The 114,006-nt window shown below is 64.3% G+C and carries 100 protein-coding genes (1 of these 100 only partly in view); 56 read left to right on the top strand and 44 right to left on the bottom strand.

Annotated elements, in window-relative coordinates:
- The first annotated feature begins 788 nt into the window (after positions 1–788).
- Positions 789–1,211 (top strand): hypothetical protein, encoded by a 423-nt coding sequence (locus AC6LJY_RS05220; RefSeq protein WP_498135426.1) that lies wholly within the window; start codon positions 789–791, stop codon positions 1,209–1,211.
- Between the two features lie 96 nt (positions 1,212–1,307).
- Here the strand turns inward: AC6LJY_RS05220 and AC6LJY_RS05225 are convergent, their stop codons facing one another.
- From AC6LJY_RS05225 to AC6LJY_RS05255, 7 genes are all read right to left on the bottom strand, one after another.
- The gene (locus AC6LJY_RS05225) at positions 1,308–1,955 is read right to left on the bottom strand and encodes a hypothetical protein (RefSeq protein ID WP_498135427.1); all 648 of its coding nucleotides are present in this window, start codon (positions 1,953–1,955) and stop codon (positions 1,308–1,310) included.
- A complete protein-coding gene (locus AC6LJY_RS05230) occupies positions 1,946–2,101 on the bottom strand; it encodes a hypothetical protein (protein ID WP_498135428.1) in 156 nt (51 codons plus the stop codon). Before AC6LJY_RS05230 ends, AC6LJY_RS05225 begins: the two co-directional genes overlap by 10 nt.
- 857 nt (positions 2,102–2,958) lie before the next feature.
- A complete protein-coding gene (locus AC6LJY_RS05235; protein ID WP_498135429.1) occupies positions 2,959–3,690 on the bottom strand; it encodes a hypothetical protein in 732 nt (243 codons plus the stop codon).
- A 45-nt stretch (positions 3,691–3,735) separates the two neighbouring features.
- Positions 3,736–3,894, bottom strand: a complete 159-nt coding sequence (locus AC6LJY_RS05240; protein ID WP_185975333.1) for a hypothetical protein — start codon at positions 3,892–3,894, stop codon at positions 3,736–3,738.
- Positions 3,895–4,564: 670 nt separating this feature from the next.
- Positions 4,565–4,894 carry an Imm45 family immunity protein gene (gene imm45, locus AC6LJY_RS05245; RefSeq protein ID WP_185975332.1) on the bottom strand — a complete coding sequence of 110 codons (330 nt, stop codon included), beginning with the start codon at positions 4,892–4,894 and terminating at the stop codon, positions 4,565–4,567.
- 1 nt (position 4,895) lies between these two features.
- Positions 4,896–18,860, bottom strand: a complete 13,965-nt coding sequence (locus AC6LJY_RS05250; RefSeq protein ID WP_498135430.1) for a two-partner secretion domain-containing protein — start codon at positions 18,858–18,860, stop codon at positions 4,896–4,898.
- 114 nt (positions 18,861–18,974) lie between these two features.
- The gene (locus tag AC6LJY_RS05255) at positions 18,975–20,687 is read right to left on the bottom strand and encodes a ShlB/FhaC/HecB family hemolysin secretion/activation protein (protein ID WP_498135431.1); all 1,713 of its coding nucleotides are present in this window, start codon (positions 20,685–20,687) and stop codon (positions 18,975–18,977) included.
- A gap of 376 nt (positions 20,688–21,063) precedes the next feature.
- On the opposite strand from AC6LJY_RS05255, the gene rimO reads away from it, so the two are divergent.
- The gene (gene rimO / locus AC6LJY_RS05260) at positions 21,064–22,380 is read left to right on the top strand and encodes a 30S ribosomal protein S12 methylthiotransferase RimO (protein WP_046803110.1); all 1,317 of its coding nucleotides are present in this window, start codon (positions 21,064–21,066) and stop codon (positions 22,378–22,380) included.
- Positions 22,381–22,459: 79 nt separating this feature from the next.
- Here the strand turns inward: rimO and AC6LJY_RS05265 are convergent, their stop codons facing one another.
- The gene (locus AC6LJY_RS05265; RefSeq protein WP_046803109.1) at positions 22,460–23,011 is read right to left on the bottom strand and encodes a ferritin-like domain-containing protein; all 552 of its coding nucleotides are present in this window, start codon (positions 23,009–23,011) and stop codon (positions 22,460–22,462) included.
- 230 nt (positions 23,012–23,241) lie between these two features.
- Between AC6LJY_RS05265 and AC6LJY_RS05270 the strand changes: the two genes are divergently transcribed.
- The 5 genes from AC6LJY_RS05270 (at position 23,242) to AC6LJY_RS05290 (ending at position 26,351) form a co-directional block, all read left to right on the top strand.
- Positions 23,242–23,829 (top strand): LOG family protein, encoded by a 588-nt coding sequence (locus AC6LJY_RS05270; RefSeq protein WP_046803108.1) that lies wholly within the window; start codon positions 23,242–23,244, stop codon positions 23,827–23,829.
- 42 nt (positions 23,830–23,871) lie between these two features.
- Positions 23,872–24,438 (top strand): hypothetical protein, encoded by a 567-nt coding sequence (locus AC6LJY_RS05275; protein WP_104142827.1) that lies wholly within the window; start codon positions 23,872–23,874, stop codon positions 24,436–24,438.
- Between the two features lie 32 nt (positions 24,439–24,470).
- Positions 24,471–25,097: an HAD hydrolase-like protein gene (locus AC6LJY_RS05280; RefSeq protein WP_046803107.1), complete on the top strand. Its 627-nt coding sequence runs from the start codon at positions 24,471–24,473 to the stop codon at positions 25,095–25,097.
- 21 nt (positions 25,098–25,118) lie between these two features.
- Positions 25,119–25,745 carry a pyridoxamine 5'-phosphate oxidase family protein gene (locus AC6LJY_RS05285; protein ID WP_219991351.1) on the top strand — a complete coding sequence of 209 codons (627 nt, stop codon included), beginning with the start codon at positions 25,119–25,121 and terminating at the stop codon, positions 25,743–25,745.
- Between the two features lie 84 nt (positions 25,746–25,829).
- A complete protein-coding gene (locus AC6LJY_RS05290) occupies positions 25,830–26,351 on the top strand; it encodes a class IV adenylate cyclase (protein WP_046803146.1) in 522 nt (173 codons plus the stop codon).
- Positions 26,352–26,421: 70 nt separating this feature from the next.
- Here the strand turns inward: AC6LJY_RS05290 and fmt are convergent, their stop codons facing one another.
- Both fmt and def read right to left on the bottom strand, forming a co-directional pair.
- A complete protein-coding gene (fmt, locus tag AC6LJY_RS05295) occupies positions 26,422–27,372 on the bottom strand; it encodes a methionyl-tRNA formyltransferase (protein ID WP_104142652.1) in 951 nt (316 codons plus the stop codon).
- A 32-nt stretch (positions 27,373–27,404) separates the two neighbouring features.
- On the bottom strand, positions 27,405–27,917 hold the full coding sequence (gene def / locus AC6LJY_RS05300) for a peptide deformylase (protein ID WP_314355317.1): 513 nt from the start codon (positions 27,915–27,917) through the stop codon (positions 27,405–27,407).
- A 224-nt stretch (positions 27,918–28,141) separates the two neighbouring features.
- Here def and dprA point away from each other — a divergent pair, with 224 nt between their 5' ends.
- The 3 genes from dprA (at position 28,142) to AC6LJY_RS05315 (ending at position 30,755) form a co-directional block, all read left to right on the top strand.
- On the top strand, positions 28,142–29,254 hold the full coding sequence (gene dprA, locus AC6LJY_RS05305) for a DNA-processing protein DprA (RefSeq protein WP_104142651.1): 1,113 nt from the start codon (positions 28,142–28,144) through the stop codon (positions 29,252–29,254).
- A gap of 122 nt (positions 29,255–29,376) precedes the next feature.
- A complete protein-coding gene (locus AC6LJY_RS05310; protein ID WP_046803102.1) occupies positions 29,377–30,285 on the top strand; it encodes a hydroxymethylglutaryl-CoA lyase in 909 nt (302 codons plus the stop codon).
- Positions 30,282–30,755 carry a hypothetical protein gene (locus AC6LJY_RS05315; RefSeq protein ID WP_120157202.1) on the top strand — a complete coding sequence of 158 codons (474 nt, stop codon included), beginning with the start codon at positions 30,282–30,284 and terminating at the stop codon, positions 30,753–30,755. The genes AC6LJY_RS05310 and AC6LJY_RS05315 overlap by 4 nt, the downstream gene beginning before the upstream one ends.
- Positions 30,756–30,806: 51 nt before the next feature.
- On the opposite strand, the gene AC6LJY_RS05320 is transcribed toward AC6LJY_RS05315, so the two are convergent.
- The gene (locus AC6LJY_RS05320) at positions 30,807–31,823 is read right to left on the bottom strand and encodes an amino acid ABC transporter substrate-binding protein (RefSeq protein WP_104142648.1); all 1,017 of its coding nucleotides are present in this window, start codon (positions 31,821–31,823) and stop codon (positions 30,807–30,809) included.
- A gap of 153 nt (positions 31,824–31,976) precedes the next feature.
- Entirely contained in the window at positions 31,977–33,218 is a 1,242-nt protein-coding gene (locus AC6LJY_RS05325; protein WP_498135432.1) for an aminotransferase-like domain-containing protein, read from the bottom strand.
- Positions 33,219–33,418: 200 nt separating this feature from the next.
- Here AC6LJY_RS05325 and AC6LJY_RS05330 point away from each other — a divergent pair, with 200 nt between their 5' ends.
- Positions 33,419–34,138 (top strand): YggS family pyridoxal phosphate-dependent enzyme, encoded by a 720-nt coding sequence (locus AC6LJY_RS05330; protein ID WP_498135433.1) that lies wholly within the window; start codon positions 33,419–33,421, stop codon positions 34,136–34,138.
- A gap of 160 nt (positions 34,139–34,298) precedes the next feature.
- Positions 34,299–35,267, top strand: coding sequence for a Bug family tripartite tricarboxylate transporter substrate binding protein (locus AC6LJY_RS05335; RefSeq protein ID WP_046803097.1), 969 nt, complete (start codon positions 34,299–34,301; stop codon positions 35,265–35,267).
- Positions 35,268–35,419: 152 nt separating this feature from the next.
- Here AC6LJY_RS05335 and AC6LJY_RS05340 read toward each other — a convergent pair whose 3' ends face one another.
- On the bottom strand, positions 35,420–39,379 hold the full coding sequence (locus AC6LJY_RS05340) for a DUF3683 domain-containing protein (RefSeq protein WP_498135434.1): 3,960 nt from the start codon (positions 39,377–39,379) through the stop codon (positions 35,420–35,422).
- A 132-nt stretch (positions 39,380–39,511) separates the two neighbouring features.
- Complete coding sequence (locus AC6LJY_RS05345) at positions 39,512–40,048, bottom strand: YqaA family protein (RefSeq protein WP_104142643.1); 537 nt, start codon at positions 40,046–40,048, stop codon at positions 39,512–39,514.
- 157 nt (positions 40,049–40,205) lie between these two features.
- Here AC6LJY_RS05345 and ilvA point away from each other — a divergent pair, with 157 nt between their 5' ends.
- Complete coding sequence (ilvA, locus tag AC6LJY_RS05350) at positions 40,206–41,714, top strand: threonine ammonia-lyase, biosynthetic (protein WP_498135435.1); 1,509 nt, start codon at positions 40,206–40,208, stop codon at positions 41,712–41,714.
- A 175-nt stretch (positions 41,715–41,889) separates the two neighbouring features.
- On the opposite strand, the gene AC6LJY_RS05355 is transcribed toward ilvA, so the two are convergent.
- Entirely contained in the window at positions 41,890–43,002 is a 1,113-nt protein-coding gene (locus AC6LJY_RS05355; protein ID WP_104142642.1) for a porin, read from the bottom strand.
- Between the two features lie 469 nt (positions 43,003–43,471).
- Positions 43,472–43,855 (bottom strand): DUF4148 domain-containing protein, encoded by a 384-nt coding sequence (locus AC6LJY_RS05360; protein WP_046803092.1) that lies wholly within the window; start codon positions 43,853–43,855, stop codon positions 43,472–43,474.
- A gap of 404 nt (positions 43,856–44,259) precedes the next feature.
- Here AC6LJY_RS05360 and AC6LJY_RS05365 point away from each other — a divergent pair, with 404 nt between their 5' ends.
- Positions 44,260–45,150, top strand: coding sequence for a LysR family transcriptional regulator (locus AC6LJY_RS05365; protein WP_046803091.1), 891 nt, complete (start codon positions 44,260–44,262; stop codon positions 45,148–45,150).
- A gap of 13 nt (positions 45,151–45,163) precedes the next feature.
- Here AC6LJY_RS05365 and AC6LJY_RS05370 read toward each other — a convergent pair whose 3' ends face one another.
- The 8 genes from AC6LJY_RS05370 to purT all read right to left on the bottom strand — a co-directional run bounded on the left by AC6LJY_RS05370 (position 45,164) and on the right by purT (position 54,597).
- Complete coding sequence (locus tag AC6LJY_RS05370) at positions 45,164–45,715, bottom strand: adenine phosphoribosyltransferase (protein ID WP_046803090.1); 552 nt, start codon at positions 45,713–45,715, stop codon at positions 45,164–45,166.
- 54 nt (positions 45,716–45,769) lie between these two features.
- Positions 45,770–47,467: a thiol reductant ABC exporter subunit CydC gene (gene cydC, locus AC6LJY_RS05375; protein WP_498135436.1), complete on the bottom strand. Its 1,698-nt coding sequence runs from the start codon at positions 47,465–47,467 to the stop codon at positions 45,770–45,772.
- On the bottom strand, positions 47,464–49,398 hold the full coding sequence (locus tag AC6LJY_RS05380) for an ABC transporter ATP-binding protein/permease (RefSeq protein WP_498135437.1): 1,935 nt from the start codon (positions 49,396–49,398) through the stop codon (positions 47,464–47,466). Before AC6LJY_RS05380 ends, cydC begins: the two co-directional genes overlap by 4 nt.
- Positions 49,395–49,520 (bottom strand): cytochrome bd-I oxidase subunit CydX, encoded by a 126-nt coding sequence (cydX, locus tag AC6LJY_RS05385; protein WP_046803087.1) that lies wholly within the window; start codon positions 49,518–49,520, stop codon positions 49,395–49,397. Before cydX ends, AC6LJY_RS05380 begins: the two co-directional genes overlap by 4 nt.
- A 13-nt stretch (positions 49,521–49,533) precedes the next feature.
- Complete coding sequence (gene cydB, locus AC6LJY_RS05390; RefSeq protein ID WP_104142637.1) at positions 49,534–50,688, bottom strand: cytochrome d ubiquinol oxidase subunit II; 1,155 nt, start codon at positions 50,686–50,688, stop codon at positions 49,534–49,536.
- Positions 50,689–50,702: 14 nt separating this feature from the next.
- Positions 50,703–52,277: a cytochrome ubiquinol oxidase subunit I gene (locus tag AC6LJY_RS05395; protein WP_046803085.1), complete on the bottom strand. Its 1,575-nt coding sequence runs from the start codon at positions 52,275–52,277 to the stop codon at positions 50,703–50,705.
- 128 nt (positions 52,278–52,405) lie between these two features.
- Positions 52,406–52,951, bottom strand: a complete 546-nt coding sequence (locus tag AC6LJY_RS05400) for a GbsR/MarR family transcriptional regulator (protein WP_104142636.1) — start codon at positions 52,949–52,951, stop codon at positions 52,406–52,408.
- 428 nt (positions 52,952–53,379) lie between these two features.
- The gene (purT, locus tag AC6LJY_RS05405; protein WP_498135438.1) at positions 53,380–54,597 is read right to left on the bottom strand and encodes a formate-dependent phosphoribosylglycinamide formyltransferase; all 1,218 of its coding nucleotides are present in this window, start codon (positions 54,595–54,597) and stop codon (positions 53,380–53,382) included.
- A 105-nt stretch (positions 54,598–54,702) separates the two neighbouring features.
- On the opposite strand from purT, the gene AC6LJY_RS05410 reads away from it, so the two are divergent.
- From AC6LJY_RS05410 to AC6LJY_RS05450, 9 genes are all read left to right on the top strand, one after another.
- A complete protein-coding gene (locus AC6LJY_RS05410) occupies positions 54,703–55,692 on the top strand; it encodes a KpsF/GutQ family sugar-phosphate isomerase (RefSeq protein WP_120157210.1) in 990 nt (329 codons plus the stop codon).
- Entirely contained in the window at positions 55,689–56,297 is a 609-nt protein-coding gene (locus AC6LJY_RS05415) for a KdsC family phosphatase (RefSeq protein WP_082134343.1), read from the top strand. Before AC6LJY_RS05410 ends, AC6LJY_RS05415 begins: the two co-directional genes overlap by 4 nt.
- A gap of 37 nt (positions 56,298–56,334) precedes the next feature.
- Positions 56,335–56,967 carry an LPS export ABC transporter periplasmic protein LptC gene (gene lptC, locus AC6LJY_RS05420; protein WP_046803080.1) on the top strand — a complete coding sequence of 211 codons (633 nt, stop codon included), beginning with the start codon at positions 56,335–56,337 and terminating at the stop codon, positions 56,965–56,967.
- A complete protein-coding gene (lptA, locus tag AC6LJY_RS05425; RefSeq protein WP_046803079.1) occupies positions 56,964–57,581 on the top strand; it encodes a lipopolysaccharide transport periplasmic protein LptA in 618 nt (205 codons plus the stop codon). The genes lptC and lptA overlap by 4 nt, the downstream gene beginning before the upstream one ends.
- A 33-nt stretch (positions 57,582–57,614) precedes the next feature.
- The gene (gene lptB / locus AC6LJY_RS05430) at positions 57,615–58,409 is read left to right on the top strand and encodes an LPS export ABC transporter ATP-binding protein (protein ID WP_046803078.1); all 795 of its coding nucleotides are present in this window, start codon (positions 57,615–57,617) and stop codon (positions 58,407–58,409) included.
- 222 nt (positions 58,410–58,631) lie between these two features.
- Positions 58,632–58,970: a ribosome hibernation-promoting factor, HPF/YfiA family gene (gene hpf, locus AC6LJY_RS05435; RefSeq protein ID WP_006216296.1), complete on the top strand. Its 339-nt coding sequence runs from the start codon at positions 58,632–58,634 to the stop codon at positions 58,968–58,970.
- Positions 58,971–59,291: 321 nt separating this feature from the next.
- Positions 59,292–59,747 carry a PTS sugar transporter subunit IIA gene (locus AC6LJY_RS05440; protein ID WP_046803077.1) on the top strand — a complete coding sequence of 152 codons (456 nt, stop codon included), beginning with the start codon at positions 59,292–59,294 and terminating at the stop codon, positions 59,745–59,747.
- Between the two features lie 19 nt (positions 59,748–59,766).
- On the top strand, positions 59,767–60,693 hold the full coding sequence (gene hprK / locus AC6LJY_RS05445; RefSeq protein WP_006216298.1) for an HPr(Ser) kinase/phosphatase: 927 nt from the start codon (positions 59,767–59,769) through the stop codon (positions 60,691–60,693).
- A gap of 22 nt (positions 60,694–60,715) precedes the next feature.
- Positions 60,716–62,149, top strand: coding sequence for an aminotransferase-like domain-containing protein (locus tag AC6LJY_RS05450; protein WP_120157211.1), 1,434 nt, complete (start codon positions 60,716–60,718; stop codon positions 62,147–62,149).
- A 17-nt stretch (positions 62,150–62,166) separates the two neighbouring features.
- Here the strand turns inward: AC6LJY_RS05450 and AC6LJY_RS05455 are convergent, their stop codons facing one another.
- Both AC6LJY_RS05455 and AC6LJY_RS05460 read right to left on the bottom strand, forming a co-directional pair.
- The gene (locus tag AC6LJY_RS05455; RefSeq protein ID WP_120157212.1) at positions 62,167–63,450 is read right to left on the bottom strand and encodes a cytochrome c; all 1,284 of its coding nucleotides are present in this window, start codon (positions 63,448–63,450) and stop codon (positions 62,167–62,169) included.
- 13 nt (positions 63,451–63,463) lie between these two features.
- Positions 63,464–64,237 carry a c-type cytochrome gene (locus AC6LJY_RS05460; protein WP_498135439.1) on the bottom strand — a complete coding sequence of 258 codons (774 nt, stop codon included), beginning with the start codon at positions 64,235–64,237 and terminating at the stop codon, positions 63,464–63,466.
- 187 nt (positions 64,238–64,424) lie between these two features.
- Here AC6LJY_RS05460 and rapZ point away from each other — a divergent pair, with 187 nt between their 5' ends.
- Both rapZ and AC6LJY_RS05470 read left to right on the top strand, forming a co-directional pair.
- Positions 64,425–65,297 (top strand): RNase adapter RapZ, encoded by an 873-nt coding sequence (gene rapZ / locus AC6LJY_RS05465; protein ID WP_046803145.1) that lies wholly within the window; start codon positions 64,425–64,427, stop codon positions 65,295–65,297.
- Entirely contained in the window at positions 65,294–66,256 is a 963-nt protein-coding gene (locus tag AC6LJY_RS05470; protein WP_046803073.1) for a septal ring lytic transglycosylase RlpA family protein, read from the top strand. Before rapZ ends, AC6LJY_RS05470 begins: the two co-directional genes overlap by 4 nt.
- Before the next feature lie 20 nt (positions 66,257–66,276).
- Here the strand turns inward: AC6LJY_RS05470 and AC6LJY_RS05475 are convergent, their stop codons facing one another.
- Positions 66,277–66,861, bottom strand: a complete 585-nt coding sequence (locus AC6LJY_RS05475; protein ID WP_498135440.1) for a methylated-DNA--[protein]-cysteine S-methyltransferase — start codon at positions 66,859–66,861, stop codon at positions 66,277–66,279.
- Positions 66,862–66,865: 4 nt separating this feature from the next.
- Positions 66,866–67,801 (bottom strand): 16S rRNA (cytidine(1402)-2'-O)-methyltransferase, encoded by a 936-nt coding sequence (gene rsmI, locus AC6LJY_RS05480; protein ID WP_498135441.1) that lies wholly within the window; start codon positions 67,799–67,801, stop codon positions 66,866–66,868.
- A 65-nt stretch (positions 67,802–67,866) separates the two neighbouring features.
- Between rsmI and AC6LJY_RS05485 the strand changes: the two genes are divergently transcribed.
- The 4 genes from AC6LJY_RS05485 (at position 67,867) to AC6LJY_RS05500 (ending at position 70,383) form a co-directional block, all read left to right on the top strand.
- Positions 67,867–68,457, top strand: coding sequence for a YraN family protein (locus AC6LJY_RS05485; protein WP_498135442.1), 591 nt, complete (start codon positions 67,867–67,869; stop codon positions 68,455–68,457).
- A gap of 101 nt (positions 68,458–68,558) precedes the next feature.
- The gene (locus AC6LJY_RS05490) at positions 68,559–69,152 is read left to right on the top strand and encodes a phosphoheptose isomerase (RefSeq protein ID WP_006216307.1); all 594 of its coding nucleotides are present in this window, start codon (positions 68,559–68,561) and stop codon (positions 69,150–69,152) included.
- Positions 69,149–69,892 carry a BON domain-containing protein gene (locus AC6LJY_RS05495; protein ID WP_498135443.1) on the top strand — a complete coding sequence of 248 codons (744 nt, stop codon included), beginning with the start codon at positions 69,149–69,151 and terminating at the stop codon, positions 69,890–69,892. The genes AC6LJY_RS05490 and AC6LJY_RS05495 overlap by 4 nt, the downstream gene beginning before the upstream one ends.
- Positions 69,889–70,383, top strand: coding sequence for a peroxiredoxin family protein (locus AC6LJY_RS05500; RefSeq protein ID WP_046803068.1), 495 nt, complete (start codon positions 69,889–69,891; stop codon positions 70,381–70,383). Before AC6LJY_RS05495 ends, AC6LJY_RS05500 begins: the two co-directional genes overlap by 4 nt.
- A gap of 166 nt (positions 70,384–70,549) precedes the next feature.
- Here the strand turns inward: AC6LJY_RS05500 and AC6LJY_RS05505 are convergent, their stop codons facing one another.
- Entirely contained in the window at positions 70,550–71,338 is a 789-nt protein-coding gene (locus tag AC6LJY_RS05505; protein WP_046803067.1) for a MetQ/NlpA family ABC transporter substrate-binding protein, read from the bottom strand.
- Positions 71,339–71,601: 263 nt separating this feature from the next.
- Between AC6LJY_RS05505 and argB the strand changes: the two genes are divergently transcribed.
- The 5 genes from argB to AC6LJY_RS05530 all read left to right on the top strand — a co-directional run bounded on the left by argB (position 71,602) and on the right by AC6LJY_RS05530 (position 76,664).
- The gene (argB, locus tag AC6LJY_RS05510) at positions 71,602–72,504 is read left to right on the top strand and encodes an acetylglutamate kinase (RefSeq protein ID WP_006216311.1); all 903 of its coding nucleotides are present in this window, start codon (positions 71,602–71,604) and stop codon (positions 72,502–72,504) included.
- Positions 72,504–73,250 carry a pyrimidine 5'-nucleotidase gene (locus AC6LJY_RS05515; RefSeq protein WP_046803066.1) on the top strand — a complete coding sequence of 249 codons (747 nt, stop codon included), beginning with the start codon at positions 72,504–72,506 and terminating at the stop codon, positions 73,248–73,250. The genes argB and AC6LJY_RS05515 overlap by 1 nt, the downstream gene beginning before the upstream one ends.
- A gap of 56 nt (positions 73,251–73,306) precedes the next feature.
- Positions 73,307–73,882: a nucleoid occlusion factor SlmA gene (slmA, locus tag AC6LJY_RS05520; RefSeq protein WP_046803065.1), complete on the top strand. Its 576-nt coding sequence runs from the start codon at positions 73,307–73,309 to the stop codon at positions 73,880–73,882.
- 223 nt (positions 73,883–74,105) lie between these two features.
- Entirely contained in the window at positions 74,106–75,599 is a 1,494-nt protein-coding gene (locus tag AC6LJY_RS05525) for a DASS family sodium-coupled anion symporter (protein WP_046803064.1), read from the top strand.
- Between the two features lie 12 nt (positions 75,600–75,611).
- Positions 75,612–76,664, top strand: coding sequence for an Ldh family oxidoreductase (locus AC6LJY_RS05530; RefSeq protein ID WP_498135444.1), 1,053 nt, complete (start codon positions 75,612–75,614; stop codon positions 76,662–76,664).
- A 59-nt stretch (positions 76,665–76,723) separates the two neighbouring features.
- On the opposite strand, the gene rodA is transcribed toward AC6LJY_RS05530, so the two are convergent.
- The 5 genes from rodA to AC6LJY_RS05555 all read right to left on the bottom strand — a co-directional run bounded on the left by rodA (position 76,724) and on the right by AC6LJY_RS05555 (position 82,360).
- Complete coding sequence (gene rodA, locus AC6LJY_RS05535; protein WP_046803062.1) at positions 76,724–77,860, bottom strand: rod shape-determining protein RodA; 1,137 nt, start codon at positions 77,858–77,860, stop codon at positions 76,724–76,726.
- Positions 77,857–79,785 carry a penicillin-binding protein 2 gene (gene mrdA / locus AC6LJY_RS05540; protein ID WP_046803061.1) on the bottom strand — a complete coding sequence of 643 codons (1,929 nt, stop codon included), beginning with the start codon at positions 79,783–79,785 and terminating at the stop codon, positions 77,857–77,859. Before mrdA ends, rodA begins: the two co-directional genes overlap by 4 nt.
- A gap of 15 nt (positions 79,786–79,800) precedes the next feature.
- Positions 79,801–80,361 carry a rod shape-determining protein MreD gene (gene mreD / locus AC6LJY_RS05545; RefSeq protein WP_006216318.1) on the bottom strand — a complete coding sequence of 187 codons (561 nt, stop codon included), beginning with the start codon at positions 80,359–80,361 and terminating at the stop codon, positions 79,801–79,803.
- Complete coding sequence (gene mreC, locus AC6LJY_RS05550) at positions 80,348–81,232, bottom strand: rod shape-determining protein MreC (RefSeq protein WP_039882480.1); 885 nt, start codon at positions 81,230–81,232, stop codon at positions 80,348–80,350. Before mreC ends, mreD begins: the two co-directional genes overlap by 14 nt.
- Positions 81,233–81,316: 84 nt before the next feature.
- Positions 81,317–82,360: a rod shape-determining protein gene (locus AC6LJY_RS05555; protein ID WP_006216320.1), complete on the bottom strand. Its 1,044-nt coding sequence runs from the start codon at positions 82,358–82,360 to the stop codon at positions 81,317–81,319.
- Positions 82,361–82,587: 227 nt separating this feature from the next.
- On the opposite strand from AC6LJY_RS05555, the gene gatC reads away from it, so the two are divergent.
- From gatC to gatB, 3 genes are all read left to right on the top strand, one after another.
- Entirely contained in the window at positions 82,588–82,896 is a 309-nt protein-coding gene (gene gatC, locus AC6LJY_RS05560; RefSeq protein ID WP_046803060.1) for an Asp-tRNA(Asn)/Glu-tRNA(Gln) amidotransferase subunit GatC, read from the top strand.
- A 3-nt stretch (positions 82,897–82,899) separates the two neighbouring features.
- A complete protein-coding gene (gene gatA / locus AC6LJY_RS05565; RefSeq protein WP_498135445.1) occupies positions 82,900–84,426 on the top strand; it encodes an Asp-tRNA(Asn)/Glu-tRNA(Gln) amidotransferase subunit GatA in 1,527 nt (508 codons plus the stop codon).
- Between the two features lie 113 nt (positions 84,427–84,539).
- Entirely contained in the window at positions 84,540–85,997 is a 1,458-nt protein-coding gene (gene gatB, locus AC6LJY_RS05570; RefSeq protein WP_046803058.1) for an Asp-tRNA(Asn)/Glu-tRNA(Gln) amidotransferase subunit GatB, read from the top strand.
- 77 nt (positions 85,998–86,074) lie between these two features.
- Here gatB and pyrE read toward each other — a convergent pair whose 3' ends face one another.
- Positions 86,075–86,773, bottom strand: coding sequence for an orotate phosphoribosyltransferase (gene pyrE, locus AC6LJY_RS05575; protein ID WP_498135446.1), 699 nt, complete (start codon positions 86,771–86,773; stop codon positions 86,075–86,077).
- 137 nt (positions 86,774–86,910) lie between these two features.
- Between pyrE and AC6LJY_RS05580 the strand changes: the two genes are divergently transcribed.
- Both AC6LJY_RS05580 and gdhA read left to right on the top strand, forming a co-directional pair.
- Positions 86,911–87,699, top strand: coding sequence for an exodeoxyribonuclease III (locus tag AC6LJY_RS05580; protein WP_104142617.1), 789 nt, complete (start codon positions 86,911–86,913; stop codon positions 87,697–87,699).
- A 482-nt stretch (positions 87,700–88,181) separates the two neighbouring features.
- Positions 88,182–89,525 (top strand): NADP-specific glutamate dehydrogenase, encoded by a 1,344-nt coding sequence (gene gdhA / locus AC6LJY_RS05585; RefSeq protein WP_498135447.1) that lies wholly within the window; start codon positions 88,182–88,184, stop codon positions 89,523–89,525.
- A gap of 25 nt (positions 89,526–89,550) precedes the next feature.
- Here gdhA and AC6LJY_RS05590 read toward each other — a convergent pair whose 3' ends face one another.
- Both AC6LJY_RS05590 and AC6LJY_RS05595 read right to left on the bottom strand, forming a co-directional pair.
- On the bottom strand, positions 89,551–90,042 hold the full coding sequence (locus AC6LJY_RS05590; protein ID WP_104142615.1) for a copper chaperone PCu(A)C: 492 nt from the start codon (positions 90,040–90,042) through the stop codon (positions 89,551–89,553).
- Between the two features lie 20 nt (positions 90,043–90,062).
- Positions 90,063–90,962: a LysR family transcriptional regulator ArgP gene (locus AC6LJY_RS05595; RefSeq protein WP_104142614.1), complete on the bottom strand. Its 900-nt coding sequence runs from the start codon at positions 90,960–90,962 to the stop codon at positions 90,063–90,065.
- Between the two features lie 162 nt (positions 90,963–91,124).
- Between AC6LJY_RS05595 and AC6LJY_RS05600 the strand changes: the two genes are divergently transcribed.
- From AC6LJY_RS05600 to AC6LJY_RS05625, 6 genes are all read left to right on the top strand, one after another.
- Positions 91,125–91,757 carry a LysE/ArgO family amino acid transporter gene (locus AC6LJY_RS05600; protein WP_498135448.1) on the top strand — a complete coding sequence of 211 codons (633 nt, stop codon included), beginning with the start codon at positions 91,125–91,127 and terminating at the stop codon, positions 91,755–91,757.
- Between the two features lie 146 nt (positions 91,758–91,903).
- Positions 91,904–92,845, top strand: coding sequence for a LysR substrate-binding domain-containing protein (locus AC6LJY_RS05605; protein WP_498135449.1), 942 nt, complete (start codon positions 91,904–91,906; stop codon positions 92,843–92,845).
- 313 nt (positions 92,846–93,158) lie between these two features.
- Positions 93,159–94,322 (top strand): ABC transporter substrate-binding protein, encoded by a 1,164-nt coding sequence (locus AC6LJY_RS05610; protein WP_046803050.1) that lies wholly within the window; start codon positions 93,159–93,161, stop codon positions 94,320–94,322.
- Between the two features lie 142 nt (positions 94,323–94,464).
- Positions 94,465–95,337 carry a branched-chain amino acid ABC transporter permease gene (locus AC6LJY_RS05615; RefSeq protein ID WP_006216335.1) on the top strand — a complete coding sequence of 291 codons (873 nt, stop codon included), beginning with the start codon at positions 94,465–94,467 and terminating at the stop codon, positions 95,335–95,337.
- Positions 95,338–95,340: 3 nt separating this feature from the next.
- Complete coding sequence (locus AC6LJY_RS05620) at positions 95,341–97,266, top strand: ABC transporter permease subunit (protein WP_314355305.1); 1,926 nt, start codon at positions 95,341–95,343, stop codon at positions 97,264–97,266.
- An 18-nt stretch (positions 97,267–97,284) separates the two neighbouring features.
- The gene (locus tag AC6LJY_RS05625; protein ID WP_498135450.1) at positions 97,285–98,007 is read left to right on the top strand and encodes an ABC transporter ATP-binding protein; all 723 of its coding nucleotides are present in this window, start codon (positions 97,285–97,287) and stop codon (positions 98,005–98,007) included.
- A 118-nt stretch (positions 98,008–98,125) separates the two neighbouring features.
- Here the strand turns inward: AC6LJY_RS05625 and AC6LJY_RS05630 are convergent, their stop codons facing one another.
- The 3 genes from AC6LJY_RS05630 to AC6LJY_RS05640 form a co-directional block, all read right to left on the bottom strand.
- Positions 98,126–98,551, bottom strand: coding sequence for an organic hydroperoxide resistance protein (locus AC6LJY_RS05630; protein WP_006216338.1), 426 nt, complete (start codon positions 98,549–98,551; stop codon positions 98,126–98,128).
- A gap of 220 nt (positions 98,552–98,771) precedes the next feature.
- Positions 98,772–99,245: a MarR family winged helix-turn-helix transcriptional regulator gene (locus AC6LJY_RS05635; protein ID WP_046803046.1), complete on the bottom strand. Its 474-nt coding sequence runs from the start codon at positions 99,243–99,245 to the stop codon at positions 98,772–98,774.
- Between the two features lie 114 nt (positions 99,246–99,359).
- Positions 99,360–100,067, bottom strand: a complete 708-nt coding sequence (locus AC6LJY_RS05640) for a Crp/Fnr family transcriptional regulator (RefSeq protein ID WP_046803045.1) — start codon at positions 100,065–100,067, stop codon at positions 99,360–99,362.
- A 169-nt stretch (positions 100,068–100,236) separates the two neighbouring features.
- Here AC6LJY_RS05640 and AC6LJY_RS05645 point away from each other — a divergent pair, with 169 nt between their 5' ends.
- The 7 genes from AC6LJY_RS05645 to AC6LJY_RS05675 all read left to right on the top strand — a co-directional run bounded on the left by AC6LJY_RS05645 (position 100,237) and on the right by AC6LJY_RS05675 (position 108,750).
- Positions 100,237–102,213, top strand: coding sequence for an AMP-dependent synthetase/ligase (locus AC6LJY_RS05645; RefSeq protein ID WP_485803639.1), 1,977 nt, complete (start codon positions 100,237–100,239; stop codon positions 102,211–102,213).
- A 5-nt stretch (positions 102,214–102,218) separates the two neighbouring features.
- Positions 102,219–103,016: an ABC transporter ATP-binding protein gene (locus tag AC6LJY_RS05650; protein WP_046803043.1), complete on the top strand. Its 798-nt coding sequence runs from the start codon at positions 102,219–102,221 to the stop codon at positions 103,014–103,016.
- A gap of 11 nt (positions 103,017–103,027) precedes the next feature.
- Entirely contained in the window at positions 103,028–103,957 is a 930-nt protein-coding gene (locus AC6LJY_RS05655) for a branched-chain amino acid ABC transporter permease (protein ID WP_046803042.1), read from the top strand.
- Between the two features lie 24 nt (positions 103,958–103,981).
- On the top strand, positions 103,982–105,046 hold the full coding sequence (locus AC6LJY_RS05660) for a branched-chain amino acid ABC transporter permease (protein ID WP_046803041.1): 1,065 nt from the start codon (positions 103,982–103,984) through the stop codon (positions 105,044–105,046).
- 138 nt (positions 105,047–105,184) lie between these two features.
- Positions 105,185–106,525, top strand: a complete 1,341-nt coding sequence (locus tag AC6LJY_RS05665; RefSeq protein WP_498135451.1) for an ABC transporter substrate-binding protein — start codon at positions 105,185–105,187, stop codon at positions 106,523–106,525.
- 60 nt (positions 106,526–106,585) lie between these two features.
- Positions 106,586–107,464: an ABC transporter ATP-binding protein gene (locus tag AC6LJY_RS05670; protein WP_046803040.1), complete on the top strand. Its 879-nt coding sequence runs from the start codon at positions 106,586–106,588 to the stop codon at positions 107,462–107,464.
- 17 nt (positions 107,465–107,481) lie between these two features.
- A complete protein-coding gene (locus AC6LJY_RS05675) occupies positions 107,482–108,750 on the top strand; it encodes a phenylacetate--CoA ligase family protein (protein ID WP_046803039.1) in 1,269 nt (422 codons plus the stop codon).
- A gap of 17 nt (positions 108,751–108,767) precedes the next feature.
- Here AC6LJY_RS05675 and AC6LJY_RS05680 read toward each other — a convergent pair whose 3' ends face one another.
- The 3 genes from AC6LJY_RS05680 to AC6LJY_RS05690 are packed head-to-tail and all read right to left on the bottom strand — an operon-like array spanning position 108,768 to position 109,952.
- Complete coding sequence (locus AC6LJY_RS05680; protein WP_046803038.1) at positions 108,768–109,187, bottom strand: YeeE/YedE family protein; 420 nt, start codon at positions 109,185–109,187, stop codon at positions 108,768–108,770.
- Between the two features lies 1 nt (position 109,188).
- Positions 109,189–109,620 (bottom strand): YeeE/YedE family protein, encoded by a 432-nt coding sequence (locus AC6LJY_RS05685; protein ID WP_120157224.1) that lies wholly within the window; start codon positions 109,618–109,620, stop codon positions 109,189–109,191.
- The gene (locus tag AC6LJY_RS05690) at positions 109,617–109,952 is read right to left on the bottom strand and encodes an ArsR/SmtB family transcription factor (RefSeq protein ID WP_498135452.1); all 336 of its coding nucleotides are present in this window, start codon (positions 109,950–109,952) and stop codon (positions 109,617–109,619) included. Before AC6LJY_RS05690 ends, AC6LJY_RS05685 begins: the two co-directional genes overlap by 4 nt.
- A gap of 120 nt (positions 109,953–110,072) precedes the next feature.
- Here AC6LJY_RS05690 and AC6LJY_RS05695 point away from each other — a divergent pair, with 120 nt between their 5' ends.
- The 4 genes from AC6LJY_RS05695 (at position 110,073) to AC6LJY_RS05710 (ending at position 113,426) form a co-directional block, all read left to right on the top strand.
- Positions 110,073–110,927, top strand: a complete 855-nt coding sequence (locus AC6LJY_RS05695) for an MBL fold metallo-hydrolase (RefSeq protein ID WP_046803142.1) — start codon at positions 110,073–110,075, stop codon at positions 110,925–110,927.
- 93 nt (positions 110,928–111,020) lie between these two features.
- Positions 111,021–112,487, top strand: a complete 1,467-nt coding sequence (gene pap / locus AC6LJY_RS05700) for a polyphosphate:AMP phosphotransferase (protein ID WP_498135453.1) — start codon at positions 111,021–111,023, stop codon at positions 112,485–112,487.
- A gap of 28 nt (positions 112,488–112,515) precedes the next feature.
- Positions 112,516–112,965 (top strand): GNAT family N-acetyltransferase, encoded by a 450-nt coding sequence (locus tag AC6LJY_RS05705; RefSeq protein ID WP_046803034.1) that lies wholly within the window; start codon positions 112,516–112,518, stop codon positions 112,963–112,965.
- On the top strand, positions 112,962–113,426 hold the full coding sequence (locus tag AC6LJY_RS05710) for an HIT family protein (RefSeq protein WP_046803033.1): 465 nt from the start codon (positions 112,962–112,964) through the stop codon (positions 113,424–113,426). The genes AC6LJY_RS05705 and AC6LJY_RS05710 overlap by 4 nt, the downstream gene beginning before the upstream one ends.
- Positions 113,427–113,453: 27 nt before the next feature.
- Here AC6LJY_RS05710 and AC6LJY_RS05715 read toward each other — a convergent pair whose 3' ends face one another.
- Positions 113,454–114,006, bottom strand: the 3' portion of a protein-coding gene (locus AC6LJY_RS05715) for a glycosyltransferase family 4 protein (protein ID WP_498135454.1). The gene runs 602 nt beyond the window's last position; 553 of the gene's 1,155 nt are visible here — the last part of the coding sequence; the start codon falls outside the window, past its right edge; its stop codon occupies positions 113,454–113,456.

The following is a 114,006-nucleotide window of genomic DNA, read 5'->3' on the forward strand; positions in this document are numbered from 1 at the left end:
TGGGGAGGGGGTGTCGGGTGGTGGAGTGAGGTGTGTGGGTGGGTGGGGGGGTTGGTGTGGGGGGGGGGGGGGGGGGGGGGGGGTGGGGGGGGGGGGGCGGGGGCTGCGGCGAGGATGGACCTCCGAGGCGGCTTGCATGGGGTCGTGCGCGTTGACTGGCGGCCAAGCTTTTCTAAAATGCCTTACGAGTTCCCTCCGATCGGAAGCGGAGTCCTGTCCACGTTGACGTTTTCGCATCCTTGTATTTCTTCACGGCGACGGGCTTGGTACGTACCACGCCATTCACAACGACAAGCTCACGCAAGATCGCACTCGGATGCCGATAAAGCGTCTCATAGTCCTTTCCTGCCTCAAGAACCGCAGTAATCGCATCGCCGAAGCGCAAAGGCGATTTGCTCTGGAAATAAGGTGTGAAATAAGGTTTCGGACCACCTTGTACCGCAAGCCTTCCCCTAAATTGCAGTCTGACACCTCATTTTCGCGTGCAGCCTCCGCTTGCGGATCCCTGCCTAGGCTATCGGCGATCTGCTTGACCTGAGCTGCCCCAAGGCCTTGAAGGTAGTTCACCGCGGCCGACTGCACGAATGCGCTGGTCGATCCCGTGACGTTTGCGCTGGCCGCGCCCGGCAACGCTAACAAGACCAAGCCATACTTGCCGCCTGCCTCCAATCCTGAGTGCGCTGCACTTGAGCCATGAGCGCGCTTATGCTTGCCGCGTCGTTGGCACCGCCGGTCTTGATCGCGTCGGATAGCGCCTTCTCTCATTAAAGGACGGCGACCTATCCGTTATGAAAACCTCCGATACTGACAGCTCAAATTCGTTAAATACAGTTCAACAGGGTAGTCACCACCACTTGGGGAACGAATCAAAAACATTTCTTATCGCGGAAATCTCATCCTCATTTATGGGTATTTCCACAAATGAACTCGTCGAAAATGAGAACGAGCCTTCTAGCTTCCATGACCAGCGGAAAAAAATCCCCCTATCATTTTCCACTATTTCAAGCAAAAATCTCTCGTCAATACTTGCCAATCTCGACGGCCTTTCACCTTCCACAAGCCCACTGAGGAAGCAATCAAATGCACTGCAAGTTATCCAAATTTCACCAGAGCAATGTAGTGAGCTTGCCATTCGAGCCGTGTCGACAAAGAACCTGAACTTCACAGAAGGCAACCTATCATCACTCTCAAGCAAATCGAACTCTACTTGAATCGGTGCTGATATTTTTATATCCATTTTTGTCACTTTTTAGACAGCGCGTGAATCAAAGCCGGTAGCCCTCCCGACGCCCTCGGCGGTGAAAATATTAAGTTCCCATCCTTCCACATTGATGACTTTGCCGTAGGGTTCCTCCTTTGGTAGCAGAATCCACAGCGGCCTGCAGACTGGTCAACTGTTGCTGTGAAGAAAGTCGAACAGCTTCAGGAGTGAAATTTATAGCCTTCATTTTTCGCATATTCAGCCATATGCTCTGTAGCATTCCCATGCACCTAAATTTGGGGCCGCTCAACAGAGAAAGTTCAAAAGACTTTGGAATCACAGAACTAGGATATGGGGGTTGAGTCGCCTTGATAGAATCCCATACCATACCAATGCCGTTTCCGGCGTTTATCAAGGGATTCGGACTTACTGCATCATATTTTCCAGTGATGGGATTCTGCCGCGCCAGCACGGTCTTCCCGTCCGCAGCCAACACCTCAGCATTGCGCACCGTCCAGGAAGCGCCATCCGCATAGGCTATTTTCGCCGCTGCCATCTCCAGCGAGCCCCCGGCAGCTCGCGTCGCGCTCATTCGGACCGCATCGAAAACCGGACCTCGAATCACACCACCAACCCCACTGGTAGCGAGATCGAATATCATCAGCGCAGCATCGACCTTTGGCGTCAGTTCGCTTTGCCTCTTGTACTGTGCAAGAAGGCTATCCAGTTCCTTGATCGAGTTTTTCAGTTGCAATGCGCAAGCCGGTACTTGGCCGCATGCTGAATTCCACCAAGCATTGCTTCCAGTTCTGCTCGTGTTGCTTCCAACGACTCAGGGCCGAACACGCTCTTCATTTGATCCAGCGCTTGCTGCGTACCCTCCGCGTTTGCGGCTTTCATTCGCTGGATGAGGTCCTCGTACTCCTCCGGTTGTAGCTGGTCGCTCAGAGCAAAACGGTTGATCAGACTCTCGGGAAGCTTCGGATCGAGCGATTTATTGTTATTGTCCAGCTCGGCATTTGCAGCGCTTGTAATCGTGGCAATTCGGTAAGTTCGTAATATTCAAGCGGCCATTACCGATAACTTTTCCGTCTTGCAAGGTTTGGAAATTAGCCCGCGCCCCTGTCGGATGACATTCGACCGGTGTATCAGGTTTTATCGTTGGTGGTTATGGCCGTCAGCATTTGGAAATTCTGCGGCAGCCGTCGTTTCGACATCGATTAACCCTTGCGGGCATATCATCCAATTCGATCCAAAAAGGGGCCCTCGCTTATGCTCGACTGAAGCCCGTCTGACCGTACCCGGGAATGAAAGAAGCGCGGCTCGTCGCGTATTTATAATTTTCTCGGCAGGACTTATGAACCTAAATGACACAAACGGCGGAAATTCCGTAAGATCGCCCTTTCCCCCGGCACTACCCACCAAGAACCTCCGGGGCCCGTCGACGGCATTTCCTCCAAGCGAGCGGACTGACATCCTCAAGCACATTAAATTTAATATCTAGTCTCAGGTGTCCCATGTACCGCCATCCCCCCGGAGTCCGCCTAACAACCTTGACACAGCTCTAGGTTGCCGGCTGACAAAAATCATCAAAATTGTGGAGACCACTTATCCCTCTGTTCTCAGTAAACCCATAAAAACCACTCAGGCGACTTTTATATTTGGATTAAAACTCATTCACTCAGGAAATGTGACTACTCCTCTTGCATCGCCTTATTCGTGCTCTCTTCTAGAGTATACAAATTCACTTATCGGCTCTAAATCTCGTTTAGCACCCGCCGCGTACACGCTCTCGATATCAATTTTGTTGATAGTCCTTTCTTTCCCCCGCTCGCGTCTTGAATTTCCTTGCCCCGATTCACTAAAAACTGCCCCACCTGCCGGCCAGCTTCCCCCACGATCTCGAACCCGGCCCGAATCTCCTTCTCGTTAAAAATCGGATCCAGGCTGTTCAACGTACCCGTGGTGTCGCGGTTCAGTCCGGCGATCACCTCGGCCGCCGTTCGTCCTGTCTGCGCCTTCTGCCCCGCTTCGTCGCGAATGACGACCGTTCCGCCGCTGATACCGCTGAGCGTGGTGGAGCTGGACTGGCCGCTGGCGCCCATGACGACGGGCACGCCCATGCTGATACCGTGCGCGCTGGCCAACTTCGAGTTCGGCGTCGCCTTGCTTCCGCCTGCGACCTTCCCTTGCCGTCGGTGCCGATATTGCTCTGGTCCTTGTCGCCGTCCTTCCCGCCGCTTTTGTCGGCATCCTTGCCGCCGCCAAAGCTCACGCCTCCGCCCAGCTGAATGGACTTCGTAGCTGGCGCGGTTTTCGACGTCGCGGCTGGTCAGGTGGACGCTCTTGCCAGTGATTAGCGAGCACGTCTGCCCGGTACCCGAGGACCCCTCATTGGACTTCACCGACTCGCTGCCGTTGGGGACCAACTTGACTCCGCTGGAGTTTGGACCGCCATCGATTGCCCGTCCGATGTCGCCCAGGCTCATGCCACCCAACTCGAAGCTGGTGCTCTTGCTCGACTCCTCGCTGGTCTAGGTCTGACAGTTGTCGGAGCCGACGACGGAGATATTGCGCTGGCTGTCCAGCACGACACCGCCCTGGGCGCGCAGGCTGGATCCGGAAATCAGGACGTCGCCATCCCGTGCAAGGCCCGAGGCAGCGCGCGAGCTGTTGCCGGTGGCACCGATCACGATATCGCCCACGGCACCAAGTAAAAAGCCATTGCTGACCTGGCTAGACGAATCGAACGAGCCGACCTTTCTGCACCATTTAAATCACCGCTACTTTAATGACTTAACCGCCTGACTCAATAGAGACATTAGCTCTTCAAGTTCAAAACTCCACTTCCCGCCTTCGGCAGGCGGGTATATTTCTATTTCCACGGGTCTATCAGGCTCGTGGGATACTTCAGCTAGCTGGTCAGTTCCCAACCATATTTCGAACACCGGATTTTCTCGATCTGGAGGGCTGCTAATCAAAGAGGATAAATGACTCATGGTTTCGATGGCCCCAACAGGCGGATAACTTTTCCGTTGGCATCGTAAGCACCCCTGTCAAGTAGAAATTGGCTAATAGAAGATCAGAGAGAGGGTTAACCGAGGCATTCCCCCGCACCTCCGTAACGCTCCGCCCAGCGGAATCTGATTAGACGGCTAGTCCAAACCGATTTGCGCCGTCACACCCCATTTTTCCGCTTCGTTATACCGACTTTTGATATCCCCTTTAAGCCCTGGGTCCGTCATTAAAAGTTTCTTTTGCGCCTATTAAAACGTGCAAAATTACTCACCGCCCGTGCAATCTCGCGTCGTGGATAGCGAGAAAATTACAAGACCGACAAACAACCAACCAAACTTTTAAAAATCAAAAAAGGCATGCAGATCTGTATCCATCGATCAGATAAACGCTAGATACATCACAATCGGGATAAATCCAAGCATTCCAATTTGAAACTAGCCATATTCGATCAACCCCTCTTCCTAATGCGGAGCTTTCCGCAGGCAAATGGACCAGGACTAGCCCGGCCTTATAGCCAGAGGTAACAATCAATCCATATGGCCTATCTCGATCCTTAGTTTCAAAGACCATAAAGTCCACGAAATCTTCATACGGATATTTTGCTGGCAGACTAAGTATATTACCCCGCCACAAAGAATCTTCTGTAGATTCTACGAGCTTCACTTTTTCGATCATATTAATTAACCTTTAAATTATGCCCACCCGCCTTGTCCGCTGCCGATGTTTCCCTAAACTCGAAGTTGACCTCGCCTAGATGTTTACCATTTTTAGCATTAACAACCTCAAAGCGTCCGTGCTGCGTATCTACCGCGTACAGATTTCCATCCCGAGCCTTATAGACATCACGTCCATTAAGTTTGCTCAGCTTGTTGTCCTTAATCATTCCATTCGCTTTCGCTACGCTAGCTACCATGCTCTTGATGTGAGCCACTCTCTCGCCCGGCGGCAAGTTAACTATGGATTGTTCAAATTCTTCGGCAGTCTTTCCCCCAGGCAGCGCACCCTTTGCCCCCACCTTCGCCGGCCGGACCCCCACCGCGCCAACCGCCGTCGCCGCACCCGACACCCCGGCTTCAGCGATGCTATCCCATGCCAATTTCTTGGCGTCTGCCCCTCCGCTTTCAATCGCGCGTTTGATCGCGGTATTGCGCACCCCAACCATCAATAGCTCAATGGAACCAAGCGCGACGTATTCCTTCATCTCTAGCGCAGTCAACCCAACCGGCCCGCGAAGCTTCTCCTCCAACTCGCCACTTCTTTCCGCGTAGTCCGATAGCAATTGTCCGAATTCTTGCGCCTTCTGAACGCAAACCTTTCCTTCGCACTCCAATGCCTCGCGACGCCGCTCTGACGATATCTCGCCGTACTTCTTGGTGACCGATGCCTCGCATGCCTTGTCTTGGCACTGTGCCAGTTCCTTCAGCCGCGCTTGCTCTTCCGATACCAACAGCGCGTTGTGGACAGTCTCGTTTTCCGCGGCGAACACCGCCTCAGCGCCGCTAACGTGGGCAACCTGCGCAATTCCCGCGACAAGGGTCTGAATCAGATTGCTGTGTCGCTCTTGCTCTTCGGAGCTCAGGTTGGACGCATCCCCGCCTAGCAGTGAGTTCAATACCGAGCCCGCTCCCGCACCCAGCGCACCGGCACCGCATTCGCTCCCTTTGCCGGCCGCGCCCGCGCAGCCCACGATCGCATGCAGTGCTGCACGTGCCGATTCCGCACCTGCCCCTTCTCCCAGATGAGAGACAAGCCACTTGACCTCGGAGGCGGCCCGTCCCTGCAGATAGTTCACGACAGTCGACTGCACGAACTCGCCTGTAGCGCCGGTCACGTTTCCACTGAAAGCACCAATTGCTGCGGTTATCCACCGGCGATGTGAGCCCGACGGCCCCCACTGCCCTTCCAGCGTCTTCGCATCTGCAGCAGCTAGATCCCGTTCAGCCTGAGACAGCGTCTGATCCTTTGCACGTGCCTTCAGCGCATCAATTTCCTTCGCCCGATTCGTCAGAAACTGCCCCACCTGCCGCTGGGCCTCCGACGCAATCTCAAACCCCGCTTCGATCTTCTCCCTGTCAAAAATCGGCTTCAGCGCATTCAACGTATCGGACGTATCCCGGTTCAACGCCGCGATCGTCTCCGCCGCCGTCTTGCCGGTCAGGGCAATTTGCCCAGCGCCATCACGAATGACTACGCTGCTGCCGCTGATGGCGCTGTGTGTAGTCGAATTGGCATTCCCAGAAGCCGCGACAACCACCGGCAGACCAACGGAAGCTCCACTGCTATTAGTCGGCAAGCTCGTACCTGGCACTTTGTCCGCGCCGCCAGCCGCCTGGCCTTTCGAGTTCGTCCCGACATCGCCCTTCTTCGCGTCTCCTTCCCCGCTGCCGCCCCAGCTATATCCGCCGCTCAATGCGACCTGATCTGCCTTGTAGCGCGCCGTGTTCTGCAAGTCTTTGACGACAAGCGTGCCGGTGGACAATTGATTCAGGCCGTCTGCCACAGCCTGTTCACTGCTCGATATGACGCCACCAGTTAACGTGGTGTTCTGGCCAACGTTGACCAGAAAGCCGCCGTCACCCGCCTTCATCCCCGCCTGCTGTGTGGCGGATTGGAAATTGCTTTCCATCCGGCCTTGCGAGACGTTGCCGGAGACGGAGCTTTTGCAGTAGCCGTAGATGCAGATACTTGCTTGGACGCCAGCACTTTGCTGCTTGGAAACGTAGGTGCTGGTATCTTGCAGAGTCTCAATTTGAAGATTCTTGCCGACCGAGGCGATGATCTGATCGGCGCTTGCTATCGCGCCGATCAGCGAGGTATCCCCGCCCGATTGCAATGCCAGCACGTTGCCAGCAGTGACATCGGTATACGTCCAATTAGCGTCTTTGCCGTCTGCGCGCCCTCGGCCCCCACCGGCACTAAGGTTCAGCATCACGCCTATACCGTCTTCGCTGTTCGCTGAGACCCCAATGCCGACGCTACCGCTGTAGCTCTTGTTCTTCGTGTGTTGTTCAAAGGTGTTCTGCGCAGCTTGCAGCAGAATGTCGCCATCTGCTTTGATGATGGCGTTGCTCCCTGCTGACAGGCGTGAACCTGTGACGGTGACGTCGGACGCGGAGCCGGCCCCCTTGGCGACGATGGTCAGGTCTTGGCCCGCTGCCACGGTAGATCCCAAAACGGAAGACGACGCGCGATCTGCCGTGCTTTGGCTCTTGCTCACTCCAAAGTTGATACTGACACTCACGCCGCCAGCGCTCTTGGGATCGGCCGCGACAGCGTCATAGGCGTTAGCCGCGGCAAGGCCGGTAGTCGCCAAAGCCAGCCCCTGCATCACCTTGTTATCGGTCCTCCCTGCTGCATCCCCCATTCTTCCCGCGGTCTGCATTGCGTCGACCAAAGGCGTGTTGGCGTTAATGCTCAACCCCGTCTGCTTGATCTCATGGAATTCCTTCTCTTTCGTGGTGTCCAGCGCCGCGCCGATGTTGACTTCCTTGCCGATCAGCGTGATGTCGCCCTGGCGTGCGATGACGTTGCTGCCCTTGATATTGAGAGCGCTGCCAGCGTTGATCAGCACATCGCCTTCGACGCTTCCGACGGTGCTGGCGTTGTGGAAAACCTTCTTGCTATCAAGCGAATCCGTCTGCTTGCTGGTGCCATAGCTCAATCCGCCCATGGCGCCAAAGCCTGACTTCTTGACCACCTTGTAGTCGTAGCCGTCCTCGGCGTTCTGGCCGGCCAGAATGTTGACGTCGCGGTCGGCCGACATCACCAGGTCGTTCTGCGCGCCAACGTTCGAACCTGCCACTCTCAAGTCGCGCCCGGCCATCAATAGGGCGGTGTCGCCGGTGAAGGTCGAGCCCTTGGCCTGTTCCCAATCAGCCGACTTGATGATGTGCGTGGTCTTGGACGACAGGAAGCCGCGCTTTTTATAGTGCAGTTCGTCGTACGCCGAACCGGACTCCACCCCGGCCGTCAGACTGATGTCGCGACCAGCGCCCACGGCCAACTTTTTGTCGGCGGTGACGTCGGCGGCGCGCGCGTTCACGTCTTGCCCCGCGATCAACGTCAGATTGCCGCCCGCGGCAATCGACGAACCGATCTCTTTGCCGGTGCTCAGGTCATGACGGTTTTTCTTGTTGATGACGATGGACTCGCCATGGCGTTCCGTCACAGTGCTCAGATTGATGTCGCGGCCGGCTTGCAACCCGGCATTGCGCTCCGCGTTGACTTGCGCGGCGGTCAGGCTGATGTCGCGACCGGCTCGCATATTCAGGTCACCGGCATCCACGCGAGCCACGCCCGTGACGTGCGAGCCCCAGGTGTTGCCGAAGTTCTCAGACGCCGCCGTCGAGGCCAGCGCGATGTCGCGCCCCGCCTTCAGCGTGACGGAATCGCCCTGAATCAGCGAGGCAAGGTTGGTCAGGTCTTCGCGCGCGGCCAGATCCACGACCGCCCCCTGCACCAAACCACCCGCCCGGTTGACGATATTCGACGCGCTCATCACCGTGGCATGGCGTGCGCCGATCGTGCCGCTGTTGACGATGTCGCCGTCCGCCGCAAGCTTGACGTCGCGGCCGGCCATCAATGTGCCGTCGCCCTTCAGGTCGCCTTTGCGCACAACCAGGTAGACCTTGGGCACCAGCACGGTGTCGGTGCTGCCGTCCGGCAGGGTGACGGTTTGTTCGACCAGCCACACAAGATCGCTGGTCAGCCGGCGTTGTTGCTCATCGGTCAGCGCCACGCCGAGCTGGACGTTGTTGGCCCGCGCGAACTTGGCGCCTTCCGCCATCAAGGCCTTGTATTGGCTGTCGTTGTCGCCGAAGCGGTCCAGGAACCGTAGTCCAGTCGTGGACAGGATTTGGTCGGATACGAGCTTTTGCTCGTAGAAGCCATCGCCCAGACGCTTGGGTTGGCCCGAGGGCGTCAGGAACTTGGCGCCGGGGGGCAACAGGGCGTCCCAGCCGGGCAGCCGCGCGCCGGACAGCGTCTTGCCGCCTGGCACGGCGTTGCCGGCAATGGTGCCGCCGCCGTCCAGCGCGGCGTTACCGACGTTGGTGGCAGCCGGGGATTGCAGACGCTGCGCGTCCACGCCGGAACCTGCGCCCACGGCAGGGCCCGCCGCTGCTTGCTGCGCGACGGCGCCATTGCCGATGGCAACGTGCACACGATCGGCGTCAGCAGGCTTGTCAGGGCGCGGGCCGGCAAGCCCGGCGCCCGCGCCCGCCCCGCCCGCGACCGTGGTGCCCGGCAATGCGTCGGGCTGGCGCAGCAGATCGAACAGGTAGTCGCTGGATACCGTGGGCCGTTGGCCGATAAAGCGCGGGTCCGTCGCGACGAGGTACGGCGCGTCGGGGCGCTTGTCTACGGTGAACAGCTGGTTGTCGGGAATGCTGGCGGGGTTGGAAACGGTGCGCACCACCGTGCCGCCGGGCAGCTCCAGGCTGGCGACCAGCACTGGGCCCGGCTTGCCGATACCCGTGTTGCCCGGCGCCGATCCGGCCAACGCGACGTTGGTGTGTCCGCCCGAGGTTCCCACGGGAAGCTCGATGGCTTGACCGGCCAGGGTGGCCGTGTAGCCGGAGGAGTATTCCTTGCGGTCCTTGGACCGCGCCTGCGAAACCGTGGCGGTGCCCTCGCGCACGATGGTGCGCTGGCCGCCCGCGCCGATGTTGTGGATGGCGGGTCCCGCCACGTGCAGCGCGCCGCCCGCGGCGATCTGACTCTTGTCGTTGGTAACGGCACCGGCCAGCGTCATCGCGCCACCGGACAGGATCTTGCCCGGGTCCGACGACAGCGTGCGCGTTTCGGTGACGGTTTCGTTGACTTGGTAGTACGTCAGCGTGCCGACCAAGCGGTTGCGGAAATCGGCGTTGAATTCGCGGATGCGGGCGTCCAGGATCTTGTAGGGCTCCGTGTACGCGGCATGCGCGGCTTCATACGCCTTGCGGCGAGCGCCTTCGGCAAGGCACGCCGGGCTGTTGCTGAAGCATGGCGCTTCCGGAGGGATCCAAATCGGCACGGAACCCGACGGCGGGGTGATGCCGAATATCGACCATATGCGCGCATCGGAGCCATAGCCGAACCATTCGGGAACGTCCCAGCATCCGCCGCCCGCGTCGCCGCCGCTGCACGCGACGTCGGCCGGGGTATAAGCCAACGCGATCGGCGAGCTGACACCGGCCTTGCGTTTTCCACCCGGGGTGTAATCGAACGGCGGGCCGTAGCGCGCCGCCGGATATTTGTCGGACGGCAGCAGGAACATGCGCTCGGGATCGTCGTCCAGCCAAGCCGGGTCCTTGCTGCACTGAGGGGTGACCTCGTCACACAGCCAGTTGGTCTCTGCGTCGTACATGTCGGTGCTGCCCGCCGGGGTGAAGTACACCTTGGGCTGGGACGACACCACTACCGTCTGGCTGCTATAGCCGGCGTTCTGGTTCAACAACGACGCCGCGGAAATGCGGGCGTTGCCCGCCGCTTCGATGGTGGCGCCCGAGTTCAACAACGACCCCGCGTACCCCGCCACGTTGCCGCCGGCATCCAGCGCGCCGCCAATGGAAAGGTCCGCACCGGCGTAGATCAGCGCGTGATCGCGATTCACCAGTGAAGCCACGCCCAGGTCCATGGCGCCACGGGACGCGATGACCGCGCCCCCGCCTACCCCTGCGCTGTTGACCAGTGTGTGGGTCTGAATCGCGACCTTGTCGCCGTAGATGCGGGCCAGGTTGTCCACGCGGCCGGCGTTGATGCGCGTGATGGCGCCGTCGATCAGGCCCGCGTTCGTCAGGCCGTGCGTGACGTTAAGGGTGTTGCCGCCGCCCGCCAGAAGCTGGCCGGTGGCATGGTTGACCAGCGAATCCGCCTGGATGCTCAGGTCGCGCCCAGCGCTGATGGTGGCACTGTTATCCAGCGCCCCGCCCAGCGACAGGTTCAAATCGCGACCGCTGGACAGATCGCCCGTCTGGTTCAACGCGCCCGCATAGTGAAAGCTGAGATCGCCCGCTGATTGCAGCGTGCCCAGGCCATGCAAGACCTGCGCGATGACGGTCAGGCTGTTGCCCGCCAGCAGCTTGCCCTGGCCATTCTTCAAGGTGTCGGCCACGATGCGGGCGTTGCCTTGCGCGGCCACCTCACCGCCCTGGTTATCCAGTTCCCGCGTGGTCAGGGTCAGATCCTGCCCCGCCTGGATGGATCCGCCTTGGTTGTCGACGCGGTCCGCCACGATGGCAACCACCTTGCCCAGCACGCCCTTCGGTGCTCCGCCCGCCACCGCAAGCGTGGCGCTGTTATCCAGCGACCCTGAGGTCAGCGTCAGTGCGTTATCGGCCTGGATCAAACCGGCGCGGTTGTCGACGCTGGCACTGGCTTTCAGTACAAGATTGCCGCCCGCCAGCGTGCCCTCGCGGTTGACGACCTTGGTGGCGGCGATGTTCAAGTCCCCCGCCGCGGCGATAAGCCCGTCGGTGTTGTCCAGCGTGCCCGCCAGCGTCAGGCTGGCCGCGCCGGTCGAGGTCAGTTTGCCTGCCTGGTTGTTCAGGTTGGCGGCCGAGATTTCCACGCCGCCGCCCTGTACGACGGCCTGACGGGCGTCGATGTCTCCCGGCGTGGCCAGCGTGACGTTGCCCACTGCGGACAGCGCGCCATGCGCAAGGTCCAGGTTGCCTGCGGCAAGCGTCAGGTCCTTGCCGGCCAGGCTGGTGCCGCGATGAACGATGTGGCCGGCCTTCAGCGTGAGGCTGCCCGGCTGATTAAGGGCGCCTTCGCCGTCCATGCCGGCGACCAATCGGCCTGCGTTGTCGAGCATGCCCGGTGTGGTGACGAGCAGGTCGCCGCCTGCCAGGACGGAACCCTGGTTCAGCAACGCGGCGCCGGCGCTGACACTGGCGCTGTCATTGGCCGACACCACGCCCGCGTTGGCCAGTGTGCCGCCCGCTTTCAGGGCCAGCGCGCCGGCGGATTGAAGGCGGCCGTCTGCCGCAACGGTCATGTTGTGCGCGGCGAAGGCGTTCAAGTCGCCCGCCTGCGTGGCGGTGACGCCACCCAGCGCGGCATCCGTGCCTGCGCGCAAGGTCATGCCATGGCCTGCGGCCAGCGAACCCTGGGCGCGCAGCGCAGCGCCGGCATCGGCCGTCAACATGCCGCTGGACTGCACGGTCGATGCCGCGTCCAACGCCACGTCGCCTTGGCGCGAGGTCATCGTCAGGTCGCCGTTCAACGCGGCAACCGTGCCTTGCACCGTCAGGGCGTTACCCGCGATCAACGATTGCGAATGCCCCGCCAACATGCGCCCAGCCACCAGCACGGCCTCTTGGGCGGTGGCGGCAAGCGTGCCGCCTGCTTGGGCAAGACCGGTTGCGGCAACGGTCAGGTTGCGTCCGGTAAGCGTCAGGTTGGCATCGGAAGCCACGGTGCCGTCCACGCGCACTTCGCGCGCGGCAGTCAGTGCCATGTCGGCAACCGAGCTCAACGCCCCCAACGCGCTGAGGTCTTGGCCTGCGTGCGCGCTTAGCGCACCGGCGGCCTGGACTTGTCCGCCTTGCTTGATGGTCAGGTCGTGTTGCGCGGAGATCTGCGCATCCCCGGCCGCGCGCTCGCCCAACGCTGCCACAACGCCGCCCAATCGGGCGCTACCGCCCGCTGCCAGCGTGAGGCCGCCGCCCGCCGCAATGACGCCGTCGGAATCCAGATCAGTGCCTGCGCTTGCGGCAAGGTTGTCGGACGCTTGCATCCGACCTAAGGCGCCCACTTGCAGCTTGGCGCCTGCGTCGGCTTGCAACGTGCCCGCAAGGGCTGTTGCGATGCCGTCGATGTTGATGTCACGAGCGGCTTTCAGTGCAATGGGGGAGCCCGCGGTGACCGTGCCGGTGTCCGTGATGGACAGATCGCGACCGGCCTGTGCGCTAAGCGTGCCGCCGGTGGTAGCTGATTTCTTGGTGCCCGCGCTTCTGGTGCGGAGGCCATGAGAGCCAGTGCCTTCGAGGTCTGTGCCTTCGGTGTCCGTGCCTTCGGTGTCTGCCCGCTTGGCTTCTGCGCGCTGGGCGGCATCGCCCCCAGCCGCCGCGCCCCTGGCCTCCGTGCCCAAGTTGCCAGCGTCCTCTGCCGTGCCCGCCGTACCGGCGATGCGCAGGTCTTGGCCTGCGGTCAGCAGCAAGTTGCGGCTGCCCTGTGCCAAGGCTTTGTCCGCGACCGTCAGATCCCGGCCAGCATTGATTTCAAGCGTACCGTTGGCGACCGTCTTGCCGCTCAGCTCGGCATCCGACTCCGCTTGCATGACGATGTCGGTTTCACCGGATAAGGTGCCCGCCGCTCGTAACTTTCCGCCCGCCTGCGCCAGCAATTTTCCGCCGGCTTGCAGTTCGCTTGCGCTGCCCAGCGTCATATCGCCACCACTGCTGGCGGTAAGCGTGCCCGCGTCGGCCAGCACAGTGCCATCCACCGTCAGGTCCCGCTGTACGCGCAGCTGCGCCGATTGTCCGGCCACCAGCGTGCCCGACAACGCCGCGCTGTCTGCCCGGACGTCGACAGATCCATCCGCCTGCAACCGCGAGCCCGCCAAGGCGGCCAAGACACCGCCGGCGTTTGCGGTGATCGCACCCGTCGCCAGATTCTGGCCCGCCAGCGTTATGTTGGAGCCGGCATCCAGGACCACATCGGCCAGCGATGACAACGTGCCGGCCGCTATCAGCGACGCGCCCGCGCGTGCCAGCAAAGCGCCACCCGCCAGCGTCTGGCTGTCGGATGACAGGCCCAGGTCTTGTCCCGCAATCAACTGCAACGGCCCCTTGGCCGATGCCGTGGTGCCCGTGACGGCCATCGCGCCGCCGCTCTGTATCAACGCGCCGTGATCGCCGCGCACCGCGCCCGCGATCGTTGCGGCACCCGCTGCCTGGATACGCGCGTTGGCGGACGCTTCAAGCTGCCCGGTCGCACCGACGCGCACGTCGTTCTTGGCGACCAGATCCAGCGAACCGTCCACGCCAACCTTGCCGTCGACCGCGATATCCCGGCCGGCCTGCCATTGCGCATCGCCCTTGGAAACGAGCACACCACCGGCAGCAAGGTCGCGCCCGGACTGCGCCTGCACGCCCTGCCCTTGAAGCTGGCTCGCCGAGCCCAGCAGCACATCGTTGCCACCCTTCAAGGCCAGCGTGCCGCCGTAGGCCAGCGCATCGCCATCCACATGCAGGTCGCGCGCGGCCGTCAGCGCCATGCTGCCTTCGGACATCGCCGTGCCGACGATATTCAGATCCTGGCCCGCCTTCAGCGCCATTGCGCTGTCGGACCGAAGCTGTGCGCCGCCCGCCACGGTCAGCATGTGACCAGCCTGCACATCCAGCGCGCCACCCGCGTAAAGCTGCTTGCTGATGCGGGCATTGCGCGCGGCCTGCAAGGTCAGCGCGTTCAATGAACTGACGGTGCCGGCCACCAGCAGGTCGCCGTCTGTTGTTGCACGCGCGGGCCCCGCCGCCGCGATCCGCGCCAACGCGCCCACCGACAGGTTTCGTCCCGCGCTCAAGTCCAGGCCGCCCACGCTGGCGGCCAGTTCGCCATCAAGCGTCAACGCGCCGACGGCGGTCAGCGTTGTGTCGCCATTGCCACGCCACGCGCCGGACAACGTCATATCGTTGCCCGCCGTCGCGCGCGACGCGCCTTCGACATACCACTGCGCCGTCTGGCCCATGCTCAAGTCGTGCCGCGCAGCCAAGGAAATATTGCCGCTTGCCGACGCGGTGCTGTCCACGCGAACGTCGCGGCCGGCAGCCAAATCGATGGCGCCGCGCGAGCCCATCGTGCCCGCCGCGTGGAGGTCACTGCCCGCCTGTGCCGAAATGCCTGCCCCTTGCGTGCCGCTGGACGCGCCCAGCCGCAGCGCGTTGCCCGCGCTCATGGCCAGTGCGCCGTCATACGCTCGCGCCGTGCCATCAATGCGCAAGTCGCTGCCTGCGTCCAACGTAATGCCGGCGTTGGCCAGCGCTTCGCCCGCCAAGGCCAAATCCTTGCCGGCCGACACGTTGATGGCGCCTTCCGATTGCAAGCGCGCAGCCGCGCTCGCCGTCACCTTGCCGACGGCATCAAGCAACAGGTTGCCGCCCGCCAACAGCTTGCCGTCTACCCAGGCGTCACGCGCGACCTGCGCCGTCAGCGCCGCCATGGACGACACCGTGCCCGCCGCGCTCAGTGCGCCGCCGACACGCAAGGCCACCGGCCCCGCCGCGTGCACGTGGCCACTGGCACCTATGGTGAGGTCGCTGCCCGACGCCAGGGATACGGCGCCCTGCACCGCACCAACGGCGCCAGTGATATCCAACCTGCGCGCCGCGTCCACCTGCGTGCCCAGGTTGCTGCGCAGGCTACCTGCCAGCGCAACCTCTTCGCCGCCCGACAGGGACGCACTGCCCGTCGCTTCGAATGCGCCGGTAAGCTGGGCCGCGCCCGCCGCCCGCAGCGTCAGTTCGCCATCGGCCGCGAGCTTGCCGCCCAGCACTGCGCGATCACCCGCCGTCAGCAGCGCGGGGCCTTCGGCAAGAATTTCGCCCTGGGTATGAAGGTCACGCGACGCAGCCACTGCCACGCCTACCCCTTGCGCCTGGCTGCTTGCACCCAGGCGTAGATCCTTGCCGCTCTGGAGCTCAAGTGCGCCCCCGTAGGCCAGCGCTGCGCCGTCCACATTCAGATCGCGGACCGCGTGCATCGCCATGGAACCATCACTGACTGCCGTACCCACCAGATTCGCATCGCGGCCGGCGTTCAGCGTTGTGGTCGTGGTGGATTGCACTTGCGCGGCCGCGCCAATACCCAGGTCTTGACCGGCGCGCAATGACAGCGTGTCGCCGGACAGCAGTTGGCCGCCTATCGCAATGTCGCTCGCCGCCGTCAACCTCTGTGCATTCCTGCTGGACAGCGCCCCGTCTACCGTCAACGCGCCGCCGCTTTGGCCTAGCAATGTGCCGCCCGCCAACGCCTTGCCGTGCTTGCCGACCAACAGATCACCGCCCGCCCACAGCTCAAGCGCGCCTTGCGCCGCCGACGTTTCGCCATCCAGGCGCAATGCGCCCCGGGCTTCGACACGGCTGCCTTCGTTGCTGCGCAGCGCGCCGGCAATCGCGATGTCTTGCCCCGCCGTGACGGCCACGCTGCGTTCCGCATCCACGCTTGCACCCTTCGCAATCGTGACGTCACCCGCGCCGTGCAAATCCAGCTTGCCCGTGGCTTGTGCCTGGCCGCCGACGCGCACGCCCCGGCCCGCCGCTACTGCCATGTCGCCCCGTGAAGCCATCGAACCATCGGCAACCAAGTCGCCGCTCGCCAGCACGGACACGCCGTCGCCCTGCACGCGGCTGGTCTTGCCCAGCTGCAATGCGTTGTCCGCGTTCAATGCAACCGCGCCGGTGTAGGCGCGCGCCGCCCCATCGATGCGCAGGTCACGCCCGGCATTCAGCTTCAAGGTCGCATTGGTTTCGGTTTCGCCTGCCAAGGACAGATCCTGCCCGGCCAGCAGCGTCATTGCCCCTTCCGATTGCAGCCGCGCGTTCGCGTCCGCCACCACATCGCCCGCCGCCTGAAGCCGCATGGGGCCGCCCGACAAGAGCTTGCCGCTGACCTTGGCGTCACGCGCTGCTTGGGCCGTCAATGCAGCCATGGACGACACCGTGCCCGCCGCGTTCAACGCCCCCTTGGCGTGCAACGCGACCGGACCGCGCGCTTGCACGCTGCCGCTGCCGGTAACCGAAAGGTCAGCGCCCGACGCCAGCGTCACGGCGCCCTGGGCGGCGTCCGCCGCGCCGGAGACACTTAGCGCGCCGCCCGTCCGTGCGTGTATGCCTTGCTTGCCATTCAGCGTGCCCGCCAGCAGCGCACTGCCGGCCGCCTTCACGTCAACGGTTTCCCCGGACACCATGTCACCGCCGACGCGGACATCTCCACCGGCGTCCACCACGATGCCCGCGCCTTGCGCGCGGCTGGTCTGACCCAAACGCAAATCGTTGCCGCTCTTTAGCGCCAAGCCGCCGCCGTAGGCCAGCGCGCTGCCGTCCATGCGCAGATTTCGCCCTGCGCCGATCGACAGCGCGCCGTCCGTCAAGGCCGCGCCAGCCAGATTGGCATCCGCGCCTGCGCGCATCGTCATGCCCTTGGCCGACTGTGCCTGCGCGCCCGCTTCCGAGACCATGTTGGCGCCGGCTTGGGCCAACAGCGTGCCGGACGTGTATATCTGTCGCGGCAGCACCAAGTCGCGCCCCGCTTGAAGCGTGATGCCGGACTTGGCGGAGATGACGCCGGACGCTTGCGACGCGCCGCCGGCCGATGCGCCCGCTGCGAGCGCATCGACAATCGCGTTGGCGTTGGCGTTGGCGTTGCCAGTGCCATTGCCAGCGCCACTGCCGTCGCCGATGCCGATGCCGTTACCGATGCCGTTACCGCTGCCATTCCCCACACCCGCGCCCGGCTGAACACCGGCAAGCGGCAAGCCCGCCATCTTCAAGTTGCGGCCCGCCACCGCGATGATGTTCTGATCAGCCGTCAGCAAGTGACCCGACAGGGCCAGATCCTGGCCTGCCGTCACGCGCAACGCGTCTTGGGTACGCAGGCCCCCTTGCGAGCCAACAATCACGCTCTTTCCCGCCGTCACGTTCAACGACCCACCGGCCGCGACTGCGCCTTGAATGTCCGCATCGCGGCGCGCGGCCAACGTGGTCGCGCCCGCTGCCTGCGCCACGCCTTGCACGGCAAGGTCCCGGCCGCTATCCACGCGCAGCGCGCCGGCTGCTTGCACCGTGCCGCTGGGCGTAATGCGCACGTCTCCCGCCGCGTTCACATGCAGGTCGCCCGTCAGCGCCACCAGGTTGCCGCCGATGTTCACGCCCACCCCGGCTTCGGTGCCGATCAGCCGGATGCTGTTTGCATACATGCCGCCCAGCGCAGCCGTGTCCAAGGCCACGTCGGGCTTGGCGCCTTGCCCGCTTTGCGCGGTGACGATGCCGGTGTCGTAGTCGACGCGCGCAGCGCCGGCCGTGACGTTAAGCCGATCCGCCCACACGCCGGCGTTGATTTCCAAGCTGCGGGCCAAGAGGTCGACTTGACCAAGGTTGGCGCCGTTCAAGCCGGCGCCATCCACGCGGATGTTGCCCGATGCGATGTCAAAGCCGATACGCCCGTCAGCACCAATCAGCGGACGGCCGGTCGTCAGCGTGGCGCGGTCGGCGTTCAAGAAACCGCAGCCGTTGCAGGTGATGCCGGCGGGGTTGGCGACGATGACGTTGGCCCGGTTGCCGGCCACTTCCAGCGTGCCCAGCAATTGCGACGGGTTCGGCGCGGTCACCTGGTTAAGGATGGTGGTGGCGCGCTGGTTGCCCAGCATGATGTTGCCGCCCACCTGCCCTGCGAACTGGGTCTGGCTGGCGCCGCCGCTGTTGTTCAGCACCGCGCCGGAAGGTCCCACGTTGAACTGCGTGTAGCGGTTGTTGGACACCCCGCCCGCCGTGGGCGGCGCGATATTGATTACCGGCACGCCATTGGTTGCGCCGACGGAAGGCTTGGCGCCCGCAACGCTCTTGTCGACGGTTATCGGCAACGTCTGCGCCAGCACTGGCGACCAGACCTGCAAGAAAACGACGGACCAGACAATCATCGAACGAAGCTTGGACATCATGCGTACCCGGGTAACGTAAACGTCGACGGCGGCGCAAGCGGCGCTGCACCGGGGCAAGCCCGGCGCCTTGTCGACCAGATCAAACAGGAAGGCCGGCGGAGCAATGCCGCGGGATCAGAACTCGAACATCACGGCTGCGGCGAACACGGTGGATGCCGTCTTTAACGATTCCGGCTTCTTCAACGGCCAGCCGGCAGACAGGTCATAGCTGGCATCGACATAGGGGATGGATAAGCGGCCGCGCAGCCCAGCCACCGCACCCACCAACGTGCGCCCGGTCAGCCATCGCGCGGACTCGCCGCCCACGCGTCCGGCGTCCACACCCGCATACAGTTGATGACCGGGGCCGCCAAGCAGCTTGTCCAGGCCCAGCGACAAATCGTTGCGCAGCGTCCAGCCGTCTTCGGCCGCCAGCGTCATCTGGCCGTCAAAGCCGCGCACCGCATAACGACTGCCGATGGTGAAGTAGTCCGACGGCACGACCGGCGTCTTGGCGTGCTGGATTTGCCAGCTGACGTGGTACGCCCAGGGCTGGTCCGCCAATTGAAACGGCAGGTAGAGCCCGGCATTGGCCAGCGCGATGGTGCTGCGGCCATCCCAGTCGGGGTCGCCGTAGACGAAGCCGGGTTGGTCGGACAGGCCGGCCAGCGTGCCGCGCAGGCCCACGCCGGCATCCAGCACCGCTCGGCCCACATAGTGACGGTGCGCCACGTTGATGTCGTAGCCCGTCACGTCGCGCCGCTGGACTTCAATGGCGACGTCGTTCAACGTGCTGCCGACGCGCTTGCGCAGCACGGCCATCGTCGCCGTGCCCTTGTAGTCGGTACCGCGATAGGGCACCACCGACACGCCCGCCTGCAACTGCTTGGTGGTGCCGCCGTAGACGATGGGTTCGTCAAAACCGGCCACGGTTTGGCGATAGGTGGATTTGCTGGCGCCGGCAAACGCCGTCCAGTAGCCAAAGGGGATGCTGTAGTTGATGGACGCGGCCCGCGTGTTCGAGTCCGCATCGCGCCAGCGCGCATTGCTGTTCCACGACACAGACAGCTGGTCATAAAGGAACAAGGGGGAATCCAGGGTTAGTCCGGCGTTGACCTGATACTTGCCGATGGCGTCCAGGCCGCCGTTGTCGCTGCCCACGTAACCATGCCAACGCTTGCCCGTGCCTGGACGCAGAATGATGTCGGAGTCACCAAGTTCGGGGCCCGGTCCCACATCGATGGTGGCGTCCGCCTGACCACGAAGCCGGCGGATATTTTCCAGCGCCTGGTCCAGATCGCGCTGATTCAGTTCGCCGCCAGGGCCGGTGGGCAAGGCGGTGCGCCACCATCCAACGGTATTGGCGTCTTGCACGCCTGAGATGCGGCCGGGCAGAAAGCGCAGCGTCAGCGCGCCTGACGCCAGCGATTGTTCAGGCACCACCACGCGTGCCGTGATCTGGCCATCCTGGATCAGCCAGGCGTTCAGATATTCCTGAAACGCCCGCAGCCCTTGTCCGCCGACGCATTGGCCGATGACAGCGCGAGCGGCCCCGGCCAAGGCTGAAGGGGGTGGCGCGTCGTCCCAGCTCAGGTCACCGATGACAAAGCAAGGCGATTCAACGGGCAGGTGCAGCTCGCTTTTGCTGCGCGCGGCATCGGGCGACAAGACATCCGGGCGCTCGGCCGAGCGGGCGCGCTGGGCGTCCAGCTCTTGCTCTTGCCTGCGTTCAATTTCGGAAGGGCGCGATACCGCCTCGGGCGGGGTCTGCGCGAAGGGTTCGGTAGGGCAAGCGCCCGCCGCGATCAATACCACTGCGGCGACTCGCCGGCACCAATAGGAATTCATAACGGTTCCGCGCCTGCGGCAAGCCGAAGGCGCGTTCTATCTCGTTGAAACTAAATGTTGAGGCAGTTTGCGTGACGAGATAGTCAAAAACAATGGAAACCGGCGCGAATAAGCAAAATCTGATTTTTACTAGAATTTGAACGCCGTATTAATGTCGTTGGCCGGCGTTATAAGATTTTAGTAACTATCCGATTTTTGACGGCTGAATTCGTGAACTCTTCGACGGCAATACGTGACCGACGCAAAGCAGCACGCACGCGACACGCCAGGCTATGAATGCGCCGCGTTTCCCCTAAAATAACGGCCCCCGCTCCGCCGCGCTAAAATTGCGCACGTTTTGATCATTGGCGCCGGCTCGCGCCCACCGAGGTATTCCATGTCTTCCCCCAAAGTCGGCTTCGTCAGCCTGGGCTGTCCTAAAGCCCTGGTCGACTCCGAACGCATCCTGACCCAACTGCGCACCGAAGGGTACGAAGTCACGCCCGAATACAACGACGCGGATGTTGTCGTCGTCAACACCTGTGGGTTCATCGACAGCGCCAAGGCCGAATCGCTTGAAGCGATTGGCGAAGCGCTGGCCGAGAATGGCAAGGTCATCGTGACCGGCTGTATGGGCGTCGAGGAATCGGTGATCCGCAAGGTGCATCCCAGCGTGCTTGCGGTGACGGGCCCCCAGCAATACGAAGAGGTGGTGCGCGCCGTGCATGATGCCGCGCCGCCCAAGCAGGACCACAACCCGTACCTGGACCTGGTGCCGCCGCAAGGCATCAAGCTGACGCCGCGCCACTACGCTTATCTGAAAATTTCGGAAGGCTGTAATCACCGCTGTAGCTTCTGCATCATTCCGTCGATGCGCGGCGACCTGGTCAGCCGTCCGGTGGGCGACGTGCTCAGCGAAGCCGAACGCCTGGTCAAGGCTGGCGTGAAGGAACTGCTGGTGATTTCGCAAGACACCAGCGCGTACGGCGTTGACGTCAAGTACCGCAGCGGTTTCTGGAACGGCCGCCCGGTCAAGACGCGCATGACGGAACTGTGCCTGGCGCTGTCCGAAATGGGCGTGTGGACGCGTCTGCACTATGTGTACCCGTACCCGCACGTGGACGAAGTGATTCCGCTGATGGCCGAGGGCAAGATCCTGCCGTACCTGGACATTCCGTTCCAGCACGCCAGCCCGCGCATTCTGAAGGCCATGAAGCGCCCGGCGTTTGAAGACAAGACGTTGGCGCGCATCAAGCGCTGGCGTGAAATCTGCCCCGATCTGACCATCCGCTCCACGTTCATCGTGGGCTTTCCCGGCGAGACCGAGGAAGACTTCCAGTATCTGCTGAACTGGATGCAGGAAGCGCAATTGGATCGCGTCGGCTGTTTCCAGTATTCGCCGGTGGAAGGCGCGCCCGCGAACCTGCTGGACAATCCCGTGCCCGACGACGTGAAGCAAGACCGCTGGGAACGCTTCATGGAATTGCAGCAGGGTATTTCCACCGCGCGCCTTGCCCGCAAAGTGGGCCGCGAGATCGATGTGCTGATCGATGAAGTGGACGAAGACGGCGCTATCGGCCGCAGCAGCGCGGACGCGCCGGAGATTGATGGCTGTGTGTACGTCAGTTCCGACAAGCCCTTGAAAGCGGGCGATCTGGTGCGCGTGCGCGTCACCGAGTCGGATGAATACGATCTGTGGGGCGAAGCCCTTTGAAAAAGCAAGGGCGCCTGAGTTTCAGGCGCCCTTGCTGTATGGCCGATACCGCCTGGCCGATACCGTGTAGCGGCCAGTCTTACAGGAAGTCCGCCAGATCGTCGGCGTGTTCCTCTTCAACCGCCAGGATCTCTTCCAGCAAGCGGCGCGTGGTCGAGTCCTGTTCGCCGATGTATTCGATCATCTGGCGATAGCTGTCGATGGCGATGCGTTCGGCGATCAGGTTTTCCTTGATCATGTCTTGCAGGGATGACCCTTCGACATATTCCGAATGGCTGCGCTCGAGCAGGCCCTTGGGAGACAGGTTCGGTTCGCCCCCCAGCTGAACGATGCGTTCAGCCAGACGGTCGGCGTGTTCCTGTTCTTGCGTGGCGTGTTCGGCGAATTCCGCCGCTACCGGCTCGGCGTTCAAGCCGCGAGCCATGAAGTAATGGCGCTTGTAGCGCAGCACACAGACCACTTCGGTGGCCAGCGCCTCGTTCAGCAGCTTCAGCACGGTTTCCCGGTCTGCGCGATAGGTGTCCGTAACGGCGCCTGACTCGATGTCCTGGCGCGCCTTGGCGCGGATCGCCTTCACGTCCATGTCGAATGGGCGGCTGGCCTTCTCGGGGGTTCGGGTCGTTTGTTCCATATCGTTCGCTCCTCTGTTAGTGAAAGCCCTACGACGCTGGATTTCCAGTCGTACCGAACGACTCAGTCTACCGATCGCAGCAGAAGTTGCTGTGTCCAAACATTGCTCCTGCCACCAATTTGCACGGCGCCCAAGCCCCAAAACGCGCCCGCTGACGTTCTCGTAAACTATCGACTTCCCGGAACGCCCGTGACGCAATCTGTAACGGGCCCGGCCATCACGAACCTGTTATGAACCTGAAGAACATCTGCGTATATTGCGGCTCGAACCCCGGCACCCGCCCGGACTACATCGAGCAGGCCCGCGTGCTGGCCCGCGAATTGGTCAAGCGCGACCTGGGGCTGGTGTACGGCGGATCGGTCGTCGGCATCATGGGCGTGGTGGCCAACGAAGTGCTGGCCGCTGGCGGCCGCGTGATCGGCGTCATCCCCGAATTGCTGCAAAAGAAAGAACAGGCGCATCGTGGCCTGACCGAATTGCACCTGGTGCAGAACATGCACGAGCGCAAGGCAATGATGATTGAGAAGTCGGACGGCTTCATCGCATTGCCTGGCGGTGCGGGCACGCTGGAAGAGTTTTTTGAAGTGTGGACGTGGGCGCAACTGAACATGCATCAGAAGCCCTGCGGCCTGTTGAATGTCGCGGGATACTACGACGCGTTGGTGCAGTTTGTGGATCACGCCGTCGACGAAGCCTTCATCCGACCGCAGCATCGCGACATGCTGGTGGTCGAAGAAGACCCCGCCCTGCTGCTGGATCGCTATGCCATCTACGAGCCGCCCAACGTCTCGAAGTGGTTCGACCCCATCACGGCCTGATGGCCCTCTTGCCCTGTTGAGCCCATGACGCCCGTTCTTGAAATGACTTCCGATTCCTTATCCCCCGCCAGCACCGAGTCCGTGCTGCGCGACTATTTCCACGCCAAGGATGAGAACCGACCGCATCATCTGGCGCGGGCATTCGCGTCGGACGCGGTGCTGAAAATGGCCTTGCGCACGCAAGCCATCGCGTTTCCGCCCGAATCCCACGGGGTCGCGGCCATTGCGGACACCTTGGTGCGCAAGTTTGGCCAGACCTACGAAAACGTCTATACGTTCTACCTGTCGCGTCCCGCGCCCGACGCGCGCTTGCCCGACTACCAGTGCGACTGGATCGTCGGCATGACCGAAAAGGCCACCGGCAATGTGCGCGTAGGCTGCGGCCGCTACGACTGGAAATTCCAGGCGCAACCGTATCGCGCCACGGACCTGACCATCACCATCGAAACCATGGTCACGCTGCCGCCCGGCGACATGCCCGCCGTGTTCGGCTGGTTGCTGGGCCTGGACTACCCGTGGACCAATGCCGGGCGCGTGGTGGCCAGCGCGCCGCCGCTTGAAGCGCTGGCGCCGGTCGTGCACTATTTGCTTCACCCCAACGGCTTGTAGCCCCGCCAGAAGCCGGCAAACGGACTGATTACTTGAAATACGACATCGCTGCATTCGACTTTGACGGAACCTTGGCGGACACCATGCCCTGGTTCAATTCCATCCTGAACACGGTGGCCGACAAGTACGGCTTTCGCAAGATCGACCTGACCGAACGCGAAAACCTGCGTCACCGCGAGGCCTCGGAAATCCTGAAGTACCTGGGCATCCCGTTGTGGAAACTGCCGGCCATCATGACGCACGTGCGCACGCTGATGCAGGACATCGATCCCAGCGTGCACCTGTTCGATGGCATTGCCGACGCGGTGGCGCGGATCAAGGCAGGCGGCGTGCGCCTGGCGGTGATCAGTTCGAATTCCATTGAAAACGTGCAGCGCGTGCTGGGCGCGGACACCTGCGCGCTGTTCGACGACTATGAATGCGGCACCGACCTGTTCGGCAAGGCCGCCAAGATCGACCGCTTGATGCGGCGCCATGAAGTCGCCCCCGAACGCTTCCTGCTGGTGGGCGACGAAATGCGCGACATCGACGCCGCCCGCAAGGCCGGCGTGCGCGTAGGGTCGGTCGCCTGGGGTTATAACCATGTGGACGCCCTGCGCGAACGCAAGCCCGACGAACTCTTTTTGACCGTAGCCGACCTGCCCGCCATCCTGGCCTGACCCTGCCGACCGGAACCCGCCATGCACATCGATCCCGCTCATCTCGTCACCGACGCCGCCGCGCTGCAAGCGTTGTACGGCGCCCCCGGCGAGGCCTCGCTGAAGAAGGAAGTGGATCACGTGCATCCGCATTACCGCGCGTTCATTGAAGCGGCGCCGTTTGCGATGTTGGCAACATCGGGGCCGGACGGGTTGGACGCATCGCCGCGCGGCGATCCCGCCGGTTTTGTCGTGGTGGAAGACGAAAAAACGCTGCTGCTGCCCGACCGCCGGGGCAACAACCGCGTGGACAGCTTGCTGAACGTGTTGGCTGATCCGCGCGTGGCGCTGTTGTTCCTGGTGCCGGGCGTGGGTGAAACGCTGCGAGTGAATGGCACGGCGCGCGTCAGTGTCGACCCCGCGCTGCTTGAGCGTTTTGCGATGGACGGCAAGCAGCCGCGCTCGGTGCTTATCGTGGACGTGCAGACGGTGTACTTTCAGTGCTCGCGGGCGCTGCTGCGATCGCGCCTGTGGGACCCGGCCACGCAGGTGCCACGCAGCGCGCTGCCAAGCACCGGGCGCATTCTGTCTGACCTGACGGCCGGTACTTTCGATGGCGCGGCTTACGACCGCGACCTGCCCGCGCGGGTGGCGGATACGCTGTATTGATGCGGTATTGATGCGGCGCGGTATCGATGCGGTATCCGTGCGGTATCGGTGCCGTCTGCATTCACCTTGCGCGAGGGTAACGCCATGGCTCGCAACGTTGAAATCAAGGCACGGGTCGATAACCTGGCCGTGCTTGAACCCCTGGCCGCCGCGCTGTCGGGGCAGGAACCGGTGATTCTTGACCAGGACGACACCTTCTTCACGTGCACGCATGGGCGCCTGAAGCTGCGCGCCTTTGGCGACGGCACCGGCGAGCTCATTTTTTATCGTCGCTCGGACGAAGCCGGCCCCAAGGAGAGCTTCTACGCCATTTCACCGACCGATTCGCCCGACACCCTGCGCCAGACGCTGACGCTGGCCTACGGCGCAATCGGCCGCGTGAAAAAGCACCGCACCGTATTCATGGCCGGACGCACGCGCATCCATCTGGATCGGGTCGAGGGGCTGGGGGATTTTCTGGAACTGGAAGTGGTGCTGCGCGATGGCGAAAGCCTGGACGCCGGCAGCGAAGAAGCCCGCACGCTGATGGCGGGGCTGGGTGTCGCGCCCACGCAGTTGGTGGCGGGCGCGTATCTGGACTTGTTGGCGGCAACGCCGCGTCCGTGACCGGCGTGGAGCACAAGCCGAGGCGGTGATCCGCCCGGCGAGGCGCAGCGCAGCGAGGCGCAAGCCGCCGTCAGGCCGGTTGCCAGCCCCGCACGAACACGTCCACGGGCTGGCGCTTGCCGCCGGCTTTTTGTAATTCCAGCAAGCGCAGCACGCCGTCGCCGGTGGCGATGTCGATGCCATCCGCCTCGGCGCGCAGCACGCTGCCGGGCTCGACCGCCGTGGCCGCCGACGCGTCTTCAAGCGCCTGCGCGCGCCAGACCTTGACGGGGTCGGGCAGGCCCGGCAGCCGGATGCTGGCGCCGGGCACGGGGTTGAACGCGCGCACGCGGCGCGCCAGCAATGCCGCGGGTTGCGTGCAGTCCAGCGCGGCTTCGGCTTTATCCAGCTTGGCGGCGTACGTCACGCCGGCCTCGGGTTGTTTGGTCGGCGTCAGGCCGCCTTGTTCCAACGCATTCAGCGCGTCCACAATCGCCTGCCCGCCCGCCAGCGCCAAGGCGTCGTGCAATTGCGCGGCGTTGGTCTCGGCCGAGATGGGCACCACGCGTTCCAGCAGCATGTCGCCCGTGTCCAGGCCCTGATCCATCTGCATGATGGTCACGCCCGTTTGGGCGTCGCCGGCTTCGATGGCGCGCTGGATGGGCGCTGCGCCGCGCCAGCGGGGCAACAGGCTGGCGTGGATATTCAGGCAACCCAGGCGCGGCAAGTCCAGCACCCATTGCGGCAAAATCAACCCATACGCCGCCACCACCATGACGTCGGGCGCCACCTGTTCCAACAACGCGCGCGCGTCGGCGGCCTCGTCGGGATAGCGTCCGTCCAGCCTCAGGCTGCGCGGTTGGGCAACGGGTATGCCGGCGTCAAGCGCGGCCTGCTTGACCGGGCTGGGCGTCAGCTTCAAGCCGCGCCCGGCGGGCCGATCAGGCTGGGTCATGACCAGGGCGATGTCGTGACCGGCGGCCCGCAAGGCGTCAAAGGCGATACGGGCAAATTCCGGCGTGCCGGCAAAAACTAGGCGCATGGGGTTCAGACCAAAAAGTCAAAAAACGGGAATCAGTCGCGCAGCGCTTCGCGCTCGGCCTTCTTCAGCTTGGTCTTGATACGGTTCTGCTTCAGGTTGGACAGGTATTCGACGAAGACCTTGCCTTCCAGGTGGTCCAGCTCGTGCTGGACGCACACGGCCAGCAGGCCGTCGGCTTCGAATTCAAAGGGTTTGCCGTCGATGTCCAGCGCCTTGCAGCGGATGCGCGAGGCGCGTTCGACTTCGTCGTAGATGCCGGGCACCGACAGACAGCCTTCTTCGTAGATTTTGCAGTCGTCGCTGCGCCAGGTGATCTCGGGGTTGATCAGCGCGAGCAGGTCGTTGCTGTCTTCGGACACGTCGATCACGACCACGCGTTCGTGCACGTCAACCTGGGTTGCGGCCAGGCCGACGCCCGGCGCGTCGTACATGGTTTCGGCCATGTCGCGTACCAGTTGACGGATGCGGTCGTCGACTTCGGCTACCGGCTTGGCTTTCTTGTGCAAGCGCGGGTCCGGATAGCGAAGGATAGGAAGTAAAGCCATTGAAAAGGGATCGCCAGTAATTGATGCGTAGGCAAGAGTTTAATTCATTAGAGTATTGATTTCTAATAGTTTTCGGCTAAATGAGGCATTACCGGAGCACTGCGTCCCCGCTTCTTTGGCTGGCAGGCAAGCAGACCAGAGAGATAAAAACGCCACCCATGCATCGGCGCCTGCGGCGCCTTGCATGCGACACTTGCCACCCTTGACGCCATCGCGCCCGCCTCATGCCGCTTACGCATACGTCCGCCGAACTGTCCGCCTGGTTGCGGCTGTCCCTGGAACCCAACGTGGGTTCCGCTACCGCCTGTACGCTGCTGAGCGCGCTGGGCCTGCCCGAGCAGATCTACGCCCAGCGGGCGACTGCCCTCGCGCGCCACTTGCCCGATGCGCTGGCGCGCCAGCTGGCCGCCGCCATGCCGGCCGACATGGCGGCGCAGGTGGACGCCGCGCTGCAATGGGTGGATGCGCCCCACCGCCACATCGTGACGCTGGCGGACCCGACCTATCCCCAAAGCCTGCTGACCATCGCCGACCCGCCCATTCTGTTGTACGTGGTGGGCGATCCGGCCTATCTGCAAGGCCCATCCCTGGCCGTGGTGGGCGCGCGCAATGCCACGCCCGGCGGCCAGGAAACCGCGCGTGCGTTTGCCCGCCACCTGGCCGGCCACGGCTGGCGCGTCGTCAGCGGCCTGGCGCTGGGCATCGACGCGGCGGCGCACGAAGGCGCGCTGGACGCCGGCCCCGATGGCGCGGGCACCGTCGCCGTCATGGGCACCGGCATTGACCGCATCTACCCCGCTCGCCACCGCGACCTTGCCCACCGCATCGCCGGCAACGGCGCGCTGGTGTCTGAATTCCCCCTGGGCACGGGCGCCTTGCCGCCCCACTTCCCCAAGCGCAACCGCATCGTGGCGGGCCTGGCTCGCGGCGTGCTGGTGGTGGAAGCGGCCAAGCAAAGCGGCTCGCTCATCACGGCACGGCTGGCCGGCGAAAGCGGGCGCGAAGTGTTTGCCATCCCCGGCTCGATCCACTCGCCGTTGTCGCGCGGTTGCCATGCCTTGATTCGGCAGGGTGCAAAGCTGGTGGAAACCGCGGCTGACATTACCGATGAACTGGGCGGCGGGCCCACGCCCGCCAGTCGCCGCGCGCCGCCCCCGCCACCGCCATTGCCGGACCACCCCGTGCTGGATGCCATGGGTTACGACCCGCTGCACGTGGATGCCATCCAGACGCGTTCAAACATCGCCATCGGCGACCTGCAGGCGCAGCTGGTTCAGCTGGAATTAGAGGGCCGGCTCGCCCGTCTGGATGACGGCCGCTACCAACGTTTGAAATAGGGTCATCCCATGGCCCGACACCCGGCCCCGCGCACAAGCCCGGCGCGCGGCGATGGCGCTAATATTGTCGATGGCGCCGCAGCGTTGCGCGACGCGTCACCCAAATCGAACCAGGAAGAGACATGGCTTTGCCCTCCCGCGTGAAGATCGTCGAAGTGTCGCCCCGCGACGGTCTGCAAAATGAAAAGGAATTCGTGCCGACCGACATCAAGGTCGAGCTGGTCAACCGCCTGTCCGCCGCGGGCTTCCCCAATGTGGAAGCCGCGTCGTTCGTGTCGCCCAAGTGGGTGCCGCAGATGGCCGACGGCGCCGACGTCATGGCGCGCATCGAACGCCGCCCGGGCACGATCTATTCCGTGCTGACGCCGAACATGAAGGGCTTTGAAGGCGCGCTGGCCGCCGGCGCGGATGAAATCGTCATCTTTGGCGCCGCCAGCGAAGCGTTTTCGCAAAAGAACATCAACTGCTCCATCGCGGAATCCATCGCCCGCTTCGAGCCCGTGGTGCAAGCCGCGCGCGACGCCGGCATCCGCGTGCGCGGCAGCATCAGCTGCGCGCTGGGCTGTCCGTATCAAGGCGAGGTTCCGATTGCGTCGGTGGTGGACGTGGCGCAGCGCTACCTGGCAATGCAGGTGGATGAAATCGACGTGGCCGACACCATTGGCGTGGGCACGCCGCAGCGGGTGCGCGACGTGATGACGGCCGTCACCCGCGTGGTCGATCCGGCGCGCGTGTCCGGCCATTTCCATGACACCTACGGCCAGGCGCTGGCCAACATCCTGGCCGCGTTGGAAACCGGCATCTCGATCTTCCATACGTCGGTTGCCGGCCTGGGCGGCTGCCCCTACGCCAAGGGCGCCACGGGCAACGTCGCCACCGAAGACGTGCTGTACATGCTGCGCGGGCTGGACATCGACACGGGCGTGGACTTCGACGCCGTGGTCGATATCGGCCAGTGGATGTCGGCCAACCTGAACCGCAAGGGTTCCAGCCGCGCGGGCAATGCCATCGCGGCCAAACGGGCGGCATGACCTCGCCTGGCCCCGCCCCGACTCTTGAAGATCGCGCGGCCCTGCTGCGCGAGATCGGCCCGTTGCCGTTGTCGGGCCAGGCCTGGCCCGACTGGGTCCGCATTCTGGCCTGGGTGATCCTGGCGGTGCTGGGCGTGCAGGTGGTCACCACCGCGATTCGCGCGCCCGCGCAGCCGTTCGACACGGTGCTGGCGGTGGTCGTGGTGCTGTGCTTTGTGGGGCTGCTGTTCGTGTCCTGGCACATGCAGACGTCGATCACCACGATCGACGATCGTGGCCTGCGCCAATCCTGGTTCACGCGTCGCGAAGTGGCATGGGAAGACGTGCGCTATGCACGCTTTGTGCCCATGCTGTTTTCCAAGCGCCTGGTGATATTCACGCACCGAGGCAAACCCGTCATCATCCAGGGCGGCACGCGTGAACTGCGCGCGGCCTTTGTGAAGATCGCGCAGCTGTATCGGCGCGGATGACGGGCTGGGAAGGCAGGGTGCGGCGTTGCCGCAACCCTGTAACCCTGCCGATCAGCGGATCGGCAGCGCGTACATCAAGCCACCTTGCGTCCATTGCGCATTCAGGCCGCGCTTGATCTTCAGCGGGCTGCCTTCGCCCACGTTCCGTTCAAAGCTCTCGCCGTAATTGCCCACCTGCTTGACGATGTTGTAGGCCCATTTTTCGTCCAGGCCCAGGTTCGCGCCACTGCCGGGCGTGACACCCAGAATGCGCTTGATGTTCGGGTTGGCACTTTTCAGTTGCTCGTCCACGTTCTTGGACGTGACGCCGTATTCTTCGGCTTCGATCATTGCCGACAGCGACCAACGCACGATGTTCAGCCACGTATCGTCACCCTGGCGCACGAATGGGCCCAGCGGTTCCTTGGAAATGATCTCGGGCAGCACGACGTAGTCGTCCGGATTTTGCAGCTTGGAGATACGGATCGACGCCAGGCCCGACGCGTCCGTCGAGAACACGTCGCAACGACCCGCCGCGAAGGCGTTGACCACTTCGTTGAACGTTTCGATCACCACCGGCTTGTACGTGACGTTGTTGGCGCGCGCCCAGTCGGCCAACGTGTTCTCGTTGGACGTGCCCGTTTGCAGGCAGATGGTTGCGCCGTTGATGTCCTTGGCGCTTTTCACGCCCAGCGACTTGGGCACCAGAAAGCCCTGGCCGTCGTAGAAATTGATGCCGGCGTGGATGATGCCCAGCGCCGTGTCGCGCTGCTGCGTGACGGTGGTGTTGCGGGTCAACACGTCCACTTCGCCCGATTGCAACGCGGTGAAGCGCTGCTGCGAATTCAGCGGCACCACCTTGATCTTGTTGGCATCACCAAAGACCGCCGCGGCGATGGCGCGGCAAAGGTCCACGTCCAGCCCTTGCCACTTGCCTTGCGCGTCGGGCGCTGAAAAGCCGGCAAAGCCCGTGGTCGTGCCGCAAGCCACGGCGCCGCGCTGGCGCACGACGTCTACCGTTGCCGCTTGCGCGCCCTGCGCCGCCGCTACCAATAGCGCCGCGCCCACCAACCCTTTTGCAATGTTCATGACCTGGATTCCTGTTGTACCGGGCGCGCGGACGCGCCGAGGCAAGAAGCTTATAGACATGAAGCGCCCGCGCCAAATAACAAGCGCTTATTTAGGTATGCGCAGCGCCGCCCGCTGGTGGGGTTGCGCCGCGCCGCCCGGTTACCGGGTGCCCTACGCCGCCAACGAAATCGACACCGGCTCGTTCGCTTCGCACGCGTCCAGCGCGCGACCCAGGCGCACCATGCCCTGGGCAATTTGCACTTCGTTCATGGTGGCAAACGACATGCGCATGGCAAACAGGTCGGCCTGTTCGACATTGGCGTAGAACGCCTTGCCGGGTACATAAACCACTTCGTGTTCAATCGCATACGGCAACAGGCGCGTGGCGTCCACATCGCCCGTCAGCCGCGCCCAGAAGAACATGCCGCCTTCGGGCTTGCTGAAGCTGACGCGGCCGTCCAGTTCGCGCGCCAACGCCTGGGCCATCGCGTCGCAGCGCAGGCCATAGGCGGCGCGAATGCGCGGCACGTGTTCGTCGTAGCGGCCGTTGGCCAGGTACTGCGCCACCACTTCCTGGATCCACGCCGACGAGGCCATATCGTCGGCCGCCTTGGCGCTGACGCAGCGGCGGCGGATTTCCGGCGGGGCGATCAGCCAGCCGATGCGCAGCGCGGGCGCCATGGTCTTGGACATGCTGGCCAGGTACACCGCCCAGTGGCGGGCTTCGCCTTCCGCCAGGGCCGCGATGGGCGGCACGGCTTCGCCGGCAAAGCGCAACTCGCTGTACGGGTCGTCTTCAACGATAAGGAAGCGGTGCTTGACCGCCAGTTCCAGCAAGCGCAGACGGCGCTGGCGCGAGATGGTGGCGCCGCAAGGGTTCGAGAACGAGGCCACGACGCAGACCATCTTCGGCTTGACCCGCGCGGCCAGTTCGTCCAACGCGTCCACGTCGATGCCGTCCGGGCCGGATGCCACGGTGTGCACGGTGGCGCCCGTGTAGCGCAACGCCTGCACGGAATTGGGGAACGCGGGCGATTCAATGATGGCGTGGTCGCCGGGTTGCAGCATCACGCGCGTCAGCAGCGCCAGCGCCTGCTGCGACCCGCCCGTCACAACCAGCTCGGTGTCGGCATTGCAGTGCAGGCCGCGTGCGGCGGACAGGCGCGCCAGCTCGTTACGCAGGCTGGCTTGACCATCGATGTTGGAATATTGCAGGCAGGCGCCCAGCCGCGACATGACCTGGGTGGACGCCACCGACAAGCCTTCGACGTCAAACAGCTCCTGGGCGGGGTAGCCGCCGGCCAGCGAAATGGTGCCGGGACGCAACGCGTAGGGCATCAAGGACCGGATGGGGGAAGCGGGGGGATTCAGGAAAGGCGTGGCAAAGGCGTATTCTGGCGCAGCGCTGGACATGGCGGGAGACTGGGGAAGGTGGGAAACCGTGTCGCCCGCTGGGGCGGCGCCGGAGGGCATAGAACATTGAAATATAAACAAATCTCCGCAAATTCTAAGCCTGCGTATTACGCAGGGTCAACGACTGGCGCGCACCGTGTGGCGAAACGAGCGCGCGCAGTCCTACACTATGGGACATCCTGTTCCTGCAAGAGAGCTGCATGACCGTCGAAGACACCATGGCCGGGCGCATTGCCCACATCCACCAACGCATCGCCGACGCCTGCGCGCGGGCCGGGCGCAGCCCGGAAAGCGTAGTGCTGCTGCCCGTCAGCAAGACCTTCGAGGTGGACGCGATCCGCGAAGCCATGGCGCTGGGCATGACGCGTTTTGGCGAGAACAAAACGCAGGAAATCCGACAGAAGGCGGCAGCGCTGGCCGGCCAGGGCCTGCAATGGGTGCTGATTGGCCATTTGCAGACGAACAAGGCCAAGGACGCCGCGCGCGACGCCGCCGAAGTGCAATCGCTGGACCGCGTCGACCTGGCCGAAGCCTTGCATCGCCGCCTGCTGACCGAAGGCCGCACGCTGGACGTGCTGGTGCAGGTGAAAACGTCTTCCGAGCCCAGCAAGTTCGGCATGGCGCCTCAAGACGTGTCGGCGTTCCTGCGGCGCATCGCGGCGGAATTTCCTACGTTGCACGTCAAGGGGCTGATGACGCTGGCCGTCAACTCGCCCGATCCGGAACCAGTGCGGGCCTGCTTTCGCGCCCTGCGCACGCTGCGCGACAGCCTGCGCGCCGAAAACATCGAGGGCGTGTCGCTGGACCGCCTGTCGATGGGCATGAGCGGCGATTTCGAATTGGCTATCGAGGAAGGCTCGACCGAAGTGCGCATCGGCACGGCGATATTCGGCGCCCGCACCTACCCCGACCCACAGTAACGGGGCCACGTGATGCGGGAAAACGGGGGGCCAGACGGCCCCCTTTTCACGTCGAACGCGAGCATAATAGCGGCGCAAAAAATAGCGACGCGAACCGACGGCGCAGAACACGACCGCCCGCGTCGCGCTCAAACTTTGATCCCGCACGAGGAGACACCCCATGCAACATTCCACACGGCGCCTGTTGGCGCTGGCCACCCTGTCGTTGGCCGCCGCCACGGCATCCGCCCAATCGTGGCCCACGCAACCCGTCCGCTGGATCGTGCCGTACCCGGCCGGCGGCGGCACCGATGTGGTGGCGCGTACGGTCGCCAGCAGCCTGGAAAAATCGTTGGGCCAGACCATCGTGGTGGAAAACCGCCCCGGCGCGGCCACCATCATCGGCGCCACCGCCATCGCCCAGGCCGACCCCACCGGCTACATGGTGGGCACGGCGGACTCGGGCACCCTGGCGTTCAACTCGTCGCTGTACGCCAAGCTGTCCTACGACCCGGCCAAGTTCACCTACATCGGCGGCATTGCCAAGTTTCCGCTGCTGCTGGCCGTGAACGTGAATTCGCCATACAAGTCGGTGCAGGACGTGCTGGATGCCGCCAAGAAAGAGCCGGGCAAGCTGACCGCCGCATCGGCCGGCGCGGGTTCGCCGCACCATCTGGCGCTTGAACTGTTCAAGCAGCGCACCGGCGCCAACCTGCTGCACGTGCCCTACAAGGGCGCGGCCCCCGCCATTCAGGACCTGCTGGGCGGACAGGTGGACGTGATGTTCATCGACCTGGCCTCGGGCCTGCCCAACGTCAAGGCCGGCAAGCTGCGCGTGCTGGCCGCCGCCACGCCGGAACGCGTGTCGGTCTTGCCCGACACGCCGACCATGGCGGAACAGGGCGTGGCCAACTTCACGGCCTACGCCTGGCAAGGCCTGGTGGGCCCGGCCGGCGTGCCGGAAGCGGTGGTGAAAAAGCTGTCGGCCGATCTGGACGCCACGCTGAAAAGCGCCGCCGTGTCGCAAAAGATGCTGGACATGGGCGTGATCCCGATGCCGATGTCCGCGCAGGACTTCAAGGCCTATGCCGAACAAGAGCGCAGCGCCTGGGCCGACGTGATCAAGAAGGCCAATATCAAGCTGGAGTAATCCGCAATCCGTGATCTGTGATCGGTGATGCGTGATTCGCGATCCGCGATGCATGATGCCCTGATGCGTATTGCGTGGATTCGGCAAGGCAATAAAAAACCCGCGTTCAGCGATGAACGCGGGTTTTTTCATGGGGCCAAGCGCTGGCCGCCTTACACCAGCACGCGCTCGATGCCGCCGGCGTTGGCGCGTTTCACGTAGTCTTCCATCCAGCCTTCGCCCAGGATGTGGCGGGCCATTTCGACAACGATGTAGTCGGCTTCCATCTTGACGTCGCCTTCATAGCGCGACAAGCCTTGCAAGCACGACGGGCAGGACGTCAGCACCTTTACGTCGCCCGCGAAGCCGTCGCCACGCAGCGCGGCGTCGCCCTTGAGCAGCTCTTCCTGTTTGCGGAAGCGCACCTGCGTGGAAATGTCGGGCCGGCTGACCGCCAACGTGCCCGATTCCCCGCAGCAGCGGTCGCTCTTGATGGCTTCGTCGCCGACCAGCGCGCGAACCGTCTTCATCGGCTCTTGCAGCTTCATCGGGGTGTGGCAGGGGTCGTGATACATGTAGCGCACGCCCTTGGCGCCTTCCAGCTTGATGCCCTTTTCCAGCAGGTATTCGTGGATGTCGATCAGGCGGCAACCCGGGAAGATCTTGTCGAATTCATAGCCCGACAGCTGGTCGTAGCAGGTGCCGCAGCTGACCACCACGGTCTTGATGTCCAGGTAGTTCAGCGTGTTGGCGACCCGGTGGAACAGCACCCGGTTGTCGGTAATGATCTGCTCGGCCTTGTCGGTCATGCCGTTGCCGCGCTGGGGGTAGCCGCAGCACAGGTAGCCCGGCGGCAAGACGGTCTGCACGCCGGCGTGCCACAGCATGGCTTGCGTGGCCAGGCCCACTTGCGAGAACAGGCGTTCGGAACCGCAGCCGGGGAAATAGAACACGGCTTCGGTGTCGGCGTTCGTGGCCTTGGGGTCACGAATGATCGGCACGTAGTTGGCGTCTTCAATGTCCAGCAGCTTGCGCGCCGCCTGCTTGGGCAGCCCGCCGGGCATCTTCTTGTTCACGAAGTGAATGACCTGCTCGCGCAGCGGCGGCTTGCCCACGGTGGCCGGCGGCTTGGCCGTCTGCTTTTTCACCAGGCCCGAAAACAGGTCGTGCGCCGCGCGCTGCACCTTGTAGCCCACGCCCACCATCGCCTTGCGCGTGGCGTTGATGGTGGCCGGGTCCTTGGCGTTCAGGAAGAACATGGCGCTGGCCGTGCCCGGGTTGAACGACTTGCGGCCCATGCGGCGCAGCACGGCGCGCATGTTCATCGACACGTCGCCAAAGTCGATATCGACCGGACAGGGGTTGTAGCACTTGTGGCAGACCGTGCAGTGGTCGGCCACGTCTTCGAATTCTTCCCAGTGCTTCAGGCTGACGCCGCGGCGGGTCTGCTCTTCGTACAGGAAGGCTTCCACCAGCAAGGAGGTGGCCAGGATCTTGTTGCGGGGCGAATACAGCAGGTTGGCGCGCGGCACGTGGGTGGCGCACACCGGCTTGCACTTGCCGCAACGCAGGCAGTCCTTGATGGATTCCGAGATGGCGCCGATGTCGCTTTGCTGCATGATCAGCGACTCGTGGCCCATCAGGTTGAAGCTGGGCGTCCAGGCGTGGCGCAGGTCGGCGCCCGGCATCAGCTTGCCGGCGTTGAAGTGGCCGTTGGGGTCGACGCGACGCTTGTAGTCCTGGAACGGCGCCAGTTCGGCTTCGGTCAGGAATTCGTACTTGGTCAGGCCGATGCCGTGTTCGCCCGAGATCACACCGTCCAGGTCGCGGGCGATCTGCATGATGCGGTCGACGGCCTGATGGGCCTCGCGCAGCATTTCGTAGTCGTCCGAGTTGACCGGGATGTTGGTGTGCACGTTGCCGTCGCCGGCGTGCATGTGCAGCGCAACGAACACGCGGCTTTTCAACACGCGGCCGTGGATGGCGATGAGTTCGTCGACGATCTTCTTGTACGACGCGCCCGAGAACGTGCGTTGCAGGCCGGCCAGCACTTCGGTCTTCCAGGACACGCGGATGGTGCGGTCCTGCACCACGTCGAACACGCGCGCGGTGGGCTGCGCGGCCAGGCGGTCGGTCAGCGTGGCTTGGACGTCGCCCAGGCCCAGTGCTTGCAGTTCGGGCAGCGCCTGCGCCAGCGGCAGGTCCAGGTTGTCCAGCAGCCATTGCCAGCGCTGGCGCACGCTGCCCAGCAGCTCAAGCGCCTGGCGCGTGCGGTCCGCCAGCACTTCGGCGCGGGTGCTTTCGATATCGGCGTCGTCGGCCTTGCCCACCGGCAGCGGCGTGCACAGGTAGGCATCCAGCGCGCCCAGCAGCTTGAGCTTGTTGCTGGTCGACAGTTCGATGTTGATGCGTTCGATGTGATCCGTGTATTCGCCCATGCGGGGCAGCGGGATCACCACGTCTTCGTTGATCTTGAAGGCGTTGGTGTGGCGCGCAATCGCGGCGGTGCGCGAGCGGTCCAGCCAGAACTTCTTGCGCGCCTCGGGGCTGACGGCCACGAAGCCTTCGCCATGGCGCGTGTTGGCCAGGCGCACGACTTCGCTGGCGGCAGCCGCCACGGCGTCGTCATCGTCGCCAACGATGTCACCGATCAGCACCATCTTGGGCAGCACGCCGCGCTTGCTCTTGGTGGCGTAGCCGACCGCGCGCAGATAGCGCTCGTCCAGGTGTTCCAGGCCGGCCAGGATGGCGCCGCGCGCCTTGCCTTCGCCGTCCAGATAGCCCTTAACCTCGACAATCGACGGGATGGCGTCGCGCGCCTGCCCGAAGAATTCCATACAGACCGTGCGCGTGTGGCGCGGCATGCGGTGCAGCACCCAGCGCGCCGACGTGATCAGGCCGTCGCAGCCTTCTTTCTGAATGCCGGGCAAGCCTGCCAGGAACTTGTCGGTAACGTCCTTGCCCAGGCCTTCCTTGCGGAACACCCGGCCCTTGATTTCAAGCAGCTCGGTTCTCAGCAGGCGCTCGCCGGGCTTGCCCTTGCCGTCGAACCACTTGAGTTCGAAGCGCGCCGTTTCCACGTCATGGATCTTGCCCATGTTGTGTTCCAGGCGGGTGACTTCCAGCCAGTTACCGTCCGGGTCCACCATGCGCCACCAGGCCAGGTTGTCCAGCGCGGTGCCCCACAGCACGGCCTTCTTGCCGCCCGCGTTCATGGCGATGTTGCCGCCCACGCACGAGGCTTCGGCCGAAGTCGGGTCCACGGCGAACACGAAACCGGCGGCCTCGGCCGCTTCGGAAACGCGCTTGGTGACGACGCCGGCGCCAGCATGGATGACGGCCACGGGCTCGGTCAGGCCCGGCAAGATACAGGATTCGACCTTGCCCAGCTTGTCGAATTTCTCGGTGTTGATGACGGCCGACTTCCAGGTCAGCGGGATGGCGCCGCCCGTGTAGCCGGTGCCGCCGCCGCGCGGCACGATGGTCAGGCCCAGTTCGATACAGGCAGTGACCAGCGCGGCGATTTCGTCTTCGGAATCGGGGGTCAGCACCACGAACGGGTATTCCACGCGCCAGTCGGTGGCGTCCGTCACGTGGGATACGCGCGACAGGCCGTCGAACTTGATGTTGTCGCGCGCGGTGATGCGGCCCAGCACCTTCTGCGCCTGCTTGCGCATCATGGTGGTCTGGTCGAATTCGCCTTCGAAGGCGGCAATGGCGGAACGGGCGCGGGCCAGCAAGCCGACGACCTTTTCATCGCGATGCGGGTCGTGCCCTTCTTCCGTGGGCGAACCCGGCTCGCGGCGGCGATCGATTTCACTCAGGCGGTGATGCAGCGCGTCGATCAGCTGCTTGCGGCGCTTGGGGTTGTCCAGCAGGTCATCCTGCAAGTACGGGTTGCGGCGCACCACCCAGATATCGCCCAGCACTTCGTACAGCATCCGCGCGGAGCGGCCGGTGCGGCGCTCACCGCGCAGGTCGGACAGCAGGCTCCAGGCGTCATCGCCCAACAGCCGGCCGACAATCTCGCGGTCGGAAAACGACGTGTAGTTGTAGGGGATTTCGCGCAATCGCGCGGGAGCGGCGGGCGGCATCGCCCCGTTCAAGATGTGGCTAGCGAGAGGGGCGTTCATGGCGGCAAGAGGGGCCCATAAAAAATTATTTTATGCCATTGGCCGGACTTGACCCCTAATACCCTTAGGAAGCCGGCCAATGGCGCGGGGAAAACGGTATGTACCGTCCCCGATTAAATTGAAAGTCGGTGCTTAGATCTGGCCTGGGAAGAACCACAGCAGGCTGGCCGTCATGGCCAGGTAGCGCAGGAATTTGCCGATGGCCATATAGAGCACGCACGGCCAGAACGACAAGCGCAACCAGCCGGCGACGGCGCACAACGGATCGCCCACGGCGGGCAGCCACGACAAGAGCAGCGCGGGAGGACCCATGCGGTGCAGCCAGTCATGCGCGCGCTCGTTCCAGCGGCCGCGCATGCGCCCGCCCTCGGTGGCGTCCGGATGCGGATGCGGGTGTTTTTCCTTCCACCGTTGCACGGCTTTTTCGGCGCCCACGCCCATCCAGTAGCTGATCGCCCCACCCACCGTGTTGCCGGCCGTAGCCACCAGGATGGCGGGCCAGAACATGTCGGGCGCCAACTTGATGAAGCCGAACACCGCCGGCTCGGAGCCCAGCGGCAGCAAGGTGGCGGATATCAGCGACACCGTGAAGATGGCGGACAGGCCCACCGAGGGCAGCGCCAACATTCCCAGCAACCAGTGAACAGCGGATAAGAGGCTTTCTTCCATGAGGAGCGAGTGTAGCCGCGCGCAGGGAAATGACGATCAGGAATCGAACCGGCCCGCGCGTCCACGTCGCGGCATCGCAACCATAAACCTGTCCGGCGACGCGGCTTTCCCTGCAATAATCTCGCCCAATCCTCACTTTTGCTTCTTTGCGCGGCCCATGTCCACTGATTATCTGAAACGCATCCTGACTTCGAAGGTTTACGACGTGGCGGTGGAATCGCCGCTGGAGGTGGCGCCCCAGCTGTCCGCGCGCATGTCGAACACGGTGCTGCTCAAGCGTGAAGACACCCAGGCTGTGTTCAGCTTCAAGCTGCGCGGCGCCTATAACAAGATGGCCAACCTGCCGGCCGCCGCGCTGAACCGCGGCGTGATCGCAGCGTCGGCCGGCAACCATGCCCAGGGCGTGGCGCTGGCCGCCAGCCGGCTGGGCTGCCGCGCCGTCATCGTCATGCCCACGACCAGCCCCCAAGTGAAGGTGGACGCGGTGCGCCGCCTCGGTGGCGAAGTGGTGCTGGCCGGTGAAAGCTTCACCGACGCCTTCGCACACGCGCAAGCCCTTGAGAAAAAAGAAAAGCTGACCTTCGTCCACCCCTTTGACGACCCCGACGTGATCGCGGGCCAGGGCACGGTGGGCATGGAAATTCTGCGCCAGCACCCCGGCCCCATCGACGCCATCTTCGTGGCCATCGGCGGCGGCGGATTGATCTCGGGCGTGGCGGCCTATATCAAGCAGTTGCGCCCCGAAATCAAGATCATCGGCGTGCAGACCGAAGACTCCGACGCCATGCTGCGCAGCGTGCGTGCCGGCCGCCGCGTGCAGCTCAATGACGTCGGGCTGTTCTCGGACGGCACCGCCGTCAAGATGGTGGGCGCCGAAACGTTCAAGCTGACGCGTCAATACGTGGACGACTTTGTCGTGGTCAACACGGATTCGATCTGCGCCGCGATCAAGGACGTCTTTCAGGACACGCGCAGCGTGTTGGAACCGGCGGGCGCCATGGCCGTGGCCGGCGCCAAGCAATACGCCGCCGAACACCACCTGAAGGGCAAGACGCTGGTAGCGATCGCCTGCGGCGCCAACATGAACTTCGACCGCCTGCGCTTTGTGGCTGAACGCGCCGAAGTCGGCGAAATGCGCGAAGCCGTCTTCGCCGTAACCATGCCCGAGCAACGCGGCAGCTTCCGCCGCTTCTGTGAACTGGTGGGCGAACGCAGCGTGACCGAGTTCAACTACCGGATTTCCGATGCGGACCGCGCGCATGTGTTCGTGGGCATCCAGGTGTCCTCGGCCGCCGAGCCCGACAAGATCGCCGCCAATTTCCGCCGCCACGGTTTTGACACGCTGGACCTGACGCACGACGAAATGGCCAAGACGCACTTGCGCCACATGGTGGGCGGCCGGTCGGCGCTGGCGCGCAACGAACTGCTGTACCGCTTTGAATTCCCCGAGCGCCCGGGCGCGCTGATGCGTTTTTTGAACGCGATGAATCCGGACTGGAACATCAGCCTGTTCCACTATCGCAACCAGGGCGCCGACTATGGCCGCATCCTGATCGGCATCCAGGTGCCGCCCGCCGACAAGAAACAGTTCCGCGCTTTTGTGGCCGAACTGGGCTATCCCCACTGGAACGAGACCGAGAACCCGGCCTACAAGCTGTTCCTGTAGACGACGCGCTACCCCGCAACACGCTGCCCACAATGCGAGAGGGCCTCCATCTGGAGGCCCTTCCCTTCTGTCCGTCAAGGACGCCCGGCCGAACCCCAAGGGGGGCTCGCTGTCACTCGGCGGCCTACGGAGATAAGCCGCGCATTCAGCAGGGTTCAGCCAGGCGTCCCGCCGATTAGAAGCGGTGGCGCAAGCCCACGGCGACGGCGGTGTCGCGTGCGTCGTGCTGGAACGCGTAGTTGTCGCCGTAGGAGGCGTACGCGTACAGGTTGGTGCGCTTGGTGAAGTCGTAGGTGTAGCCCAGGCTGTACACGTTGAACGTGGCGTCATCGCCCGTCAGCTTGTCGTTGCCCGGGGTGGCGCGCTGCCACGAACCGAAGATGGCGTGACGGCCCAACGGCACGGTGGCGCCGATCATGTACGAGTTGGCGCGAAAGCCATCGGCCAGCTTGAACGAACCCAGGTTGTTCATGCCTTCCGGCGTGGTGCCCATGTTCTGGCCCACGAACCAGCCGTCGCGCGTCTGGCCAAATGCGGCAGCCAGCTTCACGACTTCAAAGTCGTACGAACCACCCACGATGTATTCCTGGATGCGCGCGGCGCTCTTGCCGCCAACGCGATCGTTGGTCGGGTCGAAGCGGTCGTATGCGGCGGCCAGGTTCAGCGGGCCATTCACGTACTGCGCGCCAACGGTCAGCACGCGGTTGTTGTTGCCCGTGGCAAAGCCGGTCTGCGTGGTGTCGCTGACGGTGTCATCCGCGCTGAACGAATAGCCGACGCCGGCCTTGAAGCCGCCCAGGCTGGGCGTTTGATACAGCACCATGTTGTCCAGGCGCATCGTGTTGGCGCTGCCGAACGTCGTACCCATGTTGGCGGTGTTGTAGCTGATCGAGAACGGGTCGATGGAGCCAAAGTACTTCGAAGCCAGGTTCGTTTGACGACCGAATTCCAGGCGACCCCAGGAATCGCTGTCCAGGCCCACCGTGGCTTGACGACCGAACAGGCGGCCGTTCTGGGCCGACTTGCCGTTCATCGGGCCAAAGCCGCCTTCCAAAGTGAACACGGCGCGCAGGCCGTCGCCCAGGTCTTCCGTGCCGCGCAGGCCGAAGCGCGAGCCGCTGCTCACGCCCTGCACGCCGCCGATACGGCTTTGCTTCACACCGTTGAACTTCACTTGTTCGTAGCCGATACCGGCGTCGATCAAGCCGTACAGCGTCACGGAGTCGGCGGCTTGCGCGGCACTGGCAAAGCCTGCCAGCAACGCGACGGCCAATAGCGTCTTCTTCATAACAGTTACCCCAAAATGGCGAGATGAAAAGGCATGCGCAACGGCCACGCCCAAACGGCGGGCCTGCTGCGTGCCGCTGCGATTCGCAAGCGGCGTCTGCACTGACGCTAGTGTCCGGCGTGCTGCAACGCGAAGTAACACGGATTTCGACGAACTACTTTCCATGGTTGGGATAATGCGGCCGCGACAGCGGTGCAGCGCAGTGCGGCGGTGCGCTTAAGACCTTGAAAATAAATGCGAATGTTTGCTCGCCATTGCGTGGCGCGCCGCGCATCGATGTTCAATGCGCCAGAATTTCCCGACAGCACTTGTTGTGCGCGCCGACCAGTTATGCGGCAAAAACGCCACACTGGACGGGGCTTTGGACGTGCCGACACAGATGACCGGCGAATAAAAAACCCCTTGGCGTCTCAAGGGGTTTTTTTCGTGACCAGCGGGTACGGGTAGTGCAACAAAACAATCGGCGGGCTTACTTGCCCTTGGGCGGGTAGTCCAATTCGCCAAAGGTGTATTCGCCGCGCGCCTTGGCTTCGGCCAGTTCCTGGCGGACCTGCTCACGCGTCTTGCCACCGGATTGCGACACGGTGGCGCGGGGCGGGTAGTCCAGTTCAGCGGTGGTGACTTGGCCGGCGGCCTTGGCGCTTTGCAGTTCTTGCTGAACCTGGTCGCGCGTCAGACCGGTTTGCTGCACCGTGGCGGGCGGGTAGTCCAGTTCACCAAACGTGACCTGGCCGGCGGCCTTGGCGGCTTGCAGTTCTTGTTGGACCTGTTCACGCGTCTTGCCATCGGCGTGGGCGGCGGTCATGCCAACCAGGGTTGCGGTAACCATGAGTGCGGTTGCTAGGGCTTTCATTGTGATGACTCCATCCTAAACCTTGCACAGCGTCCGGCGCCAGAATGGCAGCCGCGATGTGACTGTTTGATTGCTGGGACGAAGTATCTGGAAAATCCGGCTTAGTAAAAACCCTTAATTTGGTGAACATATTTGCACGGATGGGACAATCGCCTGATGCACTGGGCGGCAGCGGTGCAATATTTGAGCAATCGTGCCCGCAGTCTTGGGACGTCACAGCGGCGCCAGGGCGTGGCAAGCCTTGCGGGCGTTCAGCTTGCCGCAAGCCGGCCCGGCGAAACCGGACAGCACGAACCAGGAAGACGATATTCAGCGCAAGGAAATAGACATTTCAGCTGGCGGGACAATAAATCCATTTATCATACAAACCTGCCAGAAATGGAATTTACAGAGTCGAGGACCCCATGGATATCCAGCTTAACGACATCGCGCTTTTTGTCGAAGTCGCCAAGCGCAAGAACTTCAGCCACGCCGCCGAAGCCTTGAATATTCCAACGTCCACGCTGTCGCGCCGTGTCAGCGAACTGGAACGCAGCGTGGGGATGCGGTTGCTGAACCGCAGCACGCGCAAGATCGACCTGACCGAAGCGGGCGCTATCTATTTCGAACGCTGCCGCCATATTGTTGAAGAAGCACGCATCGCGCACGACCAGTTGCTGGACATGGCGGTGCAGCCCAAGGGACGGTTGCGTATCTCGCTGCCGACCAGCCTGGCCCAGCTGTTCCTGCCGGCCGTCATCAGCGAATTTCGCGAGCAGCATCCCGATATCGAATGCGATTTCGATCTGAGCATGCGTCCGATCGATCCGATCAGCAATCCGTTCGACCTGATCCTGCGCTTTGGGCAGCAACCCGATTCCAGCCTGATTTCGCGCAAGATCGTCCTGATGGCGCACCAGTTGTACGCGTCGCCGGATTATCTGGCGCGCTATGGCGAACCGCGCGTGCCGGGCGACCTGACGCACCACGAATGCCTGCGCCCCACCATGCGCGAGGAATCGTCGTTCTGGATGCTGCATTCGGGAGACAAGGTGGAACGCGTGCAGGTATCAGGCAGGCTGTCGGCCAACAACGTCGGCATGTTGGGGCGGCTGGCCAGCCAGGGGCTGGGCATTACGCCGCTGCTGGTGTTCGACGCGATGGAACGCGCCATCAAGCAGTCTGGGCTGGTGCGGGTGCTGCCCGACTGGAGCCTCACGCCGCTGCCGTTGTTTGCGTTGCTGCCCTCGCGCATGCTGCCCGCCAAGACCAAGGCGTTTCTGGATTTCATCCAGCCCAGGCTGTCGGATTCCTAAGCGCGAGCGACGTTTACGGCGTGGCCGCGCCGTACTGACAGACGGTGAAAAGCGGCGTGCCGGTTTCGGCCACTTTGGTCGAGCCCCCCAGATCGGGCAGGTCGATAATCGCGGCGGCCTCGACCACGTTGGCGCCCAGTCGCTGCAACAGCTTGATGGCCGCTAGCATGGTGCCGCCCGTGGCGATCAGGTCGTCGACCAGCAGCACGCGCTGGCCGGTGCGCACGGAATCCGTGTGCATCTCGACGGCGGCATTGCCATATTCCAGCGAATACTCCTCGGCCACGGTGCGGAAAGGCAGCTTGCCCTTTTTGCGCACGGGCACAAAGCCCAGGTTCAGCTCGTAGGCCAGCACGCTGCCCACGATGAAGCCGCGCGCGTCGATGCCGGCCACCAGGTCAAGGCGTTGGCGCATATAGCGGTAGACGAACAGATCGATCAAAACCCGGAACGCCCGCGGGTCCTGCAGGACGGGCGTGATGTCGCGGAAGATGACACCAGGTTGGGGCCAGTCCGGAACGCTGCGGATGGTGCGCCGGATGGTCTCGGCGTTGTCGGTCTGCATGAAAGGCGGGCCTGAAGAATTGAAGCAAGGCGAACTATAACCCTGCCACCGCGCTTAAGCCAGGAATGCCGGCTGCGATGACAGGTCATGTAATTGACCATTGCACAATTGCAGGCTGCGGTGCACGGCGCCGGGGGGTAGCGCGGCGTGCGTCACCACCACCACCGACCGACCGGTCACCGCGCGTTCCAGGTCATTGAAGAAGCTGGCCTCGGCGGCGGCGTCCAGCCCGGAGGTGGGTTCGTCCAGCACAATAAGGGCCGCGGGCGATAACAAGGCGCGCGCCAGACACAGGCGGCGCGCCTGCCCGGCCGACAACTGCGACCCCGTTTCGCCAGCCCAGGTGTCCAGCCCTTCCGGCAGCGCGCGCACAAAGTCGCCCAGGCGGGCGGCATCCAGCGCGCGCCACAACGCCGCGTCATCGGCGTCGGCGTCGCCGATCAACAGATTGGTGCGCAGCGTGCCCAGGAATACGGGGGCATCTTGCGACAACAAGGCGATCCGGCGGTGCCAATCACGCTGCGTGCACGCGCGGGCGTCGACGCCGCCAAAGCGCACCTGCCCGCCTTGCGGATCTTCCAGCCGCAGGATCAGGTGCAACAGCGTGGACTTGCCCGCGCCGCTGGCACCCAGAATAGCCACGCGTTCGCCCGGTTCGACATGCAACTGGATGCCGTCCAGCACGGCGGGGCTGTGGCCCGCCGACCGCGCCGGGTAGCGAAACGTCACCCCGTCCAGCTCCAGCGCGCCGCTTTGGGGCAAGGCGCACGGGTGGGCGGGGTCCTGCATGTCGGGTTGGGCTTGCGTGACTTCACGGATGCGCGCGGCGGCAGTCATGGCAGAGCCCATGCGTGACGCGCCTCGCATGATGGGGCCGGCCACTTCAAAAACGCCTATCACCGCCAGCAGTAGCCCGACCAGTACGGGGCCGTCGATACCGCCTGCTTCGTGGGTGCCCAGGCCGAACCACAGCAATGCCAGCACCGACACACCCGCGGCGACCTGCAAGAACCACTGACCGCGTGCGGCGACACGCGCCTGGCTGCGTCGAGCGCGCGCGCTGGCCTCGCACAGGTGCTGAAAATGTTCGGCGGTCTGCGCCTGCGTATGCAGCGCGACCATGTCGGCGTGACCTTCCACGGCGTCCAAGGTCGCCGCGCGCAGCCCGGCGGCGCTTTCCTGGGCGGCCGCACCGGGCTTTTTCGCGGCGCGCAGCAGCCACAGCGGCACCAGCACGCAGGCGGTCAGCAAGGCCAGCGCAAACGTCAACGCCGCTGCCGGCACCCACATTCCCAAAACGGCGGTCAAGACGGCGCCGGCCAACACGGCCGTCGCCAAGGGCGCCAGCACAAAGAGGAACACCGTGTCCAACGCGTCGACGTCGCCTGTCATGCGGGCGACAAGATCGCCGCTGCGATAGCGGGCGAGTTGTCGCGGGGTCAAACGGATCAACGCGCCAAACACCATGGCGCGCAGGTCGGCCAACAGGCGCAGCGTGGCGGAATGCCCGACCACGCGGTCGGCGTAGCGGGACACGATGCGCAGGAACGACAGGCCGCGCACCAGCGCGGACGGGGCAAACAGGTTGAACACACCGCCCGCCCCCGCCAAGGCCGCGCCCGTCAGGAACCAACCCGACACGCCCAGCAAGCCGACGCCGGCAGCAACGGTAGCCAGCGCACAGAACAATGCGAGCAAAAGCCCGCTTTTTCGGCGTGCGTATAGCGGCAGCAGCAACAGCAGATTCTTCATGCGTCTTCCAAGCCGCCGTTGGCCAGCCGAAGCACCCGGCCGACGCGCGCGGCCACGGCCGGCGAATGCGTGGCCAGCAACAAGGTCCGGCCGACGGCGAATTTCAGAATTTCCTCAAGCACGCGCGCCTGCGTCGTTTCGTCCAGATGCGCAGTGGGCTCGTCCAGCAGGATCAGCCCCGGGTCGCGCAGGAACAAGCGCGCCAGCGCCACGCGCTGCGCCTGCCCGCCTGACAAGCCGTGACCACGGCTGCCCAGCAGCGTATCCAGGCCTTGCGGCAAGGCATCGGTAAACGCCAGCACGCACGCGCGGCGCGCGGCTTCGTGCACGTCGGCATCAGGCGCGGCCGGGCGGCCCAGGCGGATGTTATCGGCGATGGACCCGGCCAACAGCTGGGGCGTCTGGCCGATCAACGCCACGCGCCCGCGCAAAGCGGCTTCGTCCCATGCCTCAAGCGGCAGGCCGTCGACGAGGATGTGGCCCTGGTAGGGGCGCAGGCGGGCGACGGCCTCGATCAGCGTCGACTTGCCGATGCCGCTGGGACCCATCAACGCGGCCTGTTCGCCGGGCGCCAGCGTTAGCGAGGCATCAGACAGCACCGGTCGCGCGCGGCCCGGCGCCAGCACGGTCAGCGCAGACACCGACAGTGCCGCAGCCGATAGGTGCGATCGGGCGGTAGCGTAGGTTGGGTTTTGCAGTTGCGGCTGCGATTGCGGTTGCGGTTGCGGTTGCGGTTGCGGTTGCAGTTGCGGCTGCGGTTGCGGTTGCGGTTGCGGTTGCGGTTGCAGTTGCGGCTGCGGCTGCGGTTGCGGTTGCGGTTGCGGTTGCGGTTGCGGTTGCGGTTGCGGTTGCGGTTGCGGTTGCCCTTGGACCCGCCCCGGTTCGGCGGCATCGTCCATGGGCAAGCCGTCGAACAGCACCGCGATTTGCGTCACGGCGGCCAGCGCGGTGGCGCGGTCGTGATAATGCGCGGCAAACTGGCGCAGCGGTGCGTAGACTTCGGGCGCCATCAGCAGGCAGAACAAGCCCGCCTGCAACGTCAGGGGCGACCAGCGCACATCCAGGAAGCCCAGGTACGTCAAGCCGATGTACACGGCCACGCCCGCCACGCCCAGCGCGGCGAAGAATTCCAGCACGGCGGACGACAGGAACGCGATGCGCAGCACCGACATCGTGCGCTGGCGCAGCGCGTCGCTGGCGGCCACGACCGAGGCGGCTTCGGCGTCGGCGCGGCCATACAGTTTCAGTGTCGACAAGCCGCGCAAGCGATCCGCGAAGAAGCCCGACAAGCGGGCAAACGCGCGCAAATGGCGGCGGCTGGCGCCTTGCGCGCCCCACCCCACCAGCGCCATGAACAAGGGAATGAGCGGCGCCGTAACCAGCAGCACCAGGCCGACCACCACGTCCACCGGCAGCAACACCACCGAAAACGCCACGGGCAATAACGCCGCGGCGGCCATGGCGGGCAGGTACTTGGCAAAGAAGCCGTCCAGCGCTTCCACCTGGTCAACGACCGCGCTGGCCAATTCGCCCGAGGCCTTGCCCCGGGTCCAGTAAGGCCCCTTGGCTACCATTCGTGAAAACAGGGATTGGCGCACGTGGCGCTTGATGCGTTCAGCGGCATCCGCGCCGGCGCGTTCGCCCGCCCAGGTGATGGTGGCGCGCAGCAGCATCAACGCCGCGATGGCCAGGATGCTGGCCAGCAGTTGCTGGCGCGGCGCGTGCTGAACGATTGCGGCGTCCAGCACACGCGCGAGCAACCACGCCTGCACCACCAGCAACGCGCCGCTGACCAGCGGCGCGGCGCCGGCGAGCATCAAGCCGGGCCTGGCCGCCTTGGCCAGCGTCATCAACCACCGCGATTGTTCGCGCGGCGGCTTCTGCAAACTGGCCGACGGGTCATGCTCCAGGCTGCTGGCGCCGCCGCTCACTCGTCGTTACGGCTGACGCGCGGGTCGTGCGAGTGACCTTCGCGCAGCTCGAACCACATGGCGTTGAGGATGGCAAAAGCGCATGCCAGGCCCAGGCCGAGTATCCATGAGAAATACCACATGAGGCGGCTCCTTTTAGTACGAATTGGGCGTGCCGCCCACGGATTCATGGGTGACCTTGCCGCGCATGACGCGATACACCCAGGCGGTGTACAGCGTCACGATCGGCAGGAACACAGCCACGGCAATCACCATGATCCATAGCGTCAGGTGGCTGGACGAACCGTCCCAGATGGTCAGGCCGGCTTGCGGCTTGGTCGAGGACGGCATGACGAACGGGAACAGCGCAAAACCCACCGTCAGGATGACGCCCGTGATCGACAACGCCGATGCCAGGAACGCCAGCATGTTGGCGCGCGCCGTCAACAGCAGCACCACCAGCAGCGCGCCGCCCACGCCCAGCGCCGGCGCAATCCACATCAACGGCCACGTCGCGTAGTTGGCCATCCACGCACCGGACTGCACCGCCACGGTCTTGAGCATGGGGTCGGACGGGCCGCCCATGTTGACCGCGCTGGTGATGGTGTGGCCGCCTATACCGCCGGCCACCCAGAAGCCACCCGCCACGAACAGCGCCGCGGTCAGCAGGCCGGCCAGCCGCCCCCAATTGCGGGCGCGCGAGGACACGGGATCGTCCGTGCGCCAGGCCAGCAGCACCGCGCCGTGCATGGCCAGCATCACCACGCTGAGCACGCCGGCCAGCAAGGCGAACGGCGCAAACAGCTGATAGAAGTGCCCTTCGTAGATGGGCCGCAACGTCACGGGGTCAAAGGTGAACGGCACGCCCAGGATGATGTTGCCCATCGCTACACCGAACACCAGCGAGGCCACCACCCCTGAAAAGCACAGCACGCCATCCCAGCTGTTGCGCCAGCGCGTGCCTTCCATTTTGCTGCGGTACTTGAAGCCGACGGGGCGCAGGATCAGCGCGATCAGCACCAGCATCATCGCCAGGTAGAAGCCGGAGAAGGATGCTGCGTACAACAGCGGCCACGCGGCAAAGATGGCGCCGCCCGCCGTGATCAACCACACCTGGTTGCCTTCCCAGACCGGGCCGACAACGTTGATGACGATGCGGCGTTCGGCGTCCGTCTTGGCCACCACGGGCAGCAAGGCGGCCACGCCGAGGTCAAAGCCGTCCATGACGGCAAAACCGATCAGCAAGGCGCCCAGCAGCACCCACCAGATGACACGCAAGGTGCCGTAATCAAAAGGAATCAGGGTATCCATGTGCTTGTCTCCGCTTAGGCGCGCACGGCGGCGCGCACAGGATCGGCGGCGGCGTCGCTTGCCACCGGCCCATCGGATTTCGGACCCGCCTTGATGGCGTGCAACATGACCTTCACGCCGATGATCAGCAAGACGGTGTACAGCACCAGGAAGATGGCAAGGCTGATGGCCAGGTCGGCAATCGTCAGGCCGGATGCCGCGTAGTACGTCGGCAGCACGCCTTCAATCACCCAGGGCTGGCGGCCATACTCGGCCACGAACCAGCCGCTTTCAATGGCGACCCACGGCAGCGGCAAGCTCCACAGCGCCACCTTCAACAAGCCACGGCGACTGTCCAGGCGGCCGCGCGAGGCCAGCCAGAACGCCACGCCGAAGAACAGGATCAGGTACATGCCCACCGCGACCATGATGCGGAACGCCCAGAACAACGGCGCCACGTTTGGCACGGTGTCGATCGCGGCCTGCTTGATGTCGGCCTCGGTCACCTTGGTCATGTCTTCTTGATAGCGCTTGACCAGCAGCGCGTAGCCCAGGTCCGGCCAGGTCTTGTCAAAGACCATGCGCGCGTCCGTGTCCTTGGGGTTGGCGCGGATCTTCTGCAAGGCTTCATACGCCACCATGCCGTCGCGGATGCGGTTTTCGGCGCGCAGGATCAGGTCGTCGATACCCAGCAGCGGCGTGGTCAGCGAACGCGTACCGATGATGCCCATGACGTACGGGATTTCGATGGCGAAGTCGTTCTTGCGTTCGGCCTGATTGGGTATCGCGATCAGGTTGAAGGACGCGGGCGCGGGCTCGGTGTGCCACATGGATTCCATGGCCGCGATCTTCATCTTCTGATGCTCGGTGGTCAGGTAGCCGCTTTCGTCACCCAGCACCACCACCGACAGCGCGCCCGCCAGGCCGAAGCTGGCGGCCACGGCCATCGAGCGCTTGGCCAGGTCGGTATGACGGCCCTTCAGCAGGTACCAGGCGCTGATCGACATCACGAACATGGCGCCCGCGACGTAGCCGGCGCTGACCGTGTGCACGAACTTGGCCTGCGCCACCGGGTTGAAGATCACCGCCGCGAAGTCGGTCATCTCCATGCGCATGGTGTCGGGGTTGAAGATGGCGCCCACCGGATTCTGCATCCAGCCGTTGGCGATCAGGATCCACAGCGCCGAAAAGTTGGTGCCGAACGCCACCAGCCAGGTCACGACCAGGTGGCTGACCTTGGACATGCGGTTCCAGCCGAAGAAGAACAGGCCGACGAAGGTGGCTTCCAGGAAGAAGGCCATCAGCCCTTCCAGCGCAAGCGGCGCGCCGAAGATATCACCCACGTAGTGGCTGTAGTAGGACCAGTTCATGCCGAACTGGAACTCCATCACCACGCCGGTGGCCACGCCCAAGGCAAAGTTGATGCCGAACAGCGTGCCCCAGAACATCGTCATCCGTTTCCAGATGGGGCGACCGGTCATGACGTACACGCTTTCCATGATGGCCAGCATGAACGACAGGCCAAGCGTGAGGGGGACGAACAGGAAATGGTAAAGCGCGGTCGCGGCAAACTGGAATCGCGACAGGTTGACGACGTCTAGATCAATCATTGGGGCGCTCCCAAGCAGTCAAGACACCGTGGCAACCGGCGTGGTTCCCAGGCCGACTCTGGCGCCATGTTACGGGCGATGGATACAACTTCATAGCAGTTTCCTGAAAAATCGGGGCGCATGGCAGCTCAATCCTTGCCCCGCAATTTGCCGGCGAAGCCCAGCACTTTCTGCACTTGCGAACCCAGTCGCATGAGCTTCTGCACGGTCTCCGGGGGCAGGCGTTGAACCTCGTCGAACCATCCAGACGACAGTTCGATGAGTTCCAGCATTTCGGTCATGCGTTGTTGCGCGTAGGCGTCGTTGGGCCCCGACGGGGTCTCCAGGAGGGTGTCGCGCAGCAGGGTCATCGTGGGATTGATCTCGCGCTTGCGCTTTTCTTCCATCAGGATGCGGAAGATTTCCCAGACGTCTTTGGGCGTTTCGAAGTAATCGCGCCGGTCACCCACTTGGTGGACCAGCTTGACCAGGCGCCACGATTGCAACTCCTTCAGGCCCAGGCTGACGTTCGAGCGCGAAAAACCCAGCGTCTCGGCAATTTCGTCGGCATTCAGGGGATCCGGGTGCAGGAACAGCAGCGCGTAGATCTGGCCAACCGTGCGGTTCACACCCCAACGGCTGCCCATTTCGCCAAAGTGCAAGACGAAACGTTCGTTTTGAGGGGTAAGAACCATGTTTTTATTGCGCCGAAGGACTAGAGCGCGGCGATCTGGAGAGATCCAGTTACACCGCTTTCAGAAATTTCTGAAATTATCGAACAAACTGTGCGATTGCGCAAACCACAATATCGGCAGGGGCAAAGACGCAAGCGACGCTTCGTGGCGGGAATACGACGGGTGAAATGGCGAGGGAGGGGAATCGACCGGGTGGAAACGACGGTCACCGCTGCGGGTGACAGGCAACGACAACAGCCACCGGCCTGAAGAGCGCGGTGGCTGTGAAGGTATGGAAAAACCCGCGGCTATTCAGGCTATCTAATAGAGCCTGCCCCGAGAGCCTGCCCGGACAGCCTGTCCTGAGAGCCTTCCCCAAGAGCGGGCGCCGGGCCACATCAAGAGGCCCAGGCGTGGGGAAGGCCTGAGGAAATGGGATGCCCGAGCTTTTAGCCCGCCTTGACGGTCACGGCGGCGGAAACGCGCTTGGCCTTGGCGCGCGCGGCGGCCACGTCGTGGGCCACGGCCAGGCCCACGCCCATGCGGCGCTTGACGAAGGATTCCGGCTTGCCGAACAGCCGGATGTCGGTGCCCGGTTCGGCCAGCGCTTCAGCCACGTTGTGAAAGGACACGGCGGCGGCGTCCACGCCGCCATAGATCACGCTGCTGGCGCCGGGCTGGCGCAGGCTGGTGTCCACCGGCAGGCCCAGCAAGGCGCGGGCGTGCAATTCAAATTCGTTCTGGGTCTGGGTAATCAGGGTGACCATGCCGGTGTCATGCGGACGCGGGCTGACTTCCGAGAACCAGACCTGGTCCCCCGCCACGAACAGCTCGACACCGAAGATGCCCAGGCCGCCCAGGTCCGACGTGACGGCCAGCGCGATTTCGCGGGCGCGTTCCAGCGCGGCGGGCGACATGGGATGCGGCTGCCAGCTTTCAACGTAATCACCGTCAACCTGCTTGTGGCCGATGGGCTCGCAATAACGGGTTTCGACCTGGCCGTCGGCGCCGCGCGCGCGCACCGTCAGCAGGGTGATTTCGTAGTCGAAGCGGATGAACCCTTCAACAATCGCCCGGCCCCCGCCAACGCGCCCGCCTTCCTGGGCATAGCGCCAGGACTGGGCGACGTCATCCGCGCTTTTGATGACGGATTGGCCCTTGCCGGACGAGGACATCACCGGCTTGATGACGCAGGGGTAGCCGATGCCGCCGTCAATGGCGGCGCGCAATTCTTCTTCGGTGTCGACAAAACGGTAGGGAGAAGTGGGCAGGCCCAGCGTCTCGGCCGCCAGGCGGCGGATGCCCTCGCGGTTCATGGTCAACTGGGCGGCGCGCGCGGTCGGCGTCACGCGGGCCACGCCCGCCGCTTCCAGCTCGACCAGCAAACTGGTGGCAATGGCCTCGATTTCGGGGACAATAACGTGCGGCTGTTCCTGCTGGATGATCTTTTTCAGGGCGTCCGCGTCGGTCATGGACACCACATGCGCACGGTGCGCCACCTGATGGCCCGGCGCGTCGGCGTACCGATCCACCGCAATGACTTCCACGCCCAGCCTTTGCAGGGCAATGATGACCTCTTTGCCCAATTCGCCCGAACCGAGCAGCATGACTCGGGTGGCCAGGGGGGACAGGGGCGTGCCAAGGACGGGGCTGGAAATGCTGGACATGGAGCGGGCCTGGATAAGAAGAATTGAAAGCCGTTGAAAAGAGCCGCCAGAATGCCATACGGCCCTGGCGGGGGCAAACCCGCCCACTGATATTAAAATCCCCGCATGACTGATCATCCCATCACTTCGTCCGATGCCGCGCTGGCATCCGCCCGCCGCACCTTGCAAGTCGAAAGCCAAGGCCTGCTGGACCTGTCCGCGCGGCTGGACGATTCGTTCGCGCAGGTTGTCGCGCTGCTGCTGGCCTGCCGGGGCCGCGTCGTGGTCACCGGCATCGGCAAGACCGGGCACATCGCCCGCAAGATCGCCGCGACCTTCGCCTCGACGGGCACGCCCGCCTTCTTCGTGCATGCCGCCGAAGCGGTGCACGGGGATCTGGGCATGATCACGAAAGACGACGTGGTCATCGCCATCTCTTATTCAGGAGCCGGGCAGGAATTGCTGACCATCCTGCCGGTGGCGCGCCGCATGGGCGCCAAGCTGGTGGCCATCACCGGCAACCCGCAATCCGAACTGGCGCAGTTGGCCGACGTGCACCTGGACGGCAGCGTGGCGCAGGAAGCCTGCCCCTTGAATCTGGCGCCCACCGCCAGCACCACGGCCGCGCTGGCGCTGGGCGATGCCCTGGCGGTCGCCTGCCTGGAAGCGCGCGGCTTCAGTCCACAGGATTTCGCGCGGTCCCACCCCGGTGGCGCGCTGGGCCGCCGCCTGCTGACGCTGGTGCGCGACGTGATGCGCCAGGGCAACGCCCTGCCCATCGTGCTTGCCGGCACGCCGGTGTCGCAAGCGCTTGAGGTGATGTCCGCCAAGGGCATGGGCATGACCGTCGTGACCGACGCGCAACACCGCCCGCTGGGCATCTTCACCGACGGCGACTTGCGCCGCCTGATTGCCCGACACGGCGATATCCGCAGCTTGACCGTGGAGGCGGGCATGACCCGATCGCCACGCAGCATCCCCCCCGACGCATTGGCCGTCGAGGCCGCGCAGCAGATGGACGAGCTTCGTCTCAGCCAGATGCTGGTGTTGGACGCAGACGGCGCGCTGCTGGGCGCCTTGCACATGCATGATCTGATGGCCGCTAAAGTGGTATGACTATGACTCTTCCTGCTTCCGTGACTCACCCGGCCGAAGCGCTGGTTCTTGCCCGCATCCCCGCTACCGTGCGCGACCGCGCCGCCGCCGTGCGCCTGATGGTGTTCGACGTGGACGGCGTGCTGACCGACGGCAGCCTCTATTACGGTGAAGGCGGCGAATTGCAAAAGCGCTTTCATGCCCTGGACGGCCACGGCCTGCGCCTGTTGATGGAAGGCGGCCTGACGGTGGCGCTGATGACGGGCCGCTCTGGCCCCATCGTTGCCCGCCGCGCCGCCGAACTGGGCATCTCGGAAGTGATGCAGGGCGTGCGCGACAAGGGTTCAGCACTGGCAGAACTTGCGCAGCGCTCGGGTGTCCAACTGAATCAAACCGGCTACATGGGCGATGACATCATCGACCTGCCGGCCATGCAACGCGCGGGTTTCGCAGCCAGCGTGCCCAACGCGCCCGGCTATGTCAGCCAGGCCGCCCACTGGGTCTCCACGCAGGCCGGCGGCAGCGGCGCGGTGCGCGAATGCTGCGACCTGCTGTTGGCCTCCCAAGGACGCCTGGGCGCGTTCTTGGCGGCGCCCGGCCTGCTGGGCCCCGGCGCCATCCAATGACGGCCACGAACTTCGACACGCCCCGGCGGCGACACTGATGAAAGAACGTTTTCCTTCCCTGATTGCGCTGTTCCTGCTGCTGGTGCTGGTCACCAGCTCGTGGTGGGCCGCCGATTACGCACAGCGGGCGATCCAGGTCGACCCGCCGCGCCGCATCACCCACGAAATGGACGCGTGGTCGCGCGATTTCGTCATGCTGCGCACGGACCCGACGGGCCGTCCGATCAATCGACTGGAAGGCGAATACGCCGAGCATTTCCCCGACGACGATTCGTATCACATCACCGCGCCCCGCGCGGTGGGCCAGCGCGAAGCCAACCCAGTGACAGTGGGCGTCTCGAAAACCGCCGTGATGGAACAAGGCGGCAAGCGCATCGTCATGAATGGCGACGCGCACGTGCATCGCCAGCCCGACGCCAACAACGACGTGCTGGATGTACGCAGCCAGCAGTTGATCATCCTGCCCGACGAAGACGTGGTGTATACCGACCTGCCGGCGGAAGTGCTCAAGGGCCGCTCGCGCATGAACGGCAAGGGCATGCACTACAACAACAAGACGCGCCAATTGCAGGTGTCCGCGTCGACGGATGTTGAAATTGCCGGTTCCGAAGGCAAGCAACAGCGCCGCACCGAGATACCCGCCAACAACACTGACCAAAAGAAACCATGACCGACCTTCGGACTCTCTTTGCCCCGACGACTCGCCTGCTTGGCGCCGTCCTGCTGACGGCCTCGGTGTTTGCGCCCGCCCACGCGGCCGAGCCCGCCAAGCCGGCCGAAGAGCCCAGCACCCTGATCCTGTCGGACACGCTGCACTATGACGACGTAAAGAAACAAAGCGTTTTCACTGGCAACGTCAACATGACGCGCGGCCTGATGACGCTGACCTCCGACACGCTGGAAATGCACGAAGACGCACAGGGCGGGCAGTACGGCACGGCAACCGCCAACAAGGGCAAGGTCGTGACCATCCGGCAAGAGCGCCCCGAGACGTTCGAGCTGATCGAAGGCAAGGGCCTGCGCGCGGAGTACGACGGCACCAAGAGCACGTTCGACCTGATCGGCCAGGCCGTTGTGGTCCGTTACGTCTGTGGCAAACCGTTCGACACGATTCGCGGCGAACGGGTACGCTACAACGAAAAAACCGGCACCTATGAAGCGCAGGGCGGTCCCAATTCCGCCGCTGCCGGCGGTCGCGTGCGTTCGGTTGCCGAACCTCGCGCCAAGTCCGATGCCGCCGTGGCCGAATGCCGCAAGCAGCAAGCCGCCAAGAAAGGACGCTAAAGCGTCCCCCATGCAACACCACTCGCAGCCACGATGAACCAACCTTCTGTGCCCACACCCGTGACCTCCGCCCCCTCGGGGGTCAAGCAGGGCAGCCTGCGCGCAACCGGCTTGCGCAAGACCTATAACGGCCGGACCGTGGTGCAGGATGTGTCCCTGTCCGTGGTCAGTGGCGAAGTCGTGGGCCTGCTGGGCCCGAACGGCGCCGGCAAGACCACCAGCTTCTACATGATCGTGGGCCTGGTGCCCGCGGACGCCGGACGCATCGAGATCGACGGCGCCGTGATCACGGCGATGCCGATCCACAAGCGCGCGCGCATGGGCCTGTCGTACCTGCCGCAGGACGCATCCGTGTTCCGCCGCCTGACCGTCGAGCAGAACATCCGCGCCGTGCTGGAATTGCAGTTGGGGCCCGATGGCCGCGCGCTGTCCACGGCCAAGATCAACGAGCAGATGGAATCGCTGCTTGAAGAGCTGCAGATCGGTCACATTCGCAGCAATGCCGCCATTTCGCTGTCGGGCGGCGAACGCCGCCGCGTGGAAATCGCACGCGCGCTGGCCACCAGCCCGCGCTTCATCCTGTTGGACGAACCCTTTGCCGGCGTGGACCCCATTGCCGTCATCGAGATTCAGCGCATCGTGCGGTTTCTGAAGGGCCGCGGCATCGGCGTGCTGATCACCGACCACAACGTGCGCGAAACGCTGGGCATCTGCGATCGCGCCTACATCATCAGTGAAGGCAAGGTGCTGACCGATGGTCACCCGGACGAAATCGTGGGCGATCCCGCAGTGCGCCGCGTGTACCTGGGCGAGCACTTCCGCATGTAACGGGCACCCTGGGGAAGACCCCTAGTCGCCTCTCGGGCGAAGGCAAATACGCCCTAGGGGTTCAGCCATAAAAATGCCATGTTCTTGCGCTAGGTCAGCTTGTTTTCTCGGCCCGAGTCTATACACTAGTACTAAACGCACCCACCAATCCAAGGAGAACGCCTAACGACCTCACCGCGCATTTTGCGCACCCATTTTTCTCTTTTAGAAGGAGAGCACACTATGAACCTGAGCATCTGCGGTCGTCACCTCGACGTCACCCCGGCAATCCGGGAATATGTCATGAACAAACTGGCGCGAGTGCTGCGGCATTTCGATCACGTCATCGATACCCAGGTCATGCTCTCAGTAGAGCCCCTGCGGCACAGAGCCGAAATCACCATGCGTCTAAGCGGTAAGGATATTCATTGTGAAGCGACCGATGAAAATCTCTACGCAGCCATAGACCTTCTTGCTGACAAAGTCGACCGTCAGGTCATCAAGCACAAGGACAAGGTACGAAGTCACTCAGCGGAGTCCGTGAAGCGGCAAGCGGCGAGCCTCTCGCCACCCCAGCAGTAATGCGCTTCATGATCACTCGCCCTGCGCGATAAGCTAAACAGCGATTGTAAAAATCCTGCCTAAGTCCCGGTGTCCCGCTAGACGTCAGTCCAGCCGGGGCATCGGCAAAACTCCCCGCTCTACCCCCTCTCCCGCATTCCCCAATCCCCCTGTTTTTGCCATGCCTGGCCGTGTCCACGGGCTGGACGCTGTGTGTGAACGCCCACAACGCGCCGCGATCAGACTATGCTGTCGCTCTTGCCACGCCGTTCGCCGCCTGTCCACCGGGCGGGGCGCCAGGCCAATTTATTGCACTGCGTCATATAACCATATAATGATCCGATGAATCATTTGTCGCGCATCCTACCCGCCGGCAACGTCGTGCTCGATATGCTCGCAACGAGCAAGAAACGGGCGTTCGAACAAGCTGGCCTTCTCTTTGAAAACAATCATGGCTTGGCACGCGCGCTCGTGTTCGACAGCCTGTTTGCCCGGGAACGTTTAGGCTCCACTGCCCTTGGGCAGGGCGTGGCCGTTCCGCATGGCCGCGTGAAGGGGCTTGAGCAGGCGTTGGCGGCGTTCATCCGCTTGAGCCAGCCGATCTCGTTCGACGCGCCCGACGGGCAACCGGTGTCGATGCTGCTGTGCCTGCTGGTGCCGGAAACGGCTACGCAACAGCACTTGGACATCCTGGCCGAATTGGCGCAGCTGATGTCCAACAAGGCATTGCGCGAGGCCCTGGCCACCGAACCCGACGCGGCCATCGTCCACCGCATGCTCACCACCGGCCAACTCTGATCCTCGCGGAAACGCTGCCATGCTCACGGTGCAGGAACTCGTCGACGACAACGCCGACAAAATCCCCTTTAACTGGATTTCGGGCCAAGGCGCCGCTGACCGCGCCATTCCCGATGACGGCATGGCGGCCGCCGATCTTGTCGGCCACCTGAACCTGATCCACCCGTCGCGCATCCAGGTGTTCGGCCAGGAAGAACTGGCGTATTACACGCGCTTCGACCTGCGGCGCCGCATGCACCACATGGACGAGCTGCTGATTGGCGGCGTGCCGGCCATCTTGCTGGCAGACGGCCTTACGCCGCCGCAAGACCTGGTGGACCAGTGCGACCAGCATCAGGTGCCGCTGTTGTCCACGCCGGTCGCTGCCGCGCAGCTGATCGACCTGCTGCGCATCTACCTGGGCAAGAAGCTGGCCCCCACCACCACCGTGCACGGCGTGTTTCTTGATGTGCTGGGCCTGGGTGTGTTGATTACCGGCGAGTCGGGCCTGGGCAAAAGCGAGCTGGCGCTGGAATTGATTTCACGCGGCCACGGTCTGGTGGCCGACGACGCGGTGGAGTTCTCGCGCACGGCGCCCAACATGATCGAAGGCCACTGCCCCCAGCTGCTGCAAAACCTGCTGGAAGTGCGCGGCCTGGGCCTGCTGGATATCCGCACCATCTTCGGCGAGACCTCGGTACGCCGCAAAATGCGCCTGAAGTTGATCGTGCATCTGGTGCGCGCCACCGCGCAAGACAAGTTCGAACGCCTGCCCCTGCAAGACATCACGCAAGACATGCTGGGCCTGCCCGTGCGCAAGGTGATGCTGCAAGTGGCCGCCGGCCGCAATCTGGCGGTGCTGGTCGAAGCCGCCGTGCGCAACACCATACTGAAGTTACGCGGCATCGATACGCTGGGCGAATTCATGGAACGCCAGGCCATGGCGATCCTGCAAAGCAGCAAATGAACGCGCGCGGTCTCGCGGCATCGTGAGCCTGTACGAAACCCTGGCCGACGAGATCGCCAAATCGATCCGAGACGGCGTCATGCGCGCGGGCGACAAGCTGCCCTCGGTGCGTGAAGCGTGCGCGGCGCGCGGGGTCAGCCCGTCCACGGTATTCCAGGCGTACTACCTGCTTGAAGCGCGCGGCCTCATCCGCGCGCAGCCACGTTCGGGCTACTACGTGCACGCCCCCGCCGAATCCCGGCCCCCTGAACCCGGCACATCGAACCCGGACGGCGAGTCGACTGAACTGGCCATCAGCGAGCGCATCTTCGACATCCTGGGTTCCGTGCGCAATCGCGACGTGACGCCGCTGGGGTCTGCCTTTCCGTCGCCCCTGCTGTTTCCGCTGCCCCGCTTGGCGCAGGCCATGGCCGCGCATCTGAAGCGCCAGGACCCGCTGGATACTGTCGAAGATCTCAGCCCCGGCAATCCCGGCCTGCGGCGGCAGATCGCCTTGCGCTATCTGATTGGCGGCATGAACGTGCCGGCCAGCGACATCGTCGTTACCAACGGCGCGCTGGAAGCGTTGAACCTTTGCCTGCAAGCCGTCACGCAAGTAGGCGACACGGTGATGGTCGAAGCCCCAACGTTCTACGGCGCCTTGCAAGCCCTGGAGCGCCAGGGCCTGAAAGCGCTGGAAGTGCCGACGCATCCGCGCACGGGCGTGGACCTGGCCGCCATGGAGGCCGCCATCAAGCGGCACGCGCCCAGCGCCTGCTGGCTGATGACGCAATTCCAGAACCCGCTGGGCAGCCTGATGCCCGACGACAAGAAGCGTCAACTGGTGGAAATGCTGGCGCGCCACGGCATTCCGTTGATCGAAGACGATGTCTACGGCGAACTCTATTACGGCGCCGCGCGGCCCGTGCCGGCCAAGGCCTACGACACCGAGGGGCTGGTGCTGCATTGCTCGTCGTTTTCCAAATGCCTGGCGCCCGGATACCGCATTGGTTGGGCGTCGGCGGGCCGCTACTCGCGACAGGTGCAGCGGCTGAAACTGTCGTCGACGCTTTCCGCGTCGGGCCCCGCGCAAGGCGCTATCGCCGAGTATCTTGAGCAAGGCGGATACGATCGCCATCTGCGCCGGTTGCGGCAAACGTTGCAGACGCAGCAAGACCGTATGGCCGACGCGATTGCGCAAGAATTTCCCGCGGGCACGCGCGTGACGCGTCCGCAAGGCGGCTTCTTTTTGTGGGTGGAACTGCCGGCGGCGGTGGACGCGCTGGCCCTGCATCGCGATGCGCTGGCGCGCGGCATCAGCGTGGCGCCCGGCCCGATTTTTTCAGCCAGCAGCCAGTTCGCCAGCGCCCTGCGCTTGAATTACGGGCATCCCTGGGACGCCGCGCACGAAGACGCCATCCGCGTGCTGGGCGAACTAGCCCGCCAGGCTTGCGCGCGGGCCAGCGCGAAGCGATAGACCCGCGGCAATCGGCATCAGTTCAGCGTTGACGCCGCACGCGCGCGCTTGACGTCCAGCGCGGTCACGCTGCCCGCTTCATTGCCCCAGCTATTGCGGATGTAGGACACAAGCATGGCGATATCACTGTCGTTCAGGATCTGGCCGAACGGCGGCATGCCGTGCGGCCGGGGATTGGCTGCCGTGGCGGGTGCGTACCCGCCATCGAGCACCATGCGGATCACGTTGGTGGGCACAGGCGCCGTCACGGTCGGGTTGCCCGCCAACGCCGGCCAGGCCGTACCGCTGCCCTGCCCTTGCGGCTGGTGACACTGCGCGCATTGCTGGCTGTAGATCTTGCTGCCCAGTTCCATGGCCGCCGGCGCCGCCGCCGATTGCTGGCGCGGCGTAGAGGCCGGCGTGGCCGGCAAGGACTTGATGTATACGCCGATAGCCAGCGCATCGTCATCCGTCAGGTGCTGCGTGCTGCCCAACACCACTTCGGCCATCGGGCCGCTGGCGCTGGAATGCGCCGAGATACCGGTCTTGAGCAACGCGGCGATATCGTCCGCCGTCCAGCGGCCCATGCCGGTCTGCATGTCGTTGGTGAGCGGCGGCGCGTACCAATCCAGCACCGGGATCACGCCGCCGGTCAGCGCCTCGGACGTCTTGGTGGCGCCCAGACGATTGCGGGGGGTATGGCAGGCCGCGCAGTGCCCCAGCCCTTCAACCAGGTAGCGGCCGCGATTCCATTGCACCGACTGGCCCGCGTCGGCCTCTTGCACGCCGGGCTTGAAGTACAACGCGCGCCAGGCCGCCAATAGCTCGCGCTGGTCGTACGGAAACGCCATGTCGGCCGGCCGATTCGCTTGCTCGACCGGCGGCACGCTACGCAGGTAGGCGTACAAGGCATCGGCGTCCGCGCGGCTGACGCGGGTGTATTCCGTGTACGGAAACGCGGGATACAGCAAGGTGCCGTCCTTGGACTTTCCGTTATGCAGCGCCTGCCAGAAATCGTCGGCCGTCCACGAGCCGATGCCCGTCTTGTCGTCGGGCGTGATGTTGGGCCCGTAGACGGTGCCGAACGGCGTCGGTATGGGCGTGCCGCCCGCCAGCGCCTTGCCGCCCCGGCTGGTGTGGCAGGCCATGCAGTTGCCCACTTGCGCCAGGTAGCGCCCGCGGTCGATCAGCGTGGCCGCGTCGGTCGTGGTGGCGGCTGGACCCGTGCTGGTGTCCTCGCGCGTGCCCAGCCAATACAGGCCGCCCACCGCAACGATCAGCGCAACGAGGACGAAGGTCAGAGTTTTCTTGAACAGTTTCATGGTGGCCCCCGTGTCAGCGTTGCGCCTGGCTGCCGCATTGCGCGGGCAAGGTCAGCGAGCCCGCGGCGTCGGGCACATAGGGCTCGATCACGGGTTGCGACGACAGCCACGCCGCCAGGGCGCCGATGTCGGTAGGGGTAAGCTTTTGGGCGATGTCGGCCATGCAATCAGGCGCCGCCGCGCGACGCAGCCCGTTCTTCCAGCTGCCGATCTGCGAACCGATGTAGTCGCGCGGCAGGCCAAGCAAGCCGGGAATGGCGGGCATCAAGCCGCCCAGCGCGGCGCCATGACAGGACGTACAGGCGGGCAAGCCGCGCGCCGCGTCGCCCTGCAAGGCCAGCACGCGGCCCGCTTCCAGCGTGGCGCTGGAGACGTCCGCGCGGGCGGGCGGCGGATACGGCACATGCTGCTGCGAAAAATACTGGGCCATCTCGCGCAGGTAGTCGTCGGGCAGGCCGACCAGCAGATGCGACATGGGCCGGTACTGGCGGCGCTCATCGCGAAAGTTCAGCAGCTGATGATAGAGGTAGTCTTGAGGCTTGCCGGCCAGGCGGGGGTAATAGCCGTCGGTGCCGGCGCGGCCCTGCGCGCCGTGGCAGGCCGTACAGGCCGCGACCCGTGCCGCCATGGTGTCGGGGCGCAGAGTGTCGGGGCGCAGGCCATCGGGCGCTGCCGGCTGGGCCTCTGCAACGCTTGTCGTAAAGACAACAGCGGCAGCCGCGAGCACGCGGAAAATCGCCCTAAACCGCGGCAGTGAAACACTACGAATGGAAATGAGGGCTAACATCTACGTCGAATTCCTATCCCCCGAAAGCATGACGGCGGGGGTGTCGTAAGTGAATCGAACCAGTATCCGACCCGCAAGCTTACGCGACGGGGCAAGAAAGGGTACAGAACCAGATTCCCGAATTGCAGCCATATCAGATGCCATCCCGCCCGCATCGTCTCGGAAAAAGCGTGCCACAATCATGTCCATGTTGAAAGTCGTCCTTGTCACCGGCATCTCAGGTTCAGGCAAATCCGTTGCGCTTCGCATGCTGGAAGACGCCAGCTACACCTGCGTCGACAACCTGCCCGTGCGATTCCTGACGGAATTCATCGCCAATGCGCGCGACGAAGGCCTGGAACGCGTGGCCGTGGCCATCGACGTGCGCTCGCCCGGCGAACTGGCTGAACTGCCCGATGTGGTGACCGCGCTGCGCGCCATGGGCACCAGCCTGCGCGTGGTTTTCCTGGACGCCAACACCTCGACACTGGTGCAGCGCTATTCCGAATCGCGCCGCCGCCATCCGCTGACCGACCGCCTGCAACGCGGCGGCACGCCGCCATCGCTCACTGACTGTATCGCGCTTGAACGCGAACTGCTGGCGCCGTTGCGGGAACAAGAACACGTCATCGATACCTCGGACCTGACGCCCGGCCAATTGCGTGCCTGGATCCGCGACCTGATCCAGGCCGACCGCGCGCCGCTGGTACTGACGTTCGAATCCTTCGCCTACAAACGCGGCGTGCCCGGCGATGCCGACCTGGTGTTTGACGTGCGCTGCCTGCCCAACCCCCACTACGACCGCAACCTGCGCCCCTTGACCGGCCGCGACGAACCCGTCGCCACCTGGCTGGCCGGGTACGAACAGGTGGGGCAGATGATCGACGACATCGCCGGCTTCTTGAACCGCTGGTTGCCGCTCTACACCCAAGACACCCGCAACTACCTGACCGTGGCGATCGGCTGCACGGGCGGCCAGCACCGTTCGGTCTATGTGGTCGAACAGCTGGCGCTGCGCTTTGCCGATCACGATCCCTTGCTGGTGCGCCACCGAAACCAACTGCCCACCGAATCCGCATGACCCTGCCCCGCCCGCTCCACCTGATCCTGATGTTGCTGCTGGCCATTGCCGTGGCCGGCTGCTCTTCTACCGGGGGTCGCAAAAAGGGCGGCGGGTACTACAAGGACGACGGGCCGGACGCCAATCCGCCGGCAAACCTGGACCAGGTGCCGGATGCGGTGCCGCGCATCGAACCCTATGCCAGCGGCGCGAACCGGCCCTACGTGGTGTTTGGCCAGCGCTACGTGCCCGACACCAGCGGCCAACCGTACAAGCAGCGCGGCATTGCGTCGTGGTACGGCAAGAAATTCCATGGCAATTCCACGTCCATCGGCGAGTCCTACGACATGTACGCCATGACGGCCGCGCACACGACGCTGCCGATTCCCAGTTATGCGCGCGTCACCAGCCTGGTCAACGGCAAGACGATCGTCGTGCGCGTGAACGACCGGGGGCCGTTTCACAGCGACCGCATCATGGATCTGTCGTACGTGGCGGCCTATAAGCTGGGCATCATCGGGCCGGGTAGCGGTCAGGTCGTAGTCGAGAGCATTCCCCAGGAAGAGATCCGCCGCCTGGCCTCGCAAGGCACGCCTGCCGCGCCCCCGCCGGAACCGGCTTCGGCCACCGGATCGCTGCCGATTCAGGCGCCCGTGTCCGCGGTGCCGGTCGCGCTGACGGCCGAACCGATCCCCGGCCCGGCGGCCGGATCAGCCCCGGTACGCCAAGCGCCGGCCGCCGGCATTGGCAGCGTGTATCTGCAAGTGGGCGCATTCAGCCAGCCCGGCAATGCGCAGTCGCTGGTGGCCCGCATCAATTCGCAGCTGAGTTCGGCGGGCGCCCCGCCCGCGCAGGTCGAGCAATCAAACAACCTGTATCGCGTGCGGATCGGTCCCTACCCCGACCGCCAAAGCGCCTTGAACGCGGTGCCGCTGGTGTCGGACCGCATCGGCATCCTGCCCAGCATCGCTACGCAGTAGACCCGTATGCCTGGCCGCCCCTACCAGGGCAGCTCTGCCTGCCCGTCGCAAATCCGCCGAGCCCGCGCGGTGCGGCTGACGTAGCGGTTGCCTTCGTGCGCCAGCAGCGCCTGCTTACGCGGCAGGCCGCCACCAAACCCCGTCAATGAGGTATCGGCGCCAATCACCCGGTGGCACGGAATGATGATGATGATGGGGTTGCGCCCCACCGCGCCGCCCACCGCCTGCGCGCCCTTGGGCCGCCCCACGGTCCGGGCAAGATCGCCATAGCTGGCAAGCTTGCCGAATTCCAGCGCGCATAGCGCATGCCAGACCTTGTGCTGGAACGTGGTGCCGATGGGGTCCAGCGCCACGTCAAAGCCGCGGCGCTTGCCCGCGAACCATTCGTCCAGCTCGCGCCGCGCCTGCTCCAGAATCGGGTCGGCATCGGTGTGCGTCCAGCCTTCAGAAGACGGCAGCAATTCCTGGTCGGTAAACCAGGCGCCACGCAGGCCCCTGGGGCTGGCGACCAGGCGCAATTCGCCCAGCGGGGTCTCGATGTCGCGGTAGGCAAGCGGCTCCAGCGGGTCTGCCGGCTTGTTCGACACAATGGTTGAATACGCCATGGCTTTACTCCGCCGACTTCTTGCGCGACAGCGCCCGGTTGTACAACACGTCGCGCGCCTGGCCCGTGACCTTGGCGGCGACCCTGGCAGCATCGCGCACGGACATCGATTCCAGCAGCGCGTCCAGCAGCACGTCGGTGCGCGGGTCGGCGTCCTCGTCAATTTCCTGCGCCACTTCGGCATGGGCGATCAAGACGAATTCGCCTTGCTCGCGATGCGCGTCGGCGGCCAGCCAGGCGGCGGCTTCACCCATCGTCAGCGTGGCGATTTCTTCAAAGCGCTTGGTCAGTTCGCGCGCCACCGTCAGTTGGCGGTCGGGCCCGCAGACTTCCAGCAGATCCGCCAGCGTGGCGGCCAGCCGATGCGGCGATTCGAACATCACCACGGGCGCGGGCAAGGCGCACCATGACCGTAGCCATCGCTGGCGAGCCACGGCCTTGGGCGGCGGGAAGCCCGCGAAGGCGTAGGCGGGGTTTTCATCGGTGGTGACGCCGCTGCCCATCAGCGCGGCGATGACCGCGCTGGGGCCAGGCACCGGCATCACGGCGAAGCCGGCTTCGCGCACGGCGCGCACAACACGGGCGCCGGGGTCGCTGACCGCGGGCGCGCCCGCATCCGACACCAACGCCACGCGCTGACCTTGGGCCAGGCGTTCGCAGATGGCTTGGGCGGCGGCGGCCTCATTGTGGCGGTGCGCGGCCATCAGCGGCGTATTGACGCCCCAGGCGTCCAGCAGGGTGCGGCTGGCGCGCGTGTCTTCAGCGGCGATCACGTCGGAGCGTTGCAGGGCGTGCCAGGCCCGCAGCCCCAAGTCGCCCAGGTTGCCGATTGGCGTGGCCACGACGTACAGCGTCGAAGCGGGCCAATGCTGCCCGGCAACGCGATCCGCCACGCGGCTCCAGGCGTCGCCGGCGGGCGGGGGTGAGACATTTTGATTCATTGCAGCCTACTGACACGGAAAACCATGTCAGTGTAGCCGCCAACCTCGCCATACCAGGAGCCCGCATGACGGATGAGACCTTGCGCCTGGCCTGCGATCTGGCACTGGCTGCACGACACCGCGCGGACAAGCGCCGTCGTCGGGCGGGCTCTAAGCGCCCGGCTGCCGAGCGGCGCGCTGACCGAGGTGTCGACCGGGGTGCCGACCCGGGCACCGACCCGGGCGCCGACCCGGGCGCCGACCCAGGCGCCGACCCGCACGGCGGCATGCCCGCAGATACGCCGCAGCGCCGCTCGCCCATGCAGCGCAAGGGCGATCAGCACGAAGATGCGGCGTTGCGCTGGTTGCAGGCGCGCGGCCTGGTGCTGCTGGCGCGCAACCTGTGGACGCGCGCCGGCGAGCTGGACTTGGTGATGCGCGACGGCGGCACGCTGGTCTTTATCGAAGTGCGCGCGCGTGCCCTGTCGCGCTTTGGCGGTGCCGCCGCCAGCATCGGCCTCGCCAAGCAAGCCCGGCTGGCGCGCGCGGCGGCGCACTGGCTGCCCGAACTTGCCCGCCGCCATTTCCGGGGCGTGACGCCCCCCGCCCGCTTTGACGCGGTGGTGTTCGACGCCGGCCGGCCGCAATGGCTGCAAGACGCTTTTTCCCTTCCCTAGACACTGGCGGCGCCAGCGCGACCCGGGCCCGGTAACGGCCTGCCGCACAGTCGTTACGCCTGGACAGAACAGCGCGACTGCCGCGTGAGATAATCGCGCCCATGGATATGACCTCTCGTATGACGTCGCACTTTCGCGACGCCATGGCTGCGTGCGAACAAAGTATGAACGTCCTGGCGGAACCGCTGGCAGTGGCGGTCGACGTGCTGTTCGGCGCCCTGGCGAACAACGGCAAGATTCTGGCTTGCGGCAACGGCGGCTCGGCAGCCGACGCGCAGCATTTCATCGCCGAACTGGTGGGCCGCTTCGAACGCGAACGCCTGCCACTGGCCGGCATCGCGCTCAATACCGACACCTCGATCCTCACCGCCGTCGGCAACGACTACGGCTTTGACGAGATCTACGAACGCCAGGTCAACGCGTTCGGCCAGGCCGGCGACGTGCTGGTCGCGATTTCCACCAGCGGCAATTCGCCCAACGTCGTGCGCGCCATGGAAGCCGCCAGCTCGCGCGAAATGCACGTGCTGGCCCTGACCGGCAAGGGCGGCGGCGTCATGGGGGAACTCATCACGCCGATGGACGTCCATCTATGTGTTCCCAGCGACCGCACCATGCGGATCCAGGAAGTCCATATTCTGCTGCTGCACGCACTGTGCGACGGCATTGACGCTCTTTTGCTTGGAGACACCGAATGATTTCTGACGTCAGAACCGCGGTTCGCCCCCTGATGCTCGCCGCGGCGCTGTACACCGCGGCGCTCTCGCTGACGGCCTGCGCGCCGCTGATCGTAGGCGGCGCGGCCGCCACCACGGCGGTCGTGGTCACGGACCGCCGCACTTCCGGTATCCAGCTTGAAGACCAGAACATGGCCTTCAAGGCGCAAAGCCAGATCTCGCAAAAGCTGGGCGACACCGCCCGCGTCAATGCCATGGCCTATGGCGGCCACCTGTTGCTGACGGGCGATGTGCCCACCGAGCAGGCCAAAGCCGAAGCGACCACCATCGCCCAGGGCATCGAGAACGTCAAACAGGTCATCAACCAGCTGAACGTCGGCCCCATCGCCTCGTTTGGCACGCGTTCGAACGACACGTGGCTGACCTCCAAGGTCAAGACCGCGCTGATCAACACCAAGTACGTGCCGTCGGGCACCATCGCCCTGACCACCGACCACAGCGTCGTCTACCTGATGGGCAAGGTCACCCAGGCCGAAGGCGAATACGCCGCCAACGCCACGGCGGATGTGGGCGGCGTGGCCAAGGTGGTTAAACTGTTCGAGACCATCAGCCGCGAAGAAGCCATCCGGCTGTCCAACAGCAGCACCCGGGACGCCTCCACAGAAACCAAAGCGCCTATCCAAAGCGGCGCCGGCGCAGCACCCAGCGACAACAACGCGGCCGGCACTAGCAATGGCGTTGAAGCCATGCCTATCAAATGAAAAAAGCCATCGTAGCCCTCGCCGTCCTGGTGGCGGTTGGTATCGGCGCCTGGTTCGTCTGGCGCCCTGCCCAGACCGCCCCCGACGTCTCGTTCACCACGCTGGAAGGCAAAACCTTCTCGATGCAGGACTTGCGCGGCAAGGTCGTGCTGGTCAAGTTCTGGGCGACCAGCTGCGTCACCTGCGTGAAGCAGATGCCGGAAACCATCGCCGCCTATAAGGAATACGCCGCCAAGGGCTACGAGGCCATCGCGGTCGCCATGAACTACGATCCGCCCAATTTCGTCTTGAACTTCGCGGACCAGCGCAAGCTGCCGTTCCCGGTGGCGCTGGACACCAAGGGCGACATCGCGCGCGCCTTTGGCGACATCCGCCTGACGCCCACGGCGTTCCTGATCGACAAGCAGGGGCACATCATCAAGCGCTATCTGGGCGAATACGATGTGGCTGAGTTCCACGCCACCGTGGAAAAGGCGCTGGCGGCGGGCTGATCGCCCGGCTCTGCGGCCTTCCCCGGCTTGAATAAAAAACCGCCCACGAGGGCGGTTTTTTATTGGCGGGGTTTCATTGGCGGTGGCTTGCTTGCGGCCAGCCGAGCCCATTCGCTCGGCCGGCAAACCTGGAACCTGCAACAGAACCAGGAGCCGCCTCTCAGGCTTAGAACGCCGGAATGACCGCGCCCTTGTACTTTTCCTGGATGAATTTCTTCACGTCCGCCGAGTGCAGCGCGTCGACCAGCTTCTTGATTCCCGGCGCGTCCTTGTTGTCGGAACGGGTGACCAGAATGTTGGCGTAAGGCGAATCGGCGCCTTCGATGAACAGCGCGTCCTTCGTGGGCACCAGGCCGGCTTCCAGCGCGTAGTTGGTGTTGATCAGCGCCAGGTCCACGTCGTCCAGCGAACGCGGCAGCATGGCGGCTTCAAGTTCGCGGAATTTCAGCTTCTTGGGGTTGTCGACCACGTCGGCGGCCGTCGCCAGGATGTTGGACGCGTCCTTCAGCTTGATGATGCCCTGCTTTTGCAGCAGCACCAGCGCACGCCCGCCATTGGACGGATCGTTCGGGATGGCGACGGTGGCGCCGTCCTTGAGGTCGGCCAGGCTCTTGATTTTCTTGGAGTAGCCGCCGAAGGGCTCGACGTGCACCAGCGCGACCGGCACGAGCGTGGCCTTGCGGTCTTTGTTAAACGTGTCCAGATACGGCTTGTGCTGGAAGAAATTGGCGTCCAGCTGCTTGTCCACCAATTGCAGGTTGGGTTGCACGTAATCGCTGAACACCTTGATGTCCAGCTCGACGCCCTGCTTGGCCAACTGCGGCTTCACCACTTCCAGGATCTCGGCGTGCGGGACCTGCGTGGCGCCCACCACCACTTTTTCTGCATGGGCGGCGTTGGCCGCCACCAGGAAGGCCGATGCCGCCAGGGCGGCGCGGACGAAGTTCAAACGCATGGCTTGCCTCTTTTTTGAATAGAAATGGGGGCCGATACCCCGACCGGTGCGGATTTGCCCCCCTTTTGCGGGGGCCTCGCGTCTCGAAAACGCCCCAATTTACCTGAATGCCGGTTATTTGTCGGGCATATGGACATGGGTTTTAGGCATATGAAACGCGTGGGTACTACAATCCGTCGTATGCTTGCGCTACCGCGTTTCGAACGCGATGTTGTGCAGGCATTTTTTCTAACCACTCATACATATTTGCCGACTTAGCTGCCATGACCGACACCCCCGACCCTGCTGCCGTTTCGTCCCCCGCTGTCAAAGCCGCTGTGCTGTCTGAAGCACTGCCGTATATCCGACGATTCCACGGCAAGACCATCGTGGTCAAGTACGGCGGCAACGCCATGACGGAAGAGCGCTTGCAGCGCAGCTTCGCGCACGATGTCGTGCTGCTCAAGCTGGTGGGTCTGAACCCGGTGGTGGTGCACGGCGGCGGTCCGCAGATCGACGACGCGCTGCGCCGCATCGGCAAGCAGGGCACCTTCATCCAGGGCATGCGCGTGACCGATGCCGAGACCATGGAAGTGGTCGAATGGGTGCTGGGCGGCCAGGTCCAGCAAGACATCGTCATGATGATCAACGAGGTCGGCGGCAAGGCCGTGGGCCTGACCGGCAAGGACGGTGGCTTGATCCAGGCTCAGAAAAAGCTGATGGCCAACAAGGACAACCCCGCCGAACCCATCGACATCGGCTTCGTGGGCGACATCACGCTGGTTGAGCCCGCCGTGGTCAAGGCCCTGCAAGACGACCAGTTCATTCCCGTGATCTCGCCCATCGGCTATGGCGAAGACGGCACCGCCTACAACATCAACGCCGACGTCGTCGCCGGCAAGATGGCCGAAGTGCTGGGCGCCGAAAAGCTGTTGATGCTGACCAACACCCCGGGCGTGCTGGACAAGGCGGGCAAGCTGCTGCGCAGCCTGTCGGCCCAGACCATCGACGAACTCTTCGCCGACGGCACCATCTCGGGCGGCATGCTGCCCAAGATATCGTCGGCGCTGGATGCCGCCAAGAACGGCGTGAATTCCGTTCACATCGTCGACGGCCGCGTGCCGCACTGCCTGCTGCTTGAAATCCTGACCGACCAAGGCGTGGGCACGATGATCAGCTCGCATTGATGCGAGCTCAACGTCTGCTGTTACGGCCGGCGGTGCGTATGCGCCGCTCGCGCCGCATGGCCACGGGCGTTTCCGAACGCCTGTGGCTGTTTGACCTGGACAACACGCTTCACGACACCTCGCACGCCATCTTCCCGAAGATCGATCTGGGCATGACCATGGCGGTGGCCGAGGCGCTGAACGTGGACGTCGACACTGCCAACGACTTGCGCCGCAAGTATTGGCAGCGTTACGGCGCCACGATGATCGGCATGGTCCGCCACCACGGCGTCAACCCGCACGACTTCCTGCACCGCAGCCACGACTTTGACGTCAACCCGCTGGTGCGCGGCGAAAAGGCGCTGGCCTACAAGCTGCGCCAGCTGCCCGGCCGTAAGGTGCTGCTGACCAACGCGCCGCTGCGCTACGCCCGCTCCGTACTGCAACGCCTGGGCATCCTGCGGCAGTTCGACAGCCTGTGGGCCATTGAACATATGCGGCTGCATGGCGAATTCCGCCCCAAGCCGTCGCCAGCGCTGCTACGTTATGTGCTGGCCCGCGAAGGCGTACCCGCCCACCGTGCCGTGCTGGTCGAAGACACGCTGGCCAACCTGCGCGGCGCGCGCCGCGTCGGCGTGCGCACCGTGCACGTGTATCACCCTGGCACGCCCTTCTCGCGCGGTCGTTCGCATCGTCCGCCCTATGTCGACTTGCGGGTAAACTCCGTCAGTGATTTGTTGTTACGCCGGCGTCCCCTGCGGGGATAGCGGCGCGCTCCTCCCTCCCCCTTCACCGTCAAGCCTGCGCGAGAGCAGTCCCTTCCATGGCGAGCAAACCCGGCGAGCGCAAGACCCAGATTCTGCAGACCCTGGCCGAAATGCTGGAGCAGCCGCACGCTTCCCGCATCACCACGGCTGCGCTGGCCGCGCGTCTGCAAGTGTCCGAGGCCGCCTTGTACCGGCACTTTGCCAGCAAGGCGCAGATGTTCGAAGGGCTGATCGAATTCATCGAGACCAGCATCTTCACGCTGGTCAACCAGATTGCCACCGTGGAACCCTACGGCGTGCCCCAGGCGCACAAGACCGTTGCCATGCTGCTGACGTTCTCCGAACGCAACAAGGGCATGACGCGGGTGCTGACCGGCGACGCGCTGGTCACGGAAGACAACCGGCTGCAAGAGCGCATCAACCATATCAATGACCGCATCGAAACGTCGCTGAAGCAGTCGCTGCGCATCGCGATCACCGACGGCGGGCTGCCCGCGGACGCCAACGTAGCAGCGCACGCCAGCCTGCTGACGCATCTGGTGCTGGGCCGCTGGCTGCGCTACGCCCAGAGCGGTTGGCGGGTGGCGCCCACGCTGCATCTGGACGAACAACTGCGGCTGGCGCTGGGTTGATTGCCGGCTTGGTCGGCCGCACCGTGCTTGCGGCGCAACAGGGCGCGCGAGCATAATGCGCCAGGTGGGTTTTCTCAAGCCGAAATCTTCATCGGCTTGATCCATATCAATGCGGGTTTTCCTCAATGCCGTCACGATCGTCCTGTAGCGTCGACACATCGAATTGAACAAACCCGTGCTCGCGGGGAGTGTGTCGACGGTTTGACCTCAACCGGAGATGGATATGACCGCGCCAGCCGCCGTCCCTGCCTCACAGGCACCCCAAAAAGCAAAAATTCCCATCGGACTAATCGCCGGTTTCGTGGTGATGATCGGGGTGTTGCTGATGCCCCTGCCCGCCGACCTGCCGGTCGCGGGACACCGCATGCTGGCAATCCTGGCATTCGCCGTGGTGGTCTGGATTACCGAAGCCGTGTCTTACGAAGCCAGCGCGATCATGATCACGACGCTGATGGCTTTCCTGTTGGGCACGGCTCCGACAATCAAAGACCCGAACGTGCTGTACGGCACCTCGGCCGCCATCAGCATGGCGCTGACGGGCTTCGCGAACTCGGCGCTGGCGCTGGTGACCGGCGCCCTGTTCATTGCCGCCGCCATGACCTTCACCGGGCTGGACCGGCGCATTGCGCTGGTCACGCTGTCGAGGGTGGGCACCAGCACGCGCCGCATCCTGATCGGATGTATCGCCGTGACGATCGTGCTGAGCCTGGTGGTGCCCAGCGCCACCGCGCGCAGCGCCGCCGTGGTGCCGATCATGATGGGCGTCATCGCCGCGTTCGGCGTGGACAAGCGGTCCAACATCGCCGCCGGCATCATGATCATCGTGGCGCAGGCCACCAGCATCTGGAACGTGGGCATCCAGACCGCCGCCGCGCAAAACCTGCTGACGGTCGGCTTCATGGAAAAGATGCTGGGCGAACGCGTGGCGTGGTCGGACTGGCTGATCGCGGGCGCACCGTGGTCGCTGATCATGTCGGCCGTGCTGATCGTGGTGGTGCTCAAGCTGCTGCCGCCGGAAAGCGACAGCATCGCCGGGGGCAAGGAAGCCGTCGAAAAGTCGCTGATTGAACTGGGCCCGATGACCGGCGCGCAAAAGCGCCTGATGGCCGTGTCGATCATGCTGCTGCTGTTCTGGTCGACCGAAGGCAAGCTGCACAAGTTCGACACCACGTCGACCACCTACTTCGGCCTGGTTCTCTTGATGCTGCCGCGCTTTGGCGTGATGACATGGAAGGACGTGCAGTCGCGTATCCCATGGGGCACCGTGATTGTGTTCGGCGTGGGCATCAGCCTGGGCACCGCCCTGTTGACGACGCAAGCCGGCCAATGGCTGGGCAACCAGGTCGTGGCGCACACCGGGCTGGATCACCTGGGTCCGCTGGCCATCTTCGCCGTGCTGGCCGCGTTCCTGATCGTCATCCACCTGGGCTTTGCCAGCGCCACCGCGCTGACGTCGGCCATGCTGCCCATCCTGATCTCGGTGCTGGCCACGCTGCCCGGCGAATTCAGCCGGCTGGGCATGACCATGCTGCTGGGCTTTGTCGTCAGCTATGGCTTCATCCTGCCGATCAACGCGCCGCAAAACATGGTGTGCCTGGGTACGGAAACCTTCAACGCCAAGCAGTTCGCCAAGGTCGGCATCATCGTCACCATCGTGGGTTACCTGCTGATGCTGCTGATGGGCATGACCTACTGGCGCTGGCTCGGCTGGCTGTAAGGAGAACGCATCATGAAACTCTCTTTAGCCCAAGCCAACGAATACGGCCGCCGCGTACTGATGGCGCAAGGCGTGCCGGAAGATATCGCGCGCGACGTGGCCGAACACCTGGTGGAGTCCGACCGCGTCGGCTACACCAGCCACGGCCTGTCCATCCTGACGAACTACCGCCGCGTCCTGTCCGAAGGGCTGGCGCAGGCAGACGGCCGGCCTGAACTGATCAATGACCGTGGCGCCATGCTGGCCTACGACGGCCACCACGGCCTGGGCCAGTACGTGGGCAAGGCCGTCATCGAAAAGGCCATCGAACGCACGCAGGAACACGGGCAGTGCATCGTGACGCTACGCCACAGCCACCACCTGGGCCGCATGGGCCACTTTGGGGAAATGGTTGCGGCCAAGGGCTTGATCCTGCTGGCCTTCACCAACGTGATCAACCGCTCGCCCACCGTGGCGCCGTTCGGCGGCGCGCAGGCGTGCCTGACGACCAATCCGCTGTGCTTTGCCGGGCCGCTACCCGGTGGCCGGCCGCCGTTCATCGTGGACATGGCGACCAGTTCAATCGCCGTGAACCGGGCGCGCGTGCTGGCGGCCAAGGGCGAAAAGGCCCCGCCGGGGTCGTTGATCGATGCCCAGGGCAACCCCACGACGGACCCCAATGCGCTGTTCGCCGACCCGCCGGGCGCCCTGCTGCCCTTTGGCGGCCACAAGGGTTATGCGCTGGGCCTGGTGGCCGAGTTGCTGGCGGGCGTGTTGTCCGGCGGCGGCACGATCCAGCCGCAGCACCCGCGCATTGGCGTGGCGACGAACAATATGTTTGCGCTACTGCTGGACCCGCAGGTGGATTTCAATACGGATTGGCGGTCGATGGAAGTCGGCGCGTTCATCGACTACCTGCACGCCTGCAAGCCGCAACCCGGCGTGGAAAGCGTGCAGTATCCGGGCGAGTACGAAGCCCGCAACCGCGCTGTCAATGCGGATTCAATCGAGTTCGACAGCCGCATCTGGGACGGGCTGACGACGCTGGCCATTGAACTGGGTGTGCCGGACGCATTGCCTGGCTGAACGGGACAGGCGCGTTGCCGCAAGCACGACCGCGCCTCTGACGCCCCGCTATCGGGGCGTCAGGCTTTTACGGAGCGGTGGCGGCTGATGCTCATCATGATGCCGAAAGCGATGCCCATGGTGAACAACGCCGTCCCGCCGTAACTCATGAACGGCAGGGGCACACCCACCACGGGCAAGATACCCGTGACCATTCCGACGTTCACGAACACATAGATAAACAGCATCATCGTCAGCGCGCCTGACAGCAGCCGCCCGAACTGCGAGGCCGCGCGGGACGCGATGGTCAGCCCGCGCGCCATCATCAGGCCGTACAGCACCAGGATGGCGATGCCGCCGTACAGGCCGAATTCCTCGGCGTAGACGGCGAAGATGAAGTCGGTGGTGCGCTCGGGAATGAAGTCCAGGTGGGTCTGCGTGCCCTTCATGTAGCCCTTGCCATACACGCCGCCCGAGCCCACCGCGATCATGGACTGAATGGTGTGAAAGCCCTTGCCCAAGGGGTCCGAGCTGGGATTGAGCAGCGTGCAGACGCGGTGCTTTTGATAATCGTGCAGCACCACCCAGCTTACGTCCGGCTCGCACAACTGGTCTTCGTAATACACCAGCGTGCCAATGGCGATGATGCCGGCCAGCATCACCGGCACCAGCAGCTTGAACGACAGCCCCGCGAAATAGATCACGAAGAAACCGGCGCCAAACACCAGCAGCGCCGTGCCCAGGTCGGGTTGCAGCACGATCAACGCGAAAGGCGCGGCCAGCATCGCGGCGGCGGCCAGAAAGTCGCGGATGCGCACGGCGCCTTCATGGCGCTGGAAATACCAGGCCAGCATCATCGGCACCGCAATCTTCATCATCTCGGACGGCTGGATGCGGGTCACGCCCAGGTTCAGCCAGCGGGTCGCGCCCTTGCTGGTTTCACCAAAGAACTCCACGCCCAGCAGCAGCACCACGCCCACGACGTAGAAGGGCAGCGCCAGCTTCATCAGCCACTTGGGGGGAATCAGCGCCATGATCCACATGGCGAAGAACGCAATGATGAAGTTGCGGGACTGTTCGGCGAACCGCCAGTCCGTGCCGCCCACGGCGGAATGCATGACGGTCAGGCCCAGCGCCGCGAACATCATCAGGATGGCCAGCAGCGGCCAGTCGAACGCCGTGAAGACGCGTAGCAGGATAAGGCCCAGGCGCTTCATTGTTGGCGCACCACGTCAGAGGTAATGGTTTCGACCGAGGCCAGGGGGTCGGCGCGTTCCGGGCGCACGATCTTGTCCTGGCGGTCCTTGGCCAGCCAATAATCGAACACCTTGCGCGCGACGGGCGCGGCCACGCTGGCGCCCCAGCCGGCGTTCTCGACGATCAGCGACAGGGCGATGCGCGGGTGTTCCAGTGGGGCGAAGCCCATGAACAGCGCGTGATCGCGCAGGCGTTCGTCGATGGCACTGGCGCGGTAATGGCCGCCACGCAGGCTGAACACCTGCGCGGTGCCCGTCTTGCCGGCCGCTTGGTATGGCGCATTGGCAAACGCGCGGCGCGCGGTGCCCGCCCGCACCACGTCCGCCATGGCATTCTTGATGACATCCACATTGGCCTGCTTGAGCGGAATGCGGTAGTCGGGCGTGGACTCGGTGGGTTTGGCCACACCGCTGCGCGGGTCGCGCACGGCGTGCACCAGGTGCGGGCGACGGAACAACCCGTTGTTGGCCAAGGTGGACGTACCCTGCGCCAGTTGCAGCAAGGTGAACGCGTTGTAGCCCTGGCCCACGGCAACCGAAATGGTTTCGCCCGCGTACCAGCGCTGGCGGTCCTTGTCTTTGTAGGCCGCGCGCTTCCAGTCGGTGGACGGCAGCACGCCGCGTTTTTCGCCTTCCAGGTCGATGCCGGTGATCTGGCCAAAGCCGAACTGCTTGGTGAAGTCGTGCAGCGCGTTCACGCCGATCTCGGGGCCCAGCGAATAGAAATACGTGTCGGACGACACCACGATGGCCTTGTGCATGTCGGTCATGCCGTAGGCCGCGCCCCCCGCGTTGCGGAATTTCTGTCCGCCGAATTCGTAGTAGCCAGGGTCCGAGATGCGGTCCGTGGCGCGGCGCTTGCCCAGTTCCAGTGCGGCCAGGGCCACGAAGGGCTTGTAGGTCGACCCGATGGGGTAGGTGCCGTAAAGCGGGCGGTTGATCAGCGGGTGGTCGGGCGATTCGTTCAGCATACGCCAGTTGTCGACGTCGATGCCGTCCACGAACAGGTTCGGGTCAAACGAGGGCTGCGACACAAAGGCCAGCACTTCGCCCGTGTCGGGGTCGATGGCCACCAGCGCGCCGCGCTGCCCTTCGAACGCTTCCTCGGCCACCTTTTGCAGGCCCAGGTCGATGGACAGCATGATGTCGGACCCGGGCACCGGGTCGATGCGCCGCAGTGTGCGCATGGGCCGCCCGCCCGCCGTCACTTCGACTTCTTCAAGCCCGGTGCGGCCATGCAGCTGCTCTTCCCAGGTTTTCTCGATGCCCTTCTTGCCGATGACATCGGTGCCGCGATAGTTGCCCAGTTGCCCGGCGCGTTCCAGCTCTTCGTTGTCGCCTTCGGCAATGCGGCCGATGTAGCCCACCACGTGCGCGGCCGACACGCCTTGCGGATATTCGCGCACCCAGCGCGCGCGCAGCTCGACGCCCGGAAACTGGAAGGCGTGCGCGGCGAACCACGCGGCTTCCGTTTCGTTCAGGTTGTTGCGCAATTGCAGGCTGGCGTAGCGGCTGGACTCGGCGGCGCGGCGCTTGAAGCGGCGCTGGTCGGTCGGGCTGATGTAGACCACTTCGGTCAGCCGTTCGAACAATTCGTTCATGTTGCCCGCGTGGGCCGGCACGACTTCCAGTGTGTAGGTGCGGTAGTTGCGCGCCAGCACTTCGCCGTTGCGGTCCAGGATCTCGCCGCGCCGCGGCGGAATCGGCACCACGGCGATACGGTTGCGATCGGCGCGTTCGGACAGACCTTCGTAGCGATCCACCTGCAAATACCAGAACCGGCCCACCAGCACGCCAAAGCACAGCAGCGCAAACACGCCGCCCACCCACGCGCGCAGGCGGAAGCGCTGCTTTTGCTGCTGGCCGGTTTTCTTGAATTCAAACATGACGCGACGCCGCCATCAGGCGGAGGAAGATTCGGCGTCGTCGGCACCGCGCTGCGGCAGGTGCAAAACCCAACCCGCCAACGGCCACAGGGCGGCCGTGATGGCCACGCTGATGCACCAATCCCAACCCGGCCACTTGCCCGCGACCCAGGCATGGATGATCTGCGTCAGGAAACGCGCCACGAAGAACACAGGCAGCATGTGCATCGCCTGGCTCCAGAGGTCGAACCGTTGCAGGCGGCGATGCAGCACCACGGCGCCATAGGCGACCAGGGTGTAGGACAACGCGTGTTCGCCCAGCATGCCGGCGTCGTGCACGTCCATCAGCAAGCCGAAGAAAAACGCCGTGAACAGGCCGACGCGGCGCGGCTCATGCACGCACCAGAAAGCGATGATCAGCAGCAGCACGTCCGGCGCGCCCTGCCACAGGCGCCAGGGCAGCAACGACACCAGCCACACCAGCAGCACCGTGCCCCACACAAACACACCGTGCGCGGGACCGGACAGCCGGTCGGGGTGCACGTTGCTGGGCGTACCCAGGCGGCGCCTGGGTTGCGAAGAATTAGTCCGATCCACCGGAATCGACCTCCTGACGGTTGGACTCGGCGCGCGCCACATCCACCTGCAAGACCAGGAAGTGGCGATAGCGTTCGGGATGGGCCAGCGGCTCACACACGGCTCGAGCGAAACCGGAGGCGGTGTCGCGTTCGACCGAGGTCACTTTGGCCACGGGTAGTCCGGCGGGGAACAGGCCGCCCACGCCGCTGGTGACGATAGTATCGCCTTCCTTGATGTCGGCATTGGCGGCAAGGTAACGAACTTCCATCTTGCCGGGAGAATTGCCGCCGAATGCAATCAGCCGCAAGCCGTTGCGCAGCAGTTGCACGGGGATCGACACCTGCTCGTCGGTGACCAACGCGGCCTCGGCCGTCATCGGCGTCACGCGCACGATCTGGCCGACCACGCCGCCTTCGTCGATCACCGGCATGCCCGGCGCCAGGCCGGCCTTGCTGCCCTTGTTGAACACCAGCCGCTGCGTGAAGGCATTGGTGGGTTCGTACATGACTTCGACCACCACGGCCGATTGCGCCACGGTATCGGTCACGCCAAGCAGGCGGCGCAGCTGGGCGTTTTCGGCCGCCAGCTGGGCGGCGTGCGACGCCACCTGGGCCAGCTCGATGCGCTGGCGCTGCAAGGCTTCGTTTTCACTGCGGATAAGATTGGCCGCGTTGACCCATTCGTTGACCTGTTGCACCAGGTCACGCGGCGCCATGACGGCGCGCTGGAAGGGGTAAAGCGCCACGGCGATCGTACGGCGCGCCGGTTCAAGCATGCGCCATTGCGAATCGATGATGATCAGGGCCAACGCCAGGACGACCAGAACGACCAGCCGCACCTCCGCGGGTGGGCCGCGCCTGAATAAAGGGGGGGTCCCTTGTCGTTGCATGAATCTCAGCCCGGGCGCCCGCGTCCGAAGCCCCCGCAGCGGCCGGAGCCGAAAAAAAGCGGGGCTCCGGGCTGGCGGGCGGTATTAATCGTTGATGAAGATGGCGCCCAGTTTCTCAAGGTGTTCCAGCGCTTCGCCGCAACCGCGCACGACGCAGGTCAGGGGATCATCGGCCACCACGACGGGCAAGCCGGTTTCTTCCTGGAGCAGGCGATCCAGGTCGCGCAACAGCGCGCCGCCACCGGTCAGGGCGATGCCCTTGTCGGTGATGTCGGCGCCCAGTTCCGGCGGGGTCTGCTCAAGCGCGATTTTCACCGCGGACACGATCTGGTTCAGCGGGTCGGTCAGCGATTCCAGGATCTCGTTGGACGAGACCGTGAAGCTGCGCGGCACACCTTCGGCCAGATTGCGGCCCTTGACTTCGATTTCGCGGACTTCGGAACCCGGGAATGCCGAGCCGATTTCCTTCTTGATCAGTTCAGCGGTGGGTTCGCCGATCAGCATGCCGTAGTTGCGGCGGATGTAGTTGACGATGGCTTCGTCGAACTTGTCGCCGCCCACGCGCACCGAACCCTTGTAGACCATGCCGCCCAGCGAGATGACTGCCACCTCGGTGGTGCCGCCGCCGATGTCGACGACCATGGAGCCGCTGGCGTCGGACACGGCCAGGCCGGCGCCGATAGCCGCGGCCATGGGTTCTTCGATCAGGAAGACGTGCGAGGCGCCCGCGCCCAACGCCGATTCACGGATGGCGCGACGTTCGACTTGGGTGGAACCGCAAGGCACGCAGACGATGATCCGCGGGCTGGGAGCCAGCATGTTGCGGGGGTGCACCATGCGAATAAACTGTTTGAGCATCTGTTCGGTGACCGTGAAGTCGGCGATAACGCCGTCCTTCATGGGCCGGATGGCCTCAATATTGCCGGGAACTCGGCCGAGCATCTGCTTGGCTTCGTGGCCGACGGCCTGGATGATCTTTTTGCCGTGAGGCCCGCCTTCATGACGGATTGCGACCACGGAGGGCTCATCGAGCACGATGCCCTTGCCGCGGACGTAAATCAGCGTATTGGCGGTACCGAGGTCAATCGCCATATCGCTGGAAAAATAACTGCGCAGGAATCCGAACATGGGAGCTCAGCTAAATTCTGGGGGGAATTGGGTTCATGCCATGGGGCGTTTGGCCCGAAAAAGGTCGGGTCCGCCTGTCATCACGGCGATTAAACCGTGAATCATAACTTATAATTTCACCGGAAATAGCGCATAAATGCAGGCTATTCAAGCTTTGTAACGGGATCGGCGCATACATACTGCCCGGTCCCGCCCTTCGGCCTTCGCTTATCGATTTTGCAATCCCTATGGCGCTCAATGACACAGATGTGGCCCGCATTGCCCGGCTGGCCAGAATCGAACTGACTCCCGACCAGCGCACCCTTGCGCAGGCCGAACTCAACGGCATTCTCCACTTGATCGAACGGCTTCAGTCCGTCGACACCCAAGGCGTCGAACCGCTGGCCCACCCCCTGTCCGCCCATGAGGACATCGTGCTGCGCCTGCGTGAAGACGCCGTGACCGAGGCCAGCTCGGAAACACGCCGCGAGGCGCTGCTGGCCAACGCCCCCGACGCCCAGGAAGGCTTGTTCCTGGTCCCCAAAGTCCTCGATTAAGCCATGACAAAACCCGCCTTGCATACCCAATTCGAGGGGATCGCCGCCTTGCGCGCGGCCCTCGCCCAACGCCAGGTCAGCGCCGTCGAACTGGCGCAAAGTGCCTTGGCGGCCGCCGATGCAGCCAGCGGCCTGAATTGCTTTTTACATATTGACGCTGAATTGACGCTGGCCCAGGCGCGCGCCGCCGACGCCGCATTGGCCGCGGGTTCGGCCGGCCCCTTGGCCGGCGTGCCCATCGCCCACAAAGACGCGTTCGTGACCCGTGGCTGGCGCACCACCGCCGGCAGCAAGATGCTGGACGGCTACATCAGCCCGTTTGACGCCACCGTGGTCGAACGCCTGGGTACGGCGGGCGCCGTGTCCATCGGCAAGCTCAACTGCGACGAATTCGCCATGGGTTCCGGCAACGAGAACTCGGCCTACGGCGTGGTGAAAAATCCCTGGGACCACGCGGCCGTGCCGGGCGGTTCGTCCGGCGGTTCGGCCGCCGCGGTCGCCGCCCGACTGGTGGCGGCCACCACCGGCACCGACACCGGCGGTTCGGTGCGCCAGCCCGCCGCGCTGTGCGGCGTCAGCGGCATCAAGCCCACGTATGGCACCGTGTCGCGCTATGGCATGGTGGCGTTCGGCTCCAGCCTGGATCAGGCCGGCCCGCTGGCGCAAAGCAGCCGCGACCTGCTTGAGCTGCTGGACGTCATCAGCGGCTTCGATCCGCGCGATGCCACCAGCCTGGAAAAATGCGATGGCGCCGTCAATGAACCCGGCCGCGTGCGCCGCGACTTCGACGCCGCGCAAGCCGCGTTCGACGGCGCCGGCAGCCAGCCCCTGAAGGGCTTGCGCATTGGCGTGCCCGAAGAGTATTTCGGTGCGGGCCTTGCGGCCGACGTGGCCGCCGCGGTGGAAGCCGCGCTGGCGCAGTTCGAAGCGCTGGGCGCCGTGCGCGTGCCCGTGTCGCTGCCGCGCACGGAACTGGCCATCCCCGCCTACTACGTCATCGCCCCGGCGGAAGCGTCCAGCAACCTGGCGCGCTACGACGGCGTGCGTTACGGCCACCGCACCGAGCAGTACGGCGACCTGAACGAGATGATCAGCCGCTCGCGCGCCGAAGGCTTCGGCGACGAGGTCAAGCGCCGCATCCTGATCGGCACGTATGTGCTGTCCCACGGTTACTACGACGCCTACTACCTGCAAGCGCAACGCCTGCGCCGCCTGATCGCGCAGGATTTCCAGCGCGCCTACGCCGGCCAGTGCGACGTCATCATGGGCCCGGTCACGCCGTCGGTCGCCAAGAACATCGGCGACAACCGCGATGACCCCACCGCCGACTGGCTGGCCGACGTCTACACGCTGGGCGTGAGCCTGGCCGGCTTGCCCGCCATGTCGATCCCGTGCGGCTTTGGCGGCGACAACGGCAAGCGGCCCGTCGGCTTGCAGATCATCGGCAATTACTTCGACGAAGGCAGGCTGCTGGCCATCGCCGACCGCTACCAACAAGTGACGGACTGGCACAAGCGGTCCCCGCTGTGATGATGCCCACACGCCCCCAACGTTCGCGCTCCCCCCAGGGGACCGCCGGCGTTTCGGGCGGCCCGGCGCCGCTGGCATCGCAGCCGCGGCTCTACTGATTGGAACTACAGATAATGAACTGGGAAATCGTCATCGGCCTGGAAACGCACACCCAGCTTTCCACCGACTCCAAGATTTTTTCGGGCAGCAGCACGCAATTCGGCGCGGCGCCCAACACGCATGCCAACGAGGTCGACCTGGCATTGCCGGGCAGCCTGCCGGTCATGAACCGGGGCGCGGCTGAACGCGCCATCCGCTTCGGCCTGGCGGTGGGCGCGACCATCGCGCCGCGCTCGGTCTTTGCGCGCAAGAACTACTTCTACCCCGACTTGCCCAAGGGCTATCAGATCAGCCAGTACGAACTGCCCGTCGTGGTGGGTGGCTCGCTGTCGTTCTTCGTCGGCGAAGAAGAAAAAACTATCAACCTGACGCGTGCCCACCTGGAAGAAGACGCCGGCAAATCGCTGCACGACGACTTCACGCTGGCCAATGGGTCGCCCGCCAGCGGCATCGACCTGAACCGTGCCGGCACCCCGCTGCTGGAAATCGTGACCGAGCCCGAAATGCGCTCGGCGGCCGAGGCCGTGGCCTACGCCCGCGCGCTGCACAGCCTGGTTGTGTGGCTGGGCATTTGCGACGGCAACATGCAGGAAGGCTCGTTCCGCTGCGACGCCAACGTGTCCGTGCGCCCGGTCGGCCAAAAGGAATTCGGCACCCGCACCGAGATCAAGAACGTCAACTCGTTCCGCTTCCTGGAACGCGCCATCGTCTACGAAGCGCGCCGCCAGATCGAACTGATCGAGGACGGTGGCACGGTGGTGCAGGAAACGCGCCTGTACGACGCCGACCGCGACGAAACGCGCAGCATGCGCAGCAAAGAAGATGCGCACGACTACCGCTACTTCCCCGACCCCGACCTGCCCACGCTGGTGATCTCCAGCGCCTGGGTCGACGAGGTGCGCGCCGCCATGCCCGAACTGCCGGCCGCGCAACGTGCCCGCTTCGAATCGGAATACGGCCTGCCCGCCTACGATGCCGCCCAACTGACCGTCAGCCGCGATCTGGCCGCCTACTTCCAGGCAGTGGCCAACGCGCTGCCGGCCGGCCAGGCCAAGCTGGCCGCGAACTGGGTCATGGGTGAGGTGTCCGCCGCCTTGAACAAGGACGAAAAGACCATCGCCGAATCGCCGGTGCAAGCGCCCGCGCTGGCAGCGTTGATCAGCCGCATCATCGACGGCACGATCTCCAACAAGATCGCCCGCGAAGTCTTCGGCGCCATGTGGGCCGGCGAGAACGGCGGCGACGCGGATGCCATCATCGACGCGCGCGGCCTGAAGCAGATCAGCGACACGGGCGCCATCGGCGCCATGATCGACGAGGTGCTGGCCGCCAACCCGGCCATCGTGGAAGAGTACCGGGCAGGCAAGCAAAAGGCGTTTAACTCGCTGGTGGGCCAGATCATGAAGGCCGCGCGCGGCAAGGCAAACCCGCAACAAGTGAACGACCTGCTCAAGGAAAAGCTGGGCGGCTGATTTGATAGCCCATACGGGGATCAGTCCTACCAAAGGCCGCGGCGCATTGCCGCGGCCGGCCATCCATCCCAGCAGCGTTACGTCACCCCGTACTTCGTGCGATACGCCTGCACGGCATCGCGGTTTTCCGCGAAGGCGGCATCGTCTTGCAGCAAGGCCATGATGTCCGACAGCGATGCAATCGCCACCACCGGAATGCCGTAGGTCTTGGCCACGTCCTGCACGGCGGAATGCGGGGACAGCGCGTCGTCGGGGCCCGCGCGTTCCATGCGGTCCATGGCAATCAGCACGGCGGCCGGCTCGGCGCCCGCGTTGCGGATGATCTCCACCGATTCGCGCACCGAAGTGCCGGCCGTGATCACGTCGTCAATGATGACGACCTTGCCCTGAAGCGGCGCGCCGACCAGCGTGCCGCCTTCGCCGTGGTCCTTGGCTTCCTTGCGGTTGTAGGCGAACGGTACGTCGTTACGCCCGTCCATCGCCGGGTGGCCCGCCAGCGCCACCGCCGTTGCGGTGGCCAACGGAATGCCCTTGTACGCGGGGCCGAACAGCATGTCGAACTGCACGCCGGAATCCAGCAGCGCCTGCGCATAGAATTGCGCCAGCTTGCCCACCGCGCGGCCACTGTTGAACAGGCCGGCGTTGAAGAAATAGGGGCTGATCCGGCCCGACTTGACCTTGAAGCTGCCAAAGCGCAGCACGCCTTCGTCGAGCGCGAAGCGAACAAATTCCAAGGAAGTGGGGCGAGACGGGGAGGAGGAAGCGGCGGCGGGCATGCGAGTGAGTCCGGTGGATGGCAAACCCCGGCATTTTATCCGTTGTCGGGGCTATTCCCTGCCCCTGCCGCCCAGTCGGTTAAATTCCTGGCATTGTTCCGGCCCGTGGCGGCCGCTCGCTCTACAGGAGTTTTGCTTTGCTTCGCATCACGTCGATCAATCTCAACGGCATCCGGTCCGCCTTTCGCAAGGGCCTGCAACCGTGGATGGAAAAGCACGCCGCTGACGTGCTTTGCCTTCAGGAAATCAAGATCGCCGACGCGGACCTGACTGAAGATCTGCGTCACCCGCCCGGCTACACCGGCCACTTCCACCATGCCGTCAAGAAAGGCTACAGCGGCGTGGGCATCTACCTGCGCGATGCCGCCGAACGCGTAAACATCGGCCTGGGCTGCGAAGAATTCGACCCCGAAGGCCGCATCATCCGCGCCGACTGGAAGAACCTGTCCGTCATCAGCGCCTACCTGCCCTCGGGCTCCAGTGGCGACGAACGCCAGCAGGCCAAATACCGGTTCCTGGATCGCTTCGGCCCCTGGATCGACGCCCTGATGCACGAACACAAGACCACGGGCCGCGAATTCGTCATCTGTGGCGACTGGAACATCGCGCACAAGGAAATCGACCTGAAGAACTGGAAGGGCAATATGAAGAACTCGGGCTTCTTGCCCGAAGAGCGCGCCTGGCTGACCGACGTGTTCGACAAGCGCGGTTTCGTGGACGTGTTCCGCACCATCGACGACCGGCCCGACCAGTACACCTGGTGGAGCAACCGCGGCCAGGCCTGGGCCAAGAACGTCGGGTGGCGCATCGACTATCAGATCGCCACCCCGGGCATTGCCGCCCGCGCGCGCAACGTGGCGATCTACAAGGACGAGCGTTTCTCGGACCACGCACCGCTGACGATCGATTACGACGCCACGCTGTAATACGTTGGGGCGGGCCGCGCCAAGCCTGCCCGCCCTGCCGGCTTGACCCTACCCGTGGTTTTCGGCGTACCTTACGACAAAATTAATTGGGGACGTATAGCTGCACGGTACGGTGTTCGGGATCCCACCGCCGCGCCCCAAACCCCTTTGTTTGCAGGGCTTGGCGATGTTTCTGCCCTGGCCGACACCGCGATATAAAATGGGGACACATATAAATTCCCTACGAAATCAACGCTTGGGCGATCCTTAACGCGTATTCCACCGCGAAAACGCGATATCGCCTAACCATGCGTCCCTGTTTATACGCAGAAAAAAGCGCTTTCTTTTCAACGCTCTACCGCCACCCCGACCCTTTGCGCAGGGCAACAAATTTCCCATACACTTGCGCACCATGACGGTGCAGTCGATGCACCAGAACAAGCAAACCGCGCCCCACCATGGCGCAAGACGCACCCATTCGTAGCACCCCCGAGGAGATCAAGTTGAAAGTGCAGAGTCTGGACGACTTCCTGCGTGGCGTCGCCGCGCGCGATCCGCAGCAGCCCGAGTTCATGCAAGCCGTCCAGGAGGTGATGCTGAGCCTGTGGCCTTTCATCGAAAAGCACCCTCACTACGCCGAGCACGCCCTGCTTGAGCGCCTGGTCGAGCCGGAACGCGTGATCCAGTTCCGCGTGTGCTGGACCGATGACCGTGGCCAGGCCCAGGTCAACCGCGCTTTTCGCATCCAGCACAGCTCGGCCATCGGCCCCTTCAAGGGCGGTATGCGCTTTCACCCGTCGGTGAACCTGTCCATCCTGAAGTTCCTGGCGTTTGAGCAAACGCTGAAGAATTCGCTGACCACCCTGCCCATGGGCGGCGGCAAGGGCGGGTCCGACTTCGACCCCAAGGGCAAGTCCGACGCCGAAGTCATGCGTTTCTGCCAGGCGCTGATGATTGAGCTGTATCGCCACCTGGGTCCTGACACCGACGTGCCGGCCGGCGATATCGGCGTGGGCGCACGCGAAGTCGGCTTCATGGCCGGCATGATGAAAAAGCTGTCGAACTCGACCGCCAGCGTCTTCACCGGCAAGGGCCTGACCTTTGGCGGCAGCCTGATCCGCCCGGAAGCCACCGGCTACGGCACCGTGTACTTCGCCGAGGAAATGCTCAAGCGCGTCGGCAAGTCGTTTGACGGCCTGCGCGTGTCGGTCTCGGGCTCGGGCAACGTGGCGCAATACGCCATCGAAAAAGCCATGTCGCTGGGCGCCAAGGTCGTGACCGTGTCGGATTCGAACGGCACCGTGGTCGATGACGCCGGTTTCACGCACGAAAAGCTGGTCGCGCTGATGCACATCAAGAACGACCTGCGCGGCCGCCTGGACACCTATGCCCAGCAATTCGGGCTGAAATACGAAGCCGGCACGCGCCCGTGGCACGTCCCGGTCGACGTGGCGCTGCCGTGCGCCACCCAGAACGAATTGGAACTGGCCGATGCGCAAACGCTGATCAAGAATGGCGTGCTGTGCGTGGCGGAAGGCGCCAACATGCCGGCCACGCTGGATGCCGCCAAGGCCTTCATCGCCGCGCGCGTGCTGTACGCGCCGGGCAAGGCCACCAATGCGGGCGGCGTCGCGGTGTCGGGCCTGGAAATGGCGCAGAACTCCGCGCGCCTGGCATGGACGCGCGAAGAAGTGGATGCGCGCTTGCACGCCATCATGCGCGACATCCACGAGAACTGCGTGCGCCACGGCCATAGCGAACGCGAATACGTCAACTACCTGGACGGCGCCAACATCGCCGGCTTCGTCAAGGTTGCCGACGCCATGCGCCAGCAAGGCCTGTACTGACCTGGGCGCGGGGCCGGCGTCGTGCTTAGTGCTTCATCGCACCGTGATCGTGGCTCATGCCGGGGTTATGCGACGCCGGCTTGACCTTGAATTGCACGGCGACTTCCCCGGCCTTTTCAAACTTCAGCGTGGCGGGCACGGTGGCGCCGTCCTTGAAGGGCGCGCGCAGCTTGATGAACATGACGTGATAACCGCCCGGGCTGAGTTTGACCTCGGCATCGGCGGGCAGCGCGATACCGCCTTCCACCTGACGCATCTTGGACACGCCGTTCTCGGTCTGCACGGTATGCAGCTCGACCCGTTCGGCGGCGTCGGACGTCACCGACAGCAGGCGGTCCTCGGACTTGGCATCGTTGTCGATGTCCATGTAGCCCGCCCCATTCGACTGGCCCGGCGCCGAGGCGCGCACCCAAAGGTCGTCGACCTCGATCTGGCCAACCTTGTAGTCCTTGGCCCACGCCGAGCCGGCCGTGCACAGGCCAATGGCGGCAATGAGTGCGAACTTGCGGATGTTCATAGGGGTGTCCTCCTGGTGGGTTAACGCCGCCGGACCAAGCTGCGGGCGGCTGACAGAACCGAATCGGTCAAGGCTTGCATCGCCTCGGAGTTTACCCGCCAATGTTGCCAATACAGCGGCACATCCTCCCAGGCGCGGCTGCGAAGCATCATCAGATGACCGGCATCAAGGTGTTCCTGCACAAGCGGCAGTGGATTCATCGTCCACCCCAGTCCGCCCAGCGTGGCCTGCACGAACGCGCGGGTGGACGGCACCCACCACACCGGCGGCTGCCACGGCGCCGGGTCCGATATCTTGTGCGCAAAGCGCGCCTGCAACGCGTCCTTGCGGTTAAAGACCAGCACCGGCGCCTGCGCCAGCGTCTGCGCGTTGACGCCCTGGGCGAAATAGCGCTTGTGGAAGTCCGGCGTGCAGGTCGCCACATACCGCATGCTGCCCAGCGAATGGATGCGGCAACCTTGCACGGGATCGGCCAGCGTCGTCACGGCGCCCAGCACCGAACCGTTGCGCAATAACGCGGCGGTGTGGTCCTGGTCTTCAGAGAGCATGTCCAGCGTGGCCCGCGTGCGTTGCGAGAACTGCAAGGCAGCGTCGACAAACCAGGTTTCCAGGCTGTCGTGGTTGACGGCGATGGGGATGCTGGCGTGCGGCACGTCGTCGTCCGACACGCCCAGCCGGTTCAGCGCATCGTGTTCCAGCAGCGCCGTCTGCTCGGCCAGCTGCACCAGCACCTGGCCGTCGGCGGTAGCGGCGGCCGGCACGGTGCGCTGGACCAGCAGGCGGCCCATGCGGTCTTCCAGTGCCTTGATGCGCTGCGAGACTGCCGAGGGCGTCACGCTAAGCGACAGCGCGGCCCGCTCAAAGCTGCCTTCGCGCACCACCGCGGCCAGCGCCCGCAGGTTGCCATGGTCGATTTTCATGGATTAGCTTTCCTTAATTTAGTGAAGGAAAATTAGCTGTATTTCATCGGTATGACAAGGGAAAATACGTGATTGCCAAACTGCGCAATGCGTTCGGCATTCTTCAGTTAGCACCCTTAATAAAGCGCCGCCACAGGCGTAGCAGTCACAGGTATTTGCATCATGTTCGCCACGTTGTCATCCCCCCTCTTTCTTACTGCCTGGGCCAGCGGAACGGCCACCGGGCTGGGTCTGTTCGCCGTTGTGGGCGCGCAAAGCGCGTTCATCCTGCGACAGGGGCTGATGCGCGCGCACCTGCTCAGCGTGGTCGCCATTTGCGCGTTGATCGACGCGGTGTTCATCTTTGCCAGCGTCTCCGGGCTACAAGCGCTGACCGCCTGGTTCCCCTGGCTGACCACCGCCGTGCTCTGGTTCGGCGTGGCCTTCCTGTCTTGGTACGCGGTGCAGTCCGCACGCCGCGCATGGACCGCCACGGGTGGCCTTGCCGCCGCGCGCGACGTGGTGCCCTCGCGCCGCGCCGCGATGCTGGGCGCGCTGGGGTTTTCGCTGCTGAACCCGCATTTCTGGCTGGACATGGTGGTGGTGGGTTCGCTGGCGCATGGCTTTGACGACGCGCGCATGGCGTTCGCGGCGGGCGCCTTCACGGCCAGCCTGCTGTGGCTGGCCGTGCTGGGCATCGGCTCGCGCGTGTTCGCGCGCTTCTTCGCCAACGCATCGGCCTGGCGCGTGCTGGATGGCGTCATCGCCGTGGTCATGGCGGGTCTGGCGGGAAGCCTGGCGATCAAGGGCATCTGAACGGAGCGGGGTCGCGGAGGCGACGACTCCGCTTCGCTTCAGGGACCGCGACCGCGCTTCACTTCAAGGGCGGCGATCGCGCTTCACTTTTATAATGCGCCGTTGCCACTCTTTCGTCGGGCGCACGGCCGGCCCGCCAGACGATCATGCGCGGACCTTCCCCTTCCAAAGATGTGCGGCTGCCCCCCTTGGCCGCCATCCAGGCGTTTGAAGCCGCAGCGCGGCTGGGCTCTTTTGAACGCGCCAGCGAAGAACTTTTTGTCACCGCCAGCGCCATCGGCAAGCGCATCGCTGCCCTGGAAGCCATGCTGGACGTGTCGCTGTTCATCCGCAGCAGCCGGGGCGCCACCCTCAGCGCAGCCGGGCGCGACTACCTCAGCCAGGTCCGCACCGCTTTGGACCTGCTGTCCGACGCGTCGCTGCATCAGCGCGGCGAACCCAAGCCCGAACCGCTGCGCGTCGTGTCCACCCCCACGTTTGCCCGCCAGGTACTGATTCCCTATCTGCCCGGCTTTACCGCCGCACATCCCGATGTGGAATTGGAAATCCTGCTGTCCATCCCGTACCTGGACATCATGCCGCCCAACGCGGACGCCTGGGTGCGGTTCGGCAGCGGCAAGTACCCCGGGCTGCACGCGCGCCAACTCACCGACGACCCGGTCTTCGCCGTGTGCTCCCCCGCCTACCTGGCCTCGCGCGGGCCGTTCAACCGCCCTGAAGACCTGGCTCGTGCCGAGCTGTTGCGCTGCCCGATGGAGCCCTGGCGGCCGTGGCTGGATGCGGCCGGCCTGGACTGGCCCGAGCCGTCGCGGGGCGTCTGGCTGGTGGACCTGGGCATGATGCTGGCCGCTGCTCGCGCGGGCCAGGGAGTGGCGCTGACGCGCCGCAGCCTGGCGGCCGAATGGCTGGACGAAGGCAAACTCGTGCGCGTCACCCACATCGATATCCCCGGCGAATCGCAGTACTACCTTTGCACCGAGGTCTCGCGTGCACCGCGCAGCGTGGTCCAAGCGTTTTCCCTATGGCTGCAAGAGGTCTGCAAACTGGCAGCCCAGGAACCACGCGGCGTGCAGCCCGGACAGGAATAAATTTCCAGCCCCAAGCGGAATGAATTTCCGCACGCCTTCATTCCCCGCTGGCTAGGATGCCGCCAGCACCGCTGTCTGCCTGCCACCCCCACGACACCCCCCGCGTCGCAGCGCCCCGGCAGCCCCCGTGCGCCCGCACTAGATACGTACTAGGTATTTACGCGGAAAAGCCCCGCGCGGTCAGATTCGCGTAAGCGATTAAGCAGACAGTCACAACACGCAACACAGGAGAGCGCCGCATCACGCAACACGCCGATCAGCGCCGGCACACGGTTTTCCACGCAGTTCACTAATTACTACAACGGAGACATCCATGGATTTTCGTTTGAAGCTGCTAGCAGGAACCCTTGCATTTGCTGCATCGGCCGCGTCGTACGCCGCCGACCCCATCAAGATCGGCGTGGCCGGCCCGTACACCGGGGGTTCGTCCTCCATGGGCGTCAGCATGCGCGATGGCGTGCGCCTGGCCATTGAAGAGATCAACAAGAACGGCGGTGTGCTGGGGCGCCAGCTGGTTGCCGTCGAACGCGACGACGAAGCCAAGAACGAGCGCGGCGTGCAGATCGCCCAAGAATTGATCAACAAGGAACAAGTGGCCGCCACCGTCGGCTACATCAACACCGGCGTGGCCCTGGCCTCGCAGCGCTTCTACCAGGACGCAAAGATCCCCGTCTTCAACAACGTGGCCACGGGCAGCGTGATCACGCACCAGTTCAAGGCGCCGGAATACCCCGACAACTACGTGTTCCGCAATGCGGCGCATGACAGCATCCAGGCCCCGATGATCGTTGAAGAAGCGATCACCCGCCGTGGCTTCAAGAAAGTCGCCATCCTGGCGGATTCCACCAACTACGGCCAGCTCGGTCGCGAGGATCTGGAAAAGGCCCTGAACGCCAAGGGGATCAAGGCCGTGGCGGTTGAGAAGTTCAACATCAAGGACGTCGACATGACGGCCCAGCTGTTGAAAGCCAAGGCCGCCGGCGCCGAAGCCGTGCTGACCTATGGCATCGGGCCCGAACTGGCCCAGATCGCCAACGGCATGACCAAGCTGGGCTGGAAGGTGCCGATCATCGGCAGCTGGACCTTGTCCATGGCCAACTACATCGACAACTCCGGCGCCAATGGCGAAGGCGCGCGCATGCCGCAAACCTTCATCCAGGATCCCGACTCGCCCAAGCGCAAGGCGTTCATCGACGCCTACCTGGCCAAGTTCAAGCCCAAGAACAACCGCATCGATTCCCCGGTGTCGGCGGCGCAGGGCTATGACTCGGTCTTCCTGTTGGCGGCCGCCATCAAGCAGGCCAATTCCACCGACGGCGCCAAGGTGCGCGAAGCGCTAGAAAACCTGCAAACGCCGGTAGAAGGCGTGGTGATGACCTACAACAAGCCGTTCACCCACGACAACCACGACGCCATCACGGCCAAGGAAGTGGTTATCGGCGAGGTCAAGGGCGGCCGCGTCGTCAAGGCCAACTAAGTGTGAAACAAGCAGGAAGGCGGCGGCTGACCGGCCGCCGCCGCCCGCGCCCGGCGCATCGGGCGCGGGGCATGCAGCCGCCTGAAAACAGCGTTCTGCCCAAGGGGGTTGGGACGGAACACAGCGCATCAAGACACACACCATGATTCTTCTACAGCTTATCTACAGCGGTATCGCGCTAGGCATGATCTATGCCGTGATTGCGTTCGGATACCAGCTCACCTTCGCCACATCCGGCACGCTGAACTTCGGCCAGGGTGAAGCCCTGATGCTGGGCGCGCTGGTCGGGCTGACGCTGGTCGGCCTGGGCGTGAACTACTGGGTCATGATTCCCATCGTCTGCATTTTCGGCTTCGCGCAAGGCGCGCTGGTCGAGCGGGTCGGCGTGCGGCCGGCCATCAAGACGCGATCGGAGTTTGGCTGGATCATGGCCACCATCGCGCTGGGCATCATCTTCAAGAACGTGGCCGAGAACATCTGGGGCCGCGACGACCTGCGCTTTCCGTCACCGCTGCCCGAAGCGCCCATCCAGGTGCTGGGCGCCAACGTGCTGCCGATGGAACTGCTGGTGGTGTTCGGCGCGCTGGGCATGATGATCCTGGTGGAAATCTTCAACCGTAAATCCATCTACGGCAAAGCCTTCGTGGCCACCTCGAATGACCGCGATGCCGCTGGCCTGATGGGCATCAACACCGGCATGGTGATCACGTTTTCGTATGCGCTGTCGTCGCTGACCGCCGCGTTTGCCGGCGTGCTGGTGGCCCCGCTGACGCTGACCGGCGCCACGATGGGCGCGGTGCTGGGCTTGAAGGCGTTTGCCGTGGCGATCATCGGCGGACTGTCCAGCGGCATGGGCGTGGTCGTGGGCGGGCTGATCCTGGGCATTGCCGAAACGACCACCGGTTTTTATCTGTCGACGGGGTACAAGGACGTGCCGGGATTGGTACTGCTGCTGCTAGTGCTGACCTTCAAGCCCGCCGGCCTGTTCGGCAAGACCGCGATCAAGAAGGTGTAAGCGATGAAACCCCTGCACCTCTTGCTGTCCGTCGTGGCCGTGGCCTGCCTGGCCGCCGTGCCCCTGGGCGTGACCAATACGTACTACCTGCACCTGATCGAAACGATCATGATCTATTCGATCCTGCTGTTCGGGCTCGATATCGTGGTGGGCTACACCGGCCAGGTGTCGCTGGGCCATGCCGGCCTGTTCGGCATCGGCTCGTATGTCGCCGGCGTACTGTTCTTTCATCTGCAAATGCCCATCTGGGTGATTTTGCCCGCCGCCATCCTCATCGCGGCGGCCTTCGGCGCGGTGCTGGCGCTGCCGGCGCTACGCGTGACCGGGCCTTACCTGGCGATGGTCACGCTGGCATTCGGCACCATCATCCAGATCCTGATCAACGAGATGACCTTCATGACCGAAGGCCCGTTGGGCATCAAGATCCCCAAGCCGTCCATCGGCGGGCACATCCTGACCAAAAGTGAATACTTCTGGCTGGTGGGCGCGCTGCTGGTGCTGTCGCTGATCGTGGTGCACCGCATCCTGAAGTCGCACCTGGGCCGCTCGTTCGAAGCGCTGCGCGACAGCCCGATTGCATCCGACTGCATGGGCGTTTCGGTCTACCGGCACAAGGTGTTCGCATTCGTGATCAGCGCCGGCTTTGCCGGGCTGGCGGGCGCGCTGTACTCGTATTCCGAACAGTACATCTCGCCCAACACGTACAACTTCGAGCTCACCATCCTGTTCCTGCTGGCCATCATCATGGGCGGGCGAAAAAGCCGCACGGGTGCGCTGCTCGGCGCATCCATCATCGTGCTGCTGCCCAAGATGCTGGACGACATCAGCACCTTCCGCCTGATCGCGCTGGCCGTGGCCGTGTTGGTGACGGTGGGCAGCATCGTGGCCGTGTCCAAGGGCCGCGCCGAGCCGCGCCGCGTGGTCGTGCCGGTGGTGGGCACCATCGTGCTGGCCATTTTTTCGTACTGGCTGGAAGCCGTGACCGATTGGCGCCTGACCATCTTCGGCGCCATGATCCTGTTCGTGGTGTATTACCTGCCCGACGGCATCGTGGGCTTTGTGCGCAACCTGTTCTTCTCGAACCGCCGCGCCGCGCTGTCGGTGAAAAAAGACCTGGTCAATGAACAGGACGCGGTGCCGGACGCCGTGGTGGCGGGCAAGGGCGAGACACTGCTGTCCGCCAAGCGCGTGCTGATGCAGTTTGGCGGCCTGAAGGCGCTGAACGAAGTGGACCTGACGATCAAGCGTGGCACCATCCACGGCCTGATCGGCCCGAACGGGTCGGGCAAGAGCACGATGATGAACGTGCTGACCGGCATCTATGTGCCAACCGCCGGCGCGGTGGAATTCTCGGGCAAGTCGCTGGTGGGTCTGCCACCGGCCGATATCGCCGCCACCGGCATCGCGCGCACATTCCAGAACGTGCAGCTGTTCGGCGAAATGACGGCCCTGGAAAACGTGCTGGTCGGCTTGCACCACACTTTCACTACCGGCCTGGCCGGCATTGCGCTGCGCACGCCGAAATGGAAGGGCGAAGAGCAAGGCGCCCGCGCCCGCGCCATGGCGCTGCTGGAATTCGTGGGGCTGGAATCCCTGGCAAGCGAAGAGGCGCGCAACCTGCCCTACGGCAAGCAGCGCCTGCTGGAAATCGCGCGCGCGCTGGCGCTGGACCCGCAGCTGCTGCTACTGGACGAACCCGCGGCGGGTCTTACCGCGCCCGACATCGTCGAACTGCTGGCCATCATCCGCAAGGTGCGCGACCACGGCATCACGTTGATCCTCATCGAACACCATATGGATGTGGTGATGGGGGTGTGCGACACCGTATCGGTGCTGGACTTCGGCCAGAAAATTGCCGAAGGCCTGCCGAACGAAGTGCAAAGCAACGCCAAGGTTATCGAGGCGTATCTGGGCGGTGCGCCCGCCTGACGCCAAGAGGACAACAAGATGCTATCGATCAAGAATCTGGAAGCGGGTTACGGCAAGGTCAAGGTGCTGCACGGCATCAGCATGGAGGTGCCCCAGGCCAAGGTGGTGACGCTGATCGGCTCAAACGGCGCCGGCAAGACCACGACGATGCGGGCGCTATCGGGCATGATCCGACCCACGGCGGGCGAGGTCACACTGAGCGGCAAGCGCATAGATGGCCTGGAATCGCACCGCATCGCTCGGCTGGGCCTGGCGCATTCGCCGGAAGGCCGGCGCGTGTTTCCCACGCTGTCGGTTACCGACAACCTGCTGTTGGGCGCGTTTCCGCGCCTGACGGGCAGCCGCCCCAGGGGCGATGTGCAAGCCGACCTGGGCCGCGCCATGGATCTGTTTCCGCGCCTGAAGGAACGGCGCGATCAACTGGCCGGTACCTTGTCGGGCGGCGAACAGCAAATGCTGGCCATGGCGCGCGCCGTGATGCTGAACCCGGAGCTCGTGCTGCTGGACGAACCCTCGATGGGGCTGGCGCCGATCCTGGTGGAAGAGGTGTTCCGCATCATCGCGCGCTTGAAGGATGAAGGCGTGACGATGCTGCTGGTTGAGCAATTTGCCGCAGCCGCGTTGCAGGTGGCCGACTACGGCTACGTGCTGGAGAACGGCAGGATCTCGGTGCACGGCAGCGCGGACAAATTGCGGGACGACCCGGCGGTGGTGGCGGCATACCTGGGCGGCGGGCACTAGTCCCGGCAACGCAAAGCGCGACGGGCCGTGTGATCAACACGGAACCGTCGCGCTTGGTACCGCCCGGCGGCGTTCGGGCGGCTGGCGCCCACGCGCGCCTGGCTGCGTGCAATGGCGCTTAGACGATGGTCAACGTCACGTCGATGTTGCCGCGCGTGGCGTTCGAGTACGGGCAAACGATGTGCGCTGCCGCCACCAGCTTTTCGGCCTGTTCGCGGTCCATGCCCGGCAGGGAAATCTTCAATTCGACTTCAATGCCGAAGCCGGTCGGGATGGCGCCGATACCCACAATGCCGTTCACCGACACGTCGGCCGGAATGGCGATCTTGTCGCGGCCGCCAACGAACTTCATCGCACCCAGGAAGCAGGCGGAATAGCCCACGGCAAACAATTGCTCGGGGTTGGTGCCGGCCGCGCCCGCGCCGCCCAGTTCACGCGGCGTGGTCAGCTTGACGTCCAGGTTGCCGTCATCGCTGACGCCACGGCCTTCACGGCCACCGGTGGCGGTTGCATTGGCGCGGTAGAGGACTTTTTCGATAGACATGATGCGTTTCCTTTGTAGGATGAAAGTTGAACTGCCTGGGCCGGACGGGCCTTCCCGCGTCGGCACTTACTGAAACTGAAGGACTGCTAACCCACTGCAAACCTGCTGCAAACGTGCTGCAAACCTGCTGCAAACCTATGCTTCACATTCATTTAAATCGTACACAACTATATAGCGCACTACTTATTTGACCGGGTAATGACAGGCATCACTCCACACTTCAAATACTGTCGACCAGCTTTTCCCGCAATGCGTGCAGCGCCTTCATCATGCCTTGCGCTTCGTCCAGCGTGCACTGGGCGGCGGCGGCCACGGCATGCGGCACGGCTTCGGCCTGCTCGCGCAGATCGCGGCCTTGCTTGGTCAGCCCCACGATCACCTGGCGCTCGTCGTCCACCGCGCGCTTGCGGGTTACCAGACCGGCGGCTTCCAGACGCTTGAGCAGCGGCGTCAGCGTGGCCGAATCCAGGAACAGCCGGGCGCCGATATCGGTCACCGTGATGTCCTCACCTTCCCACAGCACCAGCATCACCAGGTACTGCGGATACGTCAGGTCCAGCCCGCGCAGCAGCTTGCGGTACACCTTGTTCATCGCCAGCGAGGTCGAGTACAAGGCGAAGCACAGTTGGCTGTCCAGCAGCAGCGGGTTGAACGCGCTTTTGGGTTTGGTGGGCGCTTTCGCTTTGGATTTCATTGCGCAATATTAAATAGTGCACTATTTAACGTCAAGGATTTTTTGGAATATTTTTTTGCAGTGCTGCCGGGCTGCGGGACTGCGGGGCTTCGGAGCATCGCACCGCCCTTGCCTTCAGGTCGCGTGTTCGCCTTCCACCGTGCTGCGGTCCGACCCGTATTGTTTCAGGCCGTCCAGATCCAGCACACGCACCGCGCCGTATTCCACGTTCAACAGACCCGCCTCTTCCAGCTTGCGCAGCGCCTGATTCGCACGCTGGCGCGACACCCTGGCCAGATAGCCGACTTCTTCTTGCGTAATCGTCAGCCGCATTCCCATGCCGGGATACAGCAAAGGGTTGAACAGTTCAGCCAGACAGCGGGCCACACGCGCATCGGGGTCCAGCAGCCGGTCGTATTCGGCCTTGCCGATGAACTGCGCCACGCGCTCGTTCAGCTGATGCAACAGATAACGGTTGAACGGAATGCTGGTGTCCAGCAGCCAGTCGAACGTTGCCGCCGGCAGCCGCGCCACGACGGAATCGCGCAGCGCGACGATGTCATATTTGCGGACTTCGCGCTTCAAGAGCGAGCCTTCGCCGATCCAGCCGCCGGCGGGCACGCCCGTTAACGAGGCGACCTTGCCTTCCGCGTTGCCCACCGACACTTTCACCAAGCCGGCCAAGACACCGATCCAAGCCTGTGCGAGTTCCCCTTTGCGCTCTATGATCGATCCGGCAACGACTTGCTGCACGGACAGGTCCCGCTCGACGCGCGATTGCTGCTCGGCGTTGAGCACGCGAAACCACGCCGCGGCAAGTTGAAGGGAGTCGGATAGCTGCATCGGGAATACCCTAAAAGTTCCTTGAATGTCGCGATGGTGACAGTTGGTAGCAACCCAACCTTATACCTTAAGTCCTGCCGTAAATCTAAAACCAACTGGTCAAGCCCCTACTCGCCAATGCCGCATCTGCGGCGCGCTGGCGCGGTGTGCCCAAACCGGAGGAGACAACGTGGCACATTCATCGCCCGCATCCGCACAGGTGCCGGCGGCGCTGGACACCTTTCCAGCGCTGCTGTTCGCGCATGCCAATGTTCGTGGGTCGCGGCCCGCGATCCGAGAGAAAGACCTGGGCATCTGGCAAACCCTGACGTGGTCCCAGGTGGCCGAGCATGTACGCCATGTGGCCAACGGCCTGGCGGCGCTGGGCATCCGGCCCGGCATGCATGTGGCCGTCATCGGCGAGAACCGGCCGCGCCTGTACATGGCGATGATGGCCGCGCAATCGCTGGGCGCCATTCCGGTGCCGCTTTATCAAGACGCTGTCGCGCAGGAAATGGTCTACGTGCTGCAAGACGCCGAGATCAGCGTGGCCGTGGTGGAAGACCAGGAACAGGTCGACAAGATGCTGGAAGTGCGCGAGCAATGTCCGGCCTTGCAGCACGTGGTGTTTGACGACCCGCGCGGCCTGCGCCATTACTCCGATTCCATGTTGCAGTCGTATGAACAGCTGGAGAAGCTGGGCCAGGACTACGCGGCGCAGCATCCCGACTTTCTTGACCGCGCCATCGCCGCCGTGCAACCGCACGACCCGGCCGCCATGTTCTATACGTCGGGCACCACCGGCAAGCCCAAGGGCGTGGTGCTGACGCACCATGCGTTGATCGACCGCGCGCGCGCCGTGTCCGACATGGAAAACCTGACCGATCAGGAAGACGTGCTGGCGTATCTACCGCCCGCCTGGATCGGGCAGAACATGTTTTCGTATACGCAGCTGCTGGTCACGGGCTTTACGGTGAACCACCCCGAATCGCCGGACACCGTGTCGATCGACATGCGCGACATCGGCCCCACCTATTACTTCGCGCCGCCGCGCGTGCTGGAGGGCCTGCTCACGCATGTCATGATCCGCATGGAAGACGCGGGCTACATCAAGCGCAAGCTGTTCGGCGCCTGCATGAAGCTGGCGCGCCGCGTGGGCACCAAGATCCTGGATGGCGAATCCGTCAACGCCTGGGATCGCCTGCGCTATGCGCTGGGCAATGCGCTGATCTACGGCCCCTTGCGCAACGCGCTGGGCATGAGCCGCGTGCGCGTGGCCTACACGGCGGGCGAGGCCATCGGCCCGGACCTGTTCGTGTTCTACCGGTCCATCGGCATCAACCTGAAGCAGTTGTACGGCTCGACGGAAACGTCCGTGTTCGTTTGCGTGCAGCCCGACGGCAAGGTGCGCGACGACACCGTCGGCCCGCCGGTGGCCGGCGTTGAAATCCGCGTGGCGGACAACGGCGAAATCCTGGTCAAGAGCCCGGGCCTGTTCAAGGAGTACTACCGCAACCCGGACGCCACGGCGGAAGCGCGCAGCGCCGACGGCTGGTTCCACACGGGCGACGCGGGCTACCTGGACACCGACGGCCAGTTGAAGATCATCGACCGCGCCAAAGACGTGGGCAAGCTGGCCAACGGCAGCCTGTTCGCGCCCAAATACATCGAGAACAAGCTCAAGTTCTTCCAGCACATCAAGGAAGCCGTGGCCTTTGGCGCCAACCGCGACGACGTTTGCGCCTTCATCAACATCGACCTGGAAGCCGTGGGCAACTGGGCCGAGCGCCGGGGCCTGCCGTATGCGGGCTACACCGACCTGGCCGCCAAGGAAGAGGTCTACCAGCTGATCGCCGAATGCGTTGAGCAAGTGAACGCCGATCTGGCCACCGACCCGAAACTGTGCGCGTCGCAAGTCAGCCGCTTTTTGATCCTGCACAAGGAACTGGACCCGGACGACGACGAGCTGACCCGCACGCGCAAGGTGCGCCGCGCGTTCATCGCGCAGAAATACGGCGTGCTGATCGATGCCCTGTTCGGCGGCAAGCAATCGCAGTTCATTGAAACCGAAGTGAAGTTCGAAGACGGACGCACCGGCAAGATCTCAGCCGACCTGAAGATCTGGCCCGTCAAGACGTTTCCCGCCATCACAGCCCGAGCCGCGTAGAGATCATGAGCAACAACGACCGCGACCAGCGTATCGGCGACGTCATGCTGGACATGCAGAACATCTCCTTGTCCTTCGGCGGCGTGAAAGCGCTGACGGACATTTCCTTCAATGTGCGCGAGCACGAGATCCGCGCCATCATCGGGCCCAACGGCGCGGGCAAGAGTTCGATGCTGAACGTCATCAACGGCGTCTACACGCCGCAGAAAGGCGGCATTGCATTCCGTGGCGAGAGTTTCTCGAAGATGAACCCGCGCCGCGCCGCTGAAATGGGCATCGCGCGCACATTCCAGAACCTGGCGCTGTTCAAGGGCATGAGCGTGCTGGACAACATCATGACGGGTCGCAACCTGCGCATGAAGTGCGGGCTGCTGTCGCAAGCCTTCCGCCTGGGCCCGGCCGAACGCGAAGAAACGCAGCACCGCGAATTCGTCGAGAACATCGTCGACTTCCTGGAGATCCAGGCGTATCGCAAGACGCCGGTGGGCCGCCTGCCCTACGGCCTGCAAAAGCGCGTGGACCTGGGTCGCGCGCTTGCGATGGAGCCGCGCCTGTTGTTGCTGGACGAACCCATGGCCGGCATGAACATCGAGGAAAAGCAGGACATGAGCCGCTTCATCCTGGATGTGAATGATGAATTCGGCACCACCATCGTGCTGATCGAGCACGACATGGGCGTGGTCATGGACATTTCCGACCGCGTGGTGGTGCTGGACTACGGCAAGAAGATCGGCGATGGCCGCCCGGACGAAGTCCGTGCGAACGAAGACGTCATCCGCGCCTATCTCGGCGTGTCGCACTAAGGCGGACAGACATGGGATTTTTTCTAGAGACCTTATTCGGCGGCCTGATGAGCGGCATGATGTATGCGCTGATCGGCCTGGGCTTCGTGCTGATCTTCAAGGCGTCCGGCGTCTTCAACTTCGCGCAGGGCGCGATGGTGCTGGTGGCCGCCTTGTCGATGGCGCGCTTCTCGGAATGGATACCGCGCTGGCTGGGCTTTGACAACATGATCCTGGCCAACGTGCTGGCGTTCATCGTCAGCGCCATGGTGATGTTCCTGCTGGCCGTTGCGATTGAACGTTTTGTGCTGCGCCACCTGGTCAACCAGGAAGCCACCACGCTGTTGATGGCAACGCTGGGCATCAGCTACTTCCTGGACGGGCTGGGCCAGATCACGTTCGGCAGCTCGGTGTATTCCATCAACGTGGGCATGCCGAAAGATCCGCTGATGATCCTGGACACAGTCTTTGAAGGCGGGCTGCTGATCAACCTTGAAGATTTGACCGCAGCCGTCATCGCGGCGCTGCTGGTGGCCACGCTGGCGCTGTTCTTTCAGTACACGTCCACCGGCCGCGCCCTGCGCGCGGTGGCTGACGACCATCAGGCAGCGCAGTCCATCGGCATTCCGTTGAATCGCATCTGGGTGATCGTGTGGTGCGTGGCGGGCCTGGTGGCGCTGGTGGCGGGGATTATCTGGGGGTCGAAGTTCGGCGTGCAGTTCACGCTGTCCACCGCGGCGCTGCGCGCATTGCCGGTGGTGATCCTGGGCGGCTTGACGTCGGTGCCGGGCGCCATTCTGGGCGGCCTGATCATCGGCGTGGGGGAAAAGCTGTCCGAGGTTTACCTGGGGTCGCTCGTGGGCGGCGGTATCGAAATCTGGTTCGCCTATGTGCTGGCGCTGGTATTCCTGCTGTTCCGTCCGCAAGGGCTGTTCGGCGAGAAGATCATCGACCGCGTGTAAACCACAGGCCACTGGGATAAAAACATGTTCTATCGCGAAAACGGCCAGTTCAAGACCACGTACCGGGCGGATCAGCAGATCTTCCCGATCCGTCAGGACCGCATCTTCATCTGGCTGCTGCTGGCGGTGGCGTTCATCGCCGTGCCGGCGCTGTCGTCCGACTACCTGCTGCGCGCCATTCTGATTCCGTTTCTGATCCTGTCCCTGGCGGCGGTCGGGCTGAATATTCTGGTCGGCTATTGCGGGCAGATATCGCTGGGCACGGGCGCGTTCATGGCGGTGGGCGCCTATGCCGCCTGGAACTTCGGCGTGCGCTTTCCGGGCATGCCGCTGATCATCCAGATTTTGCTGGGCGGCTGCTTCGCCACGCTGGTCGGCGTGATCTTCGGCATCCCCAGCTTGCGGATTCGCGGGCTGTACCTGGCGGTGGCGACCCTGGCCGCGCAGTTCTTCGTGGACTGGGCGTTCCTGCGCATCCCGTTCTTCACCAACTATTCATCGTCAGGCAACGTGTCGGTGCCGCCGCTGACGGCGTTCGGCCTGCCGGTGCAATCGGCCATGGAAAAGTACCTGTTCGTGCTGATCCTGGTGGTGGTCTTCAGCCTGCTGGCCAAGAACCTGGTGCGCGGCGCGATCGGCCGCCAATGGATGGCGATACGCGACATGGACGTGGCGGCGTCGGTCATCGGCATCCGCCCCATGTACGCCAAGCTGACGGCGTTTGCGGTCAGCTCGTTCATCGTGGGCGTGGCGGGCGCGCTGTGGGGCTACATCCACCTGGGTTCCTGGGAACCGCTGGCCTTTGATCTGACGCGTTCGTTCCAGCTGCTGTTCATGGTCATCATCGGCGGGCTGGGCTCGATCATCGGCAGCTTCTTCGGCGCGGCGTTCATCGTGCTGGTGCCGGTGGCGCTGTCGAACATCCCGCATGCGCTGGGCATCCCGCTGTCGGTGGACACCGCCGCGCACATCGAACACATGGTGTTCGGCGCGCTGATCGTGTTCTTCCTGATTGCCGAACCGCACGGGCTGGCGCGCTTGTGGAGCATCGGCAAGGAAAAGCTACGCATCTGGCCGTTCCCGCATTGACGACAATTTGATTTCGCATTGATTTCTGCGGACCGCGGCGGCAAAAGTGCCGTGATCCACATCCTGAATACCCGGCTCAAGACCGGGCCAATCCCGGTGTCCCAGGGTTTACTGACCCAAGCACCACGCAGGAGGTAAATGGAGATGAAGCGTCTTAACCTGAAGTTGGCGGCAGCCCTGGTGGCCGCAGCCGGCGCCATCGGCGCCGTGGCCACGCCGGCAATGGCGGCCGAAGAGCAGTTCGTTCCGTTGCTGGTGTATCGCACCGGGTCGTTCGCGCCGCTTGGCATTCCCTGGGCCGATGGCAAGCTGGACTACCTGAAGCTGGTCAACGAACGTGATGGCGGCGTCAACGGCGTCAAGATCACGTACGAAGAGTGTGAAACCGCCTATGCCACCGACCGCGGCGTGGAATGCTATGAACGCCTGAAGGGCAAGGGCACCGGCGCGTCGGGCTTTGACACCCAGTCCACCGGCATCACGTTTGCCGTCAGCGACAAGGCCATGGTCGACAAGGTGCCGGTTGAAACGATGGGCTACGGCCTGTCGCAGTCGGTGGACGGCAGCGTGTTCGAGTGGAACTTCCCGCTGCTGGGCACCTACTGGACCGCCGCCGACGTGATGATCCAGGACATCGCCAAGAAAGAAGGCGGCATGGACAAGCTCAAGGGCAAGAAGATTGCCCTGGTCTATCACGACTCGCCCTACGGCAAGGAACCGATCCCGCTGCTGCAAAAGCGCGCGGCCAAGGAAGGCTTCGAGTTGGTGCTGTACCCCGTGACTGCCCCCGGCGTGGAGCAGAAATCCACCTGGTTGCAGATCCGCCAGGCCCGCCCGAACTACGTGCTGCTGTGGAGCGCGGGCATCATGACGCCCACCGCCATCCGCGAAGCGCAGGCCAGCGGCTATCCGCGCGACAAGATGTACGCGATCTGGTGGGCCGGCTCTGAAGGTGACGTCAAAGACCTGGGCGATGTGGCCAAGGGCTACAACGCCATCACCGTGCACAACAGCGGCGCCGAGCACGACAAGGTCTACGACGACCTGAAAAAGTTCGTCTACGACAAGGGCCAGGGCGCGGACAAGACCGGCAAGACCACGCTGGGCACCATCGCCCACACGCGCGGCATGATGATTTCGATGCTGCAAGTGGAAGCGATCCGCACGGCGCAGGAAAAGTACGGCAAGGGCAAGGCGTTGACGCCCGAGCAGGTGCGCTGGGGTTTTGAAAACCTGAACCTGACGCAGGACAGGCTGGACAAGCTGGGCTTCGGCCAGATCATGCGCCCCGTCAAGACCTCGTGCAGCAACCACAAGGGTGACGACTGGGCCCGCATCGTGCAGTGGGACGGCGCCAAGTTCAAGGTGGTGTCCGACTGGTACCAGGCCGACAAGACCATTCTGGACCCGATGGTCAAGGACGCCGCGGCCAAGTACGCCAAGGAAAAGAACATCACGCCCCGCACTTGCGAGAACTGATGTGAACCGGCGGCCGGCGTCCTTGTGGATGCCGGCCGCCACCACGCCGCAGGAATCGTCATGACCGCTGCATCTTCCATTGCATCTACTGCTGCACCTTCCGCTGCAACCCCGGTTGCCGCCCCCGCCGCCGCGCCCTCCGTGCTGCTGGACGTCAACGGCATCGAGGTGATCTACAACCACGTGATCCTGGTGCTTAAGGGCGTGTCCCTGCAAGTGCCGGAAGGCAAGATCGTGGCCTTGCTGGGCGCCAACGGCGCGGGCAAGACCACGACGCTGCGCGCGATTTCGAACCTGCTCAAGGGCGAACGCGGCGACGTCACCAAGGGCCACATCCAATACCGGGGCCAGCGTATCGAACGCCTGTCGCCGGCCGAGCTGGTCAAGCGCGGCGTCGTGCAGGTGATGGAAGGCCGCCACTGCTTCGCGCACCTGACCATTGAGGAAAACCTGCTGACGGGCGCCTACACCCGCAGCATGAGCCGTGCCGATACCGCCGCCGCGCTAGAACGCGTATACCAGTATTTCCCGCGCTTGAAGCAACGCCGCGCCAGCCAGTCGGGCTACACGTCGGGCGGCGAACAGCAGATGACCGCCATTGGCCGCGCGCTGATGGCCAACCCCAACATGATCCTGCTGGACGAGCCCTCGATGGGGCTGGCGCCGCAGATCGTGGAAGAGATCTTTGAAATCGTGCGCGATCTGAACCAGCGTGAACGCGTGAGCTTCCTGCTGGCGGAACAGAACACCAACATCGCGCTGCGTTATGCCGACTACGGCTACATCCTGGAGAACGGACGCGTAATGATGGACGGGGCCGCGCTGGATCTGGCCCAGAACGAGGACGTGAAGGAGTTCTACCTGGGCATCTCCAGCGGAGAACGCAAGAGCTTTCGCGACAACAAGTTCTATCGCCGCCGCAAACGCTGGCTGGCCTGAAGAGAGGGTGCGATCCCATGTCCGAGTTTTTCGATGTACTGGAAACCCGTGCGCCCGAGCAACGCGAGCGCGAGCTGATGGCCGCCTTGCCCGACGCGATTTCGCGAGCCATTGCGCGCGCGCCGGCAATCGCGGAGCAGCTGCGCGGCGTTGACCCGGCCACCATCACGTCGCGCGCGGCGCTTGCCCGGCTGCCGGTGCTGCGCAAGCACGAACTGCTGGAACGCCAGCAGCACAGCCGCGACGACGACGCCACGCCCGCCAGCCCCGGCAAGGCGTTCGGCGGCTTCTCGGCCATTGGCTGGGGCGAGGCGATGCGCGTGTTTGCGTCGCCCGGCCCTATCTACGAACCGGAAAGCGCGCGCGCCGACTACTGGCGTTTTGCCCGGGCGCTGTACGCAGCGGGCTTTCGCGCCGGCGAACTGGCCTACAACTGTTTTTCCTATCACTTCACGCCGGCCGGCTCCATGATGGAAACGGCGGCGCACGCCGTGGGCTGCACCGTGTTTCCGGGCGGCACCGGCCAGACCGAACAACAGGTGCGCGCCATTCAGGACCTGGCGCCCAGTGGCTACACGGGCACACCCAGCTTTCTGAAAATCATCTTGGAAAAGTCGGACGAGCTGGGGGTGAAGCTGGGCTCGCTGCGGCGTGCGCTGGTGTCAGGCGAAGCGTTTCCGCCGTCGCTGCGGGATTGGCTGGCGGCGCGCGGCATCGACGGTTATCAGGCGTACGGCAGCGCCGACCTGGGCATGATTGCGTTTGAAACGCCCGCGCGCCAGGGGCTGGTGCTGGGCGAAGACATCATCGTGGAAATCGTGCGCCCTGGCACCGGCGAACCGGTGCCGGACGGCGAGGTCGGCGAAGTCGTCGTCACCACCTTGAACCCGGACTATCCGCTGGTGCGCTTCGGCACCGGCGACCTGTCGGCAGTCATGCCGGGCATTTCGCCTTGCGGGCGCACCAACACGCGCATCAAGGGCTGGATGGGCCGGGCCGACCAGACGACCAAGGTGCGCGGCATGTTCGTACACCCTTCGCAAGTGGCGGACGTGGCGCGTCGCCATCCCGAGATCCTGCGCGCGCGGCTGGTCATCAGCGGCAGCACGGGGTCGGACCGGATGGTGTTGAAAGTGGAATCGCGCGTGCGCGGCGAAGACCTGTCCAAGCGCATCGCGGAATCCGTGCGCGATGTGACCAAGCTACGTGCCGACGTGGAATGGGCGGATGCCGACAGCCTGCCCAACGACGGCAAGGTCATCGACGACGTGCGTACGTACGAGTGACACGGGGCCGTGCCGGCCTAGCGCTGTCGGATCTTTTCGATCACCGAGAAGATCGCCATGCCCGCGATCATCGCGGCCACGAAGATCAGCGCGTCCGGCACGCCCGCGGCGGCGGCCACCAACGCGGGGCCGGGGCAAAAACCCGCCAGGCCCCAGCCCGCGCCAAAAGCCAGGCTGCCTAGCGCCAGCCGCGCGTCCACCCGCGTGGCCGTCGGCCAGCGCAGCGGCTCGCCTGACAAGCTGGCGCTTTTCCGGCGCAACAGCGCGAACCCCGCCGCCGTCACCAACACCGCGCCGCCCATCACGAACGCCAGCGACGGATCCCAGTCACCGGCAATATCCAGAAAGCCCAGCACCTTGGCCGGGTTGGCCATGCCGGACACGATCAAGCCCAATCCAAAGACCAGCCCCGACGCGAAAGCGATCAGCGCGACCATGTCAGCCCCCCGCCCCATGCCGCACGACATAGACGACCGCAAACCCGGCCGCCATGAACAACGCAGTGGCCACCAGCGACCGCACAGACCCTCGCGACAGGCCGCACACGCCGTGGCCGCTGGTGCATCCCGACGCGTAGCGCGTGCCGATGCCCACCAGCAGGCCCGCCACGATCAAGCGCGTTGTCCCGGCTTGGACCACGATTTCCGGCAAGGCGCCGCCCAGCCGGTACAACCACGGCGCCGCGCACAGGCCCAGCAGGAACGCTAGCCGCCAGTTCCCGTCGCGCTGCCGCCCCAGCAAGCCGCCCACGATGCCGCTGATGCCGGCGATTCGGCCGGCACCCGCCATCAACAGGACGGCAGCGGCGCCGATCAGCAGGCCGCCCAGCGTGGCCGGCACGGGAGTAAAGGCAGACCAGTCCGGGTTCATGTGAGTGACTCCATCGCGCGGCCGCAGTACAAACTGGATAGCGTTTTCATGACTTGGCTGACCTCGGGGCTGGCCATCTGGTAGTAGACGTACTTGCCATCGCGGCGCGTCGCCACCAGGCCTTCGTCGCGCAGCACGCCCAGCTGCTGCGACAGCGTCGGCTGGCGGATGCCCGTCAGCGATTCCAGTTCGCCCACGTTGCGTTCACCTTGCACCAGCTGGCACAGCAACAGTAGCCGGTCTTCGTTGGCCAATGCCTTGAGCAGCGCGCAGGCCTTGGCGGCAGAGGCGCGCAAGGCGGCGAGTTCGCAGTCGGTCAGGGGGGAGTTCATGAGCTAGGGGGGTGACAAAGGAGGCAGGCAGTCATTATATTTATGTATAAACTATCGAACAATATTATTTGAAAATATAGATTGTTGTACGTTCTCTATGCGTTGTCTCCACGGCCGGCCATGAATCCACACATCCAAGCGTTCTTCGACTCCGTCACCGCCACCGTCACGTACGTCGTGCACGATGGCAGCGCCTGCGCCATCATCGATTCGGTGCTGGACTACGACCCGAAATCGGGACGCACCAGCACGGCCGGCGCGGATCGGGTCGTCGAGTACGTGCGCCAGCAAGGCTTGCAAACGCAATGGCTGCTGGAAACCCACGCACACGCCGACCACCTGTCCGCCGCCCCCTATTTGCAGCGGCAGCTGGGCGGCGTGATCGCCATCGGGCAAAGCATCCGTACCGTGCAAGGCGTGTTCAAGCAGGTGTTCAACCTGGAACCCGAATTCCAGCTGGACGGCTCGCAATTCGGCCGCCTGTTCGCCGATGGCGAAACGTTTTCGATCGGTAAACTGACGGCCACCGCCATCCACGTGCCGGGTCACACGCCGGCCGACATGGCCTATTTGATCGGCGACGCGGCGTTCGTGGGCGACACGATGTTCATGCCGGACGTGGGCACGGCGCGTTGCGATTTCCCAGGTGGCGACGCGCACGAGCTGTACCGGTCCATCCAGCGCCTGCTGGCATTGCCCGGGGGCACGCGCCTGTTCATGTGCCATGACTACCCGCCCGCCGGCCGCGACGCCCACTGGCAAACGTCGGTGGCCGAACAGCGGGCGTCCAACATCCACGTGCGCGACGGCATCAGCGAGGATGAATTCGTCGCCATGCGCACCCGGCGCGACGCCACGCTGGGCATGCCGACGCTGATCCTGCCCGCCATCCAGGTCAACATCCGCGCGGGGCATTTCCCGCCGCCCGAAGACAACGGCGTGCGCTACCTGAAGATTCCGGTCAACGGGCTGTAGGCGGCGCCGTCAATCGCGCCTGCCGTACTTGCGCGGCACGGGCGAATCCCGCAAGATCGGCGGACTTACCGATAGCCGACCAGACGGAACCCCATGTTCGCAGAAGCCAAAGCCGACCCCAGCCTGTCCAAGGACGAGTTCAAACCGCTGGAAGCCCGCTTGCGCGTCGCCCTGCTCAACGCCCAGTACCGGCGCCTGGAACAGGCCGAAAAAACCTTGCTGGTGGTGGTGGCCGGCATTGACGGCGCGGGCAAGGGCGCCACCATCAACCAGTTGAACGAATGGATGGACCCGCGCCATATCAAGACGCTGGCGTATGGCCCCCCTGAAGGCGAAGAGCTGGATCGCCCGCCGTTCTGGCGGTATTGGAAAGACCTGCCGCCCAAGGGCAAGACGGGCATCGTGTTCGGATCTTGGTACGCGCCCCTGATCATCGAGGCCGCCAGCAAGAAGCCCAACCAGGAATACATCGCGGCACAATCCGCCGCCATCCTGCGCTTTGAAGCCATGCTGGCCGCCGAGGGCGTGCAAATCGTCAAACTGTGGTTCCACCTGTCGGCCAAGGCGCAGACGGACCGCGCCCAGCGCTTGCTGGCCAGCCCCGAGACCTCCTGGCAGGTCAGCCCGGTGGACCTGAAAGTCGCCAAGCGGTTCGACCGCATTCGCCATGGCGCGCAGATCGTGCTGAACCATACCGACAGCGGGCACGCGCCGTGGATCGTCATTCCCAGCGCCGACGAAAACATGCGCGCGGCGCGTACGGCCGAAGCCGTGCTGGCCGCCATGCGCCAACGCGGCGCGCCGCGCATACCGGCATCGTTTCACGCGCATGCGCGCCCGACCCGCGTTGTCGACCGCCTGGGCGAACTGGACTACGACGCCAAGATCGACAAAGACGATTACGAGTCCGAACTGGGCTTGTTGCAGGGCCGGCTGGCGCGCGCGGCGCGTTCGCGGAAATTCCTGGATCGTTCCCTGATCCTGGTCTTTGAAGGCCAGGATGCCGCCGGCAAGGGCGGCGCCATCCGACGCGTCACGCACGCACTGGACGCCCGTCAGTTCGACATCACACCGGTTGCCGCGCCGTCCAGCTACGAGATGTCGCGCCCGTACCTGTGGCGCTTCTGGCGGCACCTGCCCCGGCACGGCCGCGTGGCCATCTTTGACCGGTCCTGGTACGGCCGCGTGCTGGTCGAGCGGGTGGAAAAACTGACCGCCCCCGCACAATGGCGGCGCGCCTACGGCGAAATCAATGACTTCGAAGAGCAACTGGTGGCCAGCGGCGCGCTGGTGCTGAAGTTCTGGTTGGCGGTAACGGAAGACGTGCAGCTGGAACGCTTCAAGGAACGCGAGAAATCGCCCTTCAAGAATTTCAAGATCACGCCGGACGACTGGCGCAATCGGGAAAAATGGAAAGACTACGCGGCGGCCGCCAACGAAATGCTGGCCCGCACGGACGTGGCCCATGCGCCGTGGCATCTGGTGTCGGCCAACGACAAGCGTTACGCTCGCGTGCAGGTGCTGCGACACATCGTCCAGGCCCTGGAAGAGCAACTCTGAATTCAATCTGTGTAGGAGGCCCCGCGCCATGAGTACCGCTGAAATCCGCCCCATCGGCGCCGCCGACTTCGACATCTGGCTGCCTCTGTGGAAGGGCTATCAGGCGTTTTACCGCGTCAGCATCGACGACGCCGTGACGCGCAACACCTGGGCGCGCCTGCTGGACCCCGCCGAACCGATGCACGCCGCGCTGGCGTTCGACGGCGGCCGCGCCATCGGCATGGTGCACTGGATCTTCCATCGCTCCACCTGGACGGCGGGCGACTACTGCTACCTGCAAGACCTGTACGTGGACGCGGACGTGCGCGGCACCGGCGCGGGCCGCAAGCTGATCGAACATGTCTATGCCGAAGCCACCGCCGCCAACGCCGCCCGGGTGTACTGGCTGACGCACGAAACCAACGCCCCCGCCATGCAGCTGTACGACCGCATCGCGGACCGCTCGGGCTTCATTCAGTACCGAAAGGTGCTGACATGAGCGCGCGCGACCCGAACTGCCCCTTGTGCCAGGAAGATGGCGGCACGGTGCTGTGGCGCGGGCCGCATCTGCGCGTGATCGAGGTTGACGATGCCGACTACCCCGGCTTCACCCGGGTGGTCTGGAACGGCCATCTGGCCGAGATGACCAGCCTGTCGACGCACGGGCGCGACCTGTTGATGCGCGCCGTGTACGCCGTGGAAGAAGCACAGCAGGCCGTGCTGGCGCCCGACAAGATCAACCTGGCGTCGCTGGGCAACATGGTGCCCCACCTGCATTGGCACGTGATTCCCCGGTGGCGCGGCGACCGCCATTTTCCGGACCCGATCTGGGCCGCGCCGCGCATTGCCGCCGGCGCGGAACCGGCGCAATGGGCGGACCGCCAGGCGCGCACGCAGGCGCTGCTGCCGCGCTATCGCAACCGCGTCGTCGAAGCCATGAATGCGCTGTTGATGCATTGATGCGCTGTTGATGCACGCGGCACCGGGCTACCCCGCCCGGGCGCCGCGCCCCCGTTCCGCCAGCCAGGACCCATACACGGTTTCCACCTGCTGGGCGGCGCGATCGGCGCAGAACAAACCTTGGTCCCGGATCCGCGTCTGGCCCGCCCGGCCCATGCGGCGGCGCAAGGCGGGGTCGGCCAATAACGTGGCCAACGCCGCCGCCAACGCGGCCGGGTCACGAGGCGGCACCAGCAGGCCGGTCACGCCTGCCTGCATGGTTTCAGGTACGCCCCCCACGTTCGTGCCGATCACCGGCACGCCCATGGAGGCGGCCTCGATGAAGACGGTGCCCAGCGCTTCGCGGTGCGTGGCCAACGCGAAAACGTCCAAAGCCATCAACACGTTGCCGATATCGTGGCGCCTGCCCGTGAAATGCACGCGCGCGTCCAGGCCCATCGCCGCCACCTTGTCTTGCAACTGCGCCATCAGCGGCATGCCGTCGCCAACCAGCACCAGATGCGCGTCGGGAAAGCGGGAAGCAATACGCCCGAAGGCGTCGATCAGGTCGGCATGGCCTTTTTCAACGCGCATCACCGCC

Source organism: Achromobacter sp. RT286_PF (assembly GCF_059760425.1).

What these genes read in the sequence shown, in the direction of transcription:
- AC6LJY_RS05220 (WP_498135426.1), top strand. Translation starts at nt 789, where the DNA reads ATGAAAACCTCCGATACTGACAGCTCAAATTCGTTAAATACAGTTCAA.
- AC6LJY_RS05230 (WP_498135428.1), bottom strand. Translation starts at nt 2,101, where the DNA reads ATGAAAGCCGCAAACGCGGAGGGTACGCAGCAAGCGCTGGATCAAATG.
- AC6LJY_RS05235 (WP_498135429.1), bottom strand. Translation starts at nt 3,690, where the DNA reads ATGAGCCTGGGCGACATCGGACGGGCAATCGATGGCGGTCCAAACTCC.
- imm45 (WP_185975332.1), bottom strand. Translation starts at nt 4,894, where the DNA reads ATGATCGAAAAAGTGAAGCTCGTAGAATCTACAGAAGATTCTTTGTGG.
- AC6LJY_RS05250 (WP_498135430.1), bottom strand. Translation starts at nt 18,860, where the DNA reads ATGATGTCCAAGCTTCGTTCGATGATTGTCTGGTCCGTCGTTTTCTTG.
- AC6LJY_RS05255 (WP_498135431.1), bottom strand. Translation starts at nt 20,687, where the DNA reads ATGAATTCCTATTGGTGCCGGCGAGTCGCCGCAGTGGTATTGATCGCG.
- rimO (WP_046803110.1), top strand. Translation starts at nt 21,064, where the DNA reads ATGTCTTCCCCCAAAGTCGGCTTCGTCAGCCTGGGCTGTCCTAAAGCC.
- AC6LJY_RS05265 (WP_046803109.1), bottom strand. Translation starts at nt 23,011, where the DNA reads ATGGAACAAACGACCCGAACCCCCGAGAAGGCCAGCCGCCCATTCGAC.
- AC6LJY_RS05270 (WP_046803108.1), top strand. Translation starts at nt 23,242, where the DNA reads ATGAACCTGAAGAACATCTGCGTATATTGCGGCTCGAACCCCGGCACC.
- AC6LJY_RS05275 (WP_104142827.1), top strand. Translation starts at nt 23,872, where the DNA reads ATGACTTCCGATTCCTTATCCCCCGCCAGCACCGAGTCCGTGCTGCGC.
- AC6LJY_RS05285 (WP_219991351.1), top strand. Translation starts at nt 25,119, where the DNA reads ATGCACATCGATCCCGCTCATCTCGTCACCGACGCCGCCGCGCTGCAA.
- AC6LJY_RS05290 (WP_046803146.1), top strand. Translation starts at nt 25,830, where the DNA reads ATGGCTCGCAACGTTGAAATCAAGGCACGGGTCGATAACCTGGCCGTG.
- fmt (WP_104142652.1), bottom strand. Translation starts at nt 27,372, where the DNA reads ATGCGCCTAGTTTTTGCCGGCACGCCGGAATTTGCCCGTATCGCCTTT.
- def (WP_314355317.1), bottom strand. Translation starts at nt 27,917, where the DNA reads ATGGCTTTACTTCCTATCCTTCGCTATCCGGACCCGCGCTTGCACAAG.
- dprA (WP_104142651.1), top strand. Translation starts at nt 28,142, where the DNA reads ATGCCGCTTACGCATACGTCCGCCGAACTGTCCGCCTGGTTGCGGCTG.
- AC6LJY_RS05310 (WP_046803102.1), top strand. Translation starts at nt 29,377, where the DNA reads ATGGCTTTGCCCTCCCGCGTGAAGATCGTCGAAGTGTCGCCCCGCGAC.
- AC6LJY_RS05315 (WP_120157202.1), top strand. Translation starts at nt 30,282, where the DNA reads ATGACCTCGCCTGGCCCCGCCCCGACTCTTGAAGATCGCGCGGCCCTG.
- AC6LJY_RS05320 (WP_104142648.1), bottom strand. Translation starts at nt 31,823, where the DNA reads ATGAACATTGCAAAAGGGTTGGTGGGCGCGGCGCTATTGGTAGCGGCG.
- AC6LJY_RS05325 (WP_498135432.1), bottom strand. Translation starts at nt 33,218, where the DNA reads ATGTCCAGCGCTGCGCCAGAATACGCCTTTGCCACGCCTTTCCTGAAT.
- AC6LJY_RS05330 (WP_498135433.1), top strand. Translation starts at nt 33,419, where the DNA reads ATGACCGTCGAAGACACCATGGCCGGGCGCATTGCCCACATCCACCAA.
- AC6LJY_RS05335 (WP_046803097.1), top strand. Translation starts at nt 34,299, where the DNA reads ATGCAACATTCCACACGGCGCCTGTTGGCGCTGGCCACCCTGTCGTTG.
- AC6LJY_RS05340 (WP_498135434.1), bottom strand. Translation starts at nt 39,379, where the DNA reads ATGAACGCCCCTCTCGCTAGCCACATCTTGAACGGGGCGATGCCGCCC.
- AC6LJY_RS05345 (WP_104142643.1), bottom strand. Translation starts at nt 40,048, where the DNA reads ATGGAAGAAAGCCTCTTATCCGCTGTTCACTGGTTGCTGGGAATGTTG.
- ilvA (WP_498135435.1), top strand. Translation starts at nt 40,206, where the DNA reads ATGTCCACTGATTATCTGAAACGCATCCTGACTTCGAAGGTTTACGAC.
- AC6LJY_RS05355 (WP_104142642.1), bottom strand. Translation starts at nt 43,002, where the DNA reads ATGAAGAAGACGCTATTGGCCGTCGCGTTGCTGGCAGGCTTTGCCAGT.
- AC6LJY_RS05360 (WP_046803092.1), bottom strand. Translation starts at nt 43,855, where the DNA reads ATGAAAGCCCTAGCAACCGCACTCATGGTTACCGCAACCCTGGTTGGC.
- AC6LJY_RS05365 (WP_046803091.1), top strand. Translation starts at nt 44,260, where the DNA reads ATGGATATCCAGCTTAACGACATCGCGCTTTTTGTCGAAGTCGCCAAG.
- AC6LJY_RS05370 (WP_046803090.1), bottom strand. Translation starts at nt 45,715, where the DNA reads ATGCAGACCGACAACGCCGAGACCATCCGGCGCACCATCCGCAGCGTT.
- cydC (WP_498135436.1), bottom strand. Translation starts at nt 47,467, where the DNA reads ATGAAGAATCTGCTGTTGCTGCTGCCGCTATACGCACGCCGAAAAAGC.
- cydX (WP_046803087.1), bottom strand. Translation starts at nt 49,520, where the DNA reads ATGTGGTATTTCTCATGGATACTCGGCCTGGGCCTGGCATGCGCTTTT.
- cydB (WP_104142637.1), bottom strand. Translation starts at nt 50,688, where the DNA reads ATGGATACCCTGATTCCTTTTGATTACGGCACCTTGCGTGTCATCTGG.
- AC6LJY_RS05395 (WP_046803085.1), bottom strand. Translation starts at nt 52,277, where the DNA reads ATGATTGATCTAGACGTCGTCAACCTGTCGCGATTCCAGTTTGCCGCG.
- AC6LJY_RS05400 (WP_104142636.1), bottom strand. Translation starts at nt 52,951, where the DNA reads ATGGTTCTTACCCCTCAAAACGAACGTTTCGTCTTGCACTTTGGCGAA.
- purT (WP_498135438.1), bottom strand. Translation starts at nt 54,597, where the DNA reads ATGTCCAGCATTTCCAGCCCCGTCCTTGGCACGCCCCTGTCCCCCCTG.
- AC6LJY_RS05410 (WP_120157210.1), top strand. Translation starts at nt 54,703, where the DNA reads ATGACTGATCATCCCATCACTTCGTCCGATGCCGCGCTGGCATCCGCC.
- AC6LJY_RS05415 (WP_082134343.1), top strand. Translation starts at nt 55,689, where the DNA reads ATGACTATGACTCTTCCTGCTTCCGTGACTCACCCGGCCGAAGCGCTG.
- lptC (WP_046803080.1), top strand. Translation starts at nt 56,335, where the DNA reads ATGAAAGAACGTTTTCCTTCCCTGATTGCGCTGTTCCTGCTGCTGGTG.
- lptA (WP_046803079.1), top strand. Translation starts at nt 56,964, where the DNA reads ATGACCGACCTTCGGACTCTCTTTGCCCCGACGACTCGCCTGCTTGGC.
- lptB (WP_046803078.1), top strand. Translation starts at nt 57,615, where the DNA reads ATGAACCAACCTTCTGTGCCCACACCCGTGACCTCCGCCCCCTCGGGG.
- hpf (WP_006216296.1), top strand. Translation starts at nt 58,632, where the DNA reads ATGAACCTGAGCATCTGCGGTCGTCACCTCGACGTCACCCCGGCAATC.
- AC6LJY_RS05440 (WP_046803077.1), top strand. Translation starts at nt 59,292, where the DNA reads ATGAATCATTTGTCGCGCATCCTACCCGCCGGCAACGTCGTGCTCGAT.
- hprK (WP_006216298.1), top strand. Translation starts at nt 59,767, where the DNA reads ATGCTCACGGTGCAGGAACTCGTCGACGACAACGCCGACAAAATCCCC.
- AC6LJY_RS05455 (WP_120157212.1), bottom strand. Translation starts at nt 63,450, where the DNA reads ATGAAACTGTTCAAGAAAACTCTGACCTTCGTCCTCGTTGCGCTGATC.
- AC6LJY_RS05460 (WP_498135439.1), bottom strand. Translation starts at nt 64,237, where the DNA reads ATGTTAGCCCTCATTTCCATTCGTAGTGTTTCACTGCCGCGGTTTAGG.
- rapZ (WP_046803145.1), top strand. Translation starts at nt 64,425, where the DNA reads ATGTTGAAAGTCGTCCTTGTCACCGGCATCTCAGGTTCAGGCAAATCC.
- AC6LJY_RS05470 (WP_046803073.1), top strand. Translation starts at nt 65,294, where the DNA reads ATGACCCTGCCCCGCCCGCTCCACCTGATCCTGATGTTGCTGCTGGCC.
- AC6LJY_RS05475 (WP_498135440.1), bottom strand. Translation starts at nt 66,861, where the DNA reads ATGGCGTATTCAACCATTGTGTCGAACAAGCCGGCAGACCCGCTGGAG.
- rsmI (WP_498135441.1), bottom strand. Translation starts at nt 67,801, where the DNA reads ATGAATCAAAATGTCTCACCCCCGCCCGCCGGCGACGCCTGGAGCCGC.
- AC6LJY_RS05485 (WP_498135442.1), top strand. Translation starts at nt 67,867, where the DNA reads ATGACGGATGAGACCTTGCGCCTGGCCTGCGATCTGGCACTGGCTGCA.
- AC6LJY_RS05490 (WP_006216307.1), top strand. Translation starts at nt 68,559, where the DNA reads ATGGATATGACCTCTCGTATGACGTCGCACTTTCGCGACGCCATGGCT.
- AC6LJY_RS05495 (WP_498135443.1), top strand. Translation starts at nt 69,149, where the DNA reads ATGATTTCTGACGTCAGAACCGCGGTTCGCCCCCTGATGCTCGCCGCG.
- AC6LJY_RS05500 (WP_046803068.1), top strand. Translation starts at nt 69,889, where the DNA reads ATGAAAAAAGCCATCGTAGCCCTCGCCGTCCTGGTGGCGGTTGGTATC.
- AC6LJY_RS05505 (WP_046803067.1), bottom strand. Translation starts at nt 71,338, where the DNA reads ATGCGTTTGAACTTCGTCCGCGCCGCCCTGGCGGCATCGGCCTTCCTG.
- argB (WP_006216311.1), top strand. Translation starts at nt 71,602, where the DNA reads ATGACCGACACCCCCGACCCTGCTGCCGTTTCGTCCCCCGCTGTCAAA.
- AC6LJY_RS05515 (WP_046803066.1), top strand. Translation starts at nt 72,504, where the DNA reads ATGCGAGCTCAACGTCTGCTGTTACGGCCGGCGGTGCGTATGCGCCGC.
- slmA (WP_046803065.1), top strand. Translation starts at nt 73,307, where the DNA reads ATGGCGAGCAAACCCGGCGAGCGCAAGACCCAGATTCTGCAGACCCTG.
- AC6LJY_RS05525 (WP_046803064.1), top strand. Translation starts at nt 74,106, where the DNA reads ATGACCGCGCCAGCCGCCGTCCCTGCCTCACAGGCACCCCAAAAAGCA.
- AC6LJY_RS05530 (WP_498135444.1), top strand. Translation starts at nt 75,612, where the DNA reads ATGAAACTCTCTTTAGCCCAAGCCAACGAATACGGCCGCCGCGTACTG.
- rodA (WP_046803062.1), bottom strand. Translation starts at nt 77,860, where the DNA reads ATGAAGCGCCTGGGCCTTATCCTGCTACGCGTCTTCACGGCGTTCGAC.
- mrdA (WP_046803061.1), bottom strand. Translation starts at nt 79,785, where the DNA reads ATGTTTGAATTCAAGAAAACCGGCCAGCAGCAAAAGCAGCGCTTCCGC.
- mreC (WP_039882480.1), bottom strand. Translation starts at nt 81,232, where the DNA reads ATGCAACGACAAGGGACCCCCCCTTTATTCAGGCGCGGCCCACCCGCG.
- AC6LJY_RS05555 (WP_006216320.1), bottom strand. Translation starts at nt 82,360, where the DNA reads ATGTTCGGATTCCTGCGCAGTTATTTTTCCAGCGATATGGCGATTGAC.
- gatC (WP_046803060.1), top strand. Translation starts at nt 82,588, where the DNA reads ATGGCGCTCAATGACACAGATGTGGCCCGCATTGCCCGGCTGGCCAGA.
- gatA (WP_498135445.1), top strand. Translation starts at nt 82,900, where the DNA reads ATGACAAAACCCGCCTTGCATACCCAATTCGAGGGGATCGCCGCCTTG.
- gatB (WP_046803058.1), top strand. Translation starts at nt 84,540, where the DNA reads ATGAACTGGGAAATCGTCATCGGCCTGGAAACGCACACCCAGCTTTCC.
- pyrE (WP_498135446.1), bottom strand. Translation starts at nt 86,773, where the DNA reads ATGCCCGCCGCCGCTTCCTCCTCCCCGTCTCGCCCCACTTCCTTGGAA.
- AC6LJY_RS05590 (WP_104142615.1), bottom strand. Translation starts at nt 90,042, where the DNA reads ATGAACATCCGCAAGTTCGCACTCATTGCCGCCATTGGCCTGTGCACG.
- AC6LJY_RS05595 (WP_104142614.1), bottom strand. Translation starts at nt 90,962, where the DNA reads ATGAAAATCGACCATGGCAACCTGCGGGCGCTGGCCGCGGTGGTGCGC.
- AC6LJY_RS05600 (WP_498135448.1), top strand. Translation starts at nt 91,125, where the DNA reads ATGTTCGCCACGTTGTCATCCCCCCTCTTTCTTACTGCCTGGGCCAGC.
- AC6LJY_RS05605 (WP_498135449.1), top strand. Translation starts at nt 91,904, where the DNA reads ATGCGCGGACCTTCCCCTTCCAAAGATGTGCGGCTGCCCCCCTTGGCC.
- AC6LJY_RS05610 (WP_046803050.1), top strand. Translation starts at nt 93,159, where the DNA reads ATGGATTTTCGTTTGAAGCTGCTAGCAGGAACCCTTGCATTTGCTGCA.
- AC6LJY_RS05615 (WP_006216335.1), top strand. Translation starts at nt 94,465, where the DNA reads ATGATTCTTCTACAGCTTATCTACAGCGGTATCGCGCTAGGCATGATC.
- AC6LJY_RS05620 (WP_314355305.1), top strand. Translation starts at nt 95,341, where the DNA reads ATGAAACCCCTGCACCTCTTGCTGTCCGTCGTGGCCGTGGCCTGCCTG.
- AC6LJY_RS05625 (WP_498135450.1), top strand. Translation starts at nt 97,285, where the DNA reads ATGCTATCGATCAAGAATCTGGAAGCGGGTTACGGCAAGGTCAAGGTG.
- AC6LJY_RS05630 (WP_006216338.1), bottom strand. Translation starts at nt 98,551, where the DNA reads ATGTCTATCGAAAAAGTCCTCTACCGCGCCAATGCAACCGCCACCGGT.
- AC6LJY_RS05635 (WP_046803046.1), bottom strand. Translation starts at nt 99,245, where the DNA reads ATGAAATCCAAAGCGAAAGCGCCCACCAAACCCAAAAGCGCGTTCAAC.
- AC6LJY_RS05640 (WP_046803045.1), bottom strand. Translation starts at nt 100,067, where the DNA reads ATGCAGCTATCCGACTCCCTTCAACTTGCCGCGGCGTGGTTTCGCGTG.
- AC6LJY_RS05650 (WP_046803043.1), top strand. Translation starts at nt 102,219, where the DNA reads ATGAGCAACAACGACCGCGACCAGCGTATCGGCGACGTCATGCTGGAC.
- AC6LJY_RS05655 (WP_046803042.1), top strand. Translation starts at nt 103,028, where the DNA reads ATGGGATTTTTTCTAGAGACCTTATTCGGCGGCCTGATGAGCGGCATG.
- AC6LJY_RS05660 (WP_046803041.1), top strand. Translation starts at nt 103,982, where the DNA reads ATGTTCTATCGCGAAAACGGCCAGTTCAAGACCACGTACCGGGCGGAT.
- AC6LJY_RS05665 (WP_498135451.1), top strand. Translation starts at nt 105,185, where the DNA reads ATGGAGATGAAGCGTCTTAACCTGAAGTTGGCGGCAGCCCTGGTGGCC.
- AC6LJY_RS05670 (WP_046803040.1), top strand. Translation starts at nt 106,586, where the DNA reads ATGACCGCTGCATCTTCCATTGCATCTACTGCTGCACCTTCCGCTGCA.
- AC6LJY_RS05675 (WP_046803039.1), top strand. Translation starts at nt 107,482, where the DNA reads ATGTCCGAGTTTTTCGATGTACTGGAAACCCGTGCGCCCGAGCAACGC.
- AC6LJY_RS05680 (WP_046803038.1), bottom strand. Translation starts at nt 109,187, where the DNA reads ATGGTCGCGCTGATCGCTTTCGCGTCGGGGCTGGTCTTTGGATTGGGC.
- AC6LJY_RS05685 (WP_120157224.1), bottom strand. Translation starts at nt 109,620, where the DNA reads ATGAACCCGGACTGGTCTGCCTTTACTCCCGTGCCGGCCACGCTGGGC.
- AC6LJY_RS05690 (WP_498135452.1), bottom strand. Translation starts at nt 109,952, where the DNA reads ATGAACTCCCCCCTGACCGACTGCGAACTCGCCGCCTTGCGCGCCTCT.
- AC6LJY_RS05695 (WP_046803142.1), top strand. Translation starts at nt 110,073, where the DNA reads ATGAATCCACACATCCAAGCGTTCTTCGACTCCGTCACCGCCACCGTC.
- pap (WP_498135453.1), top strand. Translation starts at nt 111,021, where the DNA reads ATGTTCGCAGAAGCCAAAGCCGACCCCAGCCTGTCCAAGGACGAGTTC.
- AC6LJY_RS05705 (WP_046803034.1), top strand. Translation starts at nt 112,516, where the DNA reads ATGAGTACCGCTGAAATCCGCCCCATCGGCGCCGCCGACTTCGACATC.
- AC6LJY_RS05710 (WP_046803033.1), top strand. Translation starts at nt 112,962, where the DNA reads ATGAGCGCGCGCGACCCGAACTGCCCCTTGTGCCAGGAAGATGGCGGC.